Raw genomic sequence first — 113,905 nt, 5'->3', positions numbered from 1 at the left:
CCGCTGTCCGCACAGGGATGTGCGTCGCGCTCGTGGCGCGGCGTCATGTCGACCTGTGCCGTCAGGCCAGCGCGATCTGTAGCTGAGGCTCGGCCTCCTCTCCCTCCTTCTTCCCTCCCTCGCCGTGCCCGCCCCGGGAGCATGGCCACCTCCGAGGACCCCTTATGTCTGGAATATCCCGTCGTGCCTTCACCGGCCTGGTCGGCGGCGGCGCCGCGACGGCCGTCGCCGGTACGGCCGTCACGGCTACGGCCGCCACCGCCGAGGCCGCTCCCCCCGCCGAGCACCCCTTCCGGGCCCGTACGAACGGCCGCCCCGGCAAACGCCCCAACATCCTCTTCGTCTTCGCCGACGACCTCGGCTGGGCCGACCTGTCCTCCTACGGCGCCCCGCACATCAAGACGCCGAACCTGGACCGGCTCGCCGCGCAGGGGGTGCGCTTCACCGACGCCTACTCCGGCTCGGCGACCTGCTCCCCCACCCGCTTCAGCCTCTACACCGGCCGTTTCCCGGGCCGTACCAAGGGCGGCCTCGCCGAGCCCATCGCCGATCGCACCCAGGGTCTGGATCCCAGCCATCCGACGCTCGCCTCGCTGCTGAAGAGGGCGGGTTACGCCACCGCGCTGATCGGCAAGTGGCACTGCGGCTGGCTCCCCGACTTCAGCCCCACCAAGTCCGGCTGGGACGAGTTCTTCGGCAACTTCGGCGGCGCGCTGGAGTACTTCTCCAAGCTGGGCCAGCTCGGCGACTACGACCTGTACGAGGGCGACGCCGAGTACAAGGACCTGCGGTACTACACGACCGTACTGACCGAGCGGGCGGTGGAGTACGTCGGCCGGCGGCACGAGCAGCCGTGGCTGTTGAACCTCAACTTCACCACCCCCCACTGGCCGTGGCTCACCGAGGACGACGAGGAGACCGCCGCCGGGATCGCGGCGAAGATCCGCGGCGGGAACGTGCTCGGCGCGCTGCGGCACGACGACGGCGGCTCGGTGGAGAAGTACACGGAGATGGTGCAGAGCCTGGACCGGGCCGTCGGCCGGGTGCTGGCCGCGCTGCGCCGCTCCGGGCAGGAGGAGAACACGATCGTGGTGTTCTCCTCCGACAACGGCGGTGAGCGCTTCTCCTACCAGTGGCCGCTCAGCGGGGAGAAGGCCTCGCTGCTGGAGGGCGGCATCCGGGTGCCGACGATCCTGCGCTGGCCGGCCCGCGTCGACGGCCGGCAGGTCAGCCACGTCCCGGTGTACACGCCGGACTGGACGGCGACCCTGCTGGAGCTGGCCGGCGCCCGCCCCGACCCGGCGTACCCGCTGGACGGCCACAGCCTGGCCGGTTATCTGCTGCGCGGCGAACGCGTGCCGGAACGAGACCTGTTCTGGCGGGTGCGCGGCAACCGGGCACTCAGACGGGGCGACTTCAAGTACTACCGGGACGCCGACGGCAAGGACCATCTCTTCGACCTCTCGGCCGACGCCCGCGAACAGGCCGACCTGGCCCCGGACCGGCCGCAGCTGCTCACCGAGCTGAAGGCGGCCTGGGAGAAGGTGAACGCGACCCTGCTGCCCTACCCCGGCTGACCGAGGATCCCCCGGTCGTAGGCCGCCGCCACCGCTGCCGCGCGGTCGTTGACGCCGAGCTTGGCGTACAGGTGGGTGAGGTGGGTTTTCACCGTGGCCTCGCTGATGAACAGCTCGCGGGCGATCTCCTTGTTGGAGGTGCCCTTGGCGACCAGTGCCAGCACCTCCCGTTCGCGCGCGGACAGCGGCTCGTTGCCCGGGGTTCTGGGCGCGCGGACCGCCGAGACCAGGCGGGAGGCCACGGCCGGGGAGAGCACGGTGCGGCCCTCGGCGGCGGCCCGCACCGCGGTGAACAGCTCCTCGCGGGGCGCGTCCTTGAGCAGATAGCCCGTCGCGCCCGCCTCGATCGCGGGCAGCGTGTCGGAGTCGGTGTCGTACGTCGTCAGCACCAGCACCCGGGCGCGGGCGCCGCGCCGGGTCAGCTCCCGGATGGCGTCGACGCCGCCGCCGCCCGGCATCCGCAGGTCCATGAGGATCACGTCCGGGTCGAGGGCGGCGGCCCGTTCGACGGCCTGCACCCCGTTCGCGGCCTCCCCGAGGACGGTGAAACCGGGGGCGGCGGCGAACATGCCGCGCAGTCCGTCCCGGACCACGGGGTGGTCGTCGACGATCAGCAGGGAAATGGACGTCTCATCGCTCATGGCGCACCAACGGTACGCGAGCCGACAGGGCCGTTCCGTACCCCGGTTCGGTCTCGACGGTGAGGGAGCCGGCGATGCGCTCGGCGCGGGCGCGCATGCCGCCGAGCCCGAAGCCGCCGGTGGCGCTGCGCTCGGGCAGGGCGCGCGGGTCGAAGCCGCGGCCGTCGTCGCGGATGTCGAGGACGACCTCGTCGCCCATGAAGGACAGGGTGACCCCGGCGCGGGTCGCGTCCGCGTGCCGGGCGGTGTTGGCCAGGGCCTCCTCGGCGATGCGCAGCAGCGTGGCGGAGACCTCGGCGTGCAGTTGCTCCGCGGTGCCGGTGACGGTGAAGTCGGCGCGCACTCCGGTGCGTTCGCCCCAGGCGGCGACCGTCTTCTTCAGCGCCTCGGGCAGTTCGTCGCGGTCCAGGGCGGCCGGGGCGAGGTTGTGCACGGAGCGGCGGGCCTCGCCCAGGCTGTGCCGGGCCAGGTCCATCGCGCGGACCGTGTGGTCGCGGGCCAGGTCCGCGTCGGGGGTGTTCACGACGACCTGGAGCTGGGCGATGATGCCGGTCAGTCCCTGGGCGAGGGTGTCGTGGATCTCGGCGGCCAGCCGGCGGCGCTCGTCGGCGACGCCGGCCTCGCGGGCCTGGACGAGCAGCTGGGCGTGCAGGGCGGCGTTCTCGTCGAGGGCCTGCTGGAGCGCGGTGTTGGTGCGTTCCAGTTCGACGATGGTGTCGGCGCGGGCCCGGGAGCGTTCCTCCTCCTGGTGGGTGAGGTGGCCGACGACCATCCACAGCACGTTGTTGACCACCAGCATCCCGAAGAACACGCCCCACTGCGAGGCGTTCTTCAGGGGCATCCCGCCGGACTGCGAGCCGGCCAGGGTGACGGACGTGGCGAACAGGCCGATGCGGTGCCGGCGCCGTCCGGGGATCAGCTCGTCGGCGTCGAAGTAGCCGGTGACGGCGTACAGGGCGAAGAAGGGGTTGAGCCAGGTGAGTGCGAAGGCGATCGCCCAGCGCACCGCGTAGAACACCGCGCCCGCGCGTGAGGGGGTCCTGCGGCGGCGGCCGGTTCCGGTGGCGGGGCTGGGCGGGCGCAGGTCCCAGTACAGGTGCAGCACCAGCGCCGCGCCGACGAGCACGGCGGCCGCCTGGCGCCGGCCCGGCCCGGCCATGATGTCCTGGGTGGCCACCGCGATGAGCGTGGCGATGCCGAGCATCCCGTACGGGCCCCAGCGGTGGAACTGGTCCCACCGCTGTTCGAGCTGCGTGTCCTTGGTGGCCATGCCCCCAGTCTGCATACGCCCGCCTTCTCCCTTGCGCATGTACTCGCCTACTCCCAGCGGAACCAGCGCACGGCCGCTCCCGTCAGCAGCACCGCCCAGGCGGTGAGCACCCCGAGGTGTCCCCAGCCCGGCCAGTGGCCGGCGGCGGCCTGGTTCAGGGCCTGCGCGGCGGCGCCGAACGGGGTCCAGCCGACGATCCGGGCGAGGAGGTCCGGCATGGCCTGCACCGGCACCCACACGCCCGCGCAGAACATCATCGGGAAGAACACCGCCGAGCCGATGGCGCTCGCGATCTTCGTGGTGCGGGACAGCGCGGTGACCACCGCGCCCAGCGCGAGGCCGGCCGCCGTCGCCAGCAGCAGCGCGAGCAGGTATCCGGCGGCCTGCCGGGGCAGGGTCACGTCGAAGGCGATCCGGCCGACGGCGAGCGCGAGCAGCGCGGAGAGCAGCGCGGCACCGCCGTACACCAGCATGTGGGCGGCGAGGAGGGCCGCCGGACGCACGGGCGTGGCGGACATGCGGCGCAGGATGCCGCGTTCGCGGTAACCGGTGACGGTCTGCGGCAGGCTCTGCACACCGCCGACGATCAGGCCGAGCAGCACCGCCACCGGCACATAGACGTCGACCGTGCGCAGGCCGCCGAGGGAGGCGTCGGGGTGCCGGAAGGACGGGATGGAGCCGAGGATCACCAGCAGCAGGGCCGGGAAGAGCAGGATCCAGAACAGCGCTGCGGGTTCGCGGCGGAACAGCCGGATCTCGGTGCGCAGCACGGCGGGGTTCAGGGCGTTCATCGGGCGGCCTCCGTCAGGTCCAGGAACGCGTCGTCGAGCGTGGCGTCGGTGACGCGCAGCTGGTGGGCGGTGATGTGGTGGCGGGCGAGGAGCGTGATCACGGCGTTGACGGTCTCGTCGGTGCCGGAGAGCGTGACGCGGCCGTCCTTGTGTTCGACGTGGGCGAGCGCGGGCAGCGCGGACAGGGCGCTGTCGTCGAGCGGCGCTGACGGTGTGAAGCTGATGACGGTGGCGCCCGCCGAGCGGCGGATGAGCCCCTCGGGGGTGTCGAGGGCGGCGACGCGGCCCCGGTCGATGACCGCGACGCGGTCGCACAGCCGCTGGGCCTCCTCCATGAAGTGGGTGACCAGCAGGACGGTGACCCCGCTCGTGCGCACGTCCTCGATGAGCTGCCAGGTGTCGCGGCGCGAGCGCGGGTCCAGGCCCGTGGTCAGCTCGTCGAGGACGACGACCCGGGGGTTGCCGACCAGGGCGAGCGCGATGAACAGCCGCTGCTTCTGCCCGCCGGAGAGCTTGGCGAAGCGGGTGGTGAGCTGCTCCGTCAGCCCGAGCCGCTCGGCGAGCGGCCGCCAGTCGAGCGGGCGGTCGTAGAAGGCGGCGTACAGCTCGAGCGCCTCGCGGACGGTGAGCTTGGGCTGCAGCTCGCTCTGCTGGAGCTGGGCGCCGAGCACGCGGGCGACCTGCTCGTGGTCGGCGACCGGGTCGAGGCCGGTGACGCGGACCCGCCCGGCGTCGGGGACGCGCAGGCCCTCGACGCACTCGACGGTGGTGGTCTTGCCGGCGCCGTTCGGGCCGAGGATCCCGAAGATCTCGCCCTCCCGGACCGTGAACGAGACGCCGTCGACGACCGTGCGGCCGCCGTAGGACTTGCGCAGGTCGGTGACTTCGATGACAGGAGTGTCGGACATGGCACCAGCGTCCCGGCCGGACCCGGTGCGCGGCATCGGCCGTCGCGCTCGAACCCGCATCAGCCGATCGGTTGATACGGCACTACGACGTCGCCTGCGCCGCGGGTTCCGGGCCGCCGCCCGGCCGTGGTCGTAGGACCAGCGGCGGAGCCCTCTCCGTCCGAAACTCGGTGGGCGATGTCAGTGGCAATTTGTAGGCTCGCTGCTGATGTCCACGACACGTGCAACCACCCGGGACCGGTCCGCCGTACGGACGTTGCTGCGCCTGTGGCCGTATGTGCGGCCGGTGCGGGCGCGGCTGTCCGCGGCGGCGTTCGTCGCGATCGTCGCCTCCTTGCTGGGCCTGGTGATCCCGCTCGTGCTCAAGTGGATGGTGGACGGTCCGGTGGCCGACCGCGACCCGGCCGGGGTGTGGCTCGGCGCGCTGTATCTGCTGCTGCTCGGCCTCGCGGAGGCGCTGCTGTTCGGGCTGCGGCGGTGGCTGGTGGCCCGGCCGCTGTCGCACGTCGAGGCGGAGATGCGGGCGGATCTGTACCGGCATCTGCAGCGGCTGCCGGTGGCCTTCCACGACCGGTGGGCGTCCGGGCAGCTGCTCTCGCGCGGCACCACGGATCTGATGCTGCTGCGCATGTTCCTCGCCTTCCCGCTGACCTTCCTGCTGGTCAACGGGGTGACGATCGTCGTCGGTGTGCTGATCATGCTGGCCCAGAACTGGACGCTGGGACTGGTGATCCTCGGTCCGGTGCTGCCCCTGATCGCGATGTGCATGGTCTTCGAGCGGCGGTACGCCGATGTGGCGCGCCTCGCGCAGGACCGGGTCGGCGATCTGACGACGGTCGTCGAGGAGAGCGTGCTCGGCATCCGGATCATCAAGGGCTTCGGCCGGCACCGCAGCCAGGCGCGCGCCTTCCGGGAGCTGTCGCGCACCCTGCGCGGCACGGAGCTGCGCAAGGCGCGGCTGCTGGCGGTGATCTGGGCGGTCATCGTGACGCTGCCGGAGGTGGCGATCGGTGCGGCGCTGGTGGTGGGGGCGGTGCAGGTCGCGGACGGTGACCTGTCCACGGGCACGCTGGTGGCCTTCCTGTCGACGGCGCTGGCGTTGCGCTGGCCGGTGGAGTCGATCGGCTTCCTGCTGGCGATGAGCCAGGAGGCGGCGACGGCGACCGAGCGGTACTTCGAGGTGATGGACGAGACGCCGGAGTCGTCCGAGGTCACCGGGGAGCGGCGCGGGTACGGCGGCGAGGGCCTGCGCTTCGAGAGCGTCACCTTCCGCTACCCCGACGCGCCCTCCGACGCCCCGCCCGTCCTGGACCGGGTCGATCTGCACATCCGGCCGGGCGAGTCCATGGCCCTCGTCGGCGGTACCGGAAGCGGCAAGACGACCCTCACCGCGCTCGTCCCCCGTCTGCACGAGGTGACCTCCGGCCGGATCACGCTGGACGGCGAGGACATCACGGCCATGCCCCGTGAGGAGCTGCGCGCGAAGGTGGCCGTCGCCTTCGAGGAGCCCACCCTGTTCTCGGCGAGCGTCGGGGAGAACGTGCTGATGGGCGCCGGTGAGCGGGCCGGCCGGCCCGAGCTGGAGCGTGCCCTCGCCGTCGCCCAGGCCGACTTCGTGCACGCCCTGCCGCAGGGCGGCGACACCCAGGTCGGCGAGCAGGGGCTGAGCCTGTCCGGCGGTCAGCGCCAGCGGCTCGCGCTGGCCCGCGCGGTCGTCGGCCGTCCCCGCTTCCTCGTCCTGGACGACCCGCTGTCCGCGCTGGACGTGCACACGGAGGCCGCCGTGGAGGCGGCGCTGCGCCAAGTGCTCGCCGACACCACGGCCCTGATCGTCGCGCACCGCCCCTCCACGGTGCTCCTCGCCGACCGTGTCGCGCTGCTGTCGGGCGGCCGGATCGCCGCCGTCGGCACCCACCAGGAACTGCTGCACACCAACGCCGAGTACGCGCACCTGATGTCGGGCCTGGACCGCCCGGAGGAGGACGAGAGATGACGGCCCCCACGACGTCCGTCCCCGCCGCCGACGAGGACCAGCCACCCCGCACCTCGGAGGGCGGCGACCCGTTCGACAGGGACGTCCTGCCCTCCCCGCCGGGTGCGACCGCGGCCCTGCTGCGCTCCCTGCTCGCGCCGATGAGGGCGCGGGTCGCGCTCACCACGCTGGTGCTGCTGCTCCAGCAGGCGGCCGTGCAGGCGGGCCCGCTGCTGGTGGCGTACGCCATCGACAGCGCCGTACCGGCGTTCCGGGACCATCGGCACGGGCCGCTGATCGCGGTCGCCGTCGGGTATCTGCTGTGCGCGGCCGTGTCCGGGGCGCTGCAGTTCGTGTTCATCGCCGCCTCGGCGCGGGTCAACCAGGACGTGCTGCTCGATCTGCGCGGCCGGATCTTCCGGCACGCGCAGGCGCTCAGCGTCGACTTCCACGAGCGCTACACCTCGGGCCGGCTCATCTCCCGTTCCACCACGGACGTGGAGTCGCTGCGGGAGCTGCTGAGCGAGGGCCTGCAGGAGCTGGTGACGGTCATCCTGTCGTTCGTGTACATCTCGGCCATGCTGCTGTGGCTGGATCTCGGCCTCGGTGCGGTCGCGGTGGGTTCCTTCGTACCGCTGTACCTGCTGGTGCGTCTCTACCAGCGGCGGGCGGGCGAGGTGTTCCGGCAGCGGTCGACGGCGATCGCCTCGGTGATCGTGAAGTTCGTGGAGACGATGAACGGCATCCGCCCGGTGCGCGCCTTCCGCCGCGAGGCGGCCAACGACGCCGAGTTCCGGGTGCTGAACGGCCGCCACGAGCGCACCAACGGCGACGCGCTGCTGGAGATGGCCCGCTATGTCGTCGGCTCCCGCCTGGTGGCCAACACCGCGGTGGCCGGAATCGTGCTGTGGGGCGCCTACCGGGTGGCCGGCGGCACGCTGGAGCTGGGGGTCCTGGCGGCGGCGGTGCTGTATCTGCGGCGGCTGTACGACCCGATCGACCGGCTCGGGATGTTCCTGAACTCCTACCAGTCGGCGGCCGCGTCCCTGGAGAAGATCGCCGGGCTGCTCGCCCAGACGCCGACCGTGCCCGAGCCGGCGCAGCCCGCGGAACTGCCGCCGCTGCGCAGCGAACAGCCCGGCCGCGAGGTCGTCTTCGACGGGGTGCGCTTCGCCTACCGCACCGGTGGCGAGGTGCTGCCCCGCTTCGACCTGACGCTGCCGGCCGGGCAGACGGTGGCCGTCGTCGGCTCCACCGGCGCCGGCAAGTCGACGCTGGCCAAGCTGCTCGCCCGGTTCTACGACCCGACCGAGGGGCGGGTGCTGCTCGACGGCGTGGACCTGCGCGAGCTGGCCGTGCCGGAGCTGCGGCGCGGGGTGGTGATGGTGACGCAGGAGGCGTTCCTGTTCTCCGGCACGGTCGCCGAGAACATCGCCATCGGCCGCCCGGAGGCGAGCCGGGAGGAGATCGAGCAGGCCGCGAAGGCGATCGGCGCGCACGAGTTCATCAGCGCGCTGCCCGACGGCTACGACACCGACGTACGCAAGCGGGGTGGCCGTATCTCCGCGGGGCAGCGGCAACTGGTCGCGTTCGCACGGGCGTTGCTGGCCGATCCGGCCGTGCTGATCCTGGACGAGGCGACCAGTTCGCTGGACATCCCCGGGGAGCGGGCGGTGCAGCGGGCGATGGCGACGGTGCTGCAGGGGCGTACGGCGGTGGTGATCGCGCACCGGCTGTCGACGGTGGAGATCGCCGACCGGGTGCTGGTGATGGAACACGGCCGGATCGTGGAAGACGGCGCTCCGGCGGACCTGATCGCGGGCACGGGCCGGTTCTCGGATCTGCACCGGGCTTGGCGGGAGAGCCTGGCGTGACGGCCACGGACCGGCGCTCCGGCAAGGCGCCCCCGGGGCCGTCGCCCGTCGGGGACGACACCGAAGTCCTGCGGGTGCCGGGCTTCCGGTGCCTGTGGTCCGCGAACAACTTCCGGTTCGCGGCGTCGGAGGTGGCCGGGTTCGCGCTGCCCGTCACCGCGCTGGTGCTGCTGCACGCGTCGCCGCTCGCCATGAGCCTGATCTTCGTGTGCAGCCGCGCCGGCTATCTGACCGTGGGTCTGCCCGCCGGCGTGTGGATCGACCGGATGCGCAAGAAGCCGGTGCTGGTGGGGGCCGACGTGGTGTACGCCGCCGCCTTCGGCAGCATCCCCGCCACGCATCTGCTGGGCGCCCTGACGGTGGCCCAGCTGGCGGTGGTGGCGCTGATGGTGAGCCTCGCCGGGGTGTTCTTCGACGTGGCGCACAGCAGTGTGCTGCCGCAGGTGCTGCCGCGCCGGCGGGTGGCGGACGGCAACGCCCGCCTGCAGTCGTCCGAGACGGCGCTGCGGGCGCTCTCCCCCGGGGTGGCGGGGGTGCTCACGCAGAGCGTGGCCGCCCCGCTGCTGTACGCCTTCGCCGCGCTGTGTCATCTGGCGTCGTTGCTGCTGCTGCGGCGGCTGGAGCCGGAGGGTGACGTGGCCCACGGCAAGGGCGCGGCCGAGCGCCGGTTTTGGCGCGAGACCGCCGACGGTCTGCGCATGCTCTTCCGGCAGCCGCTGCTGCGTCTGCTGCTGCAGCAGGCGGCGCTGAACAATCTGGGCGCGGGTGTCGTTCTGGCCATGCTGCCGGTGTTCCTGCTTGACGAACTGGGCCTGTCCGCTTGGCTTTTCGGCCTGCTGTCGACGCTCGGCGCAGTCGCCGGGTTCGTCACGTCCCTGCTGGCTCCCCGGCTGCGGCGCCGGTTCGGGGAGATCCGGATGACGCTGGCGTTCTGCGCGCTGGCGCCGGTCGCCGTCGTCGCAGCGCCGCTCGCCGGGGACGTCCAGGACGCGGCGGTGCCGTTGATGGCGCTGGCGGAGGTGCTCATCAGTGTGGCCGTCGTGGGCCGGGCGGTGTCCACCGCCGGGCTGCGGGCGCGGGTGACACCGGACGCCCACCTGGGCCGGGTCACGGCCGCCTACAGCGTGGTCACGCAGGGCGCGACGCCGCTGGGGGCGCTGGCCGGCGGACTGGTCGCCGGGTACGGGTCCACGGGGGCGGCTCTGTGGGCGGGCGCGCTGGTCATGGCCGTACCCCTGCTGCTGCTCCTGATGTCTCCGCTGCGGCGGCACCGCCGGCTGCCCGCGGAGTGGGAAGTCTGAACGTCCTTCCCGCGTCGGGGCGTTCCCCCGCGTCCGAGTCCTCGTCCACGTCCGAGCGTTCCCCCGCGCCGCTCGGCCTGCGTCCGGGCGGCGGGCCAACGGTTCGCATACCGAACATGAACATCCGGTCAACGGACGATTTCCAGCCAACTTCCTGACGCGCTCCTGACAGGAGTCGAGATCTCCTGCCACTCTTCCCACGGCCACTGCACAGCAACCCCACAGCCCCTCGCTGTGCCGTCGCCGATCGCACTGCCGCACGTGTGTTCACGCACCTCCCTGTTCTGCCCGGACGGCTCGATCGGCCGCCCGGTCTCCCCTGGCCGCGCGATCCGCGGCCACGCAGAAGGAGTCAGTGTTGAGAAGCAGTTCCTCGCGCAGACGCACCTCCCACAGCCTTCACCGCCGGGCGGCCGGTGTCGCCCTCGTCGGCGTCTCCGCCCTGCTCGCCGCGGCCGTCCAGTCGGGTGCCGCGAGCGCCGCCCCGAACGCGCCGGCCGCCGGCAAGGCCAACCCGGCCCACATGGCCCTCAGGCTCTCCCCGTCGCAGCGCGCCGAGCTGCTGCGCGACGCCGACGCCGCCAAGACGCAGACCGCCCAGCGGATCGGTCTCGGCGCGCAGGAGAAGCTCGTCGTCCGGGACGTGGTCAAGGACGCCGACGGCACGCTGCACACCCGCTACGAGCGCACCTACGCCGGTCTGCCCGTCCTCGGCGGCGACCTGGTCGTGGACAGCGTCAAGGGCCAGGACCAGCGCGTCATCAAGGCGACGAACGCCCAGCTGAAGGTCGCCGACCTCACCGGCAAGGTGGCCCGTGCGGCCGCCGAGCAGCGGGCCGTGCAGCGCGCCAAGGCCCTCGGCTCCAGCAGGACGGCCGCCGACTCCTCCCGCAAGGTGATCTGGGCGGCCACCGGCAAGCCGGTCCTGGCCTACGAGACGGTCGTCGGCGGTCTGCAGGACGACGGCACCCCGAACCAGCTGCACGTCATCACCGACGCCGCCACCGGGCAGAAGCTCTTCGAGTACCAGGGCATCGAGAACGCGACCGGCACCGGCAACACCCAGTACAGCGGAACGGTCCCGCTGACGACGACCCTGTCGGGTTCGACGTACACGCTCAACGACGGCGACCGCGGCGGCCACAAGACGTACAACCTGAACCACGGCACGTCCGGCACCGGCACGCTGTTCTCGCAGACCAGCAACACCTGGGGCAACGGCACCACGTCGAACGCCGCGACCGCGGGCGCGGACGCGCACTACGGCGCCGCGACCACCTGGGACTTCTACAAGAACACCTTCGGCCGCACCGGCATCCGCAACGACGGCGTGGCCGCCTACTCCCGGGTGCACTACGGCAACTCGTACGTCAACGCGTTCTGGGACGACAGCTGCTTCTGCATGACCTACGGCGACGGCTCGAACAACACCGACCCGCTGACCTCGCTGGACGTCGCCGGCCACGAGATGAGCCACGGCGTCACCGCCGCCACCGCCGGCCTGAACTACTCCGGCGAGTCGGGCGGCCTGAACGAGGCCACCAGCGACATCATGGGCACCGGCGTGGAGTTCTACGCGGCCAACAGCACGGACGTCGGCGACTACCTCATCGGCGAGAAGATCAACATCAACGGCGACGGCACCCCGCTGCGCTACATGGACAAGCCCAGCAAGGACGGCGGCTCGGCCGACTCCTGGTACTCCGGCGTCGGCAACCTGGACGTGCACTACTCGTCCGGCGTCGCCAACCACTTCTTCTACCTCCTGTCGGAGGGCAGCGGCGCCAAGGTCATCAACGGCGTCAGCTACAACTCGCCCACCGCGGACGGGCTTCCGGTCACCGGCATAGGCCGGGACAAGGCGCTGCAGATCTGGTACCGGGCGCTGACCACGAAGTTCACCTCCACCACCAACTACGCGGCCGCCCGCACCGGCACGCTCGCGGCGGCCGGTGAGCTGTACGGCACCACCTCCGCCGAGTACAAGGCGGTGCAGGACGCGTGGGCGGCCGTCGCGGTCGGCTCCCGCTCGGGCGGTGGCGGCGGCGGTGGCGGCACGGTGTTCGAGAACACCACCGACGTCTCGATTCCGGACAACGGCCCGGCCGTCACGTCCTCCATCAACGTCACCGGACGCACCGGCAACGCCCCGTCCAACCTCCAGGTGACGGTCGACATCGTGCACACCTGGCGCGGTGACCTGGTGATCGACCTGGTGGCCCCCGACGGCACGGCGTACCGCCTGAAGAACTCCAGCGGTTCGGACTCGGCGGACGACGTCCACGCGACCTACACGGTCAACGCCTCGTCCGAAGTGGCCAACGGCACCTGGAAGCTGCGCGTCCAGGACGTGGCGACCTACGACACCGGCCACATCGACGGCTGGAAGCTGACCTTCCCGTAAACCGTCGCCCCACCGGCAGGGTTCCGCCCCGGTGGTGCAACTCCCGGGGCGGCGCCCGCTTTTTACGTTGCGGAAACGTTTACCGGACAGTCAACTTTCAGCCAACATCACCTCGGGGTCATGACATGTACGCGCCCTAGGTGCCAGTCTTCCCTCACCCGCCGCACAACCTCACGACCACCTCGGCCGGTTGCCCCACAACCGGCCGGTCTCCCCCACAAGGAGCTTGTGTGTCCAGCCCCTTCGCGCGTCACAAGCGCACCACTCTGGCCATTGCCACCGCCGTCGCGGCCGGAGCCCTCCTCACCACCGGTCTGACCACCGGTTCCGCAGCAGCCCAGACCACGGCCGGCGCCACCCCGCTCGCCGCGGCCCCGGTGCAGCTCTCCGCGGCCGCCCGCACCTCCCTCCTCCAGGAGAAGCAGGCCGACGCCGCCGGCACCGCCCGGCAGATAGGCCTCGGCGCCCAGGAGAAGCTGATCGCCAAGGACGTCGTCAGAGACGCCGACGGCACCACGCACACCCGCTACGAGCGCACCTACGGCGGCCTGCCGGTCCTCGGCGGCGACCTCATCGTGCACCAGGCCGCGTCCGGCGCCGCCAAGGGCGTCACCAAGGCCGTCGACGCCACCATCAAGGTCGCCTCGCTCAGCGCGGCCCTGACCCCGGCCAAGGCCGAGGCGCAGGCGCTGACCGCCGCCCGTGCGGCCGGCTCGCAGAAGACCGCCGCCGACTCCTCCCGCAAGGTGATCTGGGCGGCCACCGGCAAGCCCGTCCTGGCCTACGAGACGATCGTCGGCGGCTTCCAGGACGACGGCACCCCGAACCAGCTGCACGTCATCACCGACGCCGCCACGGGCAAGAAGCTCTTCGAGTACCAGGGCATCGAGAACGCGACCGGCACCGGCAAGACGCTGTACTCCGGCACCGTCAGCCTCAACACCGTGCAGTCGGGCTCGACGTACCAGCTCACCGACACCGCGCGGGGCAACCACAAGACCTACAACCTGGCCCGCAAGACGTCCGGCACGGGCACCCTGGTGGCCAGCTCGACCAACATCTTCGGCACCGGCACCGCCTCCAGCTCCTCCTCCGACCAGACCGCGGCCGCCGACGCCGCCTACGGCGCGGCGGAGACCTGGGACTTCTACAAGAACACCTTCGGCCGCAACGGCATCAAGAACAACGGCGTCGGCGCCTACTCCCGCGTCCACTACGGCAACGCCTACGTGAACGCCTTCTGGGACGACAGCTGCTTCTGCATGACCTACGGCGACGGCTCGGGCAACGTCGACCCGCTGACCTCGCTGGACGTCGCCGGCCACGAGATGAGCCACGGCGTCACCGCCAACACCGCCGGCCTGAACTACTCGGGCGAGTCCGGCGGCCTGAACGAGGCCACCAGCGACATCATGGGCACCGGCGTGGAGTTCTACGCCAACAACGCCTCCGACAAGGGCGACTACCTCATCGGCGAGAAGATCAACATCAACGGCGACGGCACCCCGCTGCGCTACATGGACAAGCCCAGCAAGGACGGCGGCTCGGCGGACTACTGGTCCTCCTCCGTCGGCAACCTGGACGTCCACTACTCGTCCGGCGTCGCCAACCACTTCTTCTACCTGCTGTCGGAGGGCAGCGGCGCGAAGACGATCAACGGCGTGAGCTACAACTCGCCGACGTACAACGGCGCCGCGGTCACCGGCATCGGCCGGGACAAGGCGCTGCAGATCTGGTACAAGGCGCTGACCACGTACATGACGTCCACGACCAACTACAAGGCCGCCCGCACGGCGACCCTGAACGCGGCGTCGGCGCTGTACGGCTCCACCAGCGCCGAGTACAAGGCGGTCGCCGCCGCCTGGACGGCGGTCAACGTCAACTAGGCCCTGCCGTTCGGATCATCCCGGCGGCACCCGGAACCCAGAGGTTCCGGGTGCCGCCGTACGCTTGGGCCCCATGTCCTTCACGTACGAGGCGGTCGGCGCGACCCGCGAGGATCTCGCCGCCTGCCCGCCCGGCTTCCGCCCCCTGCACGTGCGCACCCGGCTCGGCGAGGGCGAGGCGGTCTTCCGCCGGGCGGCCGACGCGGTCCTCAGCTGGGAGATGCACCGGGAGCTGGGCGTGGGCATCGACGCGAGCGCGGACCGCGCCGCCGAGGGAGTCGACGTCACCGTCACCCTCGCCGGCATGATCAAGGCCCCCTGCCGCATCGTCTGGACGACGGAGGAACCCCGCCGCGCCGGCTGGGCCTACGGCACCCTGCCCGGCCACCCCGAGAGCGGCGAGGAGGCCTTCGTCGTCGACCGCACCGGCGACGGCACGGTCTGGCTGACGGTGGCCGCCTTCAGCCGCCCGGCCAAGTGGTACGCCAAGGCGGGCGGCGCGGCCACCCGAGCCTTCCAGCACGCCTACGCCCACCGCTGCGGCACGGTACTCCGCAAACTCTGCGCTCCGGAGGACGAGTCCTAGCCCCCGACGGCGGACAGCCGCGTACGGCGGGAAGGGGCCGGGGTGGGGGGTCCGCCCGCAGCGGCCGGCACCGGTACAGGGCGCCGTCGTCGGAAACGGACGGCCGGACCGAGGACGGACACCCCCCACCCCGGCCCCGACCCACAACGCACCGCAGGCGCGACAGCAACCGCCCACCGGACAGCAACGGGCCGCCGCAGGCACACCTACCGAAGCAACACCCCGCCCTCCCCCATCTCCTCCGCCGGCAGCGAAACCAGCCCCAGCTCCGCCCCGGCCGCCAGCAGCCGATGCGACGGCAGGATCCGCACGGTGTACCCGTAGGGCCCGGTCCGCTCCAGGGACAGCGGCCCCTCGTAACTCCAGCGCCCCTCCATGTCCGGCCCGCCCACCGGCTTCAGCGGAACAGCCGTCCCCCCGGTGATGCGGTCCTCCGCGTCCACCCGCCCGGAGACGACCTGCACCTCCACGTCGTCCGGCCCGAGATCACCGAGCCGGACCCGCACCCGCAGGGTCAGCGTCGTCCCGAGCTCCGCCGTCGCACTGGTGACCGACGTCTCCACGTGATCCACGGAAACGGCCGGCCAGGCCCTCCGCACGCGTGCCTTCCACTCCGCCAGCTCGCGCGCCACATCCGGCCGCAGCGCCCGGTGCGCCTGCGCCGCCGGCGCGTACAGCCGCTCCACGTACTCCCGCACCATGCGCCCGGCCAGCACCTTCGGCCCGAGATGCGTCAGCGTCTGCCGCACCATCTCGATCCACCGGTCCGGCAGCCCGCCCCGCCCCCGCTCGTAGAACCGCGGAGCGATCCGCTGCTCCAGCAGCTCGTACAGCGCGGCCGCCTCCAGGTCGTCCCGCCTGTCGGGATCGGTCCCGGCGCCGTCGGCCGTGGGGATCGCCCAGCCGAAGTCGGGCTGGAACCACTCGTCCCACCATCCGTCGAGCACGGACAGGTTCAGGCACCCGTTCAGCGCGGCCTTCATCCCCGAGGTGCCGCAGGCCTCCAGCGGCCGCAGCGGGTTGTTCAGCCACACATCGCACCCGGGATACAGCTTCTGCGCCATCGCCATGCCGTAGTCCGGCAGGAACACGACCCGGTGCCGCACCCGCGGATCGTCCGCGAACCTGACCAGCTCCTGGACGAGCCTCTTGCCCCCGTCGTCGGCGGGATGCGCCTTGCCGGCGACGACGATCTGGAGGGGCCGCTCGGGGTGCAGCAGCAGCTCCATCAGCCGGTCCCGGTCCCGCAGCATCAGCGTCAGCCGCTTGTACGACGGCACCCGCCGCGCGAACCCGATGGTCAGCACGTCCGGGTCGAGGACGCCGTCGATCCACCCCAGCTCCGCCGCGCCCGCGCCCCGCTGCCGCCACGACGCCCACAGCCGCTGCCGTACCTCCGTCACCAGCTGCTCGCGCAGGTCCCGGCGCAGATCCCAGATCTCCTGGTCGGAGATCTCCGCCACCGAGTCCCAGCGCTCCGAGCCGCCCACGGTCAGCGCGTCCTCGGCGCGCTGCGCGCCGATCTGCCGGGCGCCGAGCCGGAACACCTCGGGGGCGACCCAGGTCGGCGCGTGCACCCCGTTGGTCACGGAGGTGATCGGCACCTCCTCGGGGTCGAATCCCGGCCAGAGTCCGGAGAACATCTCCCGGCTGACCCGCCCGTGCAGCAGCGACACGCCGTTGGCGCGCTGGGCGAGACGCAGTCCCATCACGGCCATGTTGAACAGGTTGGGCTCGCCGCCGGGATAGGTCTCCATGCCGAGCCGCAGCACCCGGTCGACGTCGATGCGCGGCAGCTCGGCGTCGGGCCCGAAGTGCCGGGCGAGGAGTTCCCGGTCGAAGCGGTCGATGCCGGCCGGGACGGGCGTGTGCGTGGTGAACACCGTGCCGGCCCGCACCGACTCCAGCGCGGAGTCGAAGTCCAGCCCGGTGTCGCACAGCTCGGCGATGCGCTCCAGACCGAGGAACCCGGCGTGACCCTCGTTGGTGTGGAAGACCTCCGGGTCCGGGTGCCCGGTCAGCCGGCAGTACGTCCGTACCGCCCGCACACCCCCTATTCCGAGCAGCATCTCCTGCAGCAGCCGGTGCTCGCTGCCGCCGCCGTAGAGCCGGTCGGTCACCCCGCGCTCGCGGGGGTCGTTCTCCTCGACGTCGGAGTCCAGCATCAGCAGCGGCACCCGGCCGACCTGGGCGACCCAGATCCGGGCGAGCAGCGAGCGGCCGCCGGGCAGGGCGAGGGAGACCTGGGCGGGGGTCCCGTCGGCCTCCTCCAGGAGCGTGACGGGCAGCTCGTTGGGGTCGAGCACCGGGTAGTGCTCCTGCTGCCAGCCCTCCCGGGACAGGGACTGCCGGAAGTAGCCGTGCCGGTACAGCAGCCCCACACCGATCAGCGGAACGCCCAGGTCGCTGGCCGCCTTGAGGTGGTCCCCGGCCAGAATGCCGAGACCGCCGGAGTACTGGGGCAGCGCTGCGGTGACGCCGAACTCGGGCGAGAAGTAGGCGACGGCTGCGGGCAGGTCCCCGGACTGGGCCTGGTACCAGCGCTCGCCGCTGACGTAGTCGTGCAGATCGCCGGCGGCCGCGGCGAGGCGGCGCAGGAAGCGGCGGTCCGCGGCCAGCTCCGCCAGCCGCTCGGACCGCACGCTGCCCAGCAGCCGGACCGGGTCGCCGCCGGATTCGGCCCACTGCTCCGGGTCCACCGACTGGAACAGGTCACGGGTCTCCGTATGCCACGACCAGCGCAGATTGCGCGCCAGATCGCTGAGCGGACGCAGGGGTTCGGGGAGGACGGGTCGGACGGTGAATCGACGGATCGCCTTCACAAGTCACCTCGACGCGAGTGGCTGCCGCCGGCACACACGAGATGTGCCGGCTCGTCCCTTACGACGGTACCGGCGCGGGCGCCCGCCCTGCCGGGGACCGGGCCCGCTGACCCCCGTTCGGCCTGAATCGACCCGGTGTGCGGACACCCGGCTGGAAAGGATCCGGTTTTCTGCGTAGACATACGCGTGAGTAGTTAACAAAGTGCCGGATTGCCCACCAGAAGAGTGTGGGAAGGCTCCTCCGGTAGTAACCGGGGTACCCCTCCAGGCACAACTGCAGACCAGACCTCCCCACAGCCATCCGCCCACCCACGTTGACGCGGACAGGAGCGGTCATGCCCGCCACGCACCACTCGTCAGCACGCCCGACACGATCCACCGCCGCACCACCGAAGTCGTCCACCGCCCCCTCCGCGCGTCCCGTGGCGCCCTCGGCTGCCGCGCCGGCCACGGCCGTCGGCCGGATACCCGTCCTCGACGTCCGCCCGGTCGTCCAGCACGGCCGCCGTCCGGCCAAGGCGGTGACCGGCGAGTCGTTCGAGATATCGGCCACCGTGTTCCGCGAGGGCCATGACGCCGTCGCCGCCAATGTCGTCCTCAGGGACCCGGAGGGCCGCGCGGGCCCCTGGACGCCGATGCGGGAGCTGGCGCCCGGCACGGACCGCTGGGGGGCCACGGTGACCGCCGGGGCGCCCGGCCGGTGGACGTACACCGTGGAGGCGTGGAGTGACCCCGTCAGCACCTGGCGCCACCACGCGAAGATCAAGATCCCGGCCGGCATGGACACCGAACTGGTCCTGGAGGAGGGCGCGCGGCTGTACGAGCGGGCCGCCGGGCCGCTGAGCGGCGAGCAGCGGGACGTCCTGCTGGACGCCGTCGCCGCCCTGCGCGACGAGTCCCGGCCCTCCGCCTCCCGGCTGGCCGCGGCGCTGACCCCCGAGGTCGACGCGGTGCTGGCCGCGCATCCGCTGCGCGACCTGGTCACCGCCTCCGACCCGCTGCCGCTGCTGGTGGAGCGGGAGCGGGCGCTGTTCGGGTCCTGGTACGAGTTCTTCCCGCGCTCGGAGGGCACGCCCGAGCAGCCGCACGGCACCTTCCGCACGGCCGCCCGGCGGCTGCCGAAGATCGCCGCGATGGGCTTCGACGTCGTCTATCTGCCGCCGATCCATCCGATCGGCACCACCTTCCGCAAGGGGAAGAACAACACCCTCACCGCCGGGCCGGACGACGTGGGCGTGCCGTGGGCGATCGGCTCCCCGGAGGGCGGGCACGACACGGTGCACCCCCGCCTGGGGACGATCGAGGACTTCGACTGGTTCGTGGAGCAGGCCCGCTCCCAGGGTCTGGAGGTCGCCCTGGACTTCGCGCTCCAGTGCTCCCCGGACCACCCGTGGGTGCTCAAACACCCGGAGTGGTTCCACCACCGCCCCGACGGGACGATCGCCTACGCCGAGAACCCGCCGAAGAAGTACCAGGACATCTACCCGATCGCCTTCGACGCCGACATGGACGGCCTGGTCGCCGAGACTCTGCGGGTGCTGCGGTACTGGATGGACCACGGGGTGCGGATCTTCCGCGTGGACAACCCGCACACCAAGCCGGTGGTGTTCTGGGAGCGGGTCATCGCGGACGTCAACGCCTCCGACCCGGACGTGATCTTCCTGGCCGAGGCGTTCACCCGCCCGGCGATGATGCACACCCTGGCCCAGATCGGCTTCCAGCAGTCGTACACGTACTTCACCTGGCGCGACACCAAGGAGGAGCTGACGGAGTACCTCACCGAGCTGTCCGGCGAGGCCGCCACCTATATGCGGCCGAACTTCTTCGCCAACACGCCGGACATCCTGCCGGGCTACCTCCAGCACGGCGGCCGTCCCGCCTTCGAGGTGCGTGCCGTGCTCGCCGCGACCCTCTCCCCCACCTGGGGCATCTACTCCGGCTACGAGCTGTGCGAGAACATCCCGCTGAAGGAGGGCGGCGAGGAGTACCTGAACTCCGAGAAGTACCAGCTCGTGTCGCGGGACTGGGAGGCCGCCGAGCGCGAGGGCCGCACCATCGTCCCGCTGATCACCCGCCTCAACGACATCCGGCGCCGCAGCCCCGCCCTGCGGCAGCTGCGCGACGTGCACTTCCACCACGCCGACCAGGACGCGGTCATCGCGTACTCGAAACGCAGCGGTTCGAACACGGTTCTGGTGGTGGCGAACCTCGATCCCCACCACACCCAGGAGGCGACGGTCTCGTTGGACATGCCGCAACTCGGCCTGGAGTGGCACGAGATGACGCTGGTGCGCGATGAGCTCACCGGCGAGACCTATCACTGGGGCAGGGCCAACTACGTGCGACTCGAACCGGGCTTGAGGCCCGCGCATGTCTTCACCGTCCTGCGACCGTCCATCCCGCAGACCGGAGGGTCACCCACAATATGATCGTCAACGAGCCCGTCCCGGACAAATTCGAGGACACCCCGGCCAAGGACCGGGACCCCGACTGGTTCAAGCGTGCCGTCTTCTACGAGGTCCTCGTCCGCTCCTTCCAGGACAGCAACGGCGACGGCGTCGGCGACCTCAAGGGACTGACCGCCAAACTCGACTATCTCCAGTGGCTGGGGGTCGACTGCCTGTGGCTGCCGCCCTTCTTCAAGTCACCCCTTCGGGACGGCGGCTACGACGTCGCCGACTACACCTCGGTGCTGCCCGAGTTCGGCGACCTCGCGGACTTCGTGGAGTTCGTCGACGCCGCCCACCAGCGCGGCATGCGCGTGGTCATCGACTTCGTCATGAACCACACCAGCGACCAGCACCCGTGGTTCCAGGAATCGCGCAACGATCCCGACGGTCCCTACGGCGACTACTACATGTGGGCCGACGACGACAAGCAGTACCAGGACGCGCGGATCATCTTCGTGGACACCGAGGTGTCGAACTGGACCTTCGATCCGGTGCGCAAGCAGTACTTCTTCCACCGGTTCTTCTCCCACCAGCCGGACCTGAACTACGAGAACCCGGCCGTGCAGGAGGAGATGATCTCCGCGCTGCGGTTCTGGCTGGACCTCGGCATCGACGGCTTCCGGCTGGACGCGGTGCCGTATCTGTACGCGGAGGAGGGCACGAACTGCGAGAACCTGCCCGCCACGCACGAGTTCCTGAAGCGGGTGCGCAAGGAGATCGACGCCCAGTACCCGGACACGGTGCTGCTGGCGGAGGCCAACCAGTGGCCGGAGGACGTGGTCGACTACTTCGGCGACTACAGCGCCGGCGGCGACGAGTGCCACATGGCCTTCCACTTCCCGGTCATGCCGCGCATCTTCATGGCCGTGCGCCGTGAGTCCCGCTACCCGGTCTCGGAGATCCTCGCGAAGACCCCGCCGATCCCGTCCGGCTGCCAGTGGGGCATCTTCCTGCGCAACCACGACGAGCTGACCCTCGAGATGGTCACCGACGAAGAGCGCGACTACATGTGGGCCGAGTACGCCAAGGACCCGCGCATGCGGGCCAACATCGGCATCCGCCGCCGGCTCGCGCCGCTGCTGGACAACGACCGCAACCAGATCGAGCTGTTCACCGCCCTGCTGCTGTCCCTGCCCGGCTCGCCGATCCTGTACTACGGCGACGAGATCGGCATGGGCGACAACATCTGGCTCGGCGACCGCGACAGCGTGCGCACGCCCATGCAGTGGACACCGGACCGCAACGCCGGCTTCTCCTCCAGCGACCCGGGCCGGCTGTTCCTGCCCACGATCATGGACCCGGTCTACGGCTACCAGGTCACCAACGTCGAGGCGTCCATGGCGTCGCCGTCCTCGCTGCTGCACTGGACCCGCCGGATGATCGAGATCCGCAAGCAGAACACCGCTTTCGGACTGGGGTCCTACACCGAGCTGCCGTCGTCGAACCCGGCGGTGCTGGCGTTCCTGCGCGAGTACGAGGACGACCTCGTGCTGTGCGTGCACAACTTCTCCCGCTTCGCCCAGCCCACCGAGCTGGACCTGCAGCGCTTCGAGGGCCGGCACCCGGTGGAGCTGTTCGGCGGGGTGCGTTTTCCGGCCATCGGGGAGCTGCCGTACCTGCTCACGCTCGCAGGCCACGGCTTCTACTGGTTCCGGCTCCGCAAGGACGGCGCCTAGACACCGGGCGGAGAACCATGGGGCGGGGCGGTTTCCGCCGTCCCGCCCGGGGCACGCAACAGTAAGCCCCCCGCCCCACCCCCATCCCCCCGGGGAAAGGACGTGACGCCATGGCGGAAACGGTCACCGTCTCCGGTACCACCAGCCCCGGCCTGCTCGCGTCGCTGGACCCACTGCTGCGCGACTGGCTGCCCAGGCAGCGCTGGTTCGCGGGGAAGGGGCGCCCGGTCACCGGGTTCTCGCTGGTCGCGGCGACCGAGCTGCTCCCTGCCCCGGGCCGCCTGGGCCTCTTCCACCTGCTGGTGCGCGCCCACCAGCCGCTCACCCTGGGCGCCGGCGACACCCACCCCGGGGACTGCTACCAGCTGCTCATAGGCGCGCGCGAGGCGCTGCCGCCCCGGCTGGCGCCCGCGCTGATAGGCCACGTCACCGACGGCCCGCTCACCGGGCGCACGGTGTACGACGCCCTGTACGACCCCCGGCCCGCCGATGTGCTCCTGGAGGCCCTGCGCTCCCAGGCCCGCATCGGCGGGCTGCGTTTCGAGCAGGCCCCGCAGGCGGAGATACGGCCCGGCCTGGTGCCCCGTGTGATGACGGCCGAGCAGTCGAACTCCTCCGTCGTCTACGGGGACACCTTCATCCTGAAAGTGCTGCGCCGGGTCGTCCCCGGCGTCAACCCCGACCTGGAGCTGCCGCTGGCCCTGGCCCGCGAGGGCTGCGCCCGGGTGCCGGCGCCGACGGCGTGGATCGAGGCGGACGCCCAGGAGACGACGGACCCGGCCGGCGAGTCGTACGTCCTCGGGGTGCTCCAGCCGTTCGTGCAGGGCGCCGCCGACGGCTGGGAGCTGGCGCTGCGGCAGCTGGCCAAGGGCGAGGACTTCGCCGCCGAGGCGCGCGAGCTGGGACGTGCGACGGCCGAGGTGCACATGGCGCTGGCCCGCGCGCTGCCCACCGTCACGCTGGGGCACGCGCAGCTGGAGCCCCTGGTCCGGGGCATGATCGAGCGGCTGGAGAGCGCCGTGCAGCAGGTGCCGGTGCTCGGCCCGTACGCGCCGGGCCTGATGACGGCGTTCGAGGCGCTGGCGGACCTGGCCGCCGAGGGACACACCTGGACCGCGCAGCGCGCGCACGGCGACCTGCACCTGGGCCAGTGCCTGCGCTCGCCCGCCGGGGACTGGTCCCTGATCGACTTCGAGGGCGAGCCGGCCCGGCCGCTGCCCGAGCGGCGGATGCCGCAGCCGGTGGTGCGGGACGTGGCGGGCATGCTGCGCTCCTTCGACTACGCGGCGTACTCGGCGAAGACGCCGGCCCCGCAGTGGGCGCGGACCTGCCGCGCCGCGTACTGCACCGGATACGCGGAGGTGAGCGGCTTCGACCCGCGCACCGACCCGGTGCTGCTGCGCGCCTTCGAGACCGACAAGGCGATCTACGAGGTCGTCTACGAGGCCCGGCACCGTCCCGACTGGCTGCCGGTGCCGATGGCGGCGATCGAGCACCTCGCCGCCGTGCCCGATGTGAGCTGACCGACCCGCCGTCCGACCGACGTCCCTTCCAGGAGGCTCCGCCCGTGACCCCCCGTCGACAGTCCAGCGGTTCGGATCCGAAGAAGGCCAAGAAGGCCGCCAAGAAGTCCGCGGCCGGGAAGGCGGTGAAGAAGACGGCCCCGGCCGAGGAGACCGTGCGGCAGGAGGCGGCACCCCGCCTTCCCGGCCCGGAGGTCACCGCTGCCGAGCCGGAGGTCACCGTCCCCGTGCCCGTCGCTCCCGCCCTCGACGACGGCGACCGTGAGCGGCTGCTGGCCGGGACGCACCACGACCCGCACGCGGTCCTCGGCGCCCACCCGGCGGCGGGCGGGGTGCTCGTGCGGGCCCTGCGGCCCTACGCCCTGTCCGTCACCGTGCTCGCCGACGGCGTGCGCGCCGAGCTGCACCCCGACGGGGACGGCTTCTTCTCGGGCCTGCTGCCGCTGCGCGAGGTCCCGGAATACCGGCTGCTGGTGGCGTACCGGGACACCGTGCTGGAGACCGAGGACGCCTACCGCTTCCTGCCCGCGCTCGGCGACCTGGACCTGCATCTGATCGGTGAGGGCCGGCACGAGCAGCTGTGGCAGGTGCTCGGCGCGCACCCGATGACCCACGAGGGCGTGGCAGGCACCCGCTTCTCGGTGTGGGCGCCGAACGCGCGCGGCGTGCGGGTGGCGGGCACCTTCAACTACTGGGACGGCACCGCCCTCCCGATGCGCTCGCTGGGCTCTACCGGGGTGTGGGAGCTGTTCGTGCCCGGCGTCGGCGAGGGCGAGCTGTACAAGTTCGAGATCACCCGGCCGGACGGCTCGAAGACGCTGCGCGCCGACCCGCTGGCCCGGCGCACCCAGGTCCCGCCGGAGACGGCGTCGATCATCACGTCCTCGGACTACGAGTGGAGGGACGAGGAGTGGCTGGCGCGCCGCCCCGAGGTGCCCGCGCACGAGGCGCCGTTCTCGGTGTACGAGGTCCATCTCGCGTCCTGGCGGCCGGGGCTGACGTACCGTGAGCTCGCCGAGCAGCTGCCGGCGTACGTCAGGGACCTCGGGTTCACGCACGTGGAGCTGATGCCGGTCGCCGAGCATCCCTTCGGCGGTTCGTGGGGCTACCAGGTCACCGGCTTCTACGCGCCGACGGCCCGGCTCGGCACCCCGGACGACTTCCGGTACCTGGTGGACAGGCTGCACCAGGCCGGCATCGGGGTGATCATGGACTGGGTGCCAGCGCACTTCCCGCGCGACGAGTGGGCGCTGGCGGAGTTCGACGGGCGGCCGCTGTACGAGCACTCCGACCCGCTGCGGGCGGCCCATCCCGACTGGGGGACGCTGGAGTTCGACTACGGCCGCACCGAGGTGCGCAACTTCCTGGTCGCCAACGCGGTGTACTGGTGCGAGGAGTTCCACATCGACGGGCTGCGGGTGGACGCCGTCGCCTCCATGCTCTACCTCGACTACTCGCGCGAGTCGGGCCAGTGGACGCCGAACCAATACGGCGGCCGGGAGAACCTGGACGCGGTGGCGTTCCTGCAGGAGATGAACGCGACCCTGTACCGGCGGGTGCCGGGCGTGGTGACCGTGGCGGAGGAGTCCACGGCCTGGGACGGGGTCACCCGGGCCACGCACCACAAGGGCCCGAGCGGCTTCGGCGGGCTCGGTTTCGGGCTGAAGTGGAACATGGGCTGGATGCACGACTCGCTGCAGTACGTGGGTCACGACCCGATCCACCGCAGGTACCACCACCACGAGATGACGTTCTCGATGGTGTACGCCTACAGCGAGAACTACGTGCTGCCGATCAGCCATGACGAGGTGGTGCACGGCAAGCGGTCGCTGGTGTCGAAGATGCCGGGCGACTGGTGGCAGCAGCGCGCCACCCTGCGCGCCTACCTGGCCTTCATGTGGGCCCACCCGGGCAAGCAGCTGCTGTTCATGGGGCAGGAGTTCGCGCAGGGCTCGGAGTGGTCCGAGGAGCACGGCCCGGACTGGTGGCTGCTCGACCCGTCCTACGGGGCGCAGGCCGATCACCGGGGCGTGCTGGACCTGGTCCGCGATCTGAACGCCCGCTACCGGGGGACGCCGGCGCTGTGGCAGCGGGACATCCACCCCGACGGCTTCCAGTGGATCGCCGGCGACGCCGCCGAGGACAACGTCTTCGCGTTCCTGCGCTACGACGCCGACGGCAGCCCGCTGCTCGCGGTGTCCAACTTCGCCCCCGTCGTACGCCCCGACTACCGCCTCGGCGTCCCCGACGACATCCCCGCCTGGCACGAGGTGATCAACACGGACGCGGCCCGCTACGGCGGCAGCGACGTCACCGGTCCCGACCCGGTCAAGCCGGAGCCGCAGGGCTGCCACGGCCGCCCCGCGAGCATCCGGCTGACGCTGCCCCCGCTGGCCACGGTGTGGCTGCGGCCTGCCTGAGCGGCGTGCGGCCTGCACGAGCGCCAGGCGGGCGACGGCGGCCGCGTCGCAGGCGGCGGCCGCCGCCTGCGGGCCGTCCGGATCACGCGGCTGCGCGCCCCGGGCGAGCTGCCGGGTGGGACCCCCTGGCCGACGCCTGCCGGAGGTTACGGCCCCTGCGGGATGCGCGTCGCCGGGCGCGCGCCCGCGGCAGAACCCCGCCGGGGCCGGCCCGAAGGGTCCGGACCCGGGGGCGTTCCTCACCGGGCCGCTTCGGCCATGCCCCGCGGCAGCTCCCCGGTGTGCAGGACACCGAGGCGCTGGGTGGCGCGGGTCAGCGCGACGTACAGATCGCTCGTACCGTAGCGGCCGGGCTCGACGACCAGGACGGAGTCGAACTCCAGGCCCTTGGCCTGGCGCGGGTCGAGCAGGACCACGGACCGCGTCAGGTCGGGTTCGGCGCCCGCCGTCACGCCGTCCAGCCGGGCGGCGAGACGGCGGTGCGTCTCGCGCGGGGCGATGACGGCGAGCCGGCCCTCGGCCGGGGTGAGTTCGGCGACGGCCTTCTCGACGGCGCCGGGCAGGTCGTCGGTGCCGCGCACCCAGGGCCGTACGCCGGTGGAGCGCACGGACTGCGGGGGCTCGAAGCCGGGGTGCTCGGCGCGCACGACGGCCGCCGCCACCTCCATGATCTCCGCCGGGGTGCGGTAGTTGACGCCGAGACGGGCGAGCTCCCAGCGGTCCTCGACGTAGGGCGCGAGGATGCCCTCCCAGGAGCCGACGCCGGCCGCCTCGGCGGTCTGCACCGGGTCGCCGACCAGGGTCATCGAGCGGGTCGGGCTGCGGCGCATCAGCAGCCGCCACGCCATCGGTGACAGCTCCTGCGCCTCGTCGACGATGATGTGCCCGAACGCCCAGGTGCGGTCGGCCGCGGCCCGCTCGGCGGCGGAACGGTGGTCGGCCTCCTCGTGGCGTTCGGCGAAGCGCTCGGCGTCGATGATGTCGTGCGCGGACAGCACCTCGGAGGACTCGGGGTCGCCCTCCTCCTTGTCCTCGAACTCGTAGGTCCGCGAGGCGTAGGACACGTCGAGGACGCCCTGCGCGTAGGCGATCTGCGTCTCGCGTTCCCGCTCGGCGCGGGCGCGGGTGATCCGGTCGTCCTCGCCGAGGAGTTCGGCGGCCTCGTCGAGCAGCGGCACGTCGGCGGTGGTCCAGGCCCGGGTGACCGGGCGGCGCACGGCGGCCGCGTCCTCGCCGTCGAGGTGGCCCTCGGGTGCGGCGAGGAAGTCGGCGACCAGGCGCTGCGGGGTGAGCACCGGCCACAGCTGGTCGACGGCCGCCCAGACCTCGGGGTTCTCGGCGAGCTCGTCGCGGATCTGGGTGACGTCGGCGGCGTCGAGCAGGCTGGAGCCGTCGTAGGGGTCGGTGCCGACGCGTTCGGCGTACAGCTCGGTGAGGGTGTTGAGGATGTGGCCCTCGAAGTGCTCGCGGGCCGCGTTGTGCGGCAGCTTGGCGGCGCGGGTCTTCTCCCGGGCGACGCTCACGAGCCCTTCGTCGAGCATGAGGACCTCGCGGTCGTGCTCGATGGCGATGACCGGGTCGGGCAGCGCCTGCCGGTCGCGTACGACGGCGGCGAGCACGTCGGCCATGTCGGCGCGGCCCTTGACTGCGGCCGCCGCAGGGGTGTCCGTGGCGGTGGCCTTCACACCGGGGAACAGCTCGCCGACCGTGGCCAGCAGCACGCCGGTCTCGCCGAGGGAGGGCAGCACCTCCCCGATGTAGCCGAGGAAGGCCGGGTTCGGGCCGACGATCAGCACCGCCCGCTTGGCGAGCAGCTCGCGGTGCTCGTAGAGGAGGTAGGCGGCCCGGTGCAGGGCGACGGCCGTCTTGCCGGTGCCGGGGCCGCCCTCGACGACCAGCACCCCGCGGTGGGGAGCCCGGATGATCTCGTCCTGCTCGGCCTGGATGGTCTGCACGATGTCGCTCATCCGGCCGGTGCGCGCGGAGTTCAGCGCGGCCAGCAGCACGGCGTCGCCGGTGGGGTCCTCGTGGCCGGTGCGCTCCTTGTCGCCCAGGTCGAGGATCTCGTCGTGCAGGGCGGTGACGTCCCGCCCCTCGGTGGAGATGTGCCGGCGGCGGCGCAGGCCCATCGGGGTGTGCCCGGTGGCCAGGTAGAAGGGCCGGGCCACCTCGGCGCGCCAGTCGATCAGGACGGGGGTGCGCTCGGTGTCGCTCTCCCGCAGCCCGATCCGGCCGATATGGTGGCTGGTGCCGTCGGTGAAGTCGATCCGGCCGAAGCACAGCGAGCCGTCCACCGCGTTCAGCGCGGCGAGCAGCCCGGAGCGCTCGGCGACGAGGATGTCCCGCTCCAGGCGGGCCTGCATGGGCTTGTCGCCCTGCGCGAGGGCGTCCTGGACGGCGGACTCGGTGTGCCCGCGCAGCGCGTCCACGCGCGCGTACAGCCCGTCGATGAATTCCTGCTCGTGCCGCAATTCATCGTCCGGAAATTCGGTGTTTGACAATTCCGCTCCCGCCCGGATATACTCTGCTCACTAAAGCTTCTCCGCGAGTTTCCCCAGGGAAGTCGCGAATGAACAAATATACCGAAAGAAATCCCCCGAGCACAATTGCTCGGGGGATTTCTCGTGTCCGGGGCGCCGGGCGCTGCTCAGAGCACGTCGTCGAGCTCCTGGAGCAGCCGCCGCTTGGGCCGGGCGCCCACCATCGACTTCACCGGCTCACCGCCGGAGAAGACCATCAGCGTGGGCGTGGCCATCACGCCGTATCCGATCGTCGTCTCCGGATTGCGGTCCACGTCGATCTGCACGATCTTGATCCGCTCGCCCTCCTCGGCGGCGAGGGAGCGCAGTACCGGTGCCAGCTGCCGGCACGGGCCGCACCACTCGGCGGTGAACTGCACCAGCACCGGCCGGTCGGCCCCCAGCACCTCGTTCGCGAAATCCGCGTCGGTCACGTCGGTCACACCCTCGACCTTGATCATGTCTCCTGCCCTCCCAGCTCGCACCGCGGCTCCGGACCGCCCGGAACCAGCGCGTCGGCGGCCAGCTCACCCAGGGCCCGCTCGGCCCGCGCCAGCTGCGCGGCGACGGTCGCGCGCACCCCGCCCAGCTCGCCGATCAGCGCGTCCAGCTCGGCCAGCTTGCGCCGGTAGACCGCCACCGACGCCGGGCACGAGTCCCCCTCGGGGTGCCCGGCGCGCAGGCACTCCACGAAGGGCCGGGTCTCCTCCAGCTCGAACCCGAAGTCCTGCAGCGTCCGGATCTGCTCCAGCAGCCGCACGTCGTGCTCGTCGTAGCTGCGGTGCCCGTGCTGGTCCCGGCGCGCGGGCAGCAGCCCCCGTGCCTCGTAGTACCGCAGGGTGCGCGTGGTGGTCCCGGCCCGTGCGGCCAGCTCGCCGATTCGCATGTCCGTGACCGTATGCCTTGACGCCGACGTCAAGGCAAGCGCGGCAGGAGCGGCTTGTTCACCACCGGGGAGGACAGCACGATCGAGGTGGTGGTCCGCCCGAGGGCCGAGATCTGCGCCAGCACCTCCTCCAGATGGCCGGTGTCCTCGACGGCGACCTTGAGGATCCAGCAGTCCTCGCCGACGACGTGGTGCACCTCGGTGATCTCCGGGCGGGCGGTCAGCTCCAGGGTCCTCGGGTGAGTGAGGGTGTAGCCGCCGTGCGGGTCGACCCGGATGAAGGCCTGGATGCCGTAGCCGAGGCGGGCGGGGGCCACCCGGGCGCCGTAGCCGGTGATCACCCCGGCCGCCTCCAGGCGCCGGACCCGTTCGGTCACCGCCGCCGGGCTCAGCCGTACCCGGCGGCCCAGCTCGCTGAGCTTGATGCGGCCGTCGCTCTGGAGCAGGTCGAGGATCTGCCGGTCGAGCGCGTCCAGGGCCACCGAGGTTTCGTTGGCGGCGGCGCGCGGATACCGCGGTTCTTTTGGTGCGGCGGCCGGAACTCCCATGCTTCCCCCTTCAACGCGGACGCTCGTACCGAAAGAATTATGGGCGTTGATCCACTCCGGGAGGGGACGGAATGCGTGAGGTATTGGTCATCGGCGGCAGCCGTTACGTCGGCAAGCGGCTCATCGGCCGGCTGCTGGCCGCCGGGGACCGGGTGACGGTGCTCAACCGGGGCTCCTCCCCGCCCCCGCCGGGCGTGCGCCGTCTCGTCGCCGACCGCGACGACGAGACGGCGCTGCGGGCGGCCCTGGGTTCGGCGGACTTCGACGCCGTCGTCGACCAGGTCTGTTACACGCCGCGCCAGGCGGAGACCGCCCGCCGGTTGTTCACGGGCCGCACCGGCCGGTACGTGCTGACGTCGACGGTCGAGGTGTACGAGTACGAGGACTCCGTGGCGCCCGTGCGGGAGGACGCCGTCGATCCGCACACGGTGGCCGTCGACCTCGAACTCCCCTGGGACGACGCGGCCTTCGTGGAGTCCCACTACGGCGAGGGCAAGCGGCAGGCGGAGGCGGTGTTCGCGGCGGCGCCGGGGGACCTGCCGTGGACGTCGGTGCGGGTGGCCCATGTGCTGGGCGGCGCCGACGACTTCACGGGCCGCCTCACGCACTACGCGGACCGGATCGCGGCGGGCGAACCGATCGCCGTACCGCCGGTCGGCCGGCCGGCGACGTACATCCATGTCGAGGAGATCGCCGACTTCCTGGCCTGGACGGTGGGGCAGGACTTCACGGGCCCGGTCAACGCGGCCTCGCACGGACTGCTCACCACGCAGGACCTGTGCGCGGCGGTGGAGGAGCACCTGCGGGAGGGCAAGACCGTGTTCCAGCAGGTGGAGGTCGGCCAGGTCTCCCCGTTCTCCTTCGCGCGCTTCTACGGCATGGACAACTCCCGGGCCGTCCGGCTCGGTTTCCCCTTCTCGCACGTACGGCGGTGGCTGCCGCGCGCGGTCGCCGAGACCCTCGGAAAGGACGGCTGACATGCGGATGCGACGGCTCGGTGAGCTGACGGTGAGCGCGATCGGACTCGGCGCGATGCCGCTGTCCCTGGAGGGCCGCCCCGACGAGGCGCGCGCCGTGGCCACCGTGCACGCGGCGCTGGACGCGGGCGTGACCCTGATCGACACGGCGGACTCCTACCATCTGCCGGGCGCCGCGCCCGGCCACAACGAGCTGCTGGTGGCCCGGGCGCTGGCGGCGTACGGCGGTGACACCTCCGGCGTGCTGGTGGCGACGAAGGGCGGCCGGGGCCGCCCGGCCGACGGCAGCTGGACGGTCGACGGCTCGCCCCGCCACCTCAAGGCCGCCGCCGAGGGCTCCCTGAAGCGGCTCGGCGTCGAGGCGATCGGCCTGTACCAGCTGCACAAGCCGGACCCCGCGGTCCCCTTCGCCGAGTCGGTGGGCGCCCTGCGCGAGCTGCTGGAGGCGGGGAAGATCCGGCTGGCCGGGATCTCCAACGCCACCGCCGAGCAGATCCGGCAGGCCCGCGCGGTCCTCGGCGAGCAGCTCGTGTCCGTCCAGAACCGCTACTCCCCCGCCGTGCGCGACAGCGAGCCGGAGCTGCGGCTCAGCGCCGAGCTGGGCCTGGCGTTCCTGCCGTGGAGCCCCCTCGGCGGCATCACCCGCAGCTCGCTGGACGGGCCGTCACGGCTGGAGGGCGAGCAGCGCTTCGCCGCGTTCCACGACGTGGCCCGGGAACGGGGTGTCAGCCCGCAGCGGGTCTGCCTGGCGTGGCTGCTGGCCCGCTCCCCGTCCGTGATCCCGATCCCGGGGGCGAGCCGCCCGCGGACGATCCGCGACTCGGCGGCGGCAGCGGACCTGGCACTGACGGGCGAGGAACTGACACGCCTGGACACGTCCGCGAACGGCGCCTCGCCGCACCCGCACGGCGTGGACCGCTAGAACGCCTGGACCGCTAGGCAGTTTCAGGACGCCTGGACGGCGACCTTCGCCGCCTCCTCCACTTCCAGCAGGGACTCGCTGTGGCGTTCCTCGTCGAAGGCCCGGCGGCCGCCGCGCAGGCCGAACAGGCGTTTGGCCAGGGCGATGTAGAGGACGGCGAGGACGTTCAGGACCAGCGTGGCGATCTTCAGCGCGCTGACGTGCTCGGTCAGTTCGTAGACCTCCAGCGGCAGGAAGGCCGCGGTGGCGACCACCGTCAGGTACTCCGCCCAGCGCTTGGCGTACCACAGTCCGACGGCCTCGACGATCTCGATGAGGGCGTAGGCGAGGAGCAGCCCGGCGACGAGCAGCAGGGTGGAGTGCCGGTAGCCGAACGCCTTCTGGATGGAGCCGACGACGGGTGAGTGGTCGAGGTCGTAGTGGAAGTGCCGGAAGACCGGCCGGAAGACGTCGAGGTTCTGGTCGAAGAGGCGGCGCACCGCGTCCTGGCTGTTGGAGAACTTCCACACGGCCGCCGCGACCAGCACGATGAACACTCCGCGCAGCACCCGCTCGATCGCGAGGAAGCGCAGGATGAACAGGTCCCGCAGCACCTTGCCGCGCGGCACCAGCGGCGCGTCGGTGGCCGGCCCGGAGCCGTGCGGCTCGCCGAGCACGAAGTCCCCGCAGCGCAGGCACCGCCACACCTCGCCGAGCGCGGTCTCGGCGTGCAGCCGCTCGCGCAGCCGGGGGTCGTCCGGCGCATACGTGACGTGGCCGCGCCGCGCGCACGTCCGCCGGTTCCAGTCGATGTTCATTCCCCCGAGCCTCCTGCAACAAGCGTGCCGCACCCGGTGATCGGCGCGGCACGCTGGACCCTGTCGTTCGGATCACTGAGCCTAGTGGAGGCGGTTAAGAGTTCGGTGAGAGTCAGCCGGTCTTGGCCAGCTGCGTCTCCTTCTCGTCGGCCGGCTGCTCCGCCGGCGCCGTGCCGCGGCGCGGCAGCAGCACCGCGACCAGGACCGTGCCGACACCGAGGATCACCGCGCCGACCAGGCTGGTGTGGGCGACCGCGTCGGCGAAGGAGGAGCCGACGGCGTGGCTCATCCGCCCGGCGCCCTCCGCGAGTTGCTGCGCCTGCGCCTTGAGCTGCGCGGCCTGCTGCGGGCTGCTCGCGTGCGCCGCCTGCTCGGCCAGCTGCCGCGCCTTGTCGCCGATGCCCTGCGCGACGGCGTACCCGGCGCCGACGGAGTCCTGCGCGGTGGCCAAGGTTCCGGCGGGCAGCTTGCTGCCCCGGGTGGCGTCCGCGAGGTGGCCGGAGTACGACGTGGCGAGCAGCGAGCCGAGGATCGCGATGCCGAGCGAGCCGCCCAGCTCCAGCGAGGTGTCGTTGACGGCGCCGCCCACGCCCAGCTCGGCCTCCGGGAAGGAGCCCATGATGGCGTCCGTGCAGGGCGAGAGGGCGAGGCCGATCGCCAGGCCGAGGATGACCAGGGGCGCCACGAAGTCGCCGTACGAGGAAGTGGCGTCGACCCGGGTCAGCAGGGCCAGCGCGGCGGTGCCGCCGACCATGCCCGCGCTGACCGTCCACTTCATGCCGACCCGCGGGGTGAGGTACCCGGTCAGCGCCGAGCCGGCGAAGACCGCGCCGGCCAGCGGCAGCATGCGCACGCCGGTGTCCAGGGCGTCGTAGCCGAGGACGAACTGGAGGTGCTGGGTGAGGTAGTAGAAGGCGCCGAAGACGGCCAGGAAGAACAGGGCGACGGCGAGGTTGGAGCCGGCGAAGCGGCGCTCGGTGAAGCGGCGTACGTCCAGGATCGGGCGCGGGTGGCGCAGCTCCCACAGGACGAAGGCGACGAGGGCGGCACCGGCGACGACGGCGGCGGTCACGGCCTTGGCGCCCCAGCCGAAGTGCGGCCCCTCGATGATCATGTAGACGAGCGCGCCGGTCCAGATCACCGACAGCAGACCGCCGACGTAGTCGATCCGGTCGTGGTGGCCCGCCTTGGACGGCGGGACGAGGACGAGGGCGGCGACGATCGCGACGGCCGCGATGGGCACGTTGATCAGGAACGTCGAGGACCAGCCGTGATCGCGCAGCAGCGCGCCCGCGACGACCGGTCCGGCGGCGATGGCGAGGCCCGCGGTGGCGGTCCACAGGGTGATGGCCTTGGCTCGCTCCTTGCGCGGGAACGTCGAGGCCAGCAGGGACAGCGTGGCGGGCATGATGAGCGCCGCGCCGACGCCCATCACGGCACGGGCGGCGATGACCGCCGTGGAGCTGCCGGCGAGGTAGCCGGCCACCGCGCCGCCGCCGAAGACGACGAGGCCGAGCACGAGCGCGCCGCGCCGGCTGTACTTGTCGCCGATCGCGCCGAGCAGCAGCATCAGCGCGGCGTACGGGACGGTGTAGCCGTCGATGACCCACTGCAGGTCGGCGCTGGACAGCCCGAGGTCACGGGTCATGTCGGGCGCGGCGACCGTGAGGGCGGTGTTCGCCATCACGATGACCAGCAGGCTCAGGCACAGGACGAGGAGCGCCCACCAGCGCCGGCGGTAGGGGCCCTCCATCCTCTCGACCGGTTCGTTCATCACGAGTCGCATGGCAGGGATCGCCTTCCTGGACGACAGGACTTGCACAGTGGAGTGCAGTTGCACAACCATGTGCAATGTACGTCCGTTGCACAGTGCTGTGCAAGTCGACGAGTCCGCCGCCGGGCGGCCGACGCCGAGCCGGCGTACGGGAGGAGGGCACAATGACTGCCATGACCACGGGTAACAGCCGCGCCGACGCCAACCGGCGCCGCATCCTCGACGTCGCCCTCGCGGAGCTGCTGCGCGACCCCGACGCCTCCATGGACCAGATCGCGCGCGCCGCCGGTGTCGTACGGCGCACGGTGTACGGGCATTTCCCGAGCCGGGAGGCGCTGATCGGCACGCTGGTGGACGAGGCGGTCCCCGCGCTGGCGGCCGCGCATGCCGGGGGCCGCGAGGGCGTGGACGACCCGGCCGAGGCCGTGGCCCGCTCGGTGCTCGCGGTGTGGGAGATCGCCGACCGCTACCGGCTGCTCGTCGCGCTCGCCCAGCGCACGGTCACCATGCAGGGCATCCGCGAACGCCTCACCCCGGTCCGCGAGAACAGCGTCCGGTTGCTCCAGCAGGGCCTGGACGAGGGCGTCTTCACCTCAGCGCTGCCGGCGCCGGCCCTCGCCTACGTCCACGAACAGATCCTCTTCGCCCTGATGGAGGCGGTGAACGACGCCCTGGTCCCCCCGTCGGAGGCAGGCCGCTCGGCAGCGGTGACGGTCCTCACGGCGGCGGGAGTCCCGGCGGGGCGTGCGGCGGACCTGGTGGCGAAGCTGGCGGCGGAGGCCTGAGCAACGAAAAAGGGGCACCCGGCAAAGGTTCAGGCGATGCCGGGTGCCCTGGTCACAGGCGGGGGTGCGGCCCGCGCCTGGTCACAGGCGGGGGTGCGGCCCGCTGTTCTACGCTGCGGCCAGCTCCTTCTCGGTCGCCGGCTCGGTCGCGGCGTCGTCGTCGAGCAGGGTCCGCTCGTCGAACGGCAGTTCCCCGGCCAGCACCGCGTGGACGCGCTCCTTGTCGATCTCCTTGGTCCACGTCCCCACCAGCACCGTCGCCACCGCGTTGCCCGCGAAGTTGGTCAGCGCGCGGGCCTCGCTCATGAAGCGGTCGATGCCGACGATCAGGCCGATGCCGTCCACCAGCGCCGGCTTGTGCGACTGCAGACCGCCCGCCAGGGTGGCCAGGCCCGCGCCGGTGACGCCCGCCGCGCCCTTGGAGGCGACCAGCAGGAACAGCAGCAGCGGGATCTGCTCGCCGACCGACATCGGCGTCCCCATGGCGTCGGCGATGAACAGGGACGCCATGGTCATGTAGATCATGGTGCCGTCGAGGTTGAAGGAGTAGCCGGTCGGAACGGTGATGCCGACGACGGGCTTGCTGACGCCCAGGTGCTCCATCTTCGCGATCAGCCGCGGCAGCGCGGACTCGGACGAGGAGGTGGACAGGATCAGCAGGAACTCACGGCCCAGGTACTTGAAGAACGTGAAGACGTTGAGGCCGGCGACGATCCGCAGCAGCGCCCCGAGGACGACGAAGACGAACAGCGCGCAGGTGGTGTAGAAGCCGAGCATCAGCACGGCCAGGGACTTCAGCGCGTCCACGCCCGCCGAGCCGACGACCGCGGCCATCGCGCCGAACGCGCCGATCGGCGCCGCCCACATGACCATCGCCAGGACACGGAAGACGAGCCGCTGGATGTGCTCGATGCCGCGCAGCACCGGCTGGCCGGCCGTGCCCATGGCCTGCAGCGCGAACCCGCACAGCAGCGCGACCAGCAGCGTCTGCAGCACCTCGCCCTCGGTGAAGGCGGACACGATCGTGGTCGGGATGATCCCGAGCAGGAACGTGGTGGTGTCCTTGGCCTCGGCGTCGACCTGCGCGTGCCCGACGCTCTTGACCGCGTCGGTGACGGCGAGGCTCGAACCGGGCTCCAGGATGTTGCCGACGACCAGGCCGATCGCGAGGGCGACCAGGGACATGACGAGGAAGTAGACCAGGGCGATGCCGCCCACCGCGCCGACCTTGGCGGCCTTGCGGACCGAGCCGATGCCGAGCACGATCGTGCAGAAGATGATCGGCGAGATCATCATCTTGATCAGGTTCACGAAACCCGTGCCGATGGGCTTCAGCTCGACCGCGAAGCCGGGTGCGGCGAGCCCGACGACGATGCCGAGGGCGACCGCGACGATCACCGCGATGTACAGGTAGTGGGTGCGGTCCCGCTTCACAGCGGGCGCGGCAGGTGCCGTTGGGGATGTGCTGGCGGCCACGGCTGCCCTCCTTGACGTCTTCGTCGGCATCACCGGCGTGCGGCTCACGTCCGGGCGTTTTGGGGATTGCCGTGACTATCTCCCGCCCCTGTGAGAGCGGTCACCCTTCCGTTCATTGAGTTCACCGCCGGACGTTCATTGAGTTCACCGCCGGACGTCCGTTTAGTTCACGGTCCGGCCAAGAGGCAGACTGACGGCATGCGCCTCACCCTGCCCAGACCCCGCAGCCTGGCGGGACAGCTGTTCGCCATGCAGGCCGTGCTGCTCGCGCTCGTGGTGGCCGGGTACGCGCTGTTCAGCTACGTCAGCGACCGCAGCCAGGCCGAGCAGGCGGCCGGCCGGCAGGCCACTGCGGTGGCCCGGTCGGTGGCCGACGCGCCCTCGGTGCGGTCGGCGGTCCGCGGCCCCGATCCGACGGCCCAGCTCCAGCCGTACGCGCTGCGGATCATGCGGGACACCGACGTCGACTTCGTCACGATCATGAACCCGCGGGGCATCCGCTGGACCCACCCCGACCCGAACCAGATCGGCAGGCCCTTCCTCGGCAACACCGCCCGCGCCCTGCACGGCGAGACGTTCACCGAGACCTACACCGGCACCCTCGGCCCCTCGGTCCGCGCGGTCACGCCCGTCGAGGACGACGACAAGCGGATCGTCGCCCTGGTCAGCGCCGGCATCCGGGTGGAGGCGATCAGCGCCCGGGTGCAGGACCAGGTGACGGCGCTGCTCGGCGTCGCGGCCGGGGTGCTGGCGCTCGGCGCGATCGGCACGTACGTCATCAACGCCCGGCTGCGCCGGCACACCCACGGCATGAACGCGGCCGAGCTGAGCCGCATGCACGCCTACCACGAGGCCGCGCTGCACGCCGTACGCGAGGGGCTGCTGCTGCTCGACGGGCAGTACCGTGTGGCGCTGGTCAACGACGGCGGACGGGAGCTGCTGGGGGTGAGCGGGGACGTGGTGGGCCGGCCGGTGACGCAGCTGGGGCTGCCCGCGCCGCTCACGGGCGCGCTGCTGGCGTCGGAGCCGCGGGTGGACGAGGTGCATCTGACGGCGGAGCGGGTGATCGTCGTGAACACCTCGCCGGTGTCGGGCGGGGAGCGCCGCGGCACGATAGTGACCCTGCGGGACGTCACGGAACTCCAGTCGCTGATGGGCGAGCTGGACTCCGAGCGGGGCTTCACGCAGGCCCTGCGCTCCCAGGCGCACGAGGCCGCGAACCGTCTGCACACCGTCGTGTCGCTGATCGAACTGGGCCGCGCGGAGGAGGCGGTGGACTTCGCGACGGCCGAGCTGGAGCTGGCGCAGGCCCTGACCGACCAGGTGGTGGCGGCGGTGAGCGAACCGGTGCTGGCCGCGCTGCTGCTGGGCAAGACGGCCCAGGCGAACGAGCGGGGCGTGGAGCTGGTGGTGTCGCCGGACAGCCGCCTGGACGACGGTCTGCTGCCCGCCTCCCTGTCCGCGCGGGACCTGGTGACGATCCTCGGCAACCTGATCGACAACGCGGTGGACGCGGCGCAGGGCGGGGCGGCGCCGCGGGTGACGGTGACGGCGTACACGGAAGGCTCCGAGCTGGTCCTGCGTGTGGCCGACACCGGTCCCGGGGTGGATCCCGACCACGCCGGCCTGGTCTTCCAGCGCGGCTTCTCCACGAAGCCGTCCGGTCCGGGCGGCCGCGGACTGGGCCTGGCCCTGGTCCGCCAGACGGTGCACCGGCACGGCGGCACGCTGACCGTGTGCGAGGCGCCGGGAGGCGGCGCGCAGTTCGAGGCGCGGCTGCCGCTGCGGGTGGACGCGGCGACGGCGGGCCGGGCATGAGCGGCGGCGCGGGCGGCGGCACGGCCGGCGGCGAGGCGGGAGCCGCGGGGCCGCCGATCCGGGTGCTGGTCGTCGAGGACGACCCGGTGGCCGCGGACGCGCACGTGCTGTACGTCGGCCGGGTGCCGGGCTTCGTCGCCGTCGGCAAGGCGCACACCGGCGCCGAGGCCCGCCGTTTCCTGGACCGCACCCCGGTGGACCTGCTGCTGCTCGACCTGCACCTGCCGGACGTGCACGGACTCCAGCTGGCCCGCACGCTGCGCGCGGCCGGCCACCACGCGGACGTCATCGCGGTGACGTCGGCGCGGGACCTGGCGGTCGTCCGTGAGGGCGTCTCGCTGGGCGTGGTGCAGTACGTGCTGAAGCCCTTCACGTTCGCCACGCTGCGCGACCGTCTCGTGCGCTACGCCGAGTTCCACGCGGCGGCGGGTGAGGCGAGCGGTCAGGACGAGGTGGACCGCGCCCTGGCGGTCCTGCGCGCACCGGGACCCGTGTCGCTGCCGAAGGGGCTGAGCGGCCCGACGCTGGAGCGGGTGACGGTGGCCCTGCGCGAGGGCGCCGGCGGCCTGACGGCCACCGCCCTCGCCGAGGCGGTCGGCATCTCCCGGATCACCGCCCGCCGCTACCTGGAGCACCTGGTGGACACCGGCCGGGCGCAGCGCAGACCGCAGTACGGGACGGTGGGGCGGCCGGAGCTGGTGTACCAGTGGGTGCGGGGCGCAACGCGGTGAGGACAGGGGTGGGAGCCGTACATGAGTGAGGAGAGCGTGGAGGTCCGTCGTTTCTGGGCGGGGCTGGGTCTTCCCGGGCTGGTGGACGTGCACACGCACTTCATGCCCGAGCGTGTCCTGCGCAAGGTCTGGGAGTACTTCGACGCGCGGGGCCCGCTGACCGGTGGGCTCGCGTGGCCGATCACCTACCGCGAGCAGGAGGAGGAACGGGCGTCGCTGCTGCGGGAGTTCGGCGTCCGCGCCTTCACCTCGATGCTCTACCCGCACAAGCCGGGCATGGCGCGCTGGCTGAACGAGTGGGCGGCCGACTTCGCCCGCCGCACACCCGACTGCCTGCACACCGCCACCCTCCACCCCGAGCCGGGCGTCGACGCCTATGTCCGCGAGGCCGTGGAGGCGGGTGCGCGGGTGTTCAAGGCGCATGTCCAGGTGGGGGGCTACGACCCGGCGGACGCGCTTCTCGACCCGGCCTGGGGGCTGCTCGCCGAGGCCGGCGTCCCGGTGGTGATCCACTGCGGTTCCGGCCCCGCGCCCGGCAAGCACACCGGACCCGGCCCGGTCGCGCGCGTCCTGGCCCGGCACCCGTCGCTGCGGCTGATCGTCGCGCACCTGGGGATGCCCGAGTACGAGGAGTTCCTCGGCCTCGCCGAACGGTACGGGCAGGTGCGGCTGGACACGACGATGGCGTTCACCGACTTCACCGAACGGCTCATGCCCTTCCCCCGGCGGGCCCTCCCCCGCCTGGCCGCCCTCGGCGACCGTGTCCTGCTCGGCTCCGACTTCCCGAACATCCCCTACTCCTACGCGCACCAGCTCCGGGCGCTGGAACGGCTGGACCTCGGCCGGGAGTGGCTGCGGGCGGTGTGCCACGACAACGCGGCCGCTCTGTTCGGGCTGCCGCCGGGCGGCGAACCCCCGCACACGCATTGACCTGACTAGACCACTCAACTTACCTTCGCACCGCAGCAATCTCCGCGTCACAGCCTCGTGAGCCCGCTGGAGGTCATGCCCGTGCGCCCCGCCGCCGCCGTCTCCTCGCTCCTGACCACCGTCCTCGCCGCCACCGCGCTCACCGCGTGCGGGGGCGGGTCGGGCAGCGGTCCCGACACCGTCAAGGTCTCCTTCAAGCAGTCGACGGACAACTCCGTCCATGTGATGGACGGCTATCTCGCCGACGTCAAGAAGCAGTTCGAGAAGAGCCACCCCGGCAAGAAGGTCGAGCTCGTCCCCATCAAGGCGCCGGACTCGGAGTACTACACCAAGCTCCAGCAGATGCTCCGCTCGCCCAAGACCGCGCCCGATCTGGTCTATGAGGACACGTTCCTCATCAACTCCGACATCACCAGCGGGTACTTGAAGCCGCTGGACGCCTATCTCGCCAAGTGGCCGGACTGGCAGCAGTTCATGGACACCGCCCGGGCCGCGGCCAAGGGGCAGGACGGCAAGACGTACGGCGTCCCGGACGGGACCGACACCCGCGGGCTCTGGTACGACAAGGGCGTCTTCGCCAAGGCCGGTCTGCCGGTGCCCTGGCAGCCGAAGACGTGGGACGACGTGCTCGCCGCCGCGCGCACCATCAAGCGGAAGGTCCCCGGCGTCACCCCGCTCAACGTCTACACGGGCAAGCCGGCCGGTGAGGCCGCCACCATGCAGGGTTTCGAGATGCTGCTGTACGGCACGGGCGACGGCCGCACCGATCCGCTGTACGACGCCGGGAGCAGGAAGTGGGTCGCCGGCGGTCAGGGCTTCAAGGACGCGCTCTCCTTCGTCGAGACCGTCTACCGGGAGAACCTCGGGCCGGACGTCTCCACCGCCCTCGACCCGAACATCCAGACCATCGTCCGCGGCGAGCTGCTGCCCCAGGGCAAGCTGGGCATCGACCTCGACGGGTCCTGGCTGCCGCAGGACTGGCTGCCCGGGGCCGGGCACGAGTGGCCCGAGTGGTCGCGCAAGCTGGGTCTCGCCCCCATGCCGACCCAGCACGGGCAGGCGCCCGGCAGGGTGAGCATGTCCGGCGGCTGGACCTGGGCCGTACCGGCCAAGGCCGGCAACCCCGGCCTCGCCTTCGAGTTCGTCAAGACGATGCAGACCAAGGCGAACGCGCAGAAGTGGTACATCGCCAACTCCGGTATCGCCGTGCGCAAGGACGTGGCGAGCGATCCCGCGTACGTCGGCGCCCAGCCCGGCATCAAGTTCTTCACCGACCTCGTCGCCTCCACCCACTACCGGCCCGCCTACCCGGCGTATCCGAAGGTGTCCACGGCGATCCAGGAGGCGATGGAGTCCGTGACGACGGGGGACGCGGGCGTCGAGAAGGCCGCGGCCGGCTACGACGACGCCCTGAAGGACGTCACCGGCGGCCAAGTGGTCGAGAAATGACCGCGCGGCTCCTTCCGCGCACGCTGCCCCTGCTGCCCGCCCTGGCCCTGCTGCTGCTCTTCCTCGCCGGGCCGATCGCCTACTGCGCGTACATCGCCTTCACCGACCTCCAGCTCACCGGCCAGGCGCACTCCTCCTTCGTCGGCCTCGACAACTTCCGCCGGGCCTTCCACGACGAGGAGTTCCTCAACGCCGTCTGGCTGACGCTCGTCTTCACCGTGGTGTCGTCGCTGCTCGGGCAGAACACGCTGGGGCTGGCGCTGGCCGCGCTGATGCGGCGGGCGTCGAAGCCGGTGCGCACGCTCACCGGGGGGATCGTGGTCACGGCGTGGGTGCTGCCGGAGGTGGTGGCCGGGTTCCTGCTGTACGCCTTCTTCCGCAAGGAGGGCACGCTCGACGCCATCCTCCGCGCCCTGCATCTGCCGTCGCAGAACTGGCTGTTCACGCTGCCCATCCTCGCCGTGTCCTTCGCCAACGTCTGGCGCGGCACGGCGTTCTCCATGCTCGTGTACTCCGCCGCCCTCGCCGAGATCCCGCAGGAGATCACCGAGGCCGCCGAGGTCGACGGGGCGAGCGGCCCGCGCCGGCTGTGGCACATCACCCTGCCGATGATCCGGCGGTCCATCGGGACCAATCTGATGCTCAACACGCTGCAGACGCTGTCCGTGTTCGGGCTGATCTGGGTGATGACCCGGGGCGGCCCCGGCGGCCGCAGCCAGACGCTGCCGCTGTTCATGTACGAGCAGGCGTTCCAGAACAGCATGATCGGCTACGGCACGGCGGTCGCCCTGCTGCTGCTCGTCGTCGGCTCGCTGTTCTCCGTGGTGTATCTGCGGCTGCTGCGGACGGAGGTGTGACCCCGACGATGTCCCGGACCGCCACTCCCCGCCGCACCCCCGTGACCCGCACCCTCGCCTCCCGCCGCACCCCCGTGACCCGTACCCTCGCCTCCCGTCGTGCCGCCCGGCGGCTCGCCGCCGATCTCGGGCTGCTCGTCGTGGCCGCCGCCTTCTGCCTGCCGCTGGCCTGGGTCGTGCTGTCGTCCGTCGATCCGCACGCCGATCTGCGGGTGAAGGCGCCCGACGGGGTCACCCTCGGCAACTTCGACGCGATCCTCACCGCCGACATCACCTTCACCCCGCTGCTCAACAGCCTGATCCTGTGCGGCGGCGCGACCGCGCTGACCGTGGTGTGCGCCGCGCTCGCCGCCTACCCGCTGTCCCGGTTCCGCTCCCGGTTCAACCGGCCGTTCCTGCTGTCGATCCTGTTCGCGACGAGCCTGCCGATCACGGCCGTGATGGTGCCGGTGTACGCCCTGTTCGTGCAGGTGAACCTGATCGACACCATGCAGGGAACGATCTTCTTCTTCGCCGCCTCGCAGCTGCCCTTCGCGATCTGGCTGATGAAGAACTTCATGGACGGCGTGCCGAAGGAGCTGGAGGAGGCCGCCTGGACGGACGGGGCGTCGTCGCTCCAGTCCCTCGTCCGGATCGTGCTGCCGCTGATGGGTCCGGGACTTTCCGTGGTGACCGTGTTTTCGTTCGTGATGATGTGGGGCAACTTCTTCGTACCGTTCATGCTGCTGCTCACCCCCGAGCAGATGCCGGCGTCGGTGAGCATCAACGAGTTCTTCGGCAACCGGGGCATGGTCGCCTACGGACAGCTGGCCGCGTTCTCGGTGGTGTACTCGACGCCGGTGATCCTGCTGTACGTGCTGATCGCGCGGCGGCTGGGCGGAGGTTTCGCCCTGGCGGGGGCGGTCAAGGGGTGACACGTGCCGCAAACGGTAAACCTACGGAAACGTAGGTTCCTACAATCCGTGATCCTGTCCGAACCCACCGTAGTCACGCCTTGAGCGCCGCTCTATGTTGTGGCGGGTGCGCCATCCCTCTACTCCCTCGAACCAGCCCGGCCCCCCGTTCGACGCCCTGGCCGCCCGCCGGCTGCGCGCGGCCCTCGGCATGGGCCCCGAGCACGTCGCCCACGGCATGCGGGTCTCCTACGGGCTGCCGTACGTCACCCCGGACCTCGTCATCGCCTGGGAACGTGGCATGGCCCACCCCAGCAGCCCCGAACTTACCGCGCTGGCGGGCGTGTTGTGGTGTACGCCGGGAGAACTCATCGCCCGGCCGCGCACCCTGCGCGAGCACCGCATGGCCCGCGGCATCGCCCCGGAGGACGTCGCCCGGGAGGTCGGCGTCGACCTGCGGTCGTATCTGCGGATGGAGGAGAGCGGGGACTGGCGCGGCAACGAGCGCCAGTCGGTGGCGCTCGCCGACGTGCTCCAGCTGTCGCTGCCGGACTTCGTGTCCGTCACCGGGCGCGAGGAGCGCCTGGCCGAGCTGCTGCGCAGCGCGGCCTCCACCCGCTGGCAGGGGTATGTGCGCCCGGTGGCGAAGGTCGCGCCACTGGACCGCGGCATCCTGGAGGAGGTCCTGCAGGAGCTGCACGAGGACTACCAGGGCCACATGGCCGCCACCCTCAGCTGGGGCGGCGGCAGCAGCGACTCCAGCGCGTCGGGCCGTGCCTTCCTGGACGACATCGTGGACAACTTCTGGTCGGCCGTACGGAAGAGAACCGGTTAGGGCAGGCCCTATCACGCGGTGCTAGAAGACCGACTCCGCCTCGTCCATCCGGTACGTGGGGACCGTCTTGAGCTCGGTCACCGCCTCGGCCAGCGGCACCATCACGATGTCGGTGCCGCGCAGCGCGGTCATGTTGCCGAACTCGCCGCGGTGCGCGGCCTCGACCGCGTGCCAGCCGAAGCGGGTGGCGAGGACCCTGTCGTACGCCGTCGGCGTGCCGCCGCGCTGCACGTGGCCGAGGATGACCGGCCGGGCCTCCTTGCCGAGGCGCCGCTCCAGCTCGTGCGCGAGGGCGGTGCCGATGCCCTGGAAGCGCTCGTGGCCGAACTGGTCGATCTCGCCCTTGCCGTAGTCCATGGTGCCGTCGGCCGGGTGGGCGCCCTCCGCCACGCAGACGACGGCGAACTTCTTGCCGCGGGCGAAGCGCTCCTCGACCATCTTCACCAGGTCGGCCGGGTCGAAGGGACGCTCGGGCAGGCAGATGCCGTGCGCGCCGGCGGCCATGCCGGACTCCAGGGCGATCCAGCCGGCGTGCCGGCCCATGACCTCGACGACCATCACGCGCTGGTGGGACTCGGCGGTGGTCTTCAGGCGGTCCATCGCCTCGGTGGCGACACCGACGGCGGTGTCGAAACCGAACGTGCGGTCGGTGGAGGAGATGTCGTTGTCGATCGTCTTGGGGACGCCGACGACGGGGAGGCCGGCGTCGCTGAGCATGCGCGCGGCGGTCAGCGTGCCCTCGCCGCCGATCGGGATGAGGGCGTCGATGCCGAAGTCGGTGACGATGTCGGCGGCGTTCTCACAGGCCTCGCGCAGACGGTCGCGCTCCAGGCGGGAGGAGCCGAGGATCGTGCCGCCGCGGGCGAGGATGCCGCTGACCGCGTTCAGGTCGAGGCTGCGGTAGTGGCCGTCGAGCAGTCCGGCGTAGCCGTCCTCGAAGCCGATGACCTCATCGCCGTAGTTGTCCACCGCCCGGTGCACGACCGATCGGATGACGGCGTTCAGGCCGGGGCAGTCGCCGCCTGCGGTGAGAACTCCGATGCGCATCGTGCTGTGTCTCCTGCTCGCTGTGGGTACCTGTGAGCCTCCTCCCGATTGTTCCACGTCCCTGACCAGCGGAACGTCTTGACGGGCGCCTTATCTGTGTCCAGGGGTATTGTCAAGAGGGTTCCGCTCACCTCCGTGGGCGATTTTTGTACACGGTGGTGGACGCGAAGGCGTAGCCCCGACGGACGACACCCCAGACGACACCCCCAGACGACACCCCCAGACGACACCCTCACAGACGAAACGGAGAGCACGCGTGACGCGCAGCGTGTACGTGACCGGTATCGACCGCGGCGACGGCCGCCAGGTCGTGGAGCTGGGCGTCATGGAACTCCTGACCCGGCAGGTCGACCGGGTCGGCGTCTTCCGCCCGCTCGTCCACGACGGGCCGGACCGGCTCTTCGAGCTGCTGCGCGCCCGCTACCGGCTCTCCCAGGACCCCGCGACCGTCTACGGCATGGGCTACGACGAGGCGTCCGCGCTGCAGGCCGAGCGCGGCACGGACGAACTGGTCGCGGCCCTCGTCGACCGTTTCCACCTGGTCGCCCGTGACTACGACGTCGTCCTGGTCCTCGGCACCGACTTCGCCGCCACCCAGCTGCCCGACGAGCTGTCGCTGAACGCGCGCCTGGCCAACGAGTTCGGCGCCTCCGTGATCCCGGTGGTGGGGGGCCGGGCGCAGGCCGCGGAGTCGGTGCTGGCGGAGACCCGCAACGCCTACCGGGCCTACGACGGTCTGGGCTGTGACGTGCTCGCGATGGTCACCAACCGGGTCGCCCGCGAGGAGCGCGACGCGATCGCCGAACGGCTCGCCGGGCGGCTGCCGGTGCCCTGCTACGTCGTCCCCGACGACGCCGCGCTGTCCGCGCCGACGGTGTCCCAGATCGCGCACACGCTCGGCGCGAAGGTGCTGCTCGGCGACGACTCGGGGCTGGCCCGCGACGCGCTGGACTTCGTCTTCGGCGGGGCGATGCTGCCGAACTTCCTCGCCGCCCTGACCCCGGGATGCCTGGTCGTCACCCCCGGCGACCGCGCCGACCTGGTCGTCGGCTCGCTGGCCGCGCACAGCGCCGGCACCCCGCCGATAGCCGGTGTGCTGCTCACCCTGAACGAGGTGCCCGGCGAGCACATCCTCACCCTCGCGGCCCGCCTCGCCCCGGGCACCCCGGTGCTGTCGGTGACCGGCACCAGCTTCCCGACCGCGGCCCAGCTGTTCTCCCTGGAGGGCAAGCTGAACGCGGCCACCCCGCGCAAGGCGGAGCGGGCGCTCGGCCTGTTCGAGCGGTACGTCGACACCGCCGACCTCAACAAGCGGGTCTCGGCGCCCAGCAGCGACCGTGTCACGCCGATGATGTTCGAGCACAAGCTGCTGGAGCGGGCGCGCACCGACAGGCGCCGGGTGGTGCTGCCGGAGGGCACCGAGGAGCGCGTGCTGCACGCGGCCGAGGTGCTGCTGCGCCGGGGCGTGTGCGACCTGACGCTGCTCGGGCCGGTCGACCAGATCCGCAAGAAGGCCGCCGACCTCGGCGTCGACCTGGGCGACACCCAGCTGATCGACCCCGCGACGAGCGAGCTGCGGGACTCCTTCGCCGAGAAGTACGCGGCGCTGCGCGCCCACAAGGGCGTCACCGTCGAGCTGGCCTACGACGTCGTCTCCGACGTGAACTACTTCGGCACGCTGATGGTGGCCGAGGGCCTGGCCGACGGCATGGTGTCGGGGTCGGTGCATTCGACCGCGGCGACCATCCGGCCGGCCTTCGAGATCATCAAGACGAAGCCGGACACCTCGATCGTGTCGTCGGTGTTCTTCATGTGCCTGGCCGACAAGGTGCTCGTCTACGGCGACTGCGCGGTCAATCCCGACCCGAACGCGGAGCAGCTCGCCGACATCGCGATGCAGTCGGCGACCACGGCCGCGCAGTTCGGCGTCGAGCCGCGGATCGCGATGCTGTCGTACTCCACCGGCACCTCCGGCGTCGGCGCCGACGTCGACAAGGTGCGCGAGGCGACGGAGCTGGCCCGGCTGCGCCGCCCGGATCTGAAGATCGAGGGGCCGATCCAGTACGACGCCGCGGTGGAGCCGTCGGTCGCCGCGACCAAGCTGCCCGGCTCCGAGGTCGCCGGGCAGGCCAGCGTGCTGATCTTCCCCGACCTCAACACCGGCAACAACACCTACAAGGCCGTGCAGCGGTCGGCCGGCGCGATCGCGGTCGGCCCGGTGCTGCAGGGCCTGAACAAGCCGGTCAACGACCTGTCCCGGGGCGCGCTCGTCCAGGACATCGTCAACACCGTCGCCATCACGGCGATCCAGGCCCAGTCCTCCGGCCAGTCCCCCGCGCAGTCCCCCGCCCTGTCCCCCGTCGAAAAGGCTTCCCAGCAGTGACCGGCACCCGCGTCCTCGTCCTCAACTCCGGCTCCTCGTCGGTGAAGTACCAGCTGCTCGACATGCGCGACGAGAGCCGGCTGGCCGTGGGCCTGGTCGAGCGCATCGGCGAGCAGACGTCCCGGCTCAAGCACACCCCGCTGACCGGCGGCGCCGGCCGCGAGTTCAACGGCCCGATCGCCGACCACGACGCCGCGCTGAAAACGGTGGCGGAGGAGCTGTCCAAGGACGGCCTGGGCCTGGACTCCCCCGATCTGGTCGCCATCGGGCACCGGGTGGTGCACGGCGGGATGTTCTTCACCGAGCCCACCGTCATCGACGACGAGGTGATCGCCGAGATCGAGCGCCTGATCCCGGTCGCGCCGCTGCACAACCCGGCCAACCTGACCGGCATCCGCACCGCGCGGGCGCTGCGCCCGGACCTGCCGCAGGTCGCCGTGTTCGACACGGCGTTCCACACGACCATGCCGGAGTCCGCGGCGCGGTACGCGATCGACCCGAAGATCGCCGACCGGCACCGCATCCGCCGCTACGGCTTCCACGGCACCTCGCACGCGTACGTCTCCCGGGCGACGGCGCGGCTGCTGGGCAAGGCGCCCGAAGAGGTGAACGTGATCGTGCTGCACCTGGGCAACGGCGCGTCGGCGTCGGCCGTGCGGGGCGGTCGCTGTGTGGACACCTCCATGGGGCTGACGCCTTTGGAGGGGCTGGTGATGGGTACGCGTTCCGGTGATCTCGACCCGGCGGTCATCTTCCATTTGGCTCGTGTCGGCGCAATGTCCATGGATGAGATCGACACTCTCCTCAACAAGAGGAGCGGTCTGTTCGGACTGTGCGGGGACAACGACATGCGGGAGATCCGCCGCCGGATCGACGAGGGCGACGAGCAGGCGCGACTCGCCTTCGACATTTACATTCACCGTCTGAAGAAGTACATAGGCTCCTATTACGCCGTGCTCGGCACGGTCGACGCGGTCGCCTTCACCGCGGGCGTCGGGGAGAACGCGGCGCCGGTGCGGCAGGCGGCGGTCGAGGGCCTTCAGAGCCTGGGCCTGGCGGTCGACGGCGAGCTGAACGCGGTGCGCGGCGACACGCCGCGGCTGATCTCCCCGAAGGGCGCGCGGGTGGCGGTCGCGGTGGTGCCGACGGATGAAGAACTGGAGATCGCGACGCAGACCTACGCACTGGTCGGGCGGTAACGAATTGCGGCTCCGCCGCGTGGAACTGAGCGCACCTGAGCAATAGGGCACTCATTTGTACTTTCCGCCAGACGGAATATTCCGTAGCGAAACAAACCGATAGGATCGCCCCATGCGCCGTTCGAAAATCGTCTGTACTCTCGGCCCCGCGGTCGACTCCCACGAGCAGCTCGTAGCGCTGATCGAAGCCGGCATGAACGTGGCCCGCTTCAACTTCAGCCACGGCACCCACGCCGAGCACCAGGGCCGGTACGACCGGCTGCGTGCCGCGCAGAAGGAGACCGGCCGGGCCATCGGTGTCCTCGCCGACCTGCAGGGCCCGAAGATCCGTCTGGAGACCTTCGCCGAGGGTCCGGTCGAGCTGGAGCGCGGTGACGAGTTCGTCATCACGACCGAGGACGTCCCGGGCGACAAGCAGATCTGCGGCACCACCTACAAGGGCCTGCCCGGCGACGTGGCCAAGGGCGACCAGATCCTGATCAACGACGGCAACGTCGAGCTGAAGGTCGTCGAGGTCGAGGGTCCGCGGGTGCGGACGATCGTCATCGAGGGCGGCGTGGTCTCCGACCACAAGGGCATCAACCTGCCCGGCGCGGCCGTGAACGTGCCCGCGCTGAGCGAGAAGGACATCGAGGACCTGCGCTTCGCACTGCGCATGGGCTGCGACCTGGTCGCGCTGTCCTTCGTCCGTGACGCCAAGGACGTCAACGACGTCCACCGCATCATGGACGAGGAGGGCCGCCGCGTCCCGGTCATCGCCAAGGTGGAGAAGCCGCAGGCGGTGCAGAACATGGAGGACGTCGTCGCGGCGTTCGACGCCGTGATGGTGGCCCGTGGCGACCTGGCCGTCGAGTATCCGCTCGAGAAGGTCCCCATGGTGCAGAAGCGCCTGATCGAGCTGTGCCGGCGCAACGCCAAGCCGGTGATCGTGGCGACCCAGATGATGGAGTCGATGATCACCAACTCCCGTCCGACCCGCGCCGAGGCCTCCGACGTCGCCAACGCGATCCTGGACGGCGCGGACGCGGTCATGCTGTCGGCGGAGTCGAGCGTGGGCGCGTACCCGATCGAGACCGTCAAGACGATGTCGAAGATCGTCGCGGCGGCCGAGCAGGAGCTGCTGAGCAAGGGCCTGCAGCCGCTGGTGCCGGGCAAGAAGCCGCGCACGCAGGGCGGTTCGGTGGCCCGCGCGGCCTGCGAGATCGCCGACTTCCTCGGCGGCAGGGGCCTGATCGCCTTCACCCAGTCCGGCGACACCGCTCGGCGTCTGTGCCGCTACCGCGCGGCCCAGCCGATCATCGCGTTCACCACGGACGAGAGCACCCGCAACCAGCTCACGCTGAGCTGGGGCGTGGAGCCGCACGTGGTGCCGTTCGTCAACAGCACCGACGAGATGGTCGAGCTGGTCGACCAGGAAGTGGTCAAGCTGGGCCGCTTCAACGAGGGCGACGTCGTCGTCATCACGGCCGGTTCCCCGCCCGGCGTCCCCGGCACCACCAACATGGTCCGCGTGCACCACCTGGGCATCGCCCACCGCGACTGAGTCGCCGTACGAACGCCGAGGGCGCCCCCTGTCGCAGGGGGCGCCCTCGGCGTGTGTGCGGCTCCCGGGCGGGTTCGGAAGGCTCAGCCGGTGGTGTACACCTTCATGCCGGGCACGGTGAGCGTGCCGCCGAACTGGGCGGCCTGGACGACCTTCACGTTGGTGAAGTAGATCAGCGGGATGTTCAGCGGCGGCGGGCTGTCCGGGCTGAACGTGATCGGGATCAGGCCGAAGAGGTTGCCGGAGATCGACTCGGTGTACATCACCGTGTCGCCGTCGCGGATCGTGGACGTGGTGCCCTTGCCGGCCTGGACGTGGTAGGTCTTGCCGGACAGCTTGTCGTTCACCGTCTGGTGCAGGTCGCCGATGTCGGTGCCGCCGGACACGACGTACTTCAGCACCTTCTTGGTGGTGCCGGAGGCGGTCTTCACCTCAACGACGCCCTGGTAGTCCGCGCTCTTCAGCAGCAGCGAACTGGCCTGCAGATACCAGGGGTCGTCGGCCACCGGCACCTTGTTGTCGACGCCGCCCTGGGCGTCGGTGGCGGCCTTGCAGTCCGCGGGGTCCGCGGTGGAGCCGTCGGACGGGCCGGGCGACGCGGTGGCCTCGCCGGCCGCCTGCTGTGCCGCCTCGGTGGCGTCCTTGGCGGCGCCGGTCACCTTGCCGGTGGTGTCCTTGACCGTGCCGGTGGCCTTGTCCGTGGTGTCCTTGACCGTCCCGGTGACCTTGTCGGTCGTGTCCTTGACGGTGCCGGTCACCTTGTCGGTCGTGTCCTTCACCGTGCCGCTCGCCTGGTCGGCGGAGGGCGACGGGGAGGCGGACGGCGTGGACGTGGCGCTGGGCGAGGGCGAGTCCTTCTGGCCGCCGCCGAGCAGGCCGTTGAGCGCGTCGCCGATGTCCTGCAGCACGTTCTTGTCCGTGGCGGACGGCGACGGGGTGGGCGCCGGGGCGGTGGAACCGCTCTTCGGGGCCGCGGATGCGGACGCCGACGGCGTGGGGCCGGCCTTGTCGCCGGAACCTGAATCCGGCGAAGAGGCGTTGTCCTTGCCGGAGTCGGCGGAGCCCGCGGAACTCCCGTCGGCCGACGGCTTCGGTGTCGTCCCGTCCCCGGAGCCGCCGGACTCCTTGCTCCCGGAGGTGCCGGAGCTCTCGGAGGCGGACGGCGACGGGGTGGCGGAGGCGTCCTTGCCGTCGTTCTGCAGGGCGGTGACGCAGTCCTTGTACTCGTCGGCCATCTTCGACGACGAGGGGTTGTTGTCGGCCACGGCGAGGGACGCCGTGAACCCCATGCCCATCAGGACCGCGGTCGGCATCGCCACGCTGGCTATCGCCCGGCCGGCCGGCATGTGGAACCTGGTGAACAGCGGCTTCTTGGGGGCCGCATGACGCGGACCGGTTCTCCCACGGAACGCCTCAGCGTCAGTCCCGTGGGTCACCTCGTCAGCCGGCACTGTGCCTCCCGTTCGCCCCGTTGGCCGGGCTCGTTCCTGACAGATCGTTCAGTTCGCCCGCCCCGTGCGGCACCTGGCCGAGGGCGTCCCCGGGAGCGCCGTCGGCGCCGGCCTCCTCGGCCCGCTCGTTCCTGGAGGGTGCGCCCGGCGCCCACGACACGGCCATGGCCCCGCCGATCAGCGCGAGGAGGAAGCCCACGACGAAGCCGCCGAAGTTGGACACGGGGATCGACACCAGCGCGAGCAGGATCGAGGCGACACCCGCGAAGACGCGGATGTGCTTCTGGAACCACAGGCTGATGCCCAGGACGACCAGCAGCACACCGATGATCAGCGAGCCGGCCCCGGCGGTGGTGGCCATCGCCAGCGTCAGGTGGCCCACCTGGAGGTGTGCGTACGGGAAGTACATGATCGGAAAGCCACCGAGCATGACGAACAGTCCGGCCCAGAACGGCCGGGTGCCCCGCCAGGCGCGGAACTGCAGCCTCCGGCGGGTGAACTGGCCGGGTACGGCAGAAGTCTCGGCGCTCATAGGAAAACAGCTCCCTGGTGCGGCATCGCTGTGGTGGGGATGTGGTGCGAGTGTGGGGGGTGTGGCACAAGGCCCGAGAGCGGAGGGGCGGGAGGCGCCTGAAGGCTCCTCCCGCCCATCACCCGGCGCCTAGTAGCACTCGTGGGTGCCCGTCTGCAGCTTCATCTTCAGACCGGGCAGCGTGAAGGTTCCGGCCGTGGTCGCCCACGCCGTCTGCCGCACGCCGTACAGGTCGGCCTTCTCGGCCTGCTGGGCGAACCCGTACGGGTTGGACTGCTCCTTGCCGCCCGCCATGCCGGGACCCTTGCCGCCCTTGTCGGGGCCGGTCTCGCCCGCCGGGACACCGATGTCGATGCCGGTGAACTTGGCACCGCCGGTGGTCTCGAGGTCGGCGACGTCGATGTACAGGCGGTCCGCCGAGACCTGATTCTTCTTGTCGTCGCTGTTGCCGGCCGACAGCGTCAGCGTGACCGACCCGAGCAGCGGGATGTTCGGCGTGACGACGGACTGGCACAGGTTCTTGATGGTCGCGGACTTGAAGCCCGAGACCGCCACCGGGTGGATCGTCTTCTCACCACTGAGGGTGTACCCGTTGTCGATCGCGCCGTACTGCACGAAACCGTCGCCGTGCAGCTCGTCCGCGGTGACCTTGAACGACTGCCCCGACACACTGAACGACGCGGCCAGCGCGCCCTGTGCCAGGGCGACGCCTATGGCAGCCGTGGCGGCCACGCTGGGCACCATGACCACAGCGAACCGCTTCCATCTGGTCCCGCCACGCACCTGGGACTCCATATTTCCTCCTTCTCGGACGTACATCTCCTGACCACCTGGCCCCCTCTACGGCGGCTCACCGGGCAGGGATGGGAGAAGTGCTACGTCCTCGGGAAGGAGAGCGCCCGCGCTCGGCGGCGCTGGTACGCGCCCGAATCACCGGCGATCACCCCCGAGCGACAACCACTGGTCGCGCCTGACACGCATCACGCACAACCTTGCTGGACAGGCTTCGCCGAGGCGAAGACCCCCCTGTCCGAGAGCCGGCGCCACTGCCGCCGGCTCTGCTCGGTGGGGACCCAGGAAGTCCCGTGACCCGATTGGCTGTCGGGCTGCGGGAATGGACCGAGCGTCGCCGATCGTGGTGCATTCTCGCCGCCGACACAAGGGGGTTCGTTACTGGCTAGTAACGGGCGGATCACCGCTCGGCGACCCAGAGGTCTCGGGCGGCGACGCTGGGTGGCTCAGGGCCTGGGTACAAAACCGTTGATCGCTGGACAGAATCCGACAGATCCACTGCCTGGACTTACTCGCAGTAACAGCGGCCGCGATTACCAAGATTTGGTAAAGCGCGGCCGCGATGGAGGCGTCTCGGCGAACTTTTCACCCGGGCATCACATGCCCGGGCGTTTAGCGACTGGTCGGGACGAGGGTCCCCGGGCGGCTCAGAACAGCGCCCGCGCCAGCGCCCGCCGCGCCGCGGTCACCCGCGGATCGTCGGCCCCCACGACCTCGAACAGCTCCAGCAGCCGCAGCCGTGCGGCCTCGCGGTCGTCCCCGACCGTGCGCTGCACCGTGTCGACCAGACGCCCGAAGGCGTCCTCGATGTGACCGCCCACCAGATCCAGGTCGGCGGCGGCGATCTGCGCCTGCACGTCGGCCGGCTTCTCGGCGGCGTCCTTGCGCACCTGCTGCGGGTCGAGGTGCTGCACCCGCTGGAGCAACTCGGCCTGGGAGAGACCCAGTCTGGCCTCGGGGTGGGCCGGGTCATCGGCCAGCACGTTCTGGTACGCCCGGATCGCCCCGGCCATGTCGCCCGCGTCCAGCGCCTGCGCGGCGGCGTTCAGCGCGGCGTCGTAGGGCCCCTCCACCGGCGCCTGGACGGCGGCGCCGCCCGGCTCGGCCTCGGGGTCGACGGTCAGGCCGGTGATGCCGAAACGCTGCTCGGCGACGGCCACCAGCTGGTCGAAGGTCTGGCGGATCTGCTCCTCGCCGGCCGCTCCCTGGAAGAGCGGCAGCGCCTGGCCGGCGACGACGGCGAACACCGCCGGGATCCCCTGGATGCCGAACTGCTGCATCAGCATCTGGTTGGCGTCGACGTCGATCTTGGCGAGCATGAGCCGCCCGCCGTACTCGACGGTCAGCCGCTCCAGCACCGGGCTGAGCTGCTTGCAGGGCTGGCACCACTCGGCCCAGAAGTCGATGACGACCGGCACCTCGGCCGACCGCTGCACGACATCCCGCTCGAATCCGGCCTCATCGACGTCGATGACGAGGTCGGCGGGGGAGACGGCGCCCGCCCCGCCCTGCCGTGCCGCTTCCGCGCGCGTCTGCTCGGCCTTGGCCTTGGCCTCCTGGGCCGCCTTCACCGCGGCGAGGTCGACGACGCCGCTCATGGACATGTTCCGTGGCTGCATGCGTCTATCCTCCCCCGTCCAGGTGCCTGCGTGAAAACGATGCGGAAAGCCGGGCCACCCGATCCGCGCCGGGCCTCGGCCGGCCGCTTGTCCCCGCTCGGCGCCGGGTCCCCACCCACGCGCCCTTGGTCGTCACCCGTGTACGTCCCTCACGAGCTTTCGCTACGAGTCGTAGCGTAATGCCATCGGGGGCTCGCGCGACACCACTGACCGGTGATCTCCCTCACGACGGGGCCGGAACGGCCGGATCACGACGGCGCCGGAACGGCCGGATATGGTCGGCACATGCCGAGCCGCACCCCCGCCGCACGCCCCGGCCGACCGCGCAGCGCCACCGCGGACGCCGCGATCCTGGCGGCGACGCGGGAGGCACTGGTCGAACTGGGCTGGTCCAAACTCACGTTGGGAGACGTGGCAACCCGCGCCGGGGTTGCGAAAACGACCCTCTACCGCCGCTGGTCGGGCAAGAACGAACTGGTGGTCGACGCGGTGGCGGAACTCTTCGACGAGCTCGAACTGCCGGACAGCGGCAGCCTGGCCGCGGACATCGAGGGCGTGGTGCTCCAGTTCGCCGCGATCCTGGCCCGACCGGAGGCCAAGAGCGGCCTGATGGCGGTGGTGGCCGAGTCCACCCGGGACGACGCCCTGCGCCTGCGCATCCGCGAGTCCATCGTGGAACGCCAGAAACGCCTCGTCATCGAAGGGCGCGCGCGGGCCCAGCGACGCGGCGAGCTGCCCCCCGAGACCGATCCCGGGGAGGCAGCCCGTACGGCCGACCTCGTCTTCGACGTGGTGGCGGGTGCCGTGGTCCACCGCACCCTGGTCAGCGCGGAACCGGCGGACGAGGAATGGGTCCGCAGCTTCACCCGCGTGCTCCTGCTGGGGCTGGCCCAGTCGGCGTGACCGGCGGCCCTAGAAGCCCGCCGGCTCCGTGTACACCCCCCACTCGTCCCGCAGCACCCCGCAGATCTCCCCCAGGGTCGCCTCCGCCCGTACGGCGTCCAGCATCGGCTCGATCATGTTCGCGCCGGAGCGGGCCGCCGCCAGCATGCCGTCCAGCGCCGCGCGCACCGCCGGCTCGTCCCGCGCCGTCCTGCGGCCGGCGAGCACCCGCACCTGCTCGCGCTCCACCTCGTGGCTCACCCGCAGGATCTCCAGGTCCCCGGTCACCGACCCGGTGTGGACGTTGACGCCCACGACCCGCTTCTCGCCCTTCTCCAGCGACCGCTGGTAGCGGAAGGCGGACTCGGCGATCTCGCCGGTGAACCAGCCGTCCTCGATCCCGCGCAGGATGCCGGAGGTGATCGGCCCGATCGGGTGCTGCCCGTCCGGGTGCGCCCGCAGCCCGCGCTCCTTGATCTGCTCGAAGATCTTCTCGGCGTCGGCCTCGATCCGGTCGGTGAGCTGCTCGACGTACCAGGAACCGCCCAGCGGGTCGGCCACGTTGGCGACGCCGGTCTCCTCCATCAGCACCTGCTGCGTGCGCAGCGCGATCTCCGCCGCCTGCTCGCTCGGCAGCGCGAGGGTCTCGTCGAGGGCGTTGGTGTGCAGCGAGTTGGTGCCGCCGAGGACCGCGGCGAGCGCCTCCACGGCGGTCCGTACGACGTTGTTGTACGGCTGCTGGGCGGTCAGCGAGACACCGGCGGTCTGCGTGTGGAAGCGCAGCCACTGGGACTTCTCGCTCCGCGCGCCGTAGACGTCCCGCATCCAGCGCGCCCAGATCCGGCGCGCCGCGCGGAACTTGGCGATCTCCTCGAAGAAGTCGACGTGTGCGTCGAAGAAGAAGGACAGTCCGGGTGCGAACACGTCCACGTCGAGCCCGCGCGACAGCCCCAGCTCCACGTACCCGAAGCCGTCCGCCAGCGTGTACGCCAGCTCCTGCGCGGCCGTCGCGCCGGCCTCGCGGATGTGGTAGCCGGAGACGGACAGCGGCTTGTAGGCGGGGATCTTCGCGCTGGTGTACTCCATCAGGTCGCCGATGAGGCGCAGGTGCGGCTCGGGCTGGAAGAGCCACTCCTTCTGGGCGATGTACTCCTTGAAGATGTCGGTCTGGAGCGTGCCGTTGAGCACCCCCGGGTCGACGCCCTGCCGCTCGGCGGCGACGAGGTACATGCAGAAGACGGGCACGGCGGGCCCGCTGATGGTCATGGAGGTGGTGACGTCCCCGAGCGGGATGTCCTTGAAGAGCACCTCCATGTCGGCCGCGGAGTCGATGGCGACGCCGCAGTGCCCGACCTCGCCGAGGGAGCGCGGGTCGTCGGAGTCGCGGCCCATGAGCGTCGGCATGTCGAAGGCGACGGACAGGCCGCCGCCGCCGTTGCCCAGGATCATCTTGTAGCGCTCGTTGGTCTGCTCGGCGTTGCCGAACCCGGCGAACTGCCGGATGGTCCACGTCCGCCCCCGGTATCCGGTCGGGTACAGCCCGCGCGTGAAGGGGTACTCCCCGGGCCAGCCGATCCGCTCGAAGCCCTCGTACGTGTCCCCCGGCCGGGGTCCGTACACCGGCTCCACGGGATCGCCGGAGAGCGTGGTGAAGTCAGCGTCGCGCTTGCGTGCGGCGTCGTACCGGGCCTGCCAGCGTCGGCGGCCCTCCTCGATGGCGTCAGCGTCCATACCCTCGAATTTACTAGGACGTCCAAGTAAATGTCGATGGCTGACCGCCGCACAGGTGTACGGCGGTGGGGGCCGGGGCCGGCCGGGGGGCGGCGTCAGGCCTTGGCGACCGCGGGGGCCGGGTCGGTGACCTTGGCCTCCAGCTCGCGGCTGACCTTCCGCTCGACGAAGAAGGCGGCCGTCGGGATGGTGCCGGCGATCAGCACCCACAGCTGCTTGCCGACCGGCCACTTCGCCTTGGAGCCGAGGTCGAACGCGAAGATCAGGTACACGACGTACAGCCAGCCGTGCGCGATACCGACGACCTTGACGAAGCTGTCCGCGCCGTCCATGTCGATGCCGTACTTGGCGATGCAGCCGAGGGTCAGCAGGACCAGCAGCACGCCGGTGACGTAGGCCATGACGCGGTAGCGGGTCAGCACGCTCTTCTTCATGGCTTCGAGCGTAACCGCCCGTTGTGCGGGATCTTGCCCGGGGTCACGTGCCCCGTGTCACTCGCCCTCGAAGTCCTTCGCCGCGATCCGCAGCGGGCGCAGCAGGGCGAAGATCTCGCCGCACTCCTCCGCGTCGTACGCGCCGAGACCGAAGTCCATCGCCATCAGGTCGCGCGTGGCGGCCTCGACGACCTCACGGCCCTTGCCGGTGATGGAGGCGAGGGTGCCGCGGCCGTCGTTGGGGTTGGGCCGCTTGGCCACCAGACCGGACCTGACCAGGCGGTCCACGGTGTTCGTCACGGACGTGGGATGCACCATGAGACGCTCGCCGATCTTGGACATCGGCAGCTCGCCCTCCTTGGAGAAGGTGAGCAGCACCAGCGCCTCGTAGCGCGCGAACGTCAGCCCGTACGGCTTGACCACCGCGTCCACCTCGGCGAGCAGGATCTGGTGCGCGCGCATGATGGACGTGATCGCGGCCATGGCCGGCACGTTGCCCCAGCGCTGCTTCCACAGCTCGTCGGCGCGGGCGATGGGGTCGAACGGAAGGCTGAGAGGCTTGGGCACGTCACCAGACCCTACCCGCCGGTCATATGGCGGTCAGCCCTGTCTCGCCCTTCGGTCCACCCGGCCGGGCCGGGCCGCGCACAGCCGCGGTACGCGCCGCCGCGTCCGGCTCCCGGTCGCCCGGCCGGCCGCGGTGCCGCCGCCGCAGGCCGGCTACTCCGCCGGCTCCGCCAGGTACCGCTCGACGGTGGCGACCTTCGACGTCAGACCGTCCTGCACGCCGGGGCGGATGTCGGCCTTGAGGACCAGGGAGACCCTGGGCGCGCGGGCCTCGACGGCGGCGACCGCTCGCTTGACGACGTCCATGACCTCGTCCCACTCACCCTCGAGGGAGGTGAACATGGCGTCGGTGCGGTGGGGCAGCCCGGACTCGCGGACCACGCGGACGGCGTCGGCGACGTACTCCCCCACGTCCTCGCCGACACCCAGGGGCGTCACGGAGAAGGCGACGATCATGCGTTCACCACGCCTTCCTGGCGGGCGCGGGCGGCGATGACGGCGTTCTCGGACTCACGGCGCAGCTTGCGCTCGGCGAAGAAGCCGCCGGTGGGCAGCACCGAGAGCAGGAAGTACAGCGCGGCGGTCTTCAGCGGCCACTTGGTGCGGTTCCAGGCGTCCGCCCAGAAGAGCACGTACAGCACGAACAGCACGCCGTGGATCATGCCCATGACCGGGACCGCGTCGAAGTCCGTGGTCCGCTTCAGCACCGAGCAGACGAGCAGGATCAGGAAGGACACGGCCTCGGGTGCGGAGATCAGGCGGAGGCGTCGGATGGCGGAGGCTGTCTTGAGGTCCACGGGTCACCTTCGGTCGTGGGCGTACTGGCGTTTTGTGAACGGAAGCACAAGCGTTCACCCATTGTGGCAAACCGCGCCCGTAGGGGTCCGCTCAGGGTCGTCGTCCACCCAGGGGCCCTGTCCTCTCCCTGCGCCCGGCCGCTACTTTCCTTGCGTGGCGATGTTCCGACTGCAAGGCAGCAAGGTGCTCGCCGTCGACATGACCGGGGACGCCGTGAAGGCGAAGAACGGCTCGATGGTCGCGTACGACGGGCAGATGGCGTTCAAGAAGATGACGGGCGGCGGTGAGGGCCTGCGGGGCATGGTGACCCGGCGGCTCACCGGCGAGCAGATGACGGTGATGGAGGTGAGGGGGCAGGGGACCTGCTGGTTCGCCGACCGGGCGTCGGAGATCAACCTGGTGAGCCTGCGGGGGGACAAGCTGTACGTCGAGTCGAGCAACCTGCTCGCGACCGACGCCGGCCTCAGGACCGGCACGACGTTCACCGGGCTGCGCGGGGCCTCGCAGGGCAACGGGCTGTTCACCACCACGGTCGAGGGGCACGGCCAGGCGGCGATCACCTCCGACGGGCCGGCGGTGGTGCTGCGGGTGTCGCCGCAGTACCCGCTGAGCGTCGACCCGGGCGCCTACGTCGCCCACCAGGGCGACCTGCGCCAGTCCTTCCAGTCCGGTGTGACGTTCCGCACGCTCATGGGTGAGGGCGGCGGCGAGGCCTTCCAGATCCGCTTCGAGGGGGACGGCCTGGTGTACGTGCAGCCGAGCGAGCGCAACACGATCGCGGGGGACGTCTGAGATGGCCTTCCGTGAGATCAACTCCAAGATGGTCGAGGCGACCGTGGTGCCGGGGCAGCGGCTGTACAGCCAGCGCGGCGCGATGCTCGCCTACCGGGGCGACGTGAGCTTCACACCCAACGTGCAGGGCGGCCAGGGCGGCGTCATGTCGATGATCGGTCGGCGGATCGCGAACGAGGCGACCCCGCTGATGACGGTCGAGGGCAGCGGCACCGTCCTGTTCGGGCACGGCGGCCACCACGTCCAGGTCATCCGCCTCACCGGCGACACGCTCTACGTGGAGGCCGACCGGCTGCTCGCCTTCGAGGGCACCCTGACGCAGGGCACGGTGTTCCTGGGCGCGCAGGGCGGCGTGATGGGCATGGTCCGGGGCCAGGTCAGCGGCCAGGGGCTGTTCACCACGACACTCAAGGGGCACGGCGCGGTCGCGGTGATGGCGCACGGCGGCGTCTTCGAGATCCCGATCACCCCGCAGCGGCCGGTGCACGTGGATCCGCAGGCCTACGTCGCCCACCACGGCGACGTGCGCAACAAACTGTCCACCGCCCTCGGCTGGCGGGACATGGTGGGCCGCGGCTCCGGCGAGGCGTTCCAGCTGGAGCTGAGCGGCAGCGGTGCGGTCTACGTCCAGGCCTCGGAGGAGAAACTGTGAGCACCCCGTACGGCGCCGGGCCCCCCGTGCACGACCCGTCGACCCTGCCCGCCGACGACAACGTCAACGCCTACACCTTCTGCGTGGAGCTCAAGGGGAGCCAGTGGTTCCTGCAGAAGGGGAAGATGATCGCCTACTACGGGGCGATCGAGTTCAACGGCATCGGGCACGGCCTGCTGGAGCGTCTGGTGCGTACGTCGTTCCATTCGCCTCTGCACGCGAGCGACTGGGTCGTGGCCCAGGGCTCGGGCAAGATGCTGCTCGCCGACCGGGCCTTCGATGTCAACTCCTACGACCTCGATGACGGCAACCTGACCATTCGCTCGGGCAATCTGCTCGCTTTTCAGCCAACTCTGTCGCTCAAGCAGTCGATCGTGCCGGGCTTTCTGACACTCATCGGAACCGGAAAGTTCGTGGCCGCATCTAACGGGCCGGTGGTGTTCATGGAACCCCCGATCCGGGTGGACCCGCAGGCGCTCGTCGGGTGGGCCGACTGCCCGTCCCCGTGCCATCACTACGACCACGGGTATCTGACGGGCGTATGGGGCGGTCTACGTGCGATGACGGGCCTCGGCGGGGTGTCCGGAGAGGAGCATCAGTTCGAGTTCGTGGGCGCCGGCACGGTCCTTCTGCAGTCGACCGAGACACTCATGGCCGAGCAGGCCACGGGGGCGGTTCCGCCGGAGCCCGGGGTACCCGGAGGAGGCGGGGCGCACGGTCCGGCCGGAGGGCAGTCCGGGGTACCGCGCCTTCCCGGACAGCTGGGCGATCTCCAGCGTCGCTTCGGGCTGTGAGCGGTAGTCTGCGGAGTGTGACGTCGAACGCGTGCGCACTGTCACACCACCCTCAGTAGTTCGCCATTCAACTTCTTAGGTAGACTTCATTCATGGAGACCGAGACGGCCACGCGATGGCTGACGGATGCGGAGCAGTGTGCCTGGCGTACCCATCTGGAGGTCAACAGGCTGCTGACGTACCAGCTCGAGAAGGATCTGCAGCCGTTCGGCCTGACGATGAACGACTACGAGATCCTGGTGAACCTCTCCGAGTCGGAGGACCGGCGGATGCGGATGAGTGACCTCGCCTCCGCCACGCTGCAGTCCAAGAGCCGGCTCTCGCACCAGATCACGCGCATGGAGAACGCCGACCTCGTGCGCCGGGAGAACTGCGAGTCCGACCGGCGCGGGCTGTACGCGGTGCTCACCGAGCACGGCATGGAGACGATGAAGAAGGTCGCACCCCACCACGTGGACTCGGTGCGCCGCCACTTCATCGACCTGCTGTCCCCGGAGGCCCTGACGGAACTGGACAAGTCCCTCAGGCCCATCGCGGACCACTTGCGCACGCAACGCGGCCGCCCCTGAGCGAAGACAAGGGGGCTGGTCGCTGCGGTTACCGCAGCGCCCCTGTAGGGGCGCGGGGCTGCATCGATATGCGGCTGGGCCGCGTGGGCGCGACCAGCCCCCCACTCAGCCGCACCCGCCGAACCACGGCCCGGACCGAGCGTGTAGGCGGAACGGGCTCAGACGGCGTCAGCCCTCGGTGAGACCCGCGATCAGCTCGTCGGCCGCCCGGTAGGGATCCAGCTCCCCGGCGACGATGCGTTCCGCAAGCGTCGGCAGGTGGTGATCCCCGTGCAGGTCACCGATCCGCTCCCGCAACGCCGTGACCGCGATGGTCTCGACCTCGCGGGCCGCGCGGGCACGGCGGCGCTCCGCGAGGACCCCGTGCTCCTCCATCCACGCGCGGTGCTTCTCCAGGGCCTCCACGACCTCGTCGACGCCCTCCGCGCGTGCCGCCACCGTCTTGACGATCGGCGGGCGCCAGTCCCCCGGCGCGCGGGACTCGCCGAGGCCCAGCATGTGGTTCAGCTCCCGCGCGGTGGCGTCGGCGCCGTCGCGGTCCGCCTTGTTGACGACGTACACGTCGCCGATCTCCAGGATTCCGGCCTTCGCCGCCTGGATGCCGTCGCCCATGCCGGGGGCCAGCAGGACGACGGAGGTGTCGGCCTGGGAGGCGATCTCCACCTCCGACTGGCCCACACCGACGGTCTCCACGAGGATCACGTCGCAGCCCGCCGCGTCCAGGACGCGGATCGCCTGCGGCGCGGCCCAGGCGAGGCCGCCCAGGTGGCCCCGGGTCGCCATGGAACGGATGTAGACGCCGGGGTCGGAGGCGTGCTCCGACATCCGCACCCGGTCGCCGAGCAGGGCGCCGCCCGAGAAGGGCGAGGAGGGGTCGACGGCCAGGACGCCGACCCGCCTGCCCTGCTTGCGGTACGCCGTGACCAGCGCGGAGGTCGAGGTGGACTTGCCGACGCCGGGCGAGCCCGTGAGACCGACGACGTAGGCGTTGCCGGTCAGCGGCGCGAGCGTCCGCATGACCTCCCTGAGCTGCGGGGACGCCCCCTCCACCAGGGAGATCAGCCGGGCCACGGCACGCGGCCGGCCTTCCCTGGCCTGGGCCACCAGCGAGGAGACGTCCTGCATCACAGCTCCGTTCACATCAGGATCGTACGAATATACGGACTGCTCAGGCCTTGGGTACCCGCACGATCAGCGCGTCACCCTGGCCGCCGCCGCCGCACAGCGCGGCCGCGCCGACCCCGCCGCCCCGGCGCTTGAGCTCCAGCGCCAGGTGCAGCACCAGCCGGGCGCCGGACATGCCGATCGGGTGGCCGAGGGCGATCGCGCCGCCGTTGACGTTCACCTTTTCCGTGGACACCCCGAGGTCCTTCATTGACTGCACGGCGACCGCCGCGAAGGCCTCGTTGATCTCGATGAGGTCGAGGTCGGAGACCTCCAGCCCCTCCTTCTTCAGGGCGTGTGCGATCGCGTTGGACGGCTGCGACTGCAACGAGTTGTCCGGGCCCGCGACGTTGCCGTGGGCGCCGATCTCGGCGATCCAGTCCAGGCCCAGCTCCTCGGCCTTGGCCTTGCTCATCACGACCACGGCGGCCGCGCCGTCGGAGATCTGCGAGGAGGTGCCGGCCGTGATCGTGCCGTCCTTGGCGAACGCCGGGCGCAGCTTGCCGAGGGACTCGGCCGTGGTGTCGCCGCGGATGCCCTCGTCCTTGCTGAACAGGATCGGGTCGCCCTTGCGCTGCGGGATCTCCACCGGGGTGATCTCGGCCTCGAAGACGCCGTTCTTCTGCGCGGCCGCGGCCCGCTGGTGGGACAGCGCGGCGATCTCGTCCTGCTCGGCGCGGCCGATGCCGAGCCGGGTGTTGTGCTTCTCGGTGGACTCGCCCATGGGGATGGCCTCCCACGGGTCGGTCAGGCCGTCGTGGGCCATCGCGTCCAGCATCTGCACGGCGCCGTACTTGAAGCCGTCACGGGACTTCGGCAGCAGGTGGGGGGCGTTGGTCATGGACTCCTGACCGCCGGCCACGATGATGTCGAACTCGCCGGCCCGGATCAGCTGGTCCGCGAGCGCGATCGCGTCCAGACCGGACAGACACACCTTGTTGATGGTGAGCGCCGGGACGTTCATGGGGATGCCCGCCTTGACGGCCGCCTGACGCGCCGGGATCTGGCCCGCGCCGGCCTGGAGCACCTGGCCCATGATCACGTACTGCACCTGGTCGCCGCCGATCCCCGCACGGTCGAGGGCGGCCTTGATCGCGAAGCCGCCGAGGTCGGCTCCGGAGAAGGACTTCAATGAGCCCAGCAGTCGCCCCATGGGCGTCCGCGCGCCCGCGACGATCACCGAGCTGTTCGTTGCAGTTGCCATGAGGTGCGATCCCCTTACCGGCCCGCCGGGCCGAGGAGTGAACGAGGGTTTACTTCGAATGTACTGATGGCACTCCGTGCCGTCACCGGGCCGTCGGTGTGATCGCGCGCACGTTGCGTAACCATCCGTGGAGCGCTCCACTAACAAGCATGCTGACGCGAATCGACCACATCGGGATCGCCTGCCACGACCTCGACGCCACCGTCGAGTTCTACCGGGCCACGTACGGATTCGAGGTGTTCCACACCGAGGTCAACGAGGAGCAGGGCGTACGCGAGGCCATGCTCAAGATCAACGAGACGTCGGACGGCGGCGCCTCCTACCTCCAGCTGCTGGAGCCGACGCGCGAGGACTCCGCGGTCGGCAAGTGGCTCGCGAAGAACGGCGAGGGCGTCCACCACATCGCCTTCGGCACCGCGGACGTGGACGCGGACTCCGAGGCCATCCGCGGCAAGGGCGTCCGCGTCCTGTACGACGAGCCGCGCCGCGGCTCCATGGGCTCGCGGATCACCTTCCTGCACCCCAAGGACTGCCATGGCGTCCTGACAGAACTGGTCACTTCGGCCCCTGTTGAGTCCGACGAGCACTGACCCTCGTACATAAGGGCCGGTAGGGTTGGGTGCGGTCGCCGCCCAACCCTGCGGTGGCCCGGTCCCTCCCTCACCGGCGGGACCAGTCCGGGGGTCCGGTTCAGGGGGGCGAGCGACGGGGCAGCGGCCCGTGCTCCGCCGTCGATCTGACACCATTCACCCGGGGGCCCCGTCCGGCGGATGGACGGTGCTCGTTGGAGAGACTTGCGACCAGGGGACGGATGGGACCGCGCAGTGCGGGGCTACGAGAGCCAGGAGCGGGAGCCGGCGGCTGACGTCGACCACCTCACTCGGTTCGAAGCCGAGATGAAACGGCTGAAGACCGAGCGGGAAAAGGCGATCCAGCACGCCGAGGACCTCGGCTACCAGGTCGAGGTGCTGCGCGCCAAGCTGCACGAGGCGCGCCGCACCATCATGTCCCGGCCCGCCTTCGACGGCGGTGACATCGGTTACCAGGCCGAGCAGTTGCTGCGCCAGGCCCAGGTGCAGGCCGACCAGATCCGCGCCGACGCCGAGCGCGAGCTGAGCCAGGCCCGCGCCCAGACCCAGCGCATCCTGCAGGAGCACGCCGAGCAGGCCGCGCGGCTGCAGGCCGAGCTGCACCAGGAGGCGGTGACCCGGCGCCAGCAGCTGGACCAGGAGCTGGCCGAACGCCGGGCGACCGTCGAGTCGCACGTCAACGAGAACGTCGCGTGGGCCGATCAGCTGCGCGCCCGCACCGAGGCGCAGGCCCGCCGGCTCCTGGAGGAGTCCCGCGCCGAGGCCGAGCAGGCCCTGGCCGCCGCCCGCGCGGAGGCCGAGCGGCTGACCGCCGAGGCCCGCCAGCGGCTCACCGGCGAGGCCGAGTCGGCCCGCGCCGAGGCCGAGCAGCTGCTGCGCCGCGCCCGCGCGGACGCCGAGCGGCTGCTCAACGCCGCCTCCACGCAGGCCCAGGAGGCCACCGACCACGCCGAGCAGCTGCGCACCTCCACCGCCAGCGAGTCGGAGGCCGCGCGCCGCCAGGCGCAGGAGCTGAGCCGCACCGCGGAAGCCCGCATCGCCGAGGCCGACACCGCGCTGCGCGAGGCCCGCGCCGAGGCGGAGAAGCTGGTCGCCGAGGCGAAGGAGGCCGCCGCGAAGGCGCTCACGAGCGCCGAGGCCGCCAACGAGACCCGTACGCGCACCGCCAAGGAGCAGGTCGCCCGGCTGGTCGGCGAGGCCACCAAGGAGGCCGAGTCCACCAAGGCGGAGGCCGAGCAACTGCTCGCCGACGCCCGCGCCGAGGCGGAGAAGCTGCTCGCCGAGGCCGCGGAGAAGGCGCGCAGCGCCACCGCGGAGGAGACCGCCACCCAGCTGTCCAAGGCGGCCAGGACCGCCGAGGACGTGCTCAACAAGGCGTCCGAGGACGCCAGGCAGACCAGGAAGGCCGCCGCCGAGGAGGCGGAGCGCATCCGCACCGAGGCCGAGGCCGAGTCGGACCGGCTGCGCGCCCAGGCGCACGAGATCGCCGAGCAGCTCAAGGGCGCGGCCAAGGACGACACCGAGGAGTACCGGGCCAGGACGGTCGAGCTGCAGGAGGAGGCCCGCCGGCTGCGCGGCGAGGCCGAGCAGCTGCGTGCCGACGCGGTCGCCGAGGGCGAGAAGATCCGCGCCGAGGCCCGCAAGGAGGCCGTCCAGCAGATCGACGAGGCGGCCAGGACCGCCGAGGAACTGCTGGCCAAGGCCAGGGCGGACGCCGACGAGCTGCGCAAGTCCGCGACCGCGGACAGCGAGAAGGTGCGCACCGAGGCCATCGAGCGGGCAACAACGCTGCGCCGGCAGGCCGAGGAGACCCTGGAGCGCACCCGCGCGGAGGCCGAACGGCACCGCGCGGAGGCCGCCGAGCAGGCCGAGACGGTCAAGACGGACGCCGAGCAGGCCGCGCGCGAGCTGCGCGAGGAGACCGAGCGGGCGATGGCGGCCCGGCAGGCGGAGGCCGCCGAGGAGCTGACCCGTCTTCAGACGCAGGCGCAGGAGCGGCTCGCCGCGGCCGAGCAGTCCCTCGCGGACGCCCGTGAGGAGGCCGCCCGCATCCGCCGGGAGGCCGGCGAGGAGACCGAGCGGCTGCGCGGCGAGGCCGCCGAGCGCATCCGTACGCTCCAGCAGCAGGCCGAGACCGAGGCCGAGCGGCTGCGCACCGAGGCCGCCGCGGACGCCTCCGCCTCCCGCGCGGAGGGCGAGGCCGTCGCCGTACGGCTGCGGTCGGAGGCCGCGGCGGAGGCGGAGCGGCTGAAGACGGAGGCGCAGGAGAGCGCCGACCGGCTCCGCGCCGAGGCGCAGGCCGCGGCCGAGCGGCTCGCGGCGGAGGCGTCGGAGACGCTGGCCGCCGCGCAGGAGGAGGCGGCCCGCCGCCGGCGTGAGGCCGAGGAACTCCTCGCATCGGCGCGCCAGGAGGCCGGCCAGGAACGTGAGCAGGCCCGCGCGCAGAGCGAGGAACTGCTCGCGGCGGCGCGCACCCGGGTGGAGGAGGCACAGGCCGAGGCGACCCGTCTGGTCGAGGAGGCCGAGCGGCGCGCGGGCGAGATGGTCTCCGCGGCCGAGCAGCACGCGCAGCAGGTGCGCGACTCCGTGGCCGGGCTGCACGAGCAGGCGCAGGAGGAGATCGCCGGGCTGCGCAGCGCCGCCGAGCACGCGGCGGAGCGCACCCGCCGCGAAGCCCAGGAGGAGGCCGACCGGGTCCGCACGGACGCCTACGCCGAGCGGGAGCGGGCGGGCGAGGACGCCGCGCGGCTGCGCCGGGAGGCGAACGAGGAGTCCCAGGCCGCCAAGGCGCTCGCCGAGCACACGGTGGCGGAGGCCGTCGAGGAGGCCGAGCGGGTCCGTTCGGACGCCGCCGAGCACGCGCAGCGGGTGCGCACCGAGGCCTCGGAGACCATCGCGCAGGCCGACCAGCAGGCGGCCCGTACGCGGGCGGACGCCCGGGAGGACGCCAACCGCATCCGCTCGGACGCGGCGACGCAGGCGGACACCCTCATCACCGAGGCCCGCAGCGAAGCCGAACGCCTCACCACCGAGACCGTCGCCGAGACCGACCGGCTGCGCACGGAGACCGTCGCGGAGGCCGAACGCGTCCGCACCGAAGCGCTGGAGGAGGCCGAGCGGGTCCGCACGCAGGTGCGGGAGGAGACCGACCGGCTGCGCACCGAGGCCTCCGAGACCCGGGCTCAGGCCGAGCAGGACGCGACGCGTACCCGGGCCGATGCCCGGGAGGACGCCAACCGCATCCGCTCGGACGCGGCGACGCAGGCGGACACCCTCATCACCGAGGCCCGCAGCGAAGCCGAACGCCTCACCACCGAGACCGTCGCCGAGACCGACCGGCTGCGTGCCGAGACGATCGCTCGGACGGACCGGCTGCGCGCGGAGACCGCCGCGGAGGCCGAACGCGTGCGCACCGAGGCGCTGGAGGAGGCCGAGCGGGTCCGCACGGAGTCGGTCGCCACGGCCGAGACGCTGGTCGGGGAAGCGACCGCGGAGGCGGAGCGGCTGCGTGCCGAGGCCGCCGAGACGGTGGGCAGCGCCCAGCAGCACGCCGAGCGGATCCGTGCCGAGTCCGAGCGGGTCAGGACGGACGCGGCCGAGGAGGCCGAGCGCGTCGTCACGGCCGCCCGCGAGGAGGCCGAGCGCACCCTGGACGAGGCCCGCAAGGACGCCAACAAGCGGCGCAGCGAGGCCGCCGAGCAGGTCGACAAGCTCATCACGGAGACCACGGCCGAGGCGGACAAGCTGCTCACCGAGGCGCAGCAGCAGGCGCTGAAGACGACCGCGGACGCCGAGGCGCAGGCGGACACGATGGTCGGCGCGGCCCGGCAGGAGGCCGAGCGGATCGTCTCCGAGTCGACCATCGAGGGCAACCAGATGGTCGAGAAGGCCCGTTCGGACGCGGACGAGCTGCTGGTCGGCGCGCGCCGGGACGCCACGCAGATAAGGGAGCGGGCGGAGGAGCTGCGCGACCGCATCACCTCCGAGATCGAGGAGCTGCACGAGCGGGCGCGGCGCGAGGCCGCCGAGACGATGAAGTCCACCGGCGACCGCTGCGACGCGCTCATCAAGGCCGCCGAGGAGCAGCTGGCCAAGGCGGAGGCGAAGGCCAAGGAGATCGTCTCGGAGGCCAACTCCGAGGCGGGCAAGGTCCGTATCGCCGCCGTGAAGAAGGCCGAGGGGCTCCTCAAGGAGGCCGAGCAGAAGAAGGCCAGGCTGGTCAAGGAGGCCGAGGAGCTCAAGGCCGAGGCGGTCCGCGAGGCGCGGCGCACGGTCGAGGAGGGCAAGCGCGAGCTGGAGATCCTGGTGCGGCGCCGCGAGGACATCAACGCCGAGATCTCCCGGGTCCAGGACGTGCTGGAGGCGCTGGAGTCCTTCGAGGCCCCCGCGCCGGCCAAGGACTCCGGGGTCAAGGCGGGTGCGACGGTCGGCGCCCCTCGATCGGGTGGCAAGTCGTCAGACGGCTAGCGCCGGCGGGACCGCAAGGGTCAGCCTGAAGGCAACGGCACGGAGGGGAAGCGCAAGTGACGCGGCGGTGTTCCGGGGGCTGGAACGGGGACTCGGACAGGGCCTTTGACGGTGTCTTGGCAAGTCGTCCGCCGATCAGCCACCCAAAAGGGGTGTCATTCTCCAGATCAAACACGTATCCGCTCGATGACACGCCGTTCTGACCCCTAGGATTCCACTATCACCTCACCGGTCTCATTCGACAGGAACCCCATGAGCGACACTTCCCCCTACGGCTTCGAGCTTGTGCGGCGTGGGTACGACCGCGCTCAGGTGGACGAACGTATCTCCAAGCTCGTCTCCGACCGTGACCAGGCCCTCTCCCGCATCACCGCCCTGGAGAAGCGCATCGAGGAGCTGCACCTCGAGACGCAGAACGCCCAGGCGCAGGTGACCGACGCCGAGCCGTCCTACGCCGGTCTCGGCGCGCGCGTCGAGAAGATCCTGCGCCTTGCCGAGGAAGAGGCCAAGGAGCTGCGCGAGGAGGCCCGGCGCGCCGCCGAGCAGCACCGTGACCTCGCCGAGTCGGCGGCCCAGCAGGTGCGCAACGACGCGGAGTCCTACGCCTCCGACCGCAAGGCGAAGGCCGAGGACGAGGGCGTCCGGATCGTCGAGAAGGCCAAGGCCGACGCGGCTCAGCTGCGCTCCGAGGCGCAGAAGGACGCGCAGTCCAAGCGGGAGGAGGCGGACGCCCTCTTCGAGGAGACCCGCGCCAAGGCCGCGCAGGCCGCCGCCGACTTCGAGACGAACCTCGCCAAGCGCCGTGAGCAGTCCGAGCGTGACCTGGCCTCCCGTCAGGCCAAGGCCGAGAAGCGGCTCGCGGAGATCGAGCACCGCGCCGAGCAGCTGCGCCTGGAGGCGGAGAAGCTGCGCACGGACGCCGAGCGCCGCGCCCGCCAGACGGTGGAGACGGCCCAGCGCCAGGCGGAGGACATCGTCGCCGACGCCAACGCCAAGGCCGACCGCATCCGCTCGGAATCCGAGCGCGAGCTCGCGGCGCTCACCAACCGCCGCGACTCCATCAACGCCCAGCTGACGAACGTCCGCGAGATGCTCGCCACGCTGACCGGTGCGGCGGTCGCCGCCGCGGGCGCGCCGGGTGACGACGAGCAGGTTTCTCGTGGGGTGCCGGCGCAGCAGTCTCGCTGACCGCGTACGCCAACGCCCGGGATACGGCGTCCGAACGACTGACGAAGCCCTCCGCCAGCACTGGCGGAGGGCTTCGTTCCGTCCTAGCGTGGCCGCATGATCGAGCTCGAGGGGCTGACCAAGCGGTACGGCGAGAAGGTGGCGGTGAACAATCTGAGCTTCACCGTCAGACCCGGCATCGTCACCGGCTTCCTCGGTCCCAACGGCGCGGGCAAGTCGACGACCATGCGGATGATCCTGGGCCTGGACCGGCCCACGGCCGGGGATGTGCGCATCGACGGCAGCCACTACGACCAGCTGAAGGACCCGCTGACGTACATCGGCGCGCTGCTGGAGGCGAAGGCCTGGCACGGCGGGCGCAGCGCCTACAACCACCTGCTGTGCCTCGCGCAGAGCAACGGCATCCCCACCCGCCGGGTGCGTGAGGTGCTGGAGGCGGTCGGTCTGACGGCGGTGGCGAGGAAGAAGACCAAGGGCTTCTCGCTCGGCATGGGGCAGCGGCTCGGCATCGCGGCCGCCCTGCTCGGCGATCCGCGGATCCTGATGTTCGACGAGCCGGTCAACGGCCTCGACCCCGAGGGCATCCACTGGATCCGCAACCTGATGAAATCGCTGGCGGCGCAGGGGCGGACCGTGTTCGTCTCCTCCCACCTGATGAGCGAGATGGCGCTCACCGCCGACCATCTCGTCGTCATCGGGCAGGGCCGGCTGCTGGCGGACACCTCGATGGCCGACTTCATCGCCCGCAACTCCCGCACCTTCGTCCGGATCCGCACCCCGCAGCGCGAACGGCTGCTGGACGTGCTGCACCAGGCGGGCATCACCGTCGTGGAGAGCGGCAGCGGGGTGCTGGAGGTGGAGGGCGGCAAGAGCGAGCAGATCGGTGAGCTGGCCGCGCAGCACCAGATCGTGCTGCACGAGCTGAGCAGTCAGCAGGCCTCCCTGGAGGAGGCGTTCATGCAGCTGACCGCGCAGACGGTGGAGTACCACGCACACGACGGCACACCCACGGCACAGCAGCAGCCGTGGGGCGCCGAATGGCAGAAGGGAAGCTGAGCCATGGCGGCGGTCCAGGTCATCCGCTCGGAGTGGACCAAGATCCGTTCGGTGGCGTCCACGGTCTGGACGCTGTCCCTCGCCGTGGTGGTCACCATCGCCCTCGGCATGCTGATCTCGGCGCTGTCGAAGAACGAGTTCGACACCATGAGCCGCAAGGACCGGCTCTCCTTCGACCCGACCTTCATCAGCTTCGCCGGGATGACCCTCGGCCAGCTCGCGATGATCGTGTTCGGCGTGCTGGTGGTGTCGAACGAGTACAGCACCGGCATGATCCGCGCCTCGCTGGCCGCGGTGCCCAGGCGCGGCACGTTCCTGTTCAGCAAGGTGGCCGTCGCGGCCGGGCTGGCCCTGCTGGTCGGCATGGCGACCAGCTTCGCCACGTTCTTCCTCGGGCAGGCGATGCTGGGCGAGCACCGGGCCTCGATCGGCGACCCCGGCGTACTGCGCGCGGTGTTCGGCGGCGGCCTCTACATGACGCTGATCGCGATGTTCTCGATGGGCGTGGCCGCGATGCTGCGCTCGCCGATGCTCTCGCTCGGCATCCTGATGCCGTTCTTCTTCCTGATCTCGAACATCCTCGGCAACGTCAGCGCGACGAAGAAGGTCGGCCAGTACCTGCCCGACCAGGCCGGCAGCAAGATCATGCAGGTGGTCACCCCGGTCGGCGACGACACCCCGTACGGCCCCTGGGGCGGCCTCGGGATCATGGTGGCGTGGGTGGCGGCGGTGCTCGTCGGCGGTTACGTCCTGCTGAAGCGGCGTGACGCGTAGGGCCGGGCCGGCCCAGACGGCAGGTCACTGCCTTTGCCTTCTCTTGGGCGGAACCGTCAGCGCCTGGATATCCTCCTAACCCTTACGGGGGCGTGTGCCCTGCTGTCCTGAACCTTGCGATGGGTGCGGAGCATGATCGAAGCAGTCGGCCTGACGAAGCGCTACGGCGACAAGACCGCTGTGTACAACCTCTCCTTCCAGGTGCGGCCCGGTGCCGTCACCGGTTTCCTCGGGCCGAACGGCTCGGGCAAGTCGACGACCATGCGGATGATCCTCGGCCTGGACAACCCCACCGCCGGGTCGGTGACGATCTGCGGCCACCCCTACCGCCGGCTGCCGAACGCGGCCCGCCAGGTCGGCGCCCTGCTGGACGCCAAGGCCGTGCACGGCGGCCGCTCCGCCCGCAGCCACCTGCTGAGCCTGGCCCAGCTGTCCGGCATCCCGGCCCGCCGCGTCGACGAGGTGCTCGGCGTGGTCGGCCTCCAGGACGTGGCCGGGCGGCGCTCCAAGGGCTTCTCGCTCGGCATGGGCCAGCGGCTCGGCATCGCCGCCGCGCTGCTCGGCGACCCGCAGGTGCTGCTCTTCGACGAGCCGGTCAACGGCCTCGACCCCGAGGGCATCCTGTGGGTGCGCAACCTGATGAAGGCGCTCGCCGCCGAGGGGCGCACGGTGTTCGTCTCCTCCCACCTGATGAGCGAGATGGCGCTCACCGCCGACCATCTCATCGTGATCGGGCGCGGCCAGCTCCTCGCCGACATGAGCGTGCAGGACTTCATCGCGGCGAACTCGGCCGGCTTCGCGCGCGTGCGCACCCCCGACACCGAGCCGCAGCAGCGCGAGAAACTGATGGCCGCGCTCACCGAGGCGGGCGGCCAGGTGCTGCCCGAGCAGGACGGCGCGCTGCGGGTGACGGGGCTGGCGCTGCCGCGCATCTCCGACCTCGCCCACGAGCACGAGGTACGGCTGTGGGAGCTGAGCCCGCACCAGGCCTCGCTGGAGGAGGCGTACATGCGGATGACGCAGGGCGCCGTCGACTACCGCTCCACGATCGACCAGAAGGCCGCCTTCCAGCAGCCGCTGCCGCCGGGCGCCGAGCCGCCGATGCCGGTGCCCGGACAGGGCCAGCCCGGCTGGTACGCCCCGCCGCCGCCCCAGCACGGCGGGCAGCCGTTCCCGCCGCCCCAGGGACAGCCTGGCCCGTACGGCGCCCCGCAGGCACCGGGCGGGGCCCCGGCGAACCCGTACGCCCCGCAGGCCCCGCAGCAGGCCCCCGCGCCCGCCGCCCCCTCCGCCGACCCGACCACCGCCCAGTCCGAGGACGCCCGATGAGCTCGCCCCAGATCCCGACGCCGCAGACCGCGCCGACCTGGCAGACGGCGCCCGGCGCGCCCGGCTACACCTCGCCGATCCCGATCGTGCGCACCCACCTCGGGCACGCCGTCGCCTCCGAGTGGACCAAGCTGCGCTCGGTGCGCTCCACGCTGTGGACGCTCGGGGTGTTCGTGCTGCTCGTCGTCGGCATCGGCCTGACGATCGGCACGCTGGTCGCCGCCCACGCCTCGCCGGAGAGCCTCAGGGAGAACAGCCCGCTGCCGTTCGGCCTCTTCGGCGTGCTGCTGGGCAGTGTGTGCGTCATCACGCTCGGCGTGATGACGACGGCCTCGGAGTACGGCACCGGCATGATCCGCACCACGTCGGTGGCCTGTCCGACGCGCGGGCGGGTGCTGACGGCGAAGGCGATCGTGCTGTTCACGGTGGTGTTCGCGGTCACGCTCGTGTCGACCGCGTTCGTCTCCTTCGCACTGACCGGCATCGTCTCCGACGCGAAGGAGCCGTCCGGCGGGGAGTGGTTCAAGGCCACCGTCGGCGTCTCGCTGTACATCGCGCTGCTCGGCCTGTTCTCGATGCTGCTCGGCTCGATCATCCGGCACTCGGCCGGCGCGATCACGGTCATGATCGGTGTGGTGCTGGCCCCGCTGGTGCTCGCCCTGTTCATGGCGACGGAGTCGCTGCAGAAGGTCCGCGAGTTCCTGTTCGACTACTCGATCCCGTCCCAGCTCGGTGTGTTCTACACCGCGTCCATCGGCGAGTCCGGCCCCTCCGGCTGGGACCCGCTGTGGATCGCGCTCGGTACGACGGCCGCCGCCTTCGCCGGCGCGTGGGCACTGCTGGAGAAGCGGGACGTGTAGGGCGTACCGGAGAGAGCCGGTCGGAGGTCAGAACCTCGGCGCGTTACGGGACCGCTGCACCCGAATGGTGCGGCGGTCCCTGGCGTTCCAGCAGGCCTTGTGCCAGTGGCGGCGGTCGTCGACGCCCGCGTGCTCGGGCCAGGCCACGACGTGCGGGACGCCGTCGGGGATGAGCTGGTCGCAGCCGGGGCAGCGGTAGCTCTTGCCCTGGGCGCTGGACCCCGCCACGTGCCGCACGTTCCAGTCGTCGCCCTGCCAGTTCACCGACGACTGCCAGCCGCCGTAGCGGGTCGACTGGTCGTCCTCGGCGCTGCGGCTCGGCGCACCGGAGCCCTTGGGACGGTTGCGACGCGGGGACACAGGACACCTCACGGAGCTCTACAGGAAGCAGGGGCCGCTTCCAGCGTACGCGGCGCGCTCGGGGGTACTCCCCGCTCCAGGGCCGGTGACGGGCCTCAAGTCCTCCCGCCGCGGGGCCCGTTCTCCCGCGTTCTCCCGACAATCCGCAAATTACTCCGTCAGGCCGTGTCCTCGGCACGTGTCAGACGGTTATGCCGGGTGGGGGAGCTCCGCGTCGGAGCCGAGGAAGCAGGAAAAGCTATGCGCGTTGGAAGTTTCGTGTTGGCCGCCCAGTTCCCCGGCCAGGGCCCGGGAGAGGCGCTGCACCGCGCGGTCCGCTCCGCCGAGGTCGCCGAGGAGGCCGGGCTCGACACGGTCTGGCTGGCCGAGCACCACTTCGTGCCGTACGGCACGTGCCCGTCGGCCGTCACCCTGGCCGCGCTGCTGCTGGGCCGTACCCGCAGGCTGCGGGTGGGGACGGCGGTCAGTGTGCTGCCGACGGCGCATCCCGTCGCGCTCGGCGAGCAGGCCGCGCTGCTGCATCTGACGAGCGGCGGCCGGTTCTCGCTGGGCGTGGGACGGGGCGGGCCGTGGGTGGACCTGGAGGTGTTCGGCTCGGGCCTCGGGGCGTACGAGTACGGCTTCCCGGAATCACTCGATCTGCTGACACGCTGGCTGCGCGACGCGCGGGTGTCGGCGGACGGCGAGCTGTTCCGCTTCCGTGAAGTGCCCGTCGTGCCAAGGCCGTCGGAGGCGCTGACGGACGACCCGGGCCCGGAGGTGATCGTCGCGTGCACGTCCCCGTCGAGTGTGCGGCTGGCGGCCGAGCGCGGGCTGCCGATGCTGCTCGGCATGCACGTCGGGGACGAGGAGAAGGCCGAGATGGTCGCCCTGTGGCGGCGGTCCGCGCGGGCGGCGGGCCGCGCCGAGGACGAGATCCGGTCGGCGGGGCATGTCTCGGCCGGCGTCTGCCAGCTCGCGGACCGGCGCACGGACGCGGTGGAGACCCTGACGAAGGCCATGCCGGGCTGGCTGAAGCAGGGGCTCGACGCCCATGTCACGGTCGACGGCCGGCAACGGCGGATGCGGGACCCGCTGGAGTACACCGAGCTGCTGTGCGGGCTGCACCCGGTGGGCCCGCCGCGGCTCGCCGTCGACCGGCTCGCCGCGACCAGCGAGCGAACCGGTATCTCCCGGTTCGCCCTGCTGGTGGAGGGTTCGGGCGATCTCGCGGCCACGGAGGAGAACGTCCGGCGCCTGGGCGCCGAGGTACTCCCCCAGCTGTCCTGAGAGCGTCCCGGGGAGCTTGCCGCTCCGGTTTCGATGTCTGCACCTCCCACGGGCGGAGCGGCAAGCGGGCGACTCACCGCGTCAGCAGTCCCGCAGTTCCGGGGACTGGTTCAGCAGCTGGTTGCGGATCGAGGTGAAGCGCGCCAGCGTCTGGTCCACCGAGGCGTCCATCGGGAACACCGCCACGCGGTGGCAGTTCTGGAAGGCCAGCCGCACACCGAAGTGCCGCTGCAGCGCACCGCGTATCGCGTCACTGGCCAGCGCGCGCAGCAGCTGGCCGCGCGCCTGCTCGTCCGGCGGGGGCGTCTGGTTGTCGGCGAACTCGCCGCCGTCGACCTTCAGCTGGGCCACCAGGGAGCTGATCATCTCCCATGCGTAGGGCAGGGAGGTCCGGACGCAGTCGACGAATGCTGCTTCGTCGACCTCGCCTCGCTCGGCCTGTTCGAGTAGGGCCGGTGAGACGTCGAGCGACATGGGTTCTCCTCTCGCACCCCCGCACAGCAGGGGTTGCCGGACACGGAAAGAGGAGCCCGCCATGCCGAAATACCGAACACGGTGAGTACACGCATAGCGACCTCCCGTTTTCTACGGTAGGCAACAGACGGTGACGGCACCAGGCGAATGGGCAGATAGGAACGCCCAGTTGGGCACACAATCGGCCAGTGTGGAACAGGCGGAATCAGGGAGATTAGGGGCGGCTCACGGGGCGAATCGCGTGCACCGGCGTCGGTCGAGTAGCGTTGCCGACCATGCGTCTCGTCATTGCCCGATGCTCCGTGGACTACGCCGGCCGGCTCACCGCCCACCTGCCCTCCGCGCCCCGACTGATCCTGGTCAAGGCGGACGGCAGCGTCTCCATCCATGCCGACGACCGGGCCTACAAGCCCCTGAACTGGATGTCGCCGCCGTGCACCCTGAAGGAGGGCACGGGCGAGGAGGAGGGCGTCTGGACCGTCGTCAACAAGGCGGGCGAGAAACTGATCATCACGATGGAGGAGATCCTCCACGACTCCTCGCACGAGCTCGGCGTCGACCCCGGCCTGATCAAGGACGGCGTGGAAGCGCACCTTCAGGAGCTGCTCGCCGACCGCATCGAGACCCTCGGCGAGGGCTACACGCTCATCCGGCGCGAGTACATGACCGCGATCGGCCCCGTGGACATCCTGTGCCGGGACGCCGACGGCCGGACCGTCGCGGTGGAGATCAAGCGGCGCGGTGAGATCGACGGCGTCGAGCAGCTCACCCGCTACCTGGAGCTCCTCAACCGCGACCCGCATCTCGCGCCGGTGCGCGGCATCTTCGCGGCCCAGGAGATCAAGCCGCAGGCCCGCGTCCTCGCCACGGACCGCGGCATCGGCTGCCAGGTCCTGGACTACAACGCCCTGCGCGGCATCGAGGACGACAAGCTGCGGCTGTTCTGACGCCCCCAGGCGTACGACGGCAGCCGCGCCCCGCGCGAAGGGCCGGACCCGGTCGAGGGGTCCGGCCCTTCGCCGTGCGCGGGGCTCAGATCACCGACTCCGTGCCGCTCGGCGTGGTGCTCTGCGGTGCGCTCGCCGAGCTGCTGGACCCGGCGGGGGCGCTGGAGGAGGCGGGGCCGCTCGCGGTGTCCGTGGTGGACGGCGTCTCCGTCGGCGTCTCGGTCGGCGTGGGTTGCGCCGTGTCGCTCGGCGTGGGAGACGGCGAGGCGGACCTGGACGGCTTCGGGGACGTCGTCGGCGTCGGGGGCGTCTTCGTCGGCGGCTTCGGCGACGCCGGGTCCGACGGCGCCGTGGTGGACCCGCCCCCCGTCCCCCGCGTCCCCGTCGGGTGGTCGGACGGCTGCGATGTCGTCGTGGGGGTCGGGTCGTCCGCTGTGCCGTAGGTGCCGTCGGGGCCCGGGTCGGTGGGGCGGCCGGCCGGGGCGCCGGTACGGCCGCGGGGGGCGTCGGCGTTCTTCTGCGGGGTGTCGGCGCCCACGGTGCCGTCGTTGGTGTCCTGCCCGGCGGACGGGGTGACGCCGACCTGGTCGGACGGGGTGTGCGCGTCGTTGTCGGAGCTCGCGCCCAGCGTCACCACCGTGCCGAGTACGGCGACGAGCAGCGCTCCGGCGCCGGCCGCGACGAGGTTGCGGCGGGCCAGGCTCTTCAGACCGCCGCGGGCCTTGGGGGCGGGGCCGTGGGGGGCCGGCGCGGCCTGGCGGGTGACGAGGGTGACGCCGTGGTCCGGGGCGGGCCGGGGCAGCGGCGGAATCGGTGCGAGCACTCCGGCGACCGGGGAGGCGGACTCCTCGGAGCGGGCCGCCGCCAACTCCTCCCCCGCCGTGGCCGCGCTCGCCGTCACCGGGAGGCCGGGCACGTCGCCCGCGCGGTCGGCGACGAGGGCGAGAGCGCGACGGCCCGCGACGGTGCCGCGCTTGTCGCTGACCGCGCCGCGCAGCCCGACGGACGCCTCCAGTTCGGCGCGGGCCCGGTCGAGCCGGCCGGCGCAGAGCGCGAGGACGCCCAGTTCGTGGTGGAAGTAGGCCTGTTCGGCGACCTCGCCGGCCAGCCGGGACGCCTCGGCGCCCGCACGCAGCGCCCGTTCCCAGGCGCCCCACTCCAGGCCCGCGGCGAACGCGGGGGCGGCGGCGCGGGCGAGCGCGACGGCGGTGTGCTCGCCGTCCTCCTCGTCGGGGCCCGCGGACACCATGGGTGCGAGGGCGCCGAGCACGGCGTCGGCCTCGGCGCAGACCCGTTCGGGGCTGACCGAGGGGTGTCCGGCCCACCAGGTGTAGTGCCGGGCGGCGGTGCGGGCCTGCTCGGTCGCGTCGTCGGCGTATCCGGCGGCCTCCAGCTGGGTCTGGACGCCGGCGGCGAGCCGGTAGCGGGCGCCGACCGGGGAGACCAGTCCGCAGGCGGCGAGTTCGCCGAGCGCGGCGTCGGCGTGGGTGTCGCCGACGAGGGCGGGCAGGTGCGCCTGGTGCGGCACCTCGCCGCCGAGGGCGACGGCGAAGCGCAGCGTGGCGCGGGCCGAGGCGCTGAGGCGGGACGCGAGCAGCGGGGCGGGTGCGGCGGCCTCGCCGAGCGAGGGCAGCGGCGTGTCCTCGTCCGGATCGGCCGGAACCGGTACGTCGTGCGGCACGGCGTCCTCGAAGACGCCGTACTCGTCGACCGCGTCGGCGCCCGCGCGCAGCCGGTCGTGCTGCCGCAGCAGGGCGCCGGCCTGGACGAACCTCAGCGGCAGGCCCTCGGACTCGAACCACAGGTCGCCCGCCCAGTTGGCCTCGTCCTCGGTGAGGACGCGGCCGAGGGTCTGCTCGATCAGGTCGACGCCGCCCGCCCGGTCGAGTCCGCTGAGGAAGACCTCCTCGACGGCGGAGCCGGCGGACGGGGCGGCGGTGTCCGGGGTGGCGGCGAGCAGCCAGGCGCACTCGGGGGTGGCGTCGAGCAGCTCTTCGAGCGCCGCCCCGCCGAACTCCAGGTCGTCGAGGACGACGACGGCGCCGATGTCGCGGACGCACGCCGTCAGTTCGTCGCGGGCCGGGCGGTGCCGGGGCGCGTTGTGGATGGTGCGGAAGAGGTCGTGCAGCAGGTCGTCGGCGGTGCGGTGCAAGCCGTTCAGGCGGACGACGCCGTCGGGGGCGAGGTCCGCGCAGTCCCCGGCGACCAGTTCGAGGAGGCTGGTGCGGCCGGAGCCGGCGGGGCCGGTGAGGCGTACGGAGCGGCCGCGGGCCAGCAGGCGGACCAGGCGCTCGCGTTCCTCGTCGCGGCCCAGCAGCGGCAGCGCGGGCCGGGCGGGTCCGGGCGGCACGGGCGGGGCCGCGGCCCGGTCGGCGTCGGCGCGTTCGGCGGCGGTGCGGCGGGCGGGGCGGCCGGGCAGCCCGGTGGGCGGGCAGGGCTCTATCTCGCTGCCGTCGACGGGGTTGACGGTGAGCAGGAGGTCGCCGGAGACGACCTGGGCCATGCGGGCCTGCGCGGGCCCGTGCTGGCCGAGGTCGGGTGAGAGGGGATCCCTGGACGGGCGCGGGCGCGGCGCGTGGCCGTCACCCTCGCGGCCGTGCTCCTCGGGCCCCCGGGTGTTCGGGTCCATAGGTGTCAAGCCCCCCAAAAGCGTCGTGTGGCGGTAGCCCCTCCCGGCCTTGCTGCACACTGCGCTGTCGCTTCTGGTCCGGTGCCCGGTCGAGGGTTGCGGGCGGCGGGCAGACGAACCGTAAACCTTGGCTCAGTATCTCCGACAGCCCGGGGTACCGTGCCGCCCGAGACGTCACGGTCTCGTGAGGATTGGGCGCGTGGTGCGTTTCGCCGGGTCTCGGCCGTACGCCGGGTGCCCCCGCGCGCCGGGGCTACACCCGGGACGGACAGCCCGCGTCGGGGCCGGACCCGGGACGGACGGCCCGCGTCGGGCCGCACCCGCGTCGGGCGGCCTGCGTACCGGGGCCACCCCCGGGGCGGGCGGCCTGCGTGCCGGGGCCGTTCCCGGGCAGGAGCGCGCGCCGGGGCTACACCCGGGGCAGGGAGTCCACGGCGAGGCCGCCTTCGATGGCGAGGATGCGGTGCAGGCGGGTCGCCACCAGCAGGCGCTGCATCTGCGGGGGTACGCCGCGCAGCACCAGGCGGCGGCCGCAGCGGCCGGCCCGGCGGTGGACGCCCATGATGACGCCCAGCCCGGTGGCGTCCCAGGAGTCCAGCTCTGACAGGTCGAGCACGAGGTCGCCGACGCCGTCGTCGACCGCCGAGTGCAGGACCGTACGGGCGTCCGCCGCGCTGCGGACGTCGAGGCGGCCCCCGACGACCAGCTCGACGTGGTCGCCCCTGATGTGCATATGCGCTCCTCGGGTGAGTGCGGTGGCTACTCCATGACGTGGGTGTGCCAGGTCTGACTGCGTCGACGGCAGTGCGGTTGCTGGCTGTGAGCGAACCGATACCTGATTCACCCCGGAGAGTGACCTCTCCGGGGTGAGGGCGGTGATCAGTACGTGTAGAAGCCCTGCCCGCTCTTGCGCCCGATGTCACCGGCGTCCACCATCCGGCGCATCAGCTCCGGCGGGGCGAACTTCTCGTCCTGGGACTCGGTGTAGATGTTGCTTGTGGCGTGCAGCAGGATGTCGACGCCGGTGAGGTCGGCGGTGGCGAGCGGGCCCATCGCGTGACCGAAGCCCAGCTTGCAGGCGGTGTCGATGTCCTCGGCGGTGGCGACGCCGGACTCGTACAGCTTGGTGGCCTCGACGACGAGCGCCGAGATCAGACGGGTCGTCACGAACCCGGCGACGTCCCGGTTGACGACGATGCAGGTCTTGCCGACGGACTCGGCGAACGCGCGGGCGGTGGCGAGGGTTTCGTCGCTGGTCTTGTAACCGCGGACCAGCTCGACGAGCTGCATCATCGGCACCGGCGAGAAGAAGTGCACGCCGACGACCCGCTCCGGGCGCTCGGTGGCCGCGGCGATCTTGGTGATCGGGATGGCGGAGGTGTTGGAGGCGAGGACGGCCTCCGGGCGCACGATCTTGTCGAGGGCGCGGAAGATCTCGTGCTTGACCTCGAGCTTCTCGAAGACGGCCTCGACGACGAGGTCGGCGTCGGCGGCGGCGTCCAGATCGGTCGTGGGCGTGATCCGGGCGAGGGCGGCCTCGGCGTCCTCAGCCGCCAGCTTGCCCTTGCTCACGAACTTGTCGTACGACGCCTTGATGCCGTCGGTGCCGCGCTGCAGTGCCTCGTCGGTGACGTCGCGCAGAACGACGTCCCAGCCCGCCTGCGCGGAGACCTGGGCGATGCCGGACCCCATGAGACCGGCCCCGATGACGGCGAGCTTCCGTGCCACTGTGCGACTCCCCTGATACGCGCTGTCGTCAGGCCCCGGCGTCCCGTCCCCTCATCCGCTCGGAGGGTGCGCCCGGCGCCTCGGGCAGGAACTCACCGGGCGCCACCGGGCAGGGGGAGGGTCGATGCCGGGGCCAACTTCTCTCCGGCGGACACTAGCGCCCACGAGGGGCGGCGCGGCGGAGTTAGTAACGCGTTTCACGTCTCACGGGGTGAGACGCCGGTCACGTCCGGCGACGGAGGAAGTTGACGCGGCGTCGGCGGCGCCCTCCGGGGAAGGAGGAGGACAGCGCCGCCTGTCACTCCGGGGACTCGGTCAGTTCTGCCCCCATGCCAGCCGGCTCGGCTTGGGCCGGGTTGGCCCGGAGGGCCGGGTGACGGCGCACGATGAGTGCTCACGTCGCGCGCGCACCCCTCATCGCTCCGGCCGCTTGACCGCGCACTCGAACCACACCGCCTTGCCGCCGGCGGGGTGTGGCGTCACCCCCCACCGGTCCGTGACCGCCTCCACCAGCAGCAGGCCGCGGCCGCCCTCGGCGAGTAACTCCCCGCTCCCCCGCACCGGCAGCCGCGGGCAGCTGTCGGAGACCTCCACGCGTACCGCGCCCGGCAGGATCAGGAAGCAGATGGCGCAGCGGCGGCCGGGCACGTGCCGGACGACGTTCGTCAGCAGTTCCGTCAGCGCGATTTCGGCCGCGTCACTCACCTCCGACAGGCCCGAGCGCAGCAGGTACATCCGCAGAATGCGGCGCAGATGCCGCACCGAGTGTCCGCCCAGCCCGAACTCGGCGCGGTAGCGCGGCTCAAAGTCCGTCGCATGGGGACCAGTTACGTCGTTCATGCCACCACAGTGCGACGGACCGCATACGCTCGACTACGCAGCGAAATCAACGCCGTGAGGTGTTGCAGGCCGGAGGTACGACGTGGCCAACGTCCAGAATCTCGACCCCACCGCTTCCCCGCTCGACTACTACGGCTGGGAACTGCGCCGCCACCGCGAGGCCGCCGGCCTGAGCCAGGGGCAGCTCGGCGAGATCATCTTCTGCACCGGGTCGCTGATCGGGCAGATCGAGACGACGAGAAAGGTCCCGACGCGGGACTTCTCGGAGCGGGTGGACGCCGCGCTGGGCACGGACGGGCTCTTCTCGCGGCTGATCGGGCTGGTGCTGCGGAGCCAACTGCCCACGTGGTTCCAGCCGTACGCCGAGATGGAGGCGAAGGCGACCTACATCTCCACGTATCAGGCGCAGGTCGTGTACGGGCTGTTGCAGACGGAGGAGTACGCGCGCGCGGTGCTCGCCACCGGCATGCCGGACGACCTCGACGGGCTGGTGGCGGCCCGCATGGAGCGCCAGCGCATCCTGGAGCGGGAGCAGCCCCCGCTCGCCTGGGCGATCCTGGACGAGGCGGTGCTGCTCCGGCCGATCGGGGGCCGGGACGTCATGCGCCGCCAACTCGCGCGCCTGTTGGAGTTCGCCCGCCACCGCTGGGTGCACGTTCAGGTGCTGCCGAACTCGGCGGGTCAACACGCCAGCCTGGCCGGTTCGTTCAACGCGCTTCGCTTCGAGGACGATCCCGATATCGTCTACACGGAAGACCTGATCTCGGGCCATATGACCGCCAGCCCCGAGACCGTCAGGGAGGCAGTACTCCGTTACGCTCGCTTGCAGGCCGCGGCCCTCCCCGTGGAGGATTCGGCGGCACTGATCGCCCGCGTGATGGAGGAACGCTATGGAGACCGCTCCCAGCCTGAGGAACGCACAGTGGCGTAAGTCCAGTTACAGCGGAAACACCGGCGGCGACTGCGTCGAGTGCACCGTCACCGACGGCGCGGCGTGGCGCTCGTCCTCGTACAGCGGAAACACCGGCGGCGAGTGCCTCGAGGTCTCCGACAATCACCCCGGCACCGTCCCCGTCCGGGACAGCAAGAACCCCGCCGGCCCCGTCCTGCTCATCGGCGGAGCCGCCTGGCAGGCGTTCGTCGACGGACTGCGCTAACCCGCGCGTACCGCGTACTCCAGTACCCGCTCGCTCAGCAGCTCCTCGACCTCGTCGAGGAGCTGAAGCGTTTCCCGGGACACTTCCGCCGGCTTGCGCTCCTTGAGCATCTCGCGGCCGATGGAGGCGAACACCGTCTCGTAGATCCAGCAGATCTGGCCCGCCATCAGGTCCGGCAGCGGATCGTCGGCAGCCGCGCCGGTCTCCTCGGCCAGCACCGCCCGCAGGTTGTCGTGGCTGTCCTGCTGGAGCATCCACAACCGGGACCGCAGCGTCGGCGCCTCCTGGATGACGCGCATGAAGCGGCTGTAGTCCTCCATCAGGCCGACGCGGGGTGAGACGGCCTCGACCTCCCCGCGCAGTTCCCGCAGAACGGCGCGCGCGGCGGACTCCCCCGCATCCCGCCCCCGGACCCAGCGGGCCAGCCGGTCGACGACGCCGGCCGAGCGGTCCAGGAAGAGGTCCTCCTTGGCGGGGAAGTAGTTGTAGACGGTGTTGACGGAGACGTCCGCCGCGTCCGCGATCTCCGCGACCGTCACCGCGTCGAAGCCGCGCTCCAGGAACAGCCCGGTGGCGACATCCGAGATGTACTGCCGGGTCTGCCGCTTCTTCCGCTCCCTGAGCCCCTCAGCCATGCCGTCATCCTAGCTTTGCTGGGCCCACCCAAAACTTGGAGTCATTGCAAAATTTCAGGGACTCTGTTTTTCTGTGAGGCATGCCAGCAGTCATCAGCGCGAGCGGACTCGCGCGCACCTTCACGACCAAACACGGCCCCGTCGAGGCCGTACGCGGCATCGACCTCACCGTCCGCGAGGGCGAGATCCTGGGCTTCCTCGGCCCCAACGGCGCCGGGAAGACGACCACCCTGCGGATGTTGACCACCCTGCTGAAACCGACGGGCGGCAGCGCCACGGTCGCCGGGCACGACCTGGCGAGCGACCCGGTAGGCGTGCGGCGGGCCTGCGGCTACGTCGCCCAGTCCGGCGGCGTCGACCCCCAGATCGGCGTCCGGGAGGAGCTCGTCACACAGGGGCGGATGTACCGGCTGAGCAGGACCGAGGCCGTGGCCCGCGCCGAAGAACTGGCCCGCGACCTGAACCTCACCGAGCTGCTCGACCGCAAGTGCGGCGCGCTCTCCGGCGGTCAGCGGCGCCGGCTGGACATCGCGATGGCGCTCACGCACCGCCCGCGCGTGCTCTTCCTCGACGAGCCGACCACCGGACTGGACCCCGGCAGCCGTGCCGACCTGTGGGACCTGGTGCGGCGGCTGCGCGACGAGCACGGCACGACCGTCTTCCTCACCACGCACTACCTGGACGAGGCCGACGCCCTCTCCGACCGCCTGGTGATCGTCGACAAGGGCACGGTCGTCGCCGAGGGCACGCCGACCGCGCTCAAGCTCCGCTACGGCGGCTCGATCGACGCCACGCTCCAGGACACGTTTCTCGCCATCACCGGCCGGGGTCCCGCCGCCCCGGCCGACGCCGCCCCCGTAGCCGTATAGGACACCCGGACAGATGCTGATCCACGACACCGCGCTCATCTTCGGCCGCTATCTGCGCCAGACCCTGCGCTCGCGCTTCGCGATGCTCTTCGGCGTGCTGATGCCGCTGCTGTACCTGCTGTTCTTCGGTCCGCTGCTCACCGACCTGCCGCTGGGCGGCAAGGGCAGCTCGTGGCAGGTGCTGGTGCCGGGCCTTCTGCTCCAACTGGGTCTTTTCGGCGCCCTGTTCGCGGGATTCATGATCATCCTGGAGAACGGGGTGGGCGTGGTCGAGCGGATGCGGGTCACGCCCGTCAGCCGGCTGGCGCTGCTGCTCGGGCGGGTCCTGCGGGACGCCACGGTGTTCGTCTTCCAGGCCGTACTGCTCGTCCTCGCGGCCCTGGTCATGGGGCTGCGCGCACCCCTGCCCGGCGTACTGATCGGCTTCGCGTTCGTCGCGTTGCTGACCGTGTCGCTGGCGTCGCTGTCGTACGCGGTGGCGATGAAGGTGCGCAGCCCGCAGGAGTTCGGTCCGCTGATCAACGCGGTCTCCATGCCGTCGATGCTGCTGTCCGGGCTGATGCTGCCGATGACCCTGGCTCCGGACTGGCTGGACGTCCTGTCCCACTTCGTACCGTTCCGCTATCTGGTGGACGCGATGCGCGACGCCTACGTCGGCGAGTACGCCACCGCGCACATGCTCTACGGCACCCTGGTGGCCGTCGGATTCGCGGCGCTCGCCGTGACAGTGGGCACACGAGTGTTCCGGAAGGCCGACGCGTAACTACGCTGGCCACATGGTCAATCTGACGCGCATCTACACGAGGACCGGCGACCAGGGCACCACCGCCCTCGGCGACATGAGCCGGGTCCACAAGACCGACCTGCGCATCGCCGCGTACGCCGACGCCAACGAGGCGAACGCGGTGATCGGCACGGCGATCGCGCTGGGCGGCCTCGATCAGGAGGTCGTCGAGGTCCTCACCCGTGTGCAGAACGACCTGTTCGACGTGGGCGCGGACCTGTCGACGCCGGTCGTGGAGAACCCGGAGTTCCCGCCGCTGCGGGTCGAGCAGTTCTACATCGACCGCCTGGAGGCGGACTGCGACCGCTTCAATGAGCGCCTGGAGAAGCTGCGCTCCTTCATCCTCCCGGGCGGCACGGCGGGTGCGGCGCTGCTCCACCAGGCATGCACGGTCGTACGGCGCGCGGAGCGCTCGACGTGGGCGGCCCTGGAGGCGCACGGTGACGTCATGAACCCCCTGACGGCGACTTACCTCAACCGCCTCTCGGACCTCCTGTTCATCCTGGCCCGCACGGCGAACAAGGAGACCGGCGACGTGCTGTGGGTGCCGGGGGGCGAGCGCTAGCCGCCGTCACAGGCGCCGGTAGATCTCCCTGCGGTGCCCCACCTCGACGACGAGGATGACCAGCTTGCCGTCGTCGATCACATAGGCGATCCGGTACGCACCGACGCGCAGCCGGTACAGGTCGTCATGCCCGGACAGCTTCTTCACGTCGGCGTCGTCGCGATACGGATCGTCGCCCAGGCGGCTGAGCGCATGCAGAATGCGCAACGCGGTCGTCTGGTCGACGGTCCGGAGCTGACGGCGTGCGGCGGCCGTGAACTCGAAGGTGTACTTCACGCGGCACCCGTCGCCGAGCCGTCCGACGGCGGTCCGAAGATGTCCGCCAGCACGTCCGCCAATGAGGCGCGCGGCACCTCTCCCTCCGCCTCAAGGGTGCGCAGCGCCTTCCGCGCGAGCAACGCGTCGGCGGCTTCCTCGAGCGCGTTGTACTCCTCTATGGGCACGATCGCCGCGACAGGCGCACCGCCACGCGTGATGACGGTGGGCTCGCCTTGCTCTGCCTGGTCCAGCAGGCGAGCGAGGTTGGCCCGGGCTTCGCGTACGGATACGGAGTCGTCCATGGCCTCAGTGTACCTAGATGTGTGTACACAGGGATCTCATCGAGGCGGCGAACACGGCCGCCCGGGGCCAGGCCTCCACTGCCCGGCCTCGGGCAGGGGCCGCCGAGCGACTGGGCACGGCCGAGGCGACGACAAAGACGCACGTCAGCGCCAGCCGGCCGGGCCGGAGCCGCGCCAGCCAGGTTCAAGCGGCGGCGCTCGCGCAGGAGTTGGGGATCTCACGCAGCCGGACACCGCCGCAATGTCAACTGGTCCAGACCTATTGACCCGTGGTCCAGACCTTTCTATTCTCGCGGCACCGTGGGCGTGAAGGCTCAGTCATGCCCCTGACATCCCCACATACAGAGGAGGCGCACCATGCGCTTCAGACACCGGGCCGCGGCAGGGTTCGCGACCCTGCTGCTCCCCCTGGCCGGCCTCGTCGGCCTCGCGGGCCCCGCCCAGGCAGCGGGCAACGCGACGGCGACCTTCACCAAGACCAGCGACTGGGGCACCGGCTTCGGCGGCCAGTGGACCGTCAAGAACACCGGTACCGCGAGCATCTCCTCCTGGACCGTCGAGTGGGACTTCCCCTCCGGCACCAAGGTCACCTCCGCCTGGGACGCCACGGTCACCAACTCCGGTGACCACTGGACGGCCAAGAACGCCGGCTACAACGGCACCATCGCCCCCGGCGCCTCCGTCTCCTTCGGCTTCAACGGCGCGGGCCCCGGCTCCCCGTCCAACTGCAAGCTCAACGGCGACAGTTGCGACGGCACCACCGCCCCCGGTGACGCGGCCCCCTCCGCGCCCGGCACCCCGACCGCCTCCTCCGTCACCGACACCTCCGTGAAGCTCGCCTGGGGCGCGGCCACCGACGACAAGGGCGTCAAGAACTACGACGTGCTGCGCGACGGCGCCAAGATCGCCACGGTGACGACCACCTCGTACACCGACACCGGGCTCAGCGCCGGCACCGACTACTCCTACACCGTGCAGGCCCGCGACACCGCCGACCAGACCGGCCCGGTCAGCGGCGCCGTCAAGGTGCACACCACCGGCGGCACCACCACTCCCCCGCCCACCGGCGACAAGGTCAAGCTCGGCTACTTCACCGAGTGGGGCATCTACGGCCGCAACTACAACGTCAAGAACCTCGTGACGTCCGGCTCCGCCGCCAAGATCACCCACATCAACTACGCCTTCGGCAACGTCACCAACGGCCAGTGCGCCATCGGCGACTCCTACGCCGACTACGACAAGGCCTTCACCGCCGACCAGTCCGTCAGCGGCGTCGCCGACACCTGGGACCAGCCGCTGCGCGGCAACTTCAACCAGCTCCGCGAGCTGAAGGCCAAGTACCCCAACATCAAGGTGCTGTGGTCCTTCGGCGGCTGGACCTGGTCCGGCGGCTTCGGCCAGGCCGCGCAGAACCCGGCCGCGCTCGCCCAGTCCTGCTACAACCTCGTCGAGGACCCGCGCTGGGCCGACGTCTTCGACGGCATCGACATCGACTGGGAGTACCCGAACGCCTGCGGCCTGTCCTGTGACACCTCGGGTGCGGCGGCGTTCAAGAACGTGATGTCCGCGCTGCGCGCCAAGTTCGGGGCGAACAACCTGGTCACCGCCGCCGTCACCGCGGACGGATCGGCCGGCGGCAAGATCGAGGCCGCCGACTACGCGGGCGCCTCCCAGTACGTCGACTGGTACAACGTGATGACGTACGACTTCTTCGGCGCCTGGGACGCCAAGGGCCCGACCGCCCCGCACTCCCCGCTCACCTCGTACAGCGGTATCCCGAAGGCGGGCTTCACCACCGCCGACGCGATGGCCAAGTTCAAGGCGGTCGGGGTCCCCGCGAAGAAGCTGCTCATCGGCATCGGCTTCTACGGCCGCGGCTGGACCGGCGTCACCCAGGACGCCCCCGGCGGCACCGCCACGGGACCTGCGGCCGGCACCTACGAGCAGGGCATCGAGGACTACAAGGTCCTCAAGACGTCCTGCCCGGCCACCGGCACCATCGCGGGCACCGCGTACGCCCACTGCGGCAGCAACTGGTGGTCCTACGACACCCCCGCCACCATCGCCTCCAAGATGAGCTGGGCCAAGAACCAGGGACTCGGCGGCGCGTTCTTCTGGGAGTTCAGCGGTGACACCGCGAACGGCGAGCTGGTGAACGCGATCAGCAGCAACCTCTGACAGCCACTACGCGACGTTCACGCGCTGACCGGGCGGGGCTGCCTCCAGCCACGCGAGGAATCCGGTCAGCGCGTCTTCGCTCATCGCGAGTTCGAGGCGCGTGCCCTGATGGAGACAGACGAGGATCAGCGCGTCCGACAGCAGCGCCAGCTCCTCCTCGCCCTCCGGCAGCCGGCGTCCGGCCACCTCGATGGAGCCGCGCTCCAGGACCCGGCGCGGACGCGGGGCGTAGGAGAAGACCCGGAACCAGGCGACACGGTCGCCGCTGTACCGGGCCACCCCGTACGACCAGCCTTTTCCGCTGGTGTCGAGCTCCTCCGCCACGTCCCAGCGCAGGCTGCAGTCGAAGGTGCCCCCGGAGCGCTGGATCAGCCTGCGCCGCAGACCGAAGACGAACAGACCCAGTACCACGAGGGCAACGACGACTCCGCACACAGTCAGAGCGAGGACCATCGACTACCGACCTCCTCGACTCCTAGGTAACGGAACGGAAAAAACATCCAGATCTGCCTCAGCCGCGGTCGGCTCCGGATCACTCCGGTGCCGACCGCGGCTGAGTAGGTCATCGTAAGGCGTGCTCGCGTCTCAGCGGGCCGTCGCCGCACGCAGTCGTACGTCGGCGCGGCGCTGGGCCGTGGCATCGCCCTCCGCCTTCGCGCGCTCGAGCTCTCGCTCCACGCGCTGGACGTCGATCTCGTCGGACAGCTCGGCGATCTCCGCGAGCAGCGACAGCTTGTTGTCGGCGAACGAGATGAAACCGCCGTGCACAGCGGCGACGACCGTCCCTCCCTCGCTCGTCCGGATGGTCACCGGGCCCGACTCCAGCACACCGAGCAGCGGCTGGTGACCGGGCATGACGCCGATGTCGCCGGACGTGGTGCGCGCGACGACCAGGGTGGCCTCGCCGGACCAGACCTGACGGTCGGCGGCGACCAGCTCGACATGCAGCTCAGCAGCCAAGGGTGGCTCCTCGGGTCACCACCCGGCGGTTCTGCCGGGTGTTGGGGTCAATTCTACGGGGCGTGCGTGAGGGGGCGGGACGCGCCCGCCCCCTCACACCGAACTCAGGGAGTTCAGGAGACGCCCAGCTCCTTGGCGTTGGCCTTGAGGTCCTCGAGGCCACCGCACATGAAGAACGCCTGCTCGGGGAAGTGGTCGTACTCACCGTCGCAGATCGCGTTGAACGCGGCGATCGACTCGTCGAGCGGCACGTCCGAACCGTCCACGCCGGTGAACTGCTTGGCGACGTGGGTGTTCTGGGACAGGAAGCGCTCCACACGACGGGCACGGTGGACGACGAGCTTGTCCTCCTCGCCGAGCTCGTCGATACCGAGGATCGCGATGATGTCCTGGAGGTCCTTGTACTTCTGCAGGATGTTCTTCACGCGCATGGCCGCGTTGTAGTGCTCCTGCGTGATGTAGCGCGGGTCCAGGATCCGGGACGTGGAGTCCAGCGGGTCCACGGCCGGGTAGATGCCCTTCTCGGAGATCGGACGGGACAGAACCGTCGTCGCGTCGAGGTGGGCGAAGGTGGTCGCCGGGGCCGGGTCGGTCAGGTCGTCGGCGGGGACGTAGATCGCCTGCATCGAGGTGATCGAGTGACCGCGCGTCGAGGTGATGCGCTCCTGGAGGAGGCCCATCTCGTCGGCCAGGTTCGGCTGGTAACCCACCGCGGACGGCATACGGCCGAGCAGCGTGGAGACCTCGGAACCGGCCTGCGTGAAGCGGAAGATGTTGTCGATGAAGAACAGCACGTCCTGCTTCTGGACGTCACGGAAGTACTCGGCCATGGTCAGGCCGGCCAGCGCGACGCGCAGACGGGTGCCCGGCGGCTCGTCCATCTGACCGAAGACCAGCGCGGTCTTGTCGATGACGCCCGAGTCGGACATCTCCTCGATCAGGTCGTTGCCCTCACGGGTGCGCTCACCGACACCGGCGAACACGGAGACACCGTCGTGGTTGTTGGCGACACGGTAGATCATCTCCTGGATGAGCACCGTCTTGCCGACGCCGGCGCCGCCGAACAGACCGATCTTGCCGCCCTTGACGTACGGGGTCAGCAGGTCGATGACCTTGACGCCGGTCTCGAACATCTCGGTCTTCGACTCGAGCTCGTCGAAGTTCGGGGCCTTGCGGTGGATGGACCACCGCTCGCCGTCGTAGGACTCGTCGACGTTCAGCACCTCACCGAGGGTGTTGAACACCTTGCCCTTGGTGAAGTCGCCGACCGGGACGGTGATGCCGTCGCCGGTGTCGGTGACCGGGGCCTGGCGGACCAGGCCGTCGGTGGGCTGCATGGAGATGGTGCGGACCAGGCCGTCACCCAGGTGCTGGGCGACCTCCAGGGTCAGGATCTTCTTCTCGCCCGCGTTCGCCGGGTCGGCGACCTCGACGTGCAGGGCGTTGTAGATCTCCGGCATCGCGTCGACGGGGAACTCCACGTCGACGACCGGGCCGATGACCCGGGCGACGCGGCCCGTAGCCGTCGCGGTCTCAACAGTGGTGGTCATTTATCGGTCACTCCCCGCGGTCGCGTCGGCGAGGGCGCTCGCGCCACCGACGATCTCGCTGATTTCCTGGGTGATTTCGGCCTGGCGGGCCGCGTTGGCAAGACGGGAGAGCGTGTTGATCAGCTCGCCCGCGTTGTCGGTGGCCGACTTCATCGCGCGCCGCGTGGCGGCGTGCTTCGAAGCGGCCGACTGGAGCAGCGCGTTGTAGATACGGCTTTCCACGTAGCGCGGCAGCAGGGCGTCGAGGACGTCCTCCGCCGACGGCTCGAAGTCGTACAGCGGGAGGATCTCGCCCTGCGGCTTGACCTCCTCGGCGACCTCTTCGAGACGCAGCGGAAGCAGCCGGGCGTCCAGCGCCGTCTGCGTCATCATCGAGACGAACTCGGTGAAGACGATGTGGAGCTCGTCCACGCCGCCCTCGGCCGTGTCCTTCTCGATCGCCTCGATCAGCGGTGCCGCGACCTTCTTGGCGTCCGCGTACGACGGCTCGTCGGTGAAGCCCGTCCACGACTCCGCGATGGTGCGCTCACGGAAGTTGTAGTGGGCGACCCCGCGCCGGCCGACGATGTACGTGTCGACCTGCTTGCCCTCGCGCTCCAGGCGCTCGGTCAGCTGCTCCGCGGCCTTGATGGCGTTGGAGTTGAAGGCGCCGGCCAGACCGCGGTCGCTCGTGAGGAGCAGGACCGCGGCACGAGCCGGGTTGTCCGCCTCCGTGGTGAGCGGGTGCCGGGTGTTCGAACCCGTACCGACGGCCGTGACCGCGCGCGTCAGCTCGGTCGCGTAGGGAGTGGAGGCCGCCACCTTGCGCTGCGCCTTGACGACGCGCGAGGCGGCGATCATCTCCATCGCCTTCGTGATCTTCTTGGTCGCGGTGACGGATCGGATGCGACGCTTGTAGACCCGGAGCTGGGCTCCCATGAGTCAGGTCCCTTCCTTACGTCACTTGGCGGTGGACGGGGCGTCCTCGCCGAGCAGCTTGCCGTCCGAGGTCTCGAACTGCTTCTTGAACTCCACGATCGCGTCCGCGATGGCCGTCAGGGTGTCGTCGGACATCTTGCCGCCCTCCCGGATGGAGGTCATGAGGCCCTGCTCCTTGCGGTGCAGGTACTCCAGCAGCTCCTTCTCGAAGCGGCGGATGTCGGCGACCGGCACCTCGTCCATCTTGCCGGTGGTGCCGGCCCAGACGGAGACGACCTGGTCCTCGGTGGACATCGGCTGGTACTGGTCCTGCTTCAGCAGCTCGACCATGCGCTGACCGCGCTCCAGCTGGGACTTGGACGCGGCGTCCAGGTCGGAACCGAAGGCGGCGAACGCCTCCAGCTCACGGAACTGGGCGAGGTCCACGCGGAGCCGGCCGGAGACCTGCTTCATGGCCTTGTGCTGCGCGGAGCCACCGACACGGGAGACCGAGATACCGACGTTCAGGGCCGGACGCTGACCGGCGTTGAACAGGTCGGACTCCAGGAAGCACTGGCCGTCGGTGATGGAGATGACGTTGGTCGGGATGAACGCCGAGACGTCGTTGGCCTTCGTCTCGACGATCGGCAGACCGGTCATCGAGCCCGCGCCCATCTCGTCGGAGAGCTTCGCGCAGCGCTCCAGCAGACGGGAGTGCAGGTAGAAGACGTCACCCGGGTAGGCCTCACGGCCCGGCGGGCGGCGCAGCAGCAGCGACACGGCACGGTAGGCGTCGGCCTGCTTCGACAGGTCGTCGAAGATGATCAGGACGTGCTTGCCCTGGTACATCCAGTGCTGGCCGATGGCGGAACCGGTGTAGGGCGCCAGGTACTTGAAGCCGGCCGGGTCGGACGCCGGGGCGGCGACGATGGTCGTGTACTCCAGCGCGCCGTTCTCCTCCAGCGCGCGGCGCACCGACGCGATGGTGGAGCCCTTCTGGCCGATGGCGACGTAGATGCAGCGGACCTGCTTCTTCGGGTCGCCCGAGCGCCAGTTGTCACGCTGGTTGATGATCGTGTCGACGGCCAGCGCGGTCTTGCCGGTCTGACGGTCACCGATGATCAGCTGACGCTGGCCACGGCCGATCGGGGTCATGGCGTCGACGGCCTTGTAGCCCGTCTCCATCGGCTCGTGCACCGACTTGCGCTGCATGACCGTGGGGGCCTGCAGCTCGAGGGCGCGGCGGCCGTCGGTCTCGATCTCGCCGAGGCCGTCGATCGGGTTGCCGAGCGGGTCGACGACACGGCCGAGGTAGCCCTCGCCGACCGCCACGGAGAGGACCTCACCGGTACGGGTGACCGGCTGACCCTCCTCGATGCCGCTGAACTCGCCGAGGACGACGGCACCGATCTCGCGCTCTTCCAGGTTCAGCGCGAGACCGAGGGATCCGTCCTCGAACTTCAGCAGTTCGTTCGCCATGGCCGAGGGCAGGCCCTCGATCTTGGCGATGCCGTCGCCGGCGACGGTGACCGTACCGACTTCCTCGCGCGAGGCCGCGTCCGGCTTGTACGACTGGACGAAGGTCTCCAGTGCGTCCCGGATCTCCTCCGGCCGGATCGTGAGCTCCGCCATCTGGGTTCCCTGCTCTCCTTGTTGGGCCCGAAGTTTCACTTTGGGGGGATGGGGACTCCCCCCAACAGGAGGTGAATCCTCTGCACGGCCCAACCAGGGCCGTAAGTACGTACTGCTGTCTTTGTGTGTGCCGAGCGCCGGTCAGCTCGCCATGCGGCGGGCGGCTTCTTCCAGCCGGTCCGCGAGCGAGCCGTTGATGACCTCGTCACCGACCTGCACCCGGATCCCGCCGAGGACCTCGGGGTCCACGTCGAGGTTGAGGTGCATGCGACGGCCGTAGAGCTTGGTCAGCGCGGCGCCGAGGCGCTGCTTCTGCCCGTCGCTCAGCGGCACCGCCGAGGTGACGACGGCGACCGTGCGGTCCCGGCGGTCGGCGGCGAGCTTGGACAGGGACTCGAGTCCCGATTCCAGGCTACGTCCCCGCGGCGCGGTCACAAGGCGCGTGACCAGACGCTCGGTGGTCGGCTTGGCGCGGCCGCCGAGCAGGCTGCGCAGCAGCTCGCTCTTGGCCGGGGCGCCGGCCCTGCGGTTGGTCAGCGCGGCGCGCAGCTCGGTGCTGGAGGAGACGATCCGGCCGAACCGGAACAGCTCGTCCTCGACGTCGTCGAGCGTGCCCGCCCGCTGGGCGGCCGTGAGGTCGGCGAGGTCCGCCAGCTCCTCGAGCACGTCCACCAGGTCGCGGGACTGCGACCAGCGGGAGCGGACCAGGCCGGCCACCAGGTCGGCGGTCTCGCCGCTGACCTGGGCGCCGAGCAGGCGCTGGACCAGCCCGGCCTTGGCTTCACCGGCCTGCGCCGGGTCGGTGAGGACCCGGCGCAGCGACACCTCGCGGTGGAGCAGCGCGGTGACGGCGGCCAGCTCGTCGGCGAGCTTCGCCGCGTCCACAGCCGTGTTGTCCGTCAGGGCGTCCAGACGCTCGCGTGCGGCGGCCAGGGCCTCGCGGCTCGCTCCGTGCGCGGTCATCGAGTCGCCTCGGCCTTCTCCTCAAGCTCGTCGAGGAAGCGGTCGATCACGCGGCTCTGCCGGGCGTGGTCCTCCAGGGACTCGCCGACGAGCTTGCCGGCCAGGTCCGTGGCGAGCTTGCCGACGTCCTGCCGGAGCGCGGACGCGGCGGCCTTGCGGTCGGCCTCGATCTGCGCGTGGCCGGCAGCGATGATCTCCTCACGCTGCCGCTGGCCCTCGGCGCGCATCTCGGCGATGAGCGTGGCACCCTGCTCCTGCGCCTCCTGGCGCAGGCGCGCGGCCTCGTGCCGGGCCTCGGCGAGCTGGGCCTTGTACTGCTCGAGGACGCTCTGAGCCTCGGTCTGCGCGGCCTCGGCCTTCTCGATACCGCCCTCGATGGCCTCGCGACGCTCTTCCAGAACCTTGTTGATGTTCGGGAGGGCCTTCTTGGCGAGGAAGCCGAAGACGATGACGAAGGCGATCAGGCCGATGACGAGCTCCGGCCACGGCGGGACCAGGGGGTTCTCCTGCTCCGCCGCAAACTGAACCCATGAGTGGGTCATCTCAGTGCCTTTCGTCGATTAGGGCTGTCTGTCGTTCGTCTTACTTGTAGACGAACGGCATGACGAGGCCGATGAGGGCCAGCGCCTCACAGAAGGCGAAACCGAGGATCTGGTTGGCGCGGATCAGACCGGCCGCCTCGGGCTGGCGGGCGAGGGCCTGCGTACCGTTGCCGAAGATGATGCCGACGCCGACGCCGGGGCCGATGGCGGCCAGGCCGTAACCGACGGAGCTGAGCGAGCCAGTGACAGCGGCAAGGGTCTGGGACATGCCAGTTCTTCCTTTTCTTTACGGACCGGTGGGGGTTGGCCACCGGACGACCAGGGGGTGCGGGGCGGGGCAGCTCAGTGGTGCTTGGCGAGCGCGCCCTGGATGTAGGAGCAGGTCAGCAGCACGAAGACGTACGCCTGGACGGCCTGGATGAACAGCTCGAAGGCGGTCATCACGATCGTCATGATGAACGAGACACCGGAGTAGGCGATGCCGATGCCGTTCAGCATGTACCAGCTCGCCACCGTGAAGAGCACGAGCAGCGTGTGGCCGGCGAACATGTTCGCGAAGAGCCGGACGGCGTGCGTGAACGGGCGGACGATCAGGTTCGAGAAGAACTCGATCGTCATGGCCAGCGGGAGCACGGCGCCGAGCGACTTGTCGTAGCCGGTGATGTTCTTCCAGGCGCCGACGAAGCCGTGCCGCTTGAAAGTGAGCGGAACCCACACCAGGTAGACGATCCCGGCCAGGACCGCCGGGTAGGCGATGATCGACGTCACCGGGAACTGGGCGACCGGGATGACCGACCAGAGGTTCATCATCCAGACGAAGAAGAACAGCGAGACGACGAGCGGGACGTACTTCTCGCCTTCCTTCTTGCCGATGGTCTCGTAGACGACACCGCGGCGGATGAAGTCGTAACCGGCCTCGGCGACCATCTGCAGCTTGCCCGGGACGACCTTGGGCTTGGAGAACGCGGCCCAGAAGAAGCCCACCACGATGATGGAGCCCAGCAGGGCGAGCAGCATCGGCTTGTTGAAGTAGATGCCGTCGGTGTCGCCCCAGAGTGGCTTGAAGAGGAACGAGTGCAGGCCCGGAGCGACGGTTTCGAAACCACACCCGTCAAACAGGTGGCAGCTCGAGTCGAAAGCGAGCGTCTGCATCGGGTCAGCACTCACCGCGGGCTCCTTCAGCGTGGCGCATAGGTACGGCAACCTCGTTGTGTCGGCGCGGCGTGCGGCCGCGGTTCGGCACGGGACTGGTGTTACGGATGTGGGGGCGGCTTGGGGGCATCTCGCCTCGCGAATGAGCAGGCGTCAGCTCAGATGCCCGCGCCCGCGATGCCGCAGTTGGCACCGGACGATAGCAGGATCTCTCAAGCGTCTTTATCCCGGCCCTACCCCTCACGACGAGTGCCTCGTCTTCTCGGAGTTGTCGGGCTCGACGTACAGCATCTTGGTCTTCATGTGCGCGCGCGTCTGTGCGGCGATCCACGCGAGCGTGGCCGCGACGAGCGTCAGCGCGAAGGCCTTGGGGTTGAACAGCGTCGTGTTCTTGAAGACCGCGACGAAAACGAACAGCAACAGGATCTGAGCCGCGTAGAGCATCAGGCCCATCGCCTGGAAAAGGTGCGGAAGCGATTTGGCGGTGCGCTGCAGGACGTAGAGCCCGATGCCCATGAACAGCATCGCCACCAGCGTCGCGACAACGGCTCCGATCGCACCCTTGCCGCCGGCGACCACACCGCTCACGACGGCGGCGACAGCGCCGACGGCGGCCGTGGGCACGGCAGCCTGGGCCAGGATCCGGACGTCGTTGGACGGCATGGCGGCAACTCCGCTTTTCACAGGGGGCAAGGGGTGTCGTCATGGACGAGCGTAGTCCCGGGCCGAGGGGTGAAGACCTCGTGCCGAGGGACCCTCTCACTAGGGTCCTTCGGCGCTATCCGGGGTTCTCGTGAACCGTATCACAAACTATTTGATGCAGTCTTTACCTGTTGGGTGTGCTTGCTGTCACACATGAGAGTGAGAGCGCGCGTATGTGCAATTCTGGCGCCCCTTTGTCTGGTATTGCGCCGGAATGCTCCCCCACGACTTGGCAATGCTCTAGTCAGATTCTTACCTTGGCGTCAGCGCCGGGGGTCAGCGCGAGGTACCGGCCTTCCGCCGGTCGTGCAGGCGCGAACGGGGGCCGACGGCCGTCGCCCCGTTGACCCCCGAGACGCCCGGGGTGCCGGCGGCGAGCGGGGTGTGTTCCGGCTCGTCCCCGTCGGCCGGGTGCCCGAGACGGGCCGCGGGCTCGGCGATGACCCGGCGCCTGCGCCGCCGGTAGCGCGGCGGCACGAACCGCTCCGCCCAGACCGGGGCACGCGGCGTGAACCGCGGCAGCAGAAGCAGCACCAGACCGATCGCGCTGAGGGCGACCACGCCCAACACGATCCACATCGAAGCCGAGTTGACCGAGTAGCCCAGCGCGCCGAACGCGATCAGCGCCGACCAGAAGTACATGATCAGCACGGCCCGGCTGTGCGAGTGGCCGATCTCCAGCAGCCGGTGGTGCAGATGCCCGCGGTCCGCCGCGAACGGCGACTGGCCGCGCCAGGTGCGGCGCACGATCGCCAGGATCAGGTCGGCGGCGGGGATCGCGATGATGCTGAGCGGCAGCAGCAGCGGAATGTAGACCGGCACCATCTGGTGGACGGTGTTGCGCTCGGAACCGGCGAACAGGTTCATCACGTCCGGGTCGACCTGCCCGGTCACCGAGATCGCGCCGGCGGCCAGGACGAGCCCGATCAGCATGGAACCGGAGTCGCCCATGAAGATCCGCGCCGGGTGCATGTTGTGCGGCAGGAAGCCCAGGCACATGCCCATCAGCACGGCCGCGAACAGCGTCGCCGGGGCGGCCGCCTCGATGCCGTACGAGTACCAGACGCGGTAGGCGTACATGAAGAACGCGGCCGCCGCGATGCACACCATGCCGGCCGCGAGACCGTCCAGGCCGTCGACGAAGTTCACCGCGTTGATGGTGATCACGACGAGGGCGACGGTCAGCAGCGTGCCCTGCCACTGGGTGAGCGCGACCGTGCCGACGCCGGGGACCGGCAGCCACAGGATCGTCAGACCCTGCACCACCATCACACCGGCGGCGATCATCTGGCCGCCCAGCTTGATCAGGGCGTCGATCTCGAACTTGTCGTCCAGGACACCGATCAGCCAGATCAGCGCCGCGCCCGACAGCAGGGCACGGGGTTCGTTGGACTTCTCGAAGACCTCGTTGAGGTTGGTGAGGTGGTCGGCGACCAGCAGGCCCGCGCACAGGCCGAAGAACATCGCGATACCGCCGAGCCGCGGAGTGGGTTCGCGGTGCACGTCGCGTGCCCGGATCTCCGGCATCGCACCGGCCACGATGGCGAACTTCCGTACCGGCCCTGTCAGCAGATACGTCACCGCGGCCGTGATGCAGAGCGTCAGCAGGTATTCACGCACAGGCTTCCCCACAGGTCTCGCTGGCCATCTCAGCCCCACACCCTAGCGAGGTGCGCATATGGTTGTGGACTTCCGGGTAGCCAGGATGGTTGCACGCGCGGCTGTGCGGCCGGTTCCGGGCCGGGTACGCGGGTGCGTCTACCCACCTTCCGACGCGATACGGCTGCACGTCGGATGCGTCACACCGGATACGGCGGGAACGCCTCGGCGAGTTCGCGCACGTCGTCCCGGACCCGCTTGACCTCGGGCCCGTCGCGCAGGGCCGCCGCGATCAGGGCGGCGACGCGGACCATCTCGGCCTCCCCCATGCCCTGCGTCGTCACGGCCGCCGTGCCCAGGCGCAGGCCCCGGTCGTCGGCGTGGGGAAGCGCACAGCAGTCCATGACGATCCCGGCCGCGGCGAGCCGGCCACGGGCGGTGCGGCCGTCCACACCGAGGGGCGCCGGGTCGGCGGTGATCAGATGGGTGTCGGTGCCGCCCGTGGTGACGACCAGCCCCTCGGCGGCCAGGTGACCGGCGAGGACACGGGCGTTGGCGACCACCTGATGGGCGTACGCGGCAAACGCCGGCGTCGCCGCCTCGCCGAACGCGACGGCCTTGGCGGCGATGGTGTGCATCTGGGCGCCGCCCTGCGTGAAGGGGAACACGGCGCGGTCGACGCGTTCGGCCAGCTCCTCGCCGCACAGGATCATCCCGCCGCGCGGCCCGCGCAGCACCTTGTGCGTGGTGGCGCACACGATGTCCGCGTACGGCACCGGGCTGGGCGCCGCGCCTCCCGCGACCAGGCCCATGGGGTGGGCGGCATCGGCGATGAGATACGCGCCCACGTCGTCGGCGACCTCGCGGAAGAAGGCGTAGTCGGGGTGGCGGGGGTAGGCGATCGAGCCGCACACGATCGCCTTCGGACGGTGGGTGCGGGCGAGGGTGCGGACCTGTTCGTGGTCGATGAGGCCGGTCTCGGCGTCGACGCCGTAGGGGACGAAGTCGAACCAGCGGCCGGAGAAGTTCGCCGGGGAGCCGTGCGTGAGGTGACCGCCGTAGGGCAGGCCGAGCGCGAGGACCTTGTCGCCGGGGCGCAGCAGGGCGGCGTAGGCGGCGAGGACGGCGGAGGAGCCGGAGTGCGACTGCACGTTGGCGTGGTCGGCGCCGAAGAGGCTCTTCGCGCGGTCGATGGCGATGCGCTCGGCGACGTCGACCATCTCGCAGCCGCCGTGGTGGCGGGCGCCGGGGTAGCCCTCGGCGTACTTGTTGGCGAGGACGGAGCCGAGGGCTTCCAGCACGGCGGGCGAGGTGAAGTTCTCGGCGGCGATCAGCTGGAGGGACGTCGACTGCCGGGTGCGCTCTCCGAGCAGGATGTCGGCCAGCTCGGGGTCGTGCTGCCGCAGGATGCCTGCGTCGGCTTCGGTGGCGTGGGTGACCGTCATGGTGGGCTCCGGGCAAGGCGTCGACGGTGACGTACGTCCAAGGTAAGCCTGCGGCGCCTGCGTTTGCGCGGTGCGTGCGGCCGAGCGGGTGCCTGCGGCGCCTGGGCCGTCGTTCGTCTGCGGGTACGCGTTGGCTGGTCGCGCAGTTCCCCGCGCCCCTGGGTCGGCTGCCCTGCCGCCGGCCGAGCAGCGTCGTGCGGCTGCGGATGCGGGCGGCGCCTGGGCCGTCGTCCATCTGCGGCTGCGTGGTGGGCTGGTCGCGCAGTACCCCGCGTCCCTCAGGGGGTTGCCGTCCCGTCGGCACCGATGCAACCCCCGCCGGTCACTGCATCCGCGCCGGCACGCCCGTCAGGGCCGTCACCACCGGGTCCAGCGCCTCGCTGATCTCGTCGCCGACGCTGCGAAAAAAGCCCAGCGGCGCCCCGTACGGGTCGTACACCTCGTCCGCCTCCGCCGTCGGCGCCTGGAGCCACCCGCGTAGAGCCGCCGCGGCCCGCACCAGCGCCCGCGCGCGGTTGACCACGCCGTCCTCCAGCGGAGGCAGCGTCGCGGGGTCTATCGCCCGGACCAGCCGCGTGAACTCCTTCAGCGTGAACGTGCGCAGCCCCGCCGAGTGACCCATCGAGATCACCTGGGCGCGGTGGTCCCGGGTCGCCGTGAGGACCAGGTCGGCCCGGATCACGTGCTCGTCGTGCAGCTCGCGGCCCATGAAACCGGACGCGTCCGCCCCGTAGTCGGCCAGCACCGTCTCGGCGTGGGACTCCATGGGCGCCCCCTCGTGGCCCCACGTGCCCGCGCTCTCCGCGATGATCGGGCCGCCGAGGACGCCGAGCCGCTCGGAGACGAAATGCCGGGTCAGCCGCTCGGTGATCGGCGAGCGGCACACGTTGCCGGTGCTGACGTGGAGGATGCGGAAGGTGTCGCGGGGGAAGCCGAAAGTCGTGGTCTCCTCCGCGTTGAAGCCCCCGCCGGCTATGCCACGCCCCGCGTCAGGGGCCGTCAATTCGCCACCTCGAGGTCGGGTACGACCTTGCGCAGCTCCTCCGGGGAGAGGGCGCCTTCGCGCAGGAGGACGGGCACCTCGCGGGTGACGTCCACGATGGAGGACGGGATGTTGCCGGGGGTGGGCCCGCCGTCCAGGTACACGGAGACGGAGTCGCCGAGCATCTGCTGGGCGGCGTCACAGGTCTCCGGCGCCGGGTGCCCGGTGAGGTTGGCGGAGGAGACGGCCATCGGGCCGAACTCCGTGAGCAGCTCGATGGCGACCGGGTGCAGCGGCATCCGGACGGCCACCGTGCCGCGGGTCTCCCCCAGGTCCCACTGCAGGGACGGCTGGTGCCTGGCGACGAGGGTGAGCGCGCCCGGCCAGAACGCGTCGACCAGTTCCCAGGCCTGCTCGGAGAAGTCCGTGACCAGCCCGTGCAGCGTGTTCGGTGACCCGATGAGGACGGGGCTGGGCATGTTGCGCCCGCGGCCCTTGGCCTGGAGCAGGTCTCCGACGGCCTCCTGGGAGAACGCGTCGGCGCCGATGCCGTACACCGTGTCCGTGGGCAGCACCACGAGTTCGCCGCGGCGGACGGCGGAGGCGGCCTCGCGCAGACCCGTCACACGGTCGGTCGCGTCGTTGGTGTCGTATCGCCGAGCCATAACTAGCGGGCCTCCTCGTACACGTACTGCGGGGTCGAAGACTGGGTGGTGCTCACGGCAGCGCCTTGCGGGCGGTCGCGAAGCGGGGACGGTTGTTGAGGTCGGGGTGGTCGGCCGCGTCGGCCCAGCCCTTCTCCTCGGTGAAGATCCACGGCACCTGGCCGCCCTGCGTGTCGGCGTGCTCGACGACCACCACGCCGCCGGGGCGCAGCAGACGGTGCGCGGTGCGTTCGAGGCCTCGGATCAGGTCCAGGCCGTCCTCGCCGGAGAAGAGGGCGAGCTGCGGGTCGTAGTCGCGGGCCTCGGGGGCGACGTACTCCCACTCGGTGAGCGGGATGTACGGCGGGTTGGAGATGACCAGGTCGACCTGGCCGTCGAGGTCCGGGAAGGCGGTCAGGGCGTCGCCCTGGCGCAGCTCGACCCGGGAGCCCTCCATGTTCTTGCGCGTCCAGTGCAGGGCCTCGTCGGACAGCTCGACGGCGTACACGCGCGAGCGCGGCACCTCCTGGGCGAGGGCCAGCGCGATGGCGCCGGAGCCGGTGCACAGGTCGACGATGCACGGCTCGACGACGTCCATGGCCCGCACGGCGTCTATGGCCCAGCCGACCACGGACTCGGTCTCGGGGCGCGGCACGAAGACGCCGGGGCCGACCTGAAGCTCCAGATAGCGGAAGTAGGCCCGGCCGGTGATGTGCTGCAGCGGCTCGCGCTGCTCACGGCGGGCGATGACCTCCCAGTACCGGGCGTCGAAGTCGGAGTCCTTCACGGAGTGCAGCTCGCCGCGCTTGACGCCGTGCACGAACGCGGCGAGCTCCTCCGCGTCGGTGCGCGGCGAGGGCACGCCCGCGTCGGCGAGCCGCTGGGTGGCCTGGGCCACCTCTGCGAGCAGCAGGTTCACGCAAGTCCTCCGGAGGTACTCGTAGTGGCTTACGCGGCTGCGAGCTTCGCGGCCGAGTCCGCGTCGACGCAGGCCTGGATCACCGCGTCGAGGTCGCCGTCCAGGACCTGGTCCAGGTTGTACGCCTTGAAGCCGACGCGGTGGTCGGAGATGCGGTTCTCCGGGAAGTTGTAGGTGCGGATCTTCTCGGAGCGGTCGACGGTGCGGACCTGGCTGCGCCGGGCGTCGGCGGCCTCCCGCTCCGCTTCCTCCTGCGCCGCCGCGAGCAGCCTGGAGCGCAGGATACGCATCGCCTGCTCCTTGTTCTGCAGCTGGCTCTTCTCGTTCTGGCAGGAGGCGACGACACCGGTCGGCAGGTGCGTGATGCGCACGGCCGAGTCGGTGGTGTTCACGGACTGGCCGCCGGGGCCGGAGGAGCGGTAGACGTCGATGCGCAGGTCGTTCGGGTTGATCTCGACCTCCACCTCCTCGGCCTCGGGCGTGACGAGCACGCCGGCCGCTGAGGTGTGGATACGGCCCTGGGACTCGGTGGCGGGGACGCGCTGGACGCGGTGCACGCCGCCCTCGTACTTCAGGCGGGCCCACACGCCCTGGCCGGGCTCGGTCTGGCCGCGGGTCTTGATGGCGACCTGGACGTCCTTGTACCCGCCGAGCTCGGACTCGGTGGCGTCGATGATCTCGGTCTTCCAGCCGACCCGCTCGGCGTAGCGCAGGTACATGCGCAGCAGGTCGCCCGCGAAGAGGGCGGACTCGTCGCCGCCGGCGCCGGCCTTGACCTCGAGGATCACGTCCTTGTCGTCGCTGGGGTCGCGCGGGACGAGGAGGAGGCGCAGCTTCTCCGTCAGCTCCTCGCGCTGCTTGTCCAGCTCCTTGACCTCGGCTGCGAAGTCGGGGTCCTCGGCGGCCAGCTCGCGTGCGGTGGCGATGTCGTCGCCGGTCTGCTTCCAGGAGCGGTACGTGGCGACGATCGGGGTGAGCTCGGCGTAGCGCTTGTTCAGCTTGCGCGCGTTGGCCTGGTCGGAGTGGACCGACGGGTCGGCGAGCTGTGTCTCCAGGGCGGCGTGCTCGCTGACGAGTTCCTCGACGGCCTCGAACATCTTGGGCTCCTGCTACTGCGTGAAAAAGGGGGAAGGCGGGCGACCAAAAACGCCGGTCCCGGCGCGCACACCACGCGGGCGTGCGGCCGTGGACCGGCGAAATGGGGCTCGCTACTTCTTGGAGCCGGCGGCCTTGCCGAAGCGGGCCTCGAAGCGGGCCACACGGCCACCGGTGTCGAGGATCTTCTGCTTGCCCGTGTAGAACGGGTGGCACTCGGAGCAGACCTCGGCCCGGATGGTGCCCGAGTCGATGGTGCTGCGGGTGGTGAACGACGCGCCGCAGGTGCAGCTGACCTGCGTCTCGACGTACGCGGGGTGGATGTCGCGCTTCAAGGTGTCTCCTAGGTTTCGGGAGGGCGCCGGGTCGCCTGCCGCGGGGTGCGGGGGCGTGAACCGGGGCCGACGTACCAGTCTGCCAGGACTGGTGCCACCTTCCCAAACCGGGGGTGCGGTTGTTCTATTCCGGGTGCGCCTACGGGGTGCCTGGGACCGCCGCGGGCCGGTGCGGGGTGGGGTGGGTCGCTTCAGGCCGCTTCAGGTCGCTTCAGCCGGACACCACGCCGTTGGCTTCGCCTGTGGCCGTCCCCTGCGCGGCCGACGTCGGGATCGGGCGGTCGTTCTTCAGGGCGTTCCACACCAGCTGGGCCTTCGTCTTCTCGACCAGGACGCGGTTGCCGTTGGACGGGTCGTACCGGACCGGCATCGTGACCATCGTCATGTGCGCGGGGCTGATGCCCTTCAGGCCGCCCGCGAAGGACATCAGCGAGTTCACCGAGCCGAGGCCGGAGTCGGCGGTGACGGCCTTGGTGGAGGTGTCGGCGAGGTCGTAGAGCTTCTTGGGGCTGGTGAAGACGCCGATGTCCTTGACCTGCTTGACCAGGGCCTTGATGAACGCCTGCTGGAGCTGGATACGGCCGAGGTCGGAGCCGTCGCCGACGCCGTGCCGGGTGCGGACCAGGCCGAGCGCCTGCCGGCCGTCGAGGCGGTGCGTGCCGGCCTTGAGGTTCAGATGGCTCTCGTGGTCGGTGATGTCCTTGGTCGTGGTGATCTGGACGCCGCCGAGCTCGTCGATGAGCTTCTGGAAGCCGGCGAAGTCGACCTCCAGGTAGTGGTCCATCCGGACACCGGTGAGCGACTCGACCGTCTTGACGGCGCAGGGCGCGCCGCCGGTGGAGTAGGCGGAGTTGAACATCACGCCGTGCGCTGCCTGGTGGGTGGTGCCGTGGGTGTCGGTGCAGGCGGGGCGGTCGATGAGGGTGTCGCGCGGGATGGAGACCACACTGGCCTTCTTGTGGCCCTTGTACACGTGGATGATCATCGCCGTGTCGGACCGGGCGCTTCCGTCGTCCGCGCCGCCGCCGAGCTTCTTGTTGCTGCCGGAGCGGGTGTCGGAGCCCAGGACGAGGATGTTCTGCGAACCGTTGTCGACCTTCTGGGGCCGGTCCGTGCCGAGCATCTGGTTGATGTCGATGCTCTTGAGGTTGCCGTTGAGCTTGAAGTAGACGTACCCGAGCCCCGTACCGCCCAGCACGACGATGCCCGCGGCGGTCCAGGCCGCGATCAGGACGCCTCTGCGCCTGGCGCGGGGCTTGCGCCTGCGGCCCTTGGCTCGACGGCCCGGGCCGCTGCTGTCTCCGGGGGCCCCGGGTATGCCGGGTCCCGGCGTGCTCTCGGCGGTCATGTGCTCCTCAGCTCGTCTGGGATCCATGGTCGCCCCGAATGGTCAGACGGGGAAACTCGGGAAAGGGTTGCACAACCCCCCGTGACCGAACCGGACAAGAAGTGTCACTTTCCGTCACCAGAAGAGCGGGCCGTACGAGGCTCACCTGCATGTTTCCCCGACGGACACCACTCGGTCACCAAGACGCCGCTGTGGCACAGATCGCAGGCAAGAACGAAGGGCCACCCCTCACGACGAGAGGCCGCCCCTCACGACGAAGGGCCGCCCCTCACGACGAGGGACGGCCCTTCACACCCGAAGGGGCGCGGGGAACCGCGCGGCACGCCACGGACGAGCCGCAGCCGGCCGACGGCCTCAGCGCGCCGGCTCACCCAGCGGAGCGACTAGTCGCCGTTGCCCGGCGTCGGCGTCGTCTTCTGGATCTGCATCAGGAACTCGGCGTTCGACTTCGTCTGCTTCATCTTGTCGAGGAGCAGTTCGACCGCCTGCTGCTGGTCGAGGGCGTGCAGCACCCGGCGCAGCTTCCAGACGATGGCGAGCTCGTCGGGGGCGAGCAGGATCTCTTCCTTACGGGTGCCGGACGCGTCGACGTCCACCGCCGGGAAGATGCGCTTGTCGGCGAGCTTGCGGTCGAGCTTGAGCTCGGCGTTGCCGGTGCCCTTGAACTCCTCGAAGATGACCTCGTCCATGCGGGACCCGGTGTCCACCAGGGCGGTGGCGAGGATGGTCAGCGAGCCGCCGTCCTCGATGTTGCGGGCCGCACCGAAGAAGCGCTTCGGCGGGTACAGGGCCGTGGAGTCGACACCACCGGACAGGATGCGGCCGGAGGCGGGCGCGGCCAGGTTGTAGGCACGGCCCAGACGCGTGATGGAGTCCAGCAGCACGACCACGTCGTGACCCAGCTCGACGAGACGCTTGGCGCGCTCGATGGCCAGCTCGGCGACCGTGGTGTGGTCCTCGGCCGGGCGGTCGAAGGTCGAGGAGATGACCTCGCCCTTCACCGACCGCTGCATGTCGGTGACCTCTTCCGGACGCTCGTCGACCAGGACGACCATCAGGTGGCACTCGGGGTTGTTGTGCGTGATCGCGTTGGCGATCGCCTGCATGATCATGGTCTTGCCGGTCTTCGGCGGGGCCACGATCAGACCGCGCTGGCCCTTACCGATCGGCGAGACCAGGTCGATGATGCGGGTGGTGAGCACGCCCGGGTCCGTCTCCAGGCGGAGGCGGTCCTGCGGGTAGAGCGGCGTCAGCTTGTTGAACTCCGGGCGGCCACGGCCGTGTTCGGGCGCCATGCCGTTGACGGAGTCGAGGCGGACCAGCGCGTTGAACTTCTCGCGGCGCTCGCCCTCCTTCGGCTGACGGACCGCGCCGGTGATGTGGTCGCCCTTGCGCAGGCCGTTCTTGCGGACCTGGGCCAGGGAGACGTACACGTCGTTCGGGCCCGGCAGGTAGCCGGAGGTCCGGATGAAGGCGTAGTTGTCGAGGATGTCCAGGATGCCCGCGACCGGGATCAGGACGTCGTCCTCGTTGAGCTGCGGCTCGGGGGCCATGTCGTCGCGGCCACGGCGGCCACGGCGGTCGCGGTAGCGGCCGCGACGGCCACGGCGGCCGCCCTCGAAGTCGTCGTCGTCCTGCGGGCCGTTGTTGCGGTCCTGGCGGTCCTGCCGGTCCTGCCGGTCCTGGCGGCCGCCGCCCTGCTGCTGGCCCTGCTGCTGACCGCGCTGGCCGCCCTGCTGGTCGTCGCCCTTGCGGCGGTCACGGCCGCCGTCACGGTCACGGCCGCCGTCACGGTCACGGCCGCCGTCGCGGCCCCCGTCGCGGTCGCGGTCACGGCCGCGCTCACGGCGGTCGCGGCGGCGGCCCTCGCCGCCCTCGCCGGCGTCACCCTTGGCGTCGCCCTGCGGCTGCTGCGCGGACGTGTCGGCCTTGGGCTCGCTCTTGGCCTCGGAGGAGACCGTCTCGGGGCTGCCGGCGTCGGCGGTGGCGCGGCGACGGCGACGCTCGCCCGGGGCGTCGTCGGCGGGGGCGCCGCCCTGCTCGGCCGGAGCGGAGAGCTTGGGGGACGGCTGGCCGGGGATCTCGATCTGCTGCTGGGCCACGGCCTTGTCGGCGGGGGCCTGCGCGGCCTTCTCCGCCTTCTTCTCGCCGTCCGCGGCGGCCTCGCCGGTGCGGGCCTTGGAGGTGGCGCGGCGCTTCGGCTTGCTCTCGGCGGCGGGCTCGGCGGCCTTGGGAGCGCTGCCGGAGGCCTGCGCCTCCTTGATGACCTCGATCAGCTGGCTCTTGCGCATCCGCGCGGTGCCCCTGATGCCGAGGCCCGAGGCGACCTGCTGCAGCTCGGCCAGCACCATGCCCTCGAGGCCGGTACCGCGGCGCCGCCGGGAGCCGGCACCGGAGGCAGGCGCGGAGGCGTCCGTGGCGGGCGCGGCAGCGGTCTCCTCGACACGTGCGCCCATCAGATCGGTGGTGTCGCTCACGAAGGGTCCTTCCCTGGAGCGGACGTCGGCCTGTCTGGCTCGGCGACCGGTTGTGCTGTCCGACTCCGGTCCTTGCTGTGTGGACGGAGCCGGGGCGGTGGTCCGCCTAAGCGGCGGAAGAGATTTCTGGTGATGGCGCTACCTCGAGCCGTGGCACCCGGTGTCACGTGGCGTGGTCGCACCGATTCCGGAGCGTGCCCATCGACCCGCTCAATGCCCGCATACGCCGTACTGCCCAGATACGACGTACGAAACACAGTGCGGCGTGGGGAGCTCCCGGAAGAATGTCTGTCCCGAACGGGGACACGAGGCACCTCGCCATGGTGAGGTCGGGTGCAGACTTGAGATTAACACTACCGGATCCAACAAACATTCCCCCTCTCCTAATCCGGCAAGCGGGTGTCACGTTGCGAGCGGCAGCACGCTCGCACCCTCCAGGTCCAGGCTCAGCCGGTTGGCCGCCCACTCGGGGCCCGCCAGCGCTTCGACCTTGTCGGCGTCGGCCGCGTCGGCGAGCGCCATGACCGTGGGTCCGGCGCCGGAGATGACCGCCGGGACGCCGTCCGCGCGCAGCCGCTCCACCAGCGCCGCGCTCTCCGGCATGGCGGGGGCGCGGTACTCCTGGTGCAGACGGTCCTCGGTGGCCGGCAGCAGCAGTTCGGGGCGGCGGGTGAGGGCCTCGACGAGCAGGGCGGCGCGGCCGGCGTTGGCGGCGGCGTCGACGTGCGGAACGGTGCGCGGGAGCAGTCCGCGGGCGGTCTCGGTCAGTACCGGCTTTCCGGGCACGAAAACCACCGGAACGATGGAATCGGCCGGCTCGAGCCGGATCGAGCGGGCCGCGCCGGACTCCATCCAGGCGATGGTGAATCCGCCGAACAGACAGGGCGCCACATTGTCCGGATGGCCCTCGATCTCGGTGGCCAGCTCCAGCAGCGCGGCGTCGTCGAGCCGGGACTCGCCCCCTATGGTCACCGCGCGGGCGGCGACGATGCCGGCGCAGATCGCGGCGGAGGACGAGCCGAGGCCGCGGCCGTGCGGGATGCGGTTGGCGCAGACGATCTCCAGGCCGCGGGGCTGACCGCCGAGGGCGTCGAAGGCGGTGCGCAGGGAGCGGACGAGGAGATGGCTCTCGTCGCGCGGCAGGGTCTCGCTGCCCTCCCCGGCGATGTCGATGTGCAGCCCGGAGTCGGCCACCCGGACGACGACGTCGTCGTAGAGCCCCAACGCGAGGCCGAGGGCGTCGAAGCCCGGGCCGAGGTTGGCGCTGGTGGCGGGGACGCGCACCCGGACGGCGGCGGCGCGGAACGCTGGACCGGCCATCGCTCGTTGACTCTCCTTGAGCTGCGTGATGGTCGAATGACTCTCGATGGGCGACGAGAACCCTGGCCGCCGCACGAGGCGCGCGGCACTGCGGCACATGCGGTGGGGGGCATATGCGGGCGGGTTCAGTACAGCCTATCGAAGGAAGGTTCTGTGGCGACATAGGGCGCACAGGAGGCGCACGATGCGTGTCGCGAGCCCCCTGTGCCCCGCCCCTGGGGAACTCCCCAGGTCGTCGCCCGTCTGCGCCCGGACCTGGCTGAGGTCCGGGCGTTTGCCGTGTCTCTTGCGCGAGCCGAGGCGCTCTTACGCGAGACCGAGGCGCTCGGCGGCGGTGGCGGCGTCGACCGGGACGGTGACCGGCTGCGGAGCGCCGGCGACGGCCCAGTCGGGGTCCTTCAGGCCGTTGCCGGTGACGGTGCACACGATCCTCTGGCCCGGGTCGACCTTGCCCTGTTCGGCGGCCTTCAGCAGACCGGCGACCGAGGCGGCCGAGGCCGGCTCCACGAACACACCCTCCTGCGAGGCCAACAGCCGGTAGGCGCGCAGGATCTCACGGTCCGTCACCTCATCGATGGCGCCGCCCGATTCGTCCCGCGCCGCGAGGGCGTACTGCCAGGAGGCGGGGTTGCCGATGCGGATGGCGGTGGCGATGGTCGACGGGTCCTTGACGACCTCGCCGCGCACGATCGGCGCGCTGCCGGCGGCCTGGAAGCCCCACATACGGGGCGTACGGGAGGCGATGCCGTCGGCGGCGTACTCCTTGTAGCCCTTCCAGTACGCGGTGATGTTGCCCGCGTTGCCGACCGGCAGGACGTGGATGTCGGGCGCGTCGCCCAGCATGTCCACGATCTCGAAGGCGGCGGTCTTCTGGCCCTCGATCCGCACCGGGTTGACCGAATTGACCAGCGCGACCGGGTAGTTGTCGCTCAGCGCGCGGGCCAGGGTGAGGCAGTCGTCGAAGTTGCCGTCGACCTGGAGGATCTTGGCGCCGTGCACGAGGGCCTGGCCCATCTTGCCCAGCGCGATCTTGCCCTGCGGCACGAGCACGGCGGACACCATGCCCGCACGCACCGCGTAGGCGGCGGCCGAGGCGGAGGTGTTGCCCGTGGAGGCGCAGATGACCGCCTTCGCCCCCTCCTCCTTCGCCCTGGAGATGGCCATGGTCATGCCGCGGTCCTTGAAGGACCCGGTCGGGTTCGCACCCTCGACCTTGAGATGGACCTCGCAGCCCGTGCGCTCGGAGAGCACCTGCGCGGGCACGAGCGGCGTGCCGCCCTCGCGGAGCGTCACGACCGGCGTGGTGTCGGATACCGGCAGCCGGTCCCGGTACTCCTCGATGATTCCGCGCCACTGGTGGGTCATTGCTGGTTACTCTCCTTCAACCCGCATGATGCTGGCGACACCCCGCACGGTGTCGAGCTTGCGCAGCGCCTCGACGGTCCCGTTCAGGGCCGCGTCGGACGCGCGGTGGGTGACGACGACGAGGGAGGCCTCGCCGTCCTTGCCCTGCTGGCGCACGGTGTCGATGGACACCCCGTGCTCGGCGAAGACGGTCGCGACCTGGGCGAGCACGCCCGGTTTGTCCGCCACGTCGAGGCTGATGTGGTAGCGCGTGACGACGTCGCCCATGGGCGACACCGGCAGGGCGGCATACGCCGACTCTCCGGGCCCGGTGGACCCGCTGAGCCGGTTGCGGCAGACGGCGACCAGGTCGCCGAGCACGGCCGAGGCGGTGGGCGAACCGCCCGCGCCGGGGCCGTAGAACATCAGCTGACCGGCGGCGTCGGACTCGACGAACACGGCGTTGTACGCGCCGCGCACGGAGGCGAGCGGGTGGGTCAGCGGGATCATCGCGGGATGCACGCGCGCGGTGACGGACCGCCCGTCGGCGGCCCGCTCACAGATGGCGAGCAGCTTGATGGTGCAGCCCATCTCCTTGGCGGAGGCGAAGTCGGCGGCGGTGACCTCGGACATGCCCTCGCGGTAGACGTCGTCGAGCCGCACGCGCGTGTGGAAGGCGATCCCGGCGAGGATGGCGGCCTTGGCGGCGGCGTCGAACCCCTCCACGTCGGCGGTCGGGTCGGCCTCGGCATACCCGAGGGCGGTGGCCTCGTCGAGGGCCTCCTGATACCCGGCGCCCGTGGAGTCCATCTTGTCGAGGATGAAGTTGGTCGTGCCGTTGACGATGCCGAGCACCCGGTTGACCTTGTCGCCGGCGAGGGACTCGCGCAGCGGCCGGATCAGCGGGATGGCGCCGGCGACGGCGGCCTCGTAGTAGAGGTCACGGCCGTGCTCGTCGGCGACGGCGTGCAGGGCGGCCCCGTCCTGGGCGAGCAGGGCCTTGTTGGCGGAGACGACGGAGGCGCCGTGCTCGAAGGCGGTGGTGATGAGGGTCCGCGCGGGCTCGATACCGCCGATGACCTCGACGATCACGTCGATGTCGCCGCGTTTGACGAGGGCGGTGGCGTCGGTGGTGACGAGGGCCGGGTCGATGCCCTCGCGGACCTTGCCCGGGCGCCGTACGGCGACCCCGGCGAGCTCCACCGGGGCCCCGATGCGGGCGGCGAGGTCGTCGGCGTGCGTCGTCATGATGCGCGCCACCTCTGAGCCGACCACTCCACAGCCCAGCAGCGCCACCTTCAGCGGACGCGTACGCATCATCCGACCTCGTTTCCTCATACCGTCTACGGTTGGACCAGTCTCACTCACCGGACGGGATTTTCTGCCCTTGGTCCGGATTGTGAGACGTTTATTTCATTTACGGACGGGGTGGAAGCGGAAGATCTTCCGCCGCCGTCCGTGGTTCACCCGCCCGTCACCCGACGTCGAGCCGGAGGAGGTCCTCCTCCGTCTCCCGCCGGACGATCACCCGCGCCTCGCCGTCCCTCACGGCGACGACCGGCGGGCGGAGCACATGGTTGTAGTTGCTGGCCATGGACCGGCAGTACGCCCCGGTCGCCGGTACGGCGATGAGGTCGCCCGGCGCCAGGTCGGCCGGCAGGAACGCGTCCCGCACCACGATGTCACCGCTCTCGCAGTGCTTGCCGACGACCCGGGTGAGCATCGGCTCGGCGTCGGACGCACGGGAGACGAGCGCGACGCTGTACTCGGCGTCGTACAGCGCGGTGCGGATGTTGTCGGACATGCCGCCGTCGACGGAGACGTAGGTGCGCAGCCCGTCGAGCGGCTTGACGGTGCCGACCTCGTACAGCGTGAACGCGGTGGGCCCGACGATGGCGCGCCCGGGCTCCACGGAGATCCGGGGCGTCCGCAGCCGCGCGGCCTCGCACTCACGGGTGACGATCTCGGTGAGCGCCTTGGCGATCTCGTGCGGCTCACGCGGGTCGTCGTCGCTGGTGTACGCGATCCCGAGACCGCCCCCGAGGTCGATCTCGGGCAGCTCGACGCCGTGCTCGTCGCGGATGTCCTTCAGCAGCCCCACGACGCGGTGGGCGGCGACCTCGAACCCGGACATGTCGAAGATCTGCGACCCGATGTGCGAGTGGATGCCGATCAGCTCGAGCCCGTCGAGCTGAAGGGCCCGCCGCACGGCTTCGGCGGCCTGCCCGCCGGCGAGCGGAATCCCGAACTTCTGGTCCTCGTGCGCGGTGGCGATGAACTCGTGGGTGT

Annotated in this window: 101 protein-coding genes and 1 pseudogene (2 of these 102 only partly in view); 46 read left to right on the top strand and 56 right to left on the bottom strand. The window is 71.1% G+C overall.

Translation table 11 applies throughout. From position 1 onward, the window contains the following. Both AC0B9F_RS16135 and AC0B9F_RS16130 read left to right on the top strand, forming a co-directional pair. Window positions 1–86, top strand: partial view of a putative leader peptide gene (locus tag AC0B9F_RS16135; protein ID WP_391657473.1) — the 3' portion only. It extends 10 nt beyond the left edge of the window; only the last 86 of its 96 coding nucleotides appear in the window; the start codon falls outside the window, past its left edge; it ends in the stop codon at window positions 84–86. 78 nt (window positions 87–164) lie between these two features. Further along, entirely contained in the window at window positions 165–1,577 is a 1,413-nt protein-coding gene (locus AC0B9F_RS16130; protein WP_472002943.1) for a sulfatase family protein, read from the top strand. On the opposite strand, the gene AC0B9F_RS16125 is transcribed toward AC0B9F_RS16130, so the two are convergent. Genes AC0B9F_RS16125 through AC0B9F_RS16110 form a run of 4 tightly spaced genes read right to left on the bottom strand, consistent with a single transcriptional unit; the run spans window position 1,565 to window position 5,187 of the window. Next, entirely contained in the window at window positions 1,565–2,218 is a 654-nt protein-coding gene (locus AC0B9F_RS16125) for a response regulator (protein ID WP_472002941.1), read from the bottom strand. The two genes, AC0B9F_RS16130 and AC0B9F_RS16125, sit on opposite strands and share 13 nt — an antisense overlap. After that, a complete protein-coding gene (locus AC0B9F_RS16120) occupies window positions 2,208–3,488 on the bottom strand; it encodes a sensor histidine kinase (RefSeq protein WP_472002939.1) in 1,281 nt (426 codons plus the stop codon). Before AC0B9F_RS16120 ends, AC0B9F_RS16125 begins: the two co-directional genes overlap by 11 nt. A gap of 47 nt (window positions 3,489–3,535) precedes the next feature. Beyond that, complete coding sequence (locus AC0B9F_RS16115) at window positions 3,536–4,270, bottom strand: ABC transporter permease (RefSeq protein ID WP_472003001.1); 735 nt, start codon at window positions 4,268–4,270, stop codon at window positions 3,536–3,538. Between the two features lie 5 nt (window positions 4,271–4,275). Then, entirely contained in the window at window positions 4,276–5,187 is a 912-nt protein-coding gene (locus AC0B9F_RS16110) for an ABC transporter ATP-binding protein (protein WP_472002937.1), read from the bottom strand. Window positions 5,188–5,395: 208 nt separating this feature from the next. On the opposite strand from AC0B9F_RS16110, the gene AC0B9F_RS16105 reads away from it, so the two are divergent. The 6 genes from AC0B9F_RS16105 to AC0B9F_RS16080 all read left to right on the top strand — a co-directional run bounded on the left by AC0B9F_RS16105 (window position 5,396) and on the right by AC0B9F_RS16080 (window position 15,210). Further along, window positions 5,396–7,180: an ABC transporter ATP-binding protein gene (locus AC0B9F_RS16105; protein WP_472002936.1), complete on the top strand. Its 1,785-nt coding sequence runs from the start codon at window positions 5,396–5,398 to the stop codon at window positions 7,178–7,180. Next, window positions 7,177–9,033, top strand: coding sequence for an ABC transporter ATP-binding protein (locus AC0B9F_RS16100; protein WP_472002934.1), 1,857 nt, complete (start codon window positions 7,177–7,179; stop codon window positions 9,031–9,033). The genes AC0B9F_RS16105 and AC0B9F_RS16100 overlap by 4 nt, the downstream gene beginning before the upstream one ends. Then, entirely contained in the window at window positions 9,030–10,334 is a 1,305-nt protein-coding gene (locus tag AC0B9F_RS16095) for an MFS transporter (RefSeq protein WP_472002932.1), read from the top strand. Before AC0B9F_RS16100 ends, AC0B9F_RS16095 begins: the two co-directional genes overlap by 4 nt. Before the next feature lie 358 nt (window positions 10,335–10,692). Then, entirely contained in the window at window positions 10,693–12,738 is a 2,046-nt protein-coding gene (locus AC0B9F_RS16090) for a M4 family metallopeptidase (protein ID WP_472002930.1), read from the top strand. A gap of 230 nt (window positions 12,739–12,968) precedes the next feature. After that, window positions 12,969–14,624 (top strand): M4 family metallopeptidase, encoded by a 1,656-nt coding sequence (locus tag AC0B9F_RS16085; protein WP_472002929.1) that lies wholly within the window; start codon window positions 12,969–12,971, stop codon window positions 14,622–14,624. 73 nt (window positions 14,625–14,697) lie between these two features. Then, window positions 14,698–15,210, top strand: a complete 513-nt coding sequence (locus tag AC0B9F_RS16080; protein WP_472002927.1) for a DUF1990 domain-containing protein — start codon at window positions 14,698–14,700, stop codon at window positions 15,208–15,210. Between the two features lie 206 nt (window positions 15,211–15,416). Here AC0B9F_RS16080 and AC0B9F_RS16075 read toward each other — a convergent pair whose 3' ends face one another. Next, a complete protein-coding gene (locus AC0B9F_RS16075) occupies window positions 15,417–18,032 on the bottom strand; it encodes a glycosyltransferase family 1 protein (RefSeq protein WP_472002925.1) in 2,616 nt (871 codons plus the stop codon). A 335-nt stretch (window positions 18,033–18,367) separates the two neighbouring features. Here AC0B9F_RS16075 and AC0B9F_RS16070 point away from each other — a divergent pair, with 335 nt between their 5' ends. The 4 genes from AC0B9F_RS16070 to glgB all read left to right on the top strand — a co-directional run bounded on the left by AC0B9F_RS16070 (window position 18,368) and on the right by glgB (window position 26,101). Next, window positions 18,368–20,461 (top strand): alpha-1,4-glucan--maltose-1-phosphate maltosyltransferase, encoded by a 2,094-nt coding sequence (locus AC0B9F_RS16070; RefSeq protein WP_472002923.1) that lies wholly within the window; start codon window positions 18,368–18,370, stop codon window positions 20,459–20,461. Then, window positions 20,458–22,158, top strand: a complete 1,701-nt coding sequence (treS, locus tag AC0B9F_RS16065) for a maltose alpha-D-glucosyltransferase (RefSeq protein ID WP_472002921.1) — start codon at window positions 20,458–20,460, stop codon at window positions 22,156–22,158. Before AC0B9F_RS16070 ends, treS begins: the two co-directional genes overlap by 4 nt. 110 nt (window positions 22,159–22,268) lie before the next feature. Beyond that, window positions 22,269–23,681, top strand: coding sequence for a maltokinase N-terminal cap-like domain-containing protein (locus tag AC0B9F_RS16060; protein ID WP_472002919.1), 1,413 nt, complete (start codon window positions 22,269–22,271; stop codon window positions 23,679–23,681). A gap of 44 nt (window positions 23,682–23,725) precedes the next feature. Then, entirely contained in the window at window positions 23,726–26,101 is a 2,376-nt protein-coding gene (gene glgB / locus AC0B9F_RS16055; RefSeq protein ID WP_472002917.1) for a 1,4-alpha-glucan branching enzyme, read from the top strand. Between the two features lie 239 nt (window positions 26,102–26,340). Here the strand turns inward: glgB and AC0B9F_RS16050 are convergent, their stop codons facing one another. The 4 genes from AC0B9F_RS16050 to AC0B9F_RS16035 form a co-directional block, all read right to left on the bottom strand. After that, window positions 26,341–28,572, bottom strand: coding sequence for a HelD family protein (locus AC0B9F_RS16050; protein ID WP_472002999.1), 2,232 nt, complete (start codon window positions 28,570–28,572; stop codon window positions 26,341–26,343). A gap of 176 nt (window positions 28,573–28,748) precedes the next feature. After that, complete coding sequence (trxA, locus tag AC0B9F_RS16045; protein ID WP_472002915.1) at window positions 28,749–29,081, bottom strand: thioredoxin; 333 nt, start codon at window positions 29,079–29,081, stop codon at window positions 28,749–28,751. Beyond that, complete coding sequence (locus AC0B9F_RS16040; protein ID WP_472002913.1) at window positions 29,078–29,506, bottom strand: MerR family transcriptional regulator; 429 nt, start codon at window positions 29,504–29,506, stop codon at window positions 29,078–29,080. Before AC0B9F_RS16040 ends, trxA begins: the two co-directional genes overlap by 4 nt. 29 nt (window positions 29,507–29,535) lie before the next feature. Continuing rightward, window positions 29,536–30,054, bottom strand: a complete 519-nt coding sequence (locus tag AC0B9F_RS16035; RefSeq protein ID WP_472002911.1) for an Lrp/AsnC family transcriptional regulator — start codon at window positions 30,052–30,054, stop codon at window positions 29,536–29,538. A gap of 71 nt (window positions 30,055–30,125) precedes the next feature. Here AC0B9F_RS16035 and AC0B9F_RS16030 point away from each other — a divergent pair, with 71 nt between their 5' ends. Beyond that, complete coding sequence (locus tag AC0B9F_RS16030; RefSeq protein ID WP_472002909.1) at window positions 30,126–31,031, top strand: NAD-dependent epimerase/dehydratase family protein; 906 nt, start codon at window positions 30,126–30,128, stop codon at window positions 31,029–31,031. A 1-nt stretch (window position 31,032) separates the two neighbouring features. Next, the gene (locus AC0B9F_RS16025; protein WP_472002907.1) at window positions 31,033–31,953 is read left to right on the top strand and encodes an aldo/keto reductase; all 921 of its coding nucleotides are present in this window, start codon (window positions 31,033–31,035) and stop codon (window positions 31,951–31,953) included. Between the two features lie 23 nt (window positions 31,954–31,976). Here AC0B9F_RS16025 and AC0B9F_RS16020 read toward each other — a convergent pair whose 3' ends face one another. Both AC0B9F_RS16020 and AC0B9F_RS16015 read right to left on the bottom strand, forming a co-directional pair. After that, a complete protein-coding gene (locus tag AC0B9F_RS16020) occupies window positions 31,977–32,750 on the bottom strand; it encodes a DUF2127 domain-containing protein (protein WP_472002905.1) in 774 nt (257 codons plus the stop codon). Window positions 32,751–32,862: 112 nt separating this feature from the next. Then, complete coding sequence (locus tag AC0B9F_RS16015) at window positions 32,863–34,536, bottom strand: MFS transporter (RefSeq protein ID WP_472002903.1); 1,674 nt, start codon at window positions 34,534–34,536, stop codon at window positions 32,863–32,865. Window positions 34,537–34,688: 152 nt separating this feature from the next. Between AC0B9F_RS16015 and AC0B9F_RS16010 the strand changes: the two genes are divergently transcribed. Then, a complete protein-coding gene (locus AC0B9F_RS16010) occupies window positions 34,689–35,309 on the top strand; it encodes a TetR/AcrR family transcriptional regulator (protein WP_472002901.1) in 621 nt (206 codons plus the stop codon). Window positions 35,310–35,417: 108 nt separating this feature from the next. Here the strand turns inward: AC0B9F_RS16010 and AC0B9F_RS16005 are convergent, their stop codons facing one another. After that, a complete protein-coding gene (locus tag AC0B9F_RS16005) occupies window positions 35,418–36,815 on the bottom strand; it encodes a cation:dicarboxylate symporter family transporter (protein WP_472002997.1) in 1,398 nt (465 codons plus the stop codon). Between the two features lie 168 nt (window positions 36,816–36,983). On the opposite strand from AC0B9F_RS16005, the gene AC0B9F_RS16000 reads away from it, so the two are divergent. From AC0B9F_RS16000 to AC0B9F_RS15970, 7 genes are all read left to right on the top strand, one after another. Continuing rightward, entirely contained in the window at window positions 36,984–38,603 is a 1,620-nt protein-coding gene (locus AC0B9F_RS16000) for a sensor histidine kinase (RefSeq protein WP_472002899.1), read from the top strand. Beyond that, window positions 38,600–39,334, top strand: coding sequence for a response regulator (locus AC0B9F_RS15995; protein ID WP_472002897.1), 735 nt, complete (start codon window positions 38,600–38,602; stop codon window positions 39,332–39,334). The genes AC0B9F_RS16000 and AC0B9F_RS15995 overlap by 4 nt, the downstream gene beginning before the upstream one ends. A 21-nt stretch (window positions 39,335–39,355) precedes the next feature. Continuing rightward, the gene (locus AC0B9F_RS15990; protein ID WP_472002895.1) at window positions 39,356–40,264 is read left to right on the top strand and encodes an amidohydrolase family protein; all 909 of its coding nucleotides are present in this window, start codon (window positions 39,356–39,358) and stop codon (window positions 40,262–40,264) included. A gap of 75 nt (window positions 40,265–40,339) precedes the next feature. After that, a complete protein-coding gene (locus AC0B9F_RS15985; protein ID WP_472002893.1) occupies window positions 40,340–41,713 on the top strand; it encodes an extracellular solute-binding protein in 1,374 nt (457 codons plus the stop codon). Then, on the top strand, window positions 41,710–42,570 hold the full coding sequence (locus AC0B9F_RS15980; protein WP_472002891.1) for a carbohydrate ABC transporter permease: 861 nt from the start codon (window positions 41,710–41,712) through the stop codon (window positions 42,568–42,570). The genes AC0B9F_RS15985 and AC0B9F_RS15980 overlap by 4 nt, the downstream gene beginning before the upstream one ends. An 8-nt stretch (window positions 42,571–42,578) precedes the next feature. Then, window positions 42,579–43,484, top strand: coding sequence for a carbohydrate ABC transporter permease (locus tag AC0B9F_RS15975; protein WP_472002889.1), 906 nt, complete (start codon window positions 42,579–42,581; stop codon window positions 43,482–43,484). Between the two features lie 97 nt (window positions 43,485–43,581). Next, on the top strand, window positions 43,582–44,298 hold the full coding sequence (locus AC0B9F_RS15970; protein ID WP_472002995.1) for a helix-turn-helix domain-containing protein: 717 nt from the start codon (window positions 43,582–43,584) through the stop codon (window positions 44,296–44,298). A 21-nt stretch (window positions 44,299–44,319) separates the two neighbouring features. Here AC0B9F_RS15970 and AC0B9F_RS15965 read toward each other — a convergent pair whose 3' ends face one another. Continuing rightward, window positions 44,320–45,345, bottom strand: coding sequence for an ATP-dependent 6-phosphofructokinase (locus AC0B9F_RS15965; RefSeq protein WP_472002887.1), 1,026 nt, complete (start codon window positions 45,343–45,345; stop codon window positions 44,320–44,322). A gap of 256 nt (window positions 45,346–45,601) precedes the next feature. Between AC0B9F_RS15965 and pta the strand changes: the two genes are divergently transcribed. From pta to pyk, 3 genes are all read left to right on the top strand, one after another. Further along, window positions 45,602–47,728, top strand: a complete 2,127-nt coding sequence (gene pta, locus AC0B9F_RS15960) for a phosphate acetyltransferase (RefSeq protein WP_472002885.1) — start codon at window positions 45,602–45,604, stop codon at window positions 47,726–47,728. Continuing rightward, on the top strand, window positions 47,725–48,927 hold the full coding sequence (locus AC0B9F_RS15955) for an acetate kinase (RefSeq protein WP_472002883.1): 1,203 nt from the start codon (window positions 47,725–47,727) through the stop codon (window positions 48,925–48,927). Before pta ends, AC0B9F_RS15955 begins: the two co-directional genes overlap by 4 nt. Before the next feature lie 112 nt (window positions 48,928–49,039). Then, window positions 49,040–50,470 (top strand): pyruvate kinase, encoded by a 1,431-nt coding sequence (gene pyk / locus AC0B9F_RS15950; protein ID WP_472002881.1) that lies wholly within the window; start codon window positions 49,040–49,042, stop codon window positions 50,468–50,470. Window positions 50,471–50,553: 83 nt separating this feature from the next. Here pyk and AC0B9F_RS15945 read toward each other — a convergent pair whose 3' ends face one another. From AC0B9F_RS15945 to AC0B9F_RS15930, 4 genes are all read right to left on the bottom strand, one after another. After that, window positions 50,554–51,921, bottom strand: a complete 1,368-nt coding sequence (locus AC0B9F_RS15945) for a hypothetical protein (RefSeq protein WP_472002879.1) — start codon at window positions 51,919–51,921, stop codon at window positions 50,554–50,556. Then, complete coding sequence (locus tag AC0B9F_RS15940; RefSeq protein WP_472002877.1) at window positions 51,911–52,453, bottom strand: DUF6114 domain-containing protein; 543 nt, start codon at window positions 52,451–52,453, stop codon at window positions 51,911–51,913. The genes AC0B9F_RS15945 and AC0B9F_RS15940 overlap by 11 nt, the downstream gene beginning before the upstream one ends. 129 nt (window positions 52,454–52,582) lie before the next feature. After that, entirely contained in the window at window positions 52,583–53,248 is a 666-nt protein-coding gene (locus AC0B9F_RS15935) for a DUF6230 family protein (protein ID WP_472002875.1), read from the bottom strand. 644 nt (window positions 53,249–53,892) lie between these two features. After that, complete coding sequence (locus AC0B9F_RS15930; RefSeq protein ID WP_472002873.1) at window positions 53,893–54,864, bottom strand: tetratricopeptide repeat protein; 972 nt, start codon at window positions 54,862–54,864, stop codon at window positions 53,893–53,895. A 285-nt stretch (window positions 54,865–55,149) separates the two neighbouring features. Between AC0B9F_RS15930 and AC0B9F_RS15925 the strand changes: the two genes are divergently transcribed. Continuing rightward, window positions 55,150–55,767 (top strand): TetR/AcrR family transcriptional regulator, encoded by a 618-nt coding sequence (locus AC0B9F_RS15925; protein WP_472002871.1) that lies wholly within the window; start codon window positions 55,150–55,152, stop codon window positions 55,765–55,767. 9 nt (window positions 55,768–55,776) lie between these two features. Here the strand turns inward: AC0B9F_RS15925 and AC0B9F_RS15920 are convergent, their stop codons facing one another. From AC0B9F_RS15920 to AC0B9F_RS15900, 5 genes are all read right to left on the bottom strand, one after another. Continuing rightward, complete coding sequence (locus tag AC0B9F_RS15920) at window positions 55,777–57,477, bottom strand: acyl-CoA mutase large subunit family protein (RefSeq protein ID WP_472002869.1); 1,701 nt, start codon at window positions 57,475–57,477, stop codon at window positions 55,777–55,779. A 95-nt stretch (window positions 57,478–57,572) separates the two neighbouring features. Continuing rightward, the gene (locus AC0B9F_RS15915; protein WP_472002867.1) at window positions 57,573–57,911 is read right to left on the bottom strand and encodes a DUF3817 domain-containing protein; all 339 of its coding nucleotides are present in this window, start codon (window positions 57,909–57,911) and stop codon (window positions 57,573–57,575) included. Window positions 57,912–57,968: 57 nt separating this feature from the next. Then, window positions 57,969–58,478 (bottom strand): MarR family winged helix-turn-helix transcriptional regulator, encoded by a 510-nt coding sequence (locus tag AC0B9F_RS15910; RefSeq protein ID WP_472002865.1) that lies wholly within the window; start codon window positions 58,476–58,478, stop codon window positions 57,969–57,971. Window positions 58,479–58,631: 153 nt separating this feature from the next. After that, entirely contained in the window at window positions 58,632–58,934 is a 303-nt protein-coding gene (locus AC0B9F_RS15905) for an MTH1187 family thiamine-binding protein (protein ID WP_472002863.1), read from the bottom strand. Next, complete coding sequence (locus tag AC0B9F_RS15900) at window positions 58,931–59,275, bottom strand: DUF3817 domain-containing protein (RefSeq protein ID WP_472002861.1); 345 nt, start codon at window positions 59,273–59,275, stop codon at window positions 58,931–58,933. The genes AC0B9F_RS15905 and AC0B9F_RS15900 overlap by 4 nt, the downstream gene beginning before the upstream one ends. Window positions 59,276–59,435: 160 nt before the next feature. Between AC0B9F_RS15900 and AC0B9F_RS15895 the strand changes: the two genes are divergently transcribed. The 4 genes from AC0B9F_RS15895 (at window position 59,436) to AC0B9F_RS15880 (ending at window position 62,083) form a co-directional block, all read left to right on the top strand. Next, window positions 59,436–60,068, top strand: coding sequence for an AIM24 family protein (locus AC0B9F_RS15895; RefSeq protein WP_472002993.1), 633 nt, complete (start codon window positions 59,436–59,438; stop codon window positions 60,066–60,068). Window position 60,069: 1 nt separating this feature from the next. Beyond that, window positions 60,070–60,720: an AIM24 family protein gene (locus AC0B9F_RS15890; protein WP_472002859.1), complete on the top strand. Its 651-nt coding sequence runs from the start codon at window positions 60,070–60,072 to the stop codon at window positions 60,718–60,720. Next, window positions 60,717–61,514: an AIM24 family protein gene (locus tag AC0B9F_RS15885; RefSeq protein ID WP_472002857.1), complete on the top strand. Its 798-nt coding sequence runs from the start codon at window positions 60,717–60,719 to the stop codon at window positions 61,512–61,514. Before AC0B9F_RS15890 ends, AC0B9F_RS15885 begins: the two co-directional genes overlap by 4 nt. A gap of 92 nt (window positions 61,515–61,606) precedes the next feature. After that, window positions 61,607–62,083 carry a MarR family winged helix-turn-helix transcriptional regulator gene (locus tag AC0B9F_RS15880; protein WP_361631810.1) on the top strand — a complete coding sequence of 159 codons (477 nt, stop codon included), beginning with the start codon at window positions 61,607–61,609 and terminating at the stop codon, window positions 62,081–62,083. A 168-nt stretch (window positions 62,084–62,251) separates the two neighbouring features. Here AC0B9F_RS15880 and meaB read toward each other — a convergent pair whose 3' ends face one another. Next, the gene (gene meaB / locus AC0B9F_RS15875; protein ID WP_472002991.1) at window positions 62,252–63,208 is read right to left on the bottom strand and encodes a methylmalonyl Co-A mutase-associated GTPase MeaB; all 957 of its coding nucleotides are present in this window, start codon (window positions 63,206–63,208) and stop codon (window positions 62,252–62,254) included. Window positions 63,209–63,251: 43 nt separating this feature from the next. After that, complete coding sequence (locus tag AC0B9F_RS15870; protein ID WP_472002855.1) at window positions 63,252–64,451, bottom strand: acetyl-CoA C-acetyltransferase; 1,200 nt, start codon at window positions 64,449–64,451, stop codon at window positions 63,252–63,254. A 149-nt stretch (window positions 64,452–64,600) separates the two neighbouring features. Here AC0B9F_RS15870 and mce point away from each other — a divergent pair, with 149 nt between their 5' ends. The 7 genes from mce to AC0B9F_RS15835 all read left to right on the top strand — a co-directional run bounded on the left by mce (window position 64,601) and on the right by AC0B9F_RS15835 (window position 74,715). Beyond that, window positions 64,601–65,041, top strand: coding sequence for a methylmalonyl-CoA epimerase (gene mce / locus AC0B9F_RS15865; RefSeq protein WP_472002853.1), 441 nt, complete (start codon window positions 64,601–64,603; stop codon window positions 65,039–65,041). 234 nt (window positions 65,042–65,275) lie between these two features. After that, window positions 65,276–69,508 (top strand): polarized growth protein Scy, encoded by a 4,233-nt coding sequence (gene scy, locus AC0B9F_RS15860; protein WP_472002851.1) that lies wholly within the window; start codon window positions 65,276–65,278, stop codon window positions 69,506–69,508. Window positions 69,509–69,760: 252 nt separating this feature from the next. Then, a complete protein-coding gene (locus AC0B9F_RS15855; RefSeq protein WP_472002849.1) occupies window positions 69,761–70,696 on the top strand; it encodes a cellulose-binding protein in 936 nt (311 codons plus the stop codon). Between the two features lie 96 nt (window positions 70,697–70,792). Further along, window positions 70,793–71,752: an ABC transporter ATP-binding protein gene (locus AC0B9F_RS15850; RefSeq protein WP_472002847.1), complete on the top strand. Its 960-nt coding sequence runs from the start codon at window positions 70,793–70,795 to the stop codon at window positions 71,750–71,752. A 3-nt stretch (window positions 71,753–71,755) separates the two neighbouring features. Next, window positions 71,756–72,526, top strand: a complete 771-nt coding sequence (locus AC0B9F_RS15845; protein ID WP_472002845.1) for an ABC transporter permease — start codon at window positions 71,756–71,758, stop codon at window positions 72,524–72,526. A 132-nt stretch (window positions 72,527–72,658) separates the two neighbouring features. Beyond that, the gene (locus AC0B9F_RS15840; RefSeq protein ID WP_472002843.1) at window positions 72,659–73,855 is read left to right on the top strand and encodes an ABC transporter ATP-binding protein; all 1,197 of its coding nucleotides are present in this window, start codon (window positions 72,659–72,661) and stop codon (window positions 73,853–73,855) included. Next, complete coding sequence (locus AC0B9F_RS15835) at window positions 73,852–74,715, top strand: ABC transporter permease (protein ID WP_472002841.1); 864 nt, start codon at window positions 73,852–73,854, stop codon at window positions 74,713–74,715. The genes AC0B9F_RS15840 and AC0B9F_RS15835 overlap by 4 nt, the downstream gene beginning before the upstream one ends. 27 nt (window positions 74,716–74,742) lie before the next feature. Here AC0B9F_RS15835 and AC0B9F_RS15830 read toward each other — a convergent pair whose 3' ends face one another. Beyond that, the gene (locus tag AC0B9F_RS15830) at window positions 74,743–75,075 is read right to left on the bottom strand and encodes an ATP/GTP-binding protein (protein WP_472002839.1); all 333 of its coding nucleotides are present in this window, start codon (window positions 75,073–75,075) and stop codon (window positions 74,743–74,745) included. 240 nt (window positions 75,076–75,315) lie between these two features. Here AC0B9F_RS15830 and AC0B9F_RS15825 point away from each other — a divergent pair, with 240 nt between their 5' ends. Further along, on the top strand, window positions 75,316–76,344 hold the full coding sequence (locus AC0B9F_RS15825; RefSeq protein WP_472002837.1) for an LLM class flavin-dependent oxidoreductase: 1,029 nt from the start codon (window positions 75,316–75,318) through the stop codon (window positions 76,342–76,344). An 81-nt stretch (window positions 76,345–76,425) separates the two neighbouring features. Here the strand turns inward: AC0B9F_RS15825 and AC0B9F_RS15820 are convergent, their stop codons facing one another. Then, entirely contained in the window at window positions 76,426–76,818 is a 393-nt protein-coding gene (locus AC0B9F_RS15820; RefSeq protein WP_472002835.1) for an SCO5389 family protein, read from the bottom strand. Between the two features lie 275 nt (window positions 76,819–77,093). Between AC0B9F_RS15820 and nucS the strand changes: the two genes are divergently transcribed. Beyond that, window positions 77,094–77,765: an endonuclease NucS gene (nucS, locus tag AC0B9F_RS15815; protein WP_472002833.1), complete on the top strand. Its 672-nt coding sequence runs from the start codon at window positions 77,094–77,096 to the stop codon at window positions 77,763–77,765. 85 nt (window positions 77,766–77,850) lie between these two features. Here nucS and AC0B9F_RS15810 read toward each other — a convergent pair whose 3' ends face one another. The 4 genes from AC0B9F_RS15810 to AC0B9F_RS15795 form a co-directional block, all read right to left on the bottom strand. Next, window positions 77,851–80,394, bottom strand: a complete 2,544-nt coding sequence (locus AC0B9F_RS15810; protein WP_472002831.1) for an ATP-binding protein — start codon at window positions 80,392–80,394, stop codon at window positions 77,851–77,853. A 409-nt stretch (window positions 80,395–80,803) separates the two neighbouring features. After that, window positions 80,804–81,127, bottom strand: a complete 324-nt coding sequence (locus AC0B9F_RS15805; protein ID WP_247463973.1) for an STAS domain-containing protein — start codon at window positions 81,125–81,127, stop codon at window positions 80,804–80,806. Between the two features lie 146 nt (window positions 81,128–81,273). Further along, complete coding sequence (locus AC0B9F_RS15800) at window positions 81,274–82,122, bottom strand: 3-hydroxyacyl-CoA dehydrogenase family protein (RefSeq protein ID WP_472002829.1); 849 nt, start codon at window positions 82,120–82,122, stop codon at window positions 81,274–81,276. 414 nt (window positions 82,123–82,536) lie between these two features. After that, window positions 82,537–82,962, bottom strand: a complete 426-nt coding sequence (locus tag AC0B9F_RS15795; protein ID WP_472002827.1) for an ATP-binding protein — start codon at window positions 82,960–82,962, stop codon at window positions 82,537–82,539. 82 nt (window positions 82,963–83,044) lie between these two features. On the opposite strand from AC0B9F_RS15795, the gene AC0B9F_RS15790 reads away from it, so the two are divergent. Then, window positions 83,045–83,893, top strand: a complete 849-nt coding sequence (locus AC0B9F_RS15790) for a helix-turn-helix domain-containing protein (RefSeq protein ID WP_472002825.1) — start codon at window positions 83,045–83,047, stop codon at window positions 83,891–83,893. Beyond that, window positions 83,853–84,119, top strand: coding sequence for a DUF397 domain-containing protein (locus AC0B9F_RS15785; protein WP_472002823.1), 267 nt, complete (start codon window positions 83,853–83,855; stop codon window positions 84,117–84,119). Before AC0B9F_RS15790 ends, AC0B9F_RS15785 begins: the two co-directional genes overlap by 41 nt. On the opposite strand, the gene AC0B9F_RS15780 is transcribed toward AC0B9F_RS15785, so the two are convergent. Continuing rightward, window positions 84,116–84,754 carry a TetR/AcrR family transcriptional regulator gene (locus AC0B9F_RS15780; RefSeq protein WP_472002821.1) on the bottom strand — a complete coding sequence of 213 codons (639 nt, stop codon included), beginning with the start codon at window positions 84,752–84,754 and terminating at the stop codon, window positions 84,116–84,118. The genes AC0B9F_RS15785 and AC0B9F_RS15780 overlap by 4 nt on opposite strands. 80 nt (window positions 84,755–84,834) lie before the next feature. On the opposite strand from AC0B9F_RS15780, the gene AC0B9F_RS15775 reads away from it, so the two are divergent. From AC0B9F_RS15775 to AC0B9F_RS15765, 3 genes are read left to right on the top strand one after another with little or no spacing between them, the layout of a single operon-like run. Then, a complete protein-coding gene (locus AC0B9F_RS15775; RefSeq protein WP_472002819.1) occupies window positions 84,835–85,623 on the top strand; it encodes an ABC transporter ATP-binding protein in 789 nt (262 codons plus the stop codon). 13 nt (window positions 85,624–85,636) lie between these two features. After that, entirely contained in the window at window positions 85,637–86,386 is a 750-nt protein-coding gene (locus AC0B9F_RS15770; RefSeq protein WP_472002817.1) for an ABC transporter permease, read from the top strand. Window positions 86,387–86,399: 13 nt separating this feature from the next. Next, a complete protein-coding gene (locus tag AC0B9F_RS15765; protein ID WP_472002815.1) occupies window positions 86,400–86,972 on the top strand; it encodes a cob(I)yrinic acid a,c-diamide adenosyltransferase in 573 nt (190 codons plus the stop codon). Window positions 86,973–86,978: 6 nt separating this feature from the next. Here AC0B9F_RS15765 and AC0B9F_RS15760 read toward each other — a convergent pair whose 3' ends face one another. After that, window positions 86,979–87,248, bottom strand: a complete 270-nt coding sequence (locus tag AC0B9F_RS15760; RefSeq protein WP_472002813.1) for a type II toxin-antitoxin system RelE family toxin — start codon at window positions 87,246–87,248, stop codon at window positions 86,979–86,981. After that, complete coding sequence (locus AC0B9F_RS15755) at window positions 87,245–87,532, bottom strand: type II toxin-antitoxin system Phd/YefM family antitoxin (protein WP_472002811.1); 288 nt, start codon at window positions 87,530–87,532, stop codon at window positions 87,245–87,247. Before AC0B9F_RS15755 ends, AC0B9F_RS15760 begins: the two co-directional genes overlap by 4 nt. Window positions 87,533–87,624: 92 nt before the next feature. Here AC0B9F_RS15755 and AC0B9F_RS15750 point away from each other — a divergent pair. Both AC0B9F_RS15750 and AC0B9F_RS15745 read left to right on the top strand, forming a co-directional pair. Further along, window positions 87,625–87,798 (top strand): annotated as a pseudogene (locus AC0B9F_RS15750) (DNA-binding response regulator); the annotation flags it as partial. A gap of 91 nt (window positions 87,799–87,889) precedes the next feature. Next, window positions 87,890–89,710: a glycosyl hydrolase family 18 protein gene (locus tag AC0B9F_RS15745; protein WP_472002809.1), complete on the top strand. Its 1,821-nt coding sequence runs from the start codon at window positions 87,890–87,892 to the stop codon at window positions 89,708–89,710. Window positions 89,711–89,716: 6 nt separating this feature from the next. Here AC0B9F_RS15745 and AC0B9F_RS15740 read toward each other — a convergent pair whose 3' ends face one another. The 23 genes from AC0B9F_RS15740 to lysA all read right to left on the bottom strand — a co-directional run. Further along, window positions 89,717–90,163 (bottom strand): DUF2550 domain-containing protein, encoded by a 447-nt coding sequence (locus AC0B9F_RS15740; protein WP_472002807.1) that lies wholly within the window; start codon window positions 90,161–90,163, stop codon window positions 89,717–89,719. Between the two features lie 132 nt (window positions 90,164–90,295). After that, entirely contained in the window at window positions 90,296–90,670 is a 375-nt protein-coding gene (locus tag AC0B9F_RS15735; protein WP_363262488.1) for a F0F1 ATP synthase subunit epsilon, read from the bottom strand. A 113-nt stretch (window positions 90,671–90,783) separates the two neighbouring features. Next, a complete protein-coding gene (gene atpD, locus AC0B9F_RS15730; protein ID WP_472002805.1) occupies window positions 90,784–92,220 on the bottom strand; it encodes a F0F1 ATP synthase subunit beta in 1,437 nt (478 codons plus the stop codon). Then, window positions 92,221–93,138, bottom strand: a complete 918-nt coding sequence (locus AC0B9F_RS15725; protein WP_472002803.1) for a F0F1 ATP synthase subunit gamma — start codon at window positions 93,136–93,138, stop codon at window positions 92,221–92,223. Window positions 93,139–93,159: 21 nt separating this feature from the next. Beyond that, entirely contained in the window at window positions 93,160–94,749 is a 1,590-nt protein-coding gene (atpA, locus tag AC0B9F_RS15720; RefSeq protein WP_472002801.1) for a F0F1 ATP synthase subunit alpha, read from the bottom strand. 141 nt (window positions 94,750–94,890) lie between these two features. Further along, a complete protein-coding gene (locus tag AC0B9F_RS15715; protein WP_472002799.1) occupies window positions 94,891–95,712 on the bottom strand; it encodes a F0F1 ATP synthase subunit delta in 822 nt (273 codons plus the stop codon). Continuing rightward, window positions 95,709–96,254: a F0F1 ATP synthase subunit B gene (locus AC0B9F_RS15710; protein WP_472002797.1), complete on the bottom strand. Its 546-nt coding sequence runs from the start codon at window positions 96,252–96,254 to the stop codon at window positions 95,709–95,711. Before AC0B9F_RS15710 ends, AC0B9F_RS15715 begins: the two co-directional genes overlap by 4 nt. 40 nt (window positions 96,255–96,294) lie before the next feature. After that, window positions 96,295–96,522 (bottom strand): ATP synthase F0 subunit C, encoded by a 228-nt coding sequence (gene atpE, locus AC0B9F_RS15705; protein ID WP_285563327.1) that lies wholly within the window; start codon window positions 96,520–96,522, stop codon window positions 96,295–96,297. A 74-nt stretch (window positions 96,523–96,596) separates the two neighbouring features. Then, the gene (atpB, locus tag AC0B9F_RS15700) at window positions 96,597–97,421 is read right to left on the bottom strand and encodes a F0F1 ATP synthase subunit A (protein ID WP_472002795.1); all 825 of its coding nucleotides are present in this window, start codon (window positions 97,419–97,421) and stop codon (window positions 96,597–96,599) included. 225 nt (window positions 97,422–97,646) lie between these two features. Further along, window positions 97,647–98,069 (bottom strand): hypothetical protein, encoded by a 423-nt coding sequence (locus AC0B9F_RS15695; protein ID WP_472002793.1) that lies wholly within the window; start codon window positions 98,067–98,069, stop codon window positions 97,647–97,649. A 315-nt stretch (window positions 98,070–98,384) separates the two neighbouring features. Further along, window positions 98,385–99,728, bottom strand: coding sequence for an MraY family glycosyltransferase (locus AC0B9F_RS15690; protein ID WP_472002791.1), 1,344 nt, complete (start codon window positions 99,726–99,728; stop codon window positions 98,385–98,387). Between the two features lie 179 nt (window positions 99,729–99,907). Then, entirely contained in the window at window positions 99,908–101,152 is a 1,245-nt protein-coding gene (locus AC0B9F_RS15685; protein ID WP_472002789.1) for a serine hydroxymethyltransferase, read from the bottom strand. Window positions 101,153–101,474: 322 nt separating this feature from the next. Continuing rightward, entirely contained in the window at window positions 101,475–102,155 is a 681-nt protein-coding gene (locus AC0B9F_RS15680) for an arsenate reductase/protein-tyrosine-phosphatase family protein (RefSeq protein ID WP_472002787.1), read from the bottom strand. Beyond that, a complete protein-coding gene (locus AC0B9F_RS15675; RefSeq protein ID WP_472002785.1) occupies window positions 102,152–102,799 on the bottom strand; it encodes an L-threonylcarbamoyladenylate synthase in 648 nt (215 codons plus the stop codon). Before AC0B9F_RS15675 ends, AC0B9F_RS15680 begins: the two co-directional genes overlap by 4 nt. A gap of 52 nt (window positions 102,800–102,851) precedes the next feature. Continuing rightward, window positions 102,852–103,697: a peptide chain release factor N(5)-glutamine methyltransferase gene (gene prmC, locus AC0B9F_RS15670; protein WP_472002783.1), complete on the bottom strand. Its 846-nt coding sequence runs from the start codon at window positions 103,695–103,697 to the stop codon at window positions 102,852–102,854. Between the two features lie 29 nt (window positions 103,698–103,726). Then, window positions 103,727–104,794 (bottom strand): peptide chain release factor 1, encoded by a 1,068-nt coding sequence (gene prfA / locus AC0B9F_RS15665; RefSeq protein WP_472002781.1) that lies wholly within the window; start codon window positions 104,792–104,794, stop codon window positions 103,727–103,729. 111 nt (window positions 104,795–104,905) lie between these two features. Beyond that, the gene (gene rpmE, locus AC0B9F_RS15660) at window positions 104,906–105,127 is read right to left on the bottom strand and encodes a 50S ribosomal protein L31 (RefSeq protein ID WP_190013247.1); all 222 of its coding nucleotides are present in this window, start codon (window positions 105,125–105,127) and stop codon (window positions 104,906–104,908) included. A 211-nt stretch (window positions 105,128–105,338) separates the two neighbouring features. Beyond that, a complete protein-coding gene (locus AC0B9F_RS15655; RefSeq protein ID WP_472002778.1) occupies window positions 105,339–106,475 on the bottom strand; it encodes an LCP family protein in 1,137 nt (378 codons plus the stop codon). A gap of 383 nt (window positions 106,476–106,858) precedes the next feature. Continuing rightward, window positions 106,859–108,952: a transcription termination factor Rho gene (rho, locus tag AC0B9F_RS15650; protein WP_472002776.1), complete on the bottom strand. Its 2,094-nt coding sequence runs from the start codon at window positions 108,950–108,952 to the stop codon at window positions 106,859–106,861. A gap of 402 nt (window positions 108,953–109,354) precedes the next feature. Beyond that, window positions 109,355–110,272: a homoserine kinase gene (gene thrB, locus AC0B9F_RS15645; protein ID WP_472002774.1), complete on the bottom strand. Its 918-nt coding sequence runs from the start codon at window positions 110,270–110,272 to the stop codon at window positions 109,355–109,357. Between the two features lie 306 nt (window positions 110,273–110,578). Further along, entirely contained in the window at window positions 110,579–111,637 is a 1,059-nt protein-coding gene (gene thrC, locus AC0B9F_RS15640) for a threonine synthase (protein WP_472002772.1), read from the bottom strand. A 6-nt stretch (window positions 111,638–111,643) separates the two neighbouring features. After that, complete coding sequence (locus AC0B9F_RS15635) at window positions 111,644–112,933, bottom strand: homoserine dehydrogenase (RefSeq protein WP_472002989.1); 1,290 nt, start codon at window positions 112,931–112,933, stop codon at window positions 111,644–111,646. Between the two features lie 157 nt (window positions 112,934–113,090). After that, window positions 113,091–113,905, bottom strand: partial view of a diaminopimelate decarboxylase gene (gene lysA / locus AC0B9F_RS15630; RefSeq protein WP_472002770.1) — the 3' portion only. Its footprint extends 577 nt past the window's final position; 815 of the gene's 1,392 nt are visible here — the last part of the coding sequence; its start codon lies beyond the right edge, outside the window — the gene reads right to left on this strand; the stop codon is at window positions 113,091–113,093.

This window comes from Streptomyces sp. NPDC097129 (assembly GCF_055668065.1).
The sequence above is the reverse complement of the archived record's forward strand: the minus strand, read 5'-3'. Positions and strand labels throughout refer to the sequence as shown.

Coding starts and splice junctions, on each gene's coding strand:
- AC0B9F_RS16130 (WP_472002943.1), top strand. CDS start 165: ATGTCTGGAATATCCCGTCGTGCCTTCACCGGCCTGGTCGGCGGCGGC.
- AC0B9F_RS16125 (WP_472002941.1), bottom strand. CDS start 2,218: ATGAGCGATGAGACGTCCATTTCCCTGCTGATCGTCGACGACCACCCC.
- AC0B9F_RS16120 (WP_472002939.1), bottom strand. CDS start 3,488: ATGGCCACCAAGGACACGCAGCTCGAACAGCGGTGGGACCAGTTCCAC.
- AC0B9F_RS16110 (WP_472002937.1), bottom strand. CDS start 5,187: ATGTCCGACACTCCTGTCATCGAAGTCACCGACCTGCGCAAGTCCTAC.
- AC0B9F_RS16105 (WP_472002936.1), top strand. CDS start 5,396: ATGTCCACGACACGTGCAACCACCCGGGACCGGTCCGCCGTACGGACG.
- AC0B9F_RS16100 (WP_472002934.1), top strand. CDS start 7,177: ATGACGGCCCCCACGACGTCCGTCCCCGCCGCCGACGAGGACCAGCCA.
- AC0B9F_RS16080 (WP_472002927.1), top strand. CDS start 14,698: ATGTCCTTCACGTACGAGGCGGTCGGCGCGACCCGCGAGGATCTCGCC.
- AC0B9F_RS16070 (WP_472002923.1), top strand. CDS start 18,368: ATGCCCGCCACGCACCACTCGTCAGCACGCCCGACACGATCCACCGCC.
- treS (WP_472002921.1), top strand. CDS start 20,458: ATGATCGTCAACGAGCCCGTCCCGGACAAATTCGAGGACACCCCGGCC.
- AC0B9F_RS16060 (WP_472002919.1), top strand. CDS start 22,269: ATGGCGGAAACGGTCACCGTCTCCGGTACCACCAGCCCCGGCCTGCTC.
- trxA (WP_472002915.1), bottom strand. CDS start 29,081: ATGATCAAGGTCGAGGGTGTGACCGACGTGACCGACGCGGATTTCGCG.
- AC0B9F_RS16040 (WP_472002913.1), bottom strand. CDS start 29,506: ATGCGAATCGGCGAGCTGGCCGCACGGGCCGGGACCACCACGCGCACC.
- AC0B9F_RS16035 (WP_472002911.1), bottom strand. CDS start 30,054: ATGGGAGTTCCGGCCGCCGCACCAAAAGAACCGCGGTATCCGCGCGCC.
- AC0B9F_RS16030 (WP_472002909.1), top strand. CDS start 30,126: ATGCGTGAGGTATTGGTCATCGGCGGCAGCCGTTACGTCGGCAAGCGG.
- AC0B9F_RS16025 (WP_472002907.1), top strand. CDS start 31,033: ATGCGGATGCGACGGCTCGGTGAGCTGACGGTGAGCGCGATCGGACTC.
- AC0B9F_RS16020 (WP_472002905.1), bottom strand. CDS start 32,750: ATGAACATCGACTGGAACCGGCGGACGTGCGCGCGGCGCGGCCACGTC.
- AC0B9F_RS16015 (WP_472002903.1), bottom strand. CDS start 34,536: ATGCGACTCGTGATGAACGAACCGGTCGAGAGGATGGAGGGCCCCTAC.
- AC0B9F_RS16010 (WP_472002901.1), top strand. CDS start 34,689: ATGACTGCCATGACCACGGGTAACAGCCGCGCCGACGCCAACCGGCGC.
- AC0B9F_RS16005 (WP_472002997.1), bottom strand. CDS start 36,815: ATGCCGACGAAGACGTCAAGGAGGGCAGCCGTGGCCGCCAGCACATCC.
- AC0B9F_RS16000 (WP_472002899.1), top strand. CDS start 36,984: ATGCGCCTCACCCTGCCCAGACCCCGCAGCCTGGCGGGACAGCTGTTC.
- AC0B9F_RS15995 (WP_472002897.1), top strand. CDS start 38,600: ATGAGCGGCGGCGCGGGCGGCGGCACGGCCGGCGGCGAGGCGGGAGCC.
- AC0B9F_RS15990 (WP_472002895.1), top strand. CDS start 39,356: ATGAGTGAGGAGAGCGTGGAGGTCCGTCGTTTCTGGGCGGGGCTGGGT.
- AC0B9F_RS15985 (WP_472002893.1), top strand. CDS start 40,340: ATGCCCGTGCGCCCCGCCGCCGCCGTCTCCTCGCTCCTGACCACCGTC.
- AC0B9F_RS15980 (WP_472002891.1), top strand. CDS start 41,710: ATGACCGCGCGGCTCCTTCCGCGCACGCTGCCCCTGCTGCCCGCCCTG.
- AC0B9F_RS15975 (WP_472002889.1), top strand. CDS start 42,579: ATGTCCCGGACCGCCACTCCCCGCCGCACCCCCGTGACCCGCACCCTC.
- AC0B9F_RS15965 (WP_472002887.1), bottom strand. CDS start 45,345: ATGCGCATCGGAGTTCTCACCGCAGGCGGCGACTGCCCCGGCCTGAAC.
- pyk (WP_472002881.1), top strand. CDS start 49,040: ATGCGCCGTTCGAAAATCGTCTGTACTCTCGGCCCCGCGGTCGACTCC.
- AC0B9F_RS15940 (WP_472002877.1), bottom strand. CDS start 52,453: ATGAGCGCCGAGACTTCTGCCGTACCCGGCCAGTTCACCCGCCGGAGG.
- AC0B9F_RS15935 (WP_472002875.1), bottom strand. CDS start 53,248: ATGGAGTCCCAGGTGCGTGGCGGGACCAGATGGAAGCGGTTCGCTGTG.
- AC0B9F_RS15930 (WP_472002873.1), bottom strand. CDS start 54,864: ATGCAGCCACGGAACATGTCCATGAGCGGCGTCGTCGACCTCGCCGCG.
- AC0B9F_RS15925 (WP_472002871.1), top strand. CDS start 55,150: ATGCCGAGCCGCACCCCCGCCGCACGCCCCGGCCGACCGCGCAGCGCC.
- AC0B9F_RS15920 (WP_472002869.1), bottom strand. CDS start 57,477: ATGGACGCTGACGCCATCGAGGAGGGCCGCCGACGCTGGCAGGCCCGG.
- AC0B9F_RS15915 (WP_472002867.1), bottom strand. CDS start 57,911: ATGAAGAAGAGCGTGCTGACCCGCTACCGCGTCATGGCCTACGTCACC.
- AC0B9F_RS15905 (WP_472002863.1), bottom strand. CDS start 58,934: ATGATCGTCGCCTTCTCCGTGACGCCCCTGGGTGTCGGCGAGGACGTG.
- AC0B9F_RS15895 (WP_472002993.1), top strand. CDS start 59,436: ATGTTCCGACTGCAAGGCAGCAAGGTGCTCGCCGTCGACATGACCGGG.
- AC0B9F_RS15890 (WP_472002859.1), top strand. CDS start 60,070: ATGGCCTTCCGTGAGATCAACTCCAAGATGGTCGAGGCGACCGTGGTG.
- AC0B9F_RS15880 (WP_361631810.1), top strand. CDS start 61,607: ATGGAGACCGAGACGGCCACGCGATGGCTGACGGATGCGGAGCAGTGT.
- meaB (WP_472002991.1), bottom strand. CDS start 63,208: ATGCAGGACGTCTCCTCGCTGGTGGCCCAGGCCAGGGAAGGCCGGCCG.
- AC0B9F_RS15870 (WP_472002855.1), bottom strand. CDS start 64,451: ATGGCAACTGCAACGAACAGCTCGGTGATCGTCGCGGGCGCGCGGACG.
- mce (WP_472002853.1), top strand. CDS start 64,601: ATGCTGACGCGAATCGACCACATCGGGATCGCCTGCCACGACCTCGAC.
- AC0B9F_RS15855 (WP_472002849.1), top strand. CDS start 69,761: ATGAGCGACACTTCCCCCTACGGCTTCGAGCTTGTGCGGCGTGGGTAC.
- AC0B9F_RS15850 (WP_472002847.1), top strand. CDS start 70,793: ATGATCGAGCTCGAGGGGCTGACCAAGCGGTACGGCGAGAAGGTGGCG.
- AC0B9F_RS15845 (WP_472002845.1), top strand. CDS start 71,756: ATGGCGGCGGTCCAGGTCATCCGCTCGGAGTGGACCAAGATCCGTTCG.
- AC0B9F_RS15840 (WP_472002843.1), top strand. CDS start 72,659: ATGATCGAAGCAGTCGGCCTGACGAAGCGCTACGGCGACAAGACCGCT.
- AC0B9F_RS15835 (WP_472002841.1), top strand. CDS start 73,852: ATGAGCTCGCCCCAGATCCCGACGCCGCAGACCGCGCCGACCTGGCAG.
- AC0B9F_RS15825 (WP_472002837.1), top strand. CDS start 75,316: ATGCGCGTTGGAAGTTTCGTGTTGGCCGCCCAGTTCCCCGGCCAGGGC.
- AC0B9F_RS15820 (WP_472002835.1), bottom strand. CDS start 76,818: ATGTCGCTCGACGTCTCACCGGCCCTACTCGAACAGGCCGAGCGAGGC.
- nucS (WP_472002833.1), top strand. CDS start 77,094: ATGCGTCTCGTCATTGCCCGATGCTCCGTGGACTACGCCGGCCGGCTC.
- AC0B9F_RS15810 (WP_472002831.1), bottom strand. CDS start 80,394: ATGGACCCGAACACCCGGGGGCCCGAGGAGCACGGCCGCGAGGGTGAC.
- AC0B9F_RS15805 (WP_247463973.1), bottom strand. CDS start 81,127: ATGCACATCAGGGGCGACCACGTCGAGCTGGTCGTCGGGGGCCGCCTC.
- AC0B9F_RS15795 (WP_472002827.1), bottom strand. CDS start 82,962: ATGAACGACGTAACTGGTCCCCATGCGACGGACTTTGAGCCGCGCTAC.
- AC0B9F_RS15785 (WP_472002823.1), top strand. CDS start 83,853: ATGGAGACCGCTCCCAGCCTGAGGAACGCACAGTGGCGTAAGTCCAGT.
- AC0B9F_RS15780 (WP_472002821.1), bottom strand. CDS start 84,754: ATGGCTGAGGGGCTCAGGGAGCGGAAGAAGCGGCAGACCCGGCAGTAC.
- AC0B9F_RS15775 (WP_472002819.1), top strand. CDS start 84,835: ATGCCAGCAGTCATCAGCGCGAGCGGACTCGCGCGCACCTTCACGACC.
- AC0B9F_RS15770 (WP_472002817.1), top strand. CDS start 85,637: ATGCTGATCCACGACACCGCGCTCATCTTCGGCCGCTATCTGCGCCAG.
- AC0B9F_RS15765 (WP_472002815.1), top strand. CDS start 86,400: ATGGTCAATCTGACGCGCATCTACACGAGGACCGGCGACCAGGGCACC.
- AC0B9F_RS15755 (WP_472002811.1), bottom strand. CDS start 87,532: ATGGACGACTCCGTATCCGTACGCGAAGCCCGGGCCAACCTCGCTCGC.
- AC0B9F_RS15745 (WP_472002809.1), top strand. CDS start 87,890: ATGCGCTTCAGACACCGGGCCGCGGCAGGGTTCGCGACCCTGCTGCTC.
- AC0B9F_RS15740 (WP_472002807.1), bottom strand. CDS start 90,163: ATGGTCCTCGCTCTGACTGTGTGCGGAGTCGTCGTTGCCCTCGTGGTA.
- atpD (WP_472002805.1), bottom strand. CDS start 92,220: ATGACCACCACTGTTGAGACCGCGACGGCTACGGGCCGCGTCGCCCGG.
- AC0B9F_RS15725 (WP_472002803.1), bottom strand. CDS start 93,138: ATGGGAGCCCAGCTCCGGGTCTACAAGCGTCGCATCCGATCCGTCACC.
- atpA (WP_472002801.1), bottom strand. CDS start 94,749: ATGGCGGAGCTCACGATCCGGCCGGAGGAGATCCGGGACGCACTGGAG.
- AC0B9F_RS15715 (WP_472002799.1), bottom strand. CDS start 95,712: ATGACCGCGCACGGAGCGAGCCGCGAGGCCCTGGCCGCCGCACGCGAG.
- AC0B9F_RS15710 (WP_472002797.1), bottom strand. CDS start 96,254: ATGACCCACTCATGGGTTCAGTTTGCGGCGGAGCAGGAGAACCCCCTG.
- atpE (WP_285563327.1), bottom strand. CDS start 96,522: ATGTCCCAGACCCTTGCCGCTGTCACTGGCTCGCTCAGCTCCGTCGGT.
- AC0B9F_RS15695 (WP_472002793.1), bottom strand. CDS start 98,069: ATGCCGTCCAACGACGTCCGGATCCTGGCCCAGGCTGCCGTGCCCACG.
- AC0B9F_RS15685 (WP_472002789.1), bottom strand. CDS start 101,152: ATGACGGTCACCCACGCCACCGAAGCCGACGCAGGCATCCTGCGGCAG.
- AC0B9F_RS15675 (WP_472002785.1), bottom strand. CDS start 102,799: ATGGCTCGGCGATACGACACCAACGACGCGACCGACCGTGTGACGGGT.
- prfA (WP_472002781.1), bottom strand. CDS start 104,794: ATGTTCGAGGCCGTCGAGGAACTCGTCAGCGAGCACGCCGCCCTGGAG.
- AC0B9F_RS15655 (WP_472002778.1), bottom strand. CDS start 106,475: ATGACCGCCGAGAGCACGCCGGGACCCGGCATACCCGGGGCCCCCGGA.
- thrB (WP_472002774.1), bottom strand. CDS start 110,272: ATGGCCGGTCCAGCGTTCCGCGCCGCCGCCGTCCGGGTGCGCGTCCCC.
- thrC (WP_472002772.1), bottom strand. CDS start 111,637: ATGACCCACCAGTGGCGCGGAATCATCGAGGAGTACCGGGACCGGCTG.
- AC0B9F_RS15635 (WP_472002989.1), bottom strand. CDS start 112,933: ATGCGTACGCGTCCGCTGAAGGTGGCGCTGCTGGGCTGTGGAGTGGTC.